This is a genomic window from Seongchinamella sediminis (genome assembly GCF_003457605.1).
GTDB lineage: Bacteria > Pseudomonadota > Gammaproteobacteria > Pseudomonadales > Halieaceae > Halioglobus > Halioglobus sediminis.
Genome location: NZ_QRAN01000006.1, coordinates 115,344 through 197,177 on the forward strand (window position 1 = coordinate 115,344; position 81,834 = coordinate 197,177).

Annotated in this window: 66 protein-coding genes (1 of these 66 cut by a window edge); 50 read left to right on the forward strand and 16 right to left on the reverse strand. The window is 61.7% G+C overall.

Features of this window, described 5'->3' with window-relative positions; translation table 11 throughout:
* Nucleotides 1-232, forward strand: partial view of an alpha/beta fold hydrolase gene (locus DWB85_RS07480; RefSeq protein ID WP_117953593.1) — the 3' end only. Its footprint begins 644 nt before the window's first position; 232 of the gene's 876 nt are visible here — the last part of the coding sequence; its start codon lies beyond the left edge, outside the window; the stop codon is at nucleotides 230-232.
* Between the two features lie 29 nt (nucleotides 233-261).
* Here DWB85_RS07480 and DWB85_RS07485 read toward each other — a convergent pair whose 3' ends face one another.
* The 3 genes from DWB85_RS07485 to mtoX are packed head-to-tail and all read right to left on the reverse strand — an operon-like array spanning nucleotide 262 to nucleotide 3,052.
* A complete protein-coding gene (locus tag DWB85_RS07485) occupies nucleotides 262-1,044 on the reverse strand; it encodes a hypothetical protein (RefSeq protein ID WP_117953594.1) in 783 nt (260 codons plus the stop codon).
* A 41-nt stretch (nucleotides 1,045-1,085) separates the two neighbouring features.
* Nucleotides 1,086-1,748, reverse strand: coding sequence for an SCO family protein (locus DWB85_RS07490; RefSeq protein WP_117953595.1), 663 nt, complete (start codon nucleotides 1,746-1,748; stop codon nucleotides 1,086-1,088).
* Nucleotides 1,745-3,052, reverse strand: coding sequence for a methanethiol oxidase (mtoX, locus tag DWB85_RS07495; RefSeq protein ID WP_117953596.1), 1,308 nt, complete (start codon nucleotides 3,050-3,052; stop codon nucleotides 1,745-1,747). Before mtoX ends, DWB85_RS07490 begins: the two co-directional genes overlap by 4 nt.
* Before the next feature lie 89 nt (nucleotides 3,053-3,141).
* Here mtoX and DWB85_RS07500 point away from each other — a divergent pair, with 89 nt between their 5' ends.
* Nucleotides 3,142-4,260 (forward strand): cytochrome-c peroxidase, encoded by a 1,119-nt coding sequence (locus DWB85_RS07500; RefSeq protein ID WP_239017256.1) that lies wholly within the window; start codon nucleotides 3,142-3,144, stop codon nucleotides 4,258-4,260.
* 77 nt (nucleotides 4,261-4,337) lie between these two features.
* Here the strand turns inward: DWB85_RS07500 and DWB85_RS07505 are convergent, their stop codons facing one another.
* From DWB85_RS07505 to ltaE, 5 genes are all read right to left on the reverse strand, one after another.
* The gene (locus DWB85_RS07505) at nucleotides 4,338-7,469 is read right to left on the reverse strand and encodes an efflux RND transporter permease subunit (protein WP_117953598.1); all 3,132 of its coding nucleotides are present in this window, start codon (nucleotides 7,467-7,469) and stop codon (nucleotides 4,338-4,340) included.
* Nucleotides 7,462-8,799, reverse strand: a complete 1,338-nt coding sequence (locus tag DWB85_RS07510) for an efflux RND transporter periplasmic adaptor subunit (RefSeq protein WP_117953599.1) — start codon at nucleotides 8,797-8,799, stop codon at nucleotides 7,462-7,464. The genes DWB85_RS07505 and DWB85_RS07510 overlap by 8 nt, the downstream gene beginning before the upstream one ends.
* Complete coding sequence (locus DWB85_RS07515; RefSeq protein ID WP_117953600.1) at nucleotides 8,796-10,154, reverse strand: TolC family protein; 1,359 nt, start codon at nucleotides 10,152-10,154, stop codon at nucleotides 8,796-8,798. Before DWB85_RS07515 ends, DWB85_RS07510 begins: the two co-directional genes overlap by 4 nt.
* Before the next feature lie 126 nt (nucleotides 10,155-10,280).
* On the reverse strand, nucleotides 10,281-10,688 hold the full coding sequence (locus tag DWB85_RS07520; protein ID WP_133300578.1) for a hypothetical protein: 408 nt from the start codon (nucleotides 10,686-10,688) through the stop codon (nucleotides 10,281-10,283).
* Nucleotides 10,689-10,757: 69 nt separating this feature from the next.
* Nucleotides 10,758-11,795, reverse strand: a complete 1,038-nt coding sequence (gene ltaE / locus DWB85_RS07525) for a low-specificity L-threonine aldolase (protein WP_117953602.1) — start codon at nucleotides 11,793-11,795, stop codon at nucleotides 10,758-10,760.
* A gap of 61 nt (nucleotides 11,796-11,856) precedes the next feature.
* On the opposite strand from ltaE, the gene DWB85_RS07530 reads away from it, so the two are divergent.
* The 5 genes from DWB85_RS07530 (at nucleotide 11,857) to DWB85_RS07550 (ending at nucleotide 16,781) form a co-directional block, all read left to right on the forward strand.
* A complete protein-coding gene (locus DWB85_RS07530) occupies nucleotides 11,857-12,441 on the forward strand; it encodes a Tll0287-like domain-containing protein (RefSeq protein ID WP_117953603.1) in 585 nt (194 codons plus the stop codon).
* Nucleotides 12,435-12,989 (forward strand): lipocalin family protein, encoded by a 555-nt coding sequence (locus DWB85_RS07535; RefSeq protein WP_117953604.1) that lies wholly within the window; start codon nucleotides 12,435-12,437, stop codon nucleotides 12,987-12,989. The genes DWB85_RS07530 and DWB85_RS07535 overlap by 7 nt, the downstream gene beginning before the upstream one ends.
* A 54-nt stretch (nucleotides 12,990-13,043) precedes the next feature.
* Complete coding sequence (locus DWB85_RS07540; protein WP_133300579.1) at nucleotides 13,044-13,955, forward strand: MipA/OmpV family protein; 912 nt, start codon at nucleotides 13,044-13,046, stop codon at nucleotides 13,953-13,955.
* A 157-nt stretch (nucleotides 13,956-14,112) separates the two neighbouring features.
* The gene (locus tag DWB85_RS07545; RefSeq protein ID WP_117953606.1) at nucleotides 14,113-15,966 is read left to right on the forward strand and encodes a DUF885 domain-containing protein; all 1,854 of its coding nucleotides are present in this window, start codon (nucleotides 14,113-14,115) and stop codon (nucleotides 15,964-15,966) included.
* Between the two features lie 86 nt (nucleotides 15,967-16,052).
* Nucleotides 16,053-16,781: an NYN domain-containing protein gene (locus tag DWB85_RS07550; protein WP_117953607.1), complete on the forward strand. Its 729-nt coding sequence runs from the start codon at nucleotides 16,053-16,055 to the stop codon at nucleotides 16,779-16,781.
* A gap of 6 nt (nucleotides 16,782-16,787) precedes the next feature.
* Here the strand turns inward: DWB85_RS07550 and DWB85_RS07555 are convergent, their stop codons facing one another.
* From DWB85_RS07555 to DWB85_RS07565, 3 genes are all read right to left on the reverse strand, one after another.
* Nucleotides 16,788-19,166: a penicillin acylase family protein gene (locus tag DWB85_RS07555; RefSeq protein WP_117953608.1), complete on the reverse strand. Its 2,379-nt coding sequence runs from the start codon at nucleotides 19,164-19,166 to the stop codon at nucleotides 16,788-16,790.
* A 203-nt stretch (nucleotides 19,167-19,369) separates the two neighbouring features.
* Nucleotides 19,370-21,154, reverse strand: a complete 1,785-nt coding sequence (locus tag DWB85_RS07560; RefSeq protein ID WP_117953609.1) for a BCCT family transporter — start codon at nucleotides 21,152-21,154, stop codon at nucleotides 19,370-19,372.
* A gap of 23 nt (nucleotides 21,155-21,177) precedes the next feature.
* Nucleotides 21,178-22,536 (reverse strand): hypothetical protein, encoded by a 1,359-nt coding sequence (locus tag DWB85_RS07565; RefSeq protein ID WP_117953610.1) that lies wholly within the window; start codon nucleotides 22,534-22,536, stop codon nucleotides 21,178-21,180.
* A gap of 370 nt (nucleotides 22,537-22,906) precedes the next feature.
* Here DWB85_RS07565 and DWB85_RS07570 point away from each other — a divergent pair, with 370 nt between their 5' ends.
* The 32 genes from DWB85_RS07570 (at nucleotide 22,907) to DWB85_RS07725 (ending at nucleotide 60,051) form a co-directional block, all read left to right on the forward strand.
* Nucleotides 22,907-23,560, forward strand: a complete 654-nt coding sequence (locus DWB85_RS07570) for a tetratricopeptide repeat protein (RefSeq protein WP_133300580.1) — start codon at nucleotides 22,907-22,909, stop codon at nucleotides 23,558-23,560.
* 6 nt (nucleotides 23,561-23,566) lie between these two features.
* Nucleotides 23,567-24,274 carry a thermostable hemolysin gene (locus DWB85_RS07575; protein ID WP_117953612.1) on the forward strand — a complete coding sequence of 236 codons (708 nt, stop codon included), beginning with the start codon at nucleotides 23,567-23,569 and terminating at the stop codon, nucleotides 24,272-24,274.
* Nucleotides 24,271-25,758 (forward strand): AMP-binding protein, encoded by a 1,488-nt coding sequence (locus DWB85_RS07580; protein WP_162846050.1) that lies wholly within the window; start codon nucleotides 24,271-24,273, stop codon nucleotides 25,756-25,758. Before DWB85_RS07575 ends, DWB85_RS07580 begins: the two co-directional genes overlap by 4 nt.
* Nucleotides 25,755-26,426, forward strand: coding sequence for an iron-containing redox enzyme family protein (locus DWB85_RS07585; RefSeq protein ID WP_117953614.1), 672 nt, complete (start codon nucleotides 25,755-25,757; stop codon nucleotides 26,424-26,426). Before DWB85_RS07580 ends, DWB85_RS07585 begins: the two co-directional genes overlap by 4 nt.
* Nucleotides 26,427-26,435: 9 nt before the next feature.
* Nucleotides 26,436-27,233 (forward strand): SDR family oxidoreductase, encoded by a 798-nt coding sequence (locus DWB85_RS07590; RefSeq protein WP_117953615.1) that lies wholly within the window; start codon nucleotides 26,436-26,438, stop codon nucleotides 27,231-27,233.
* Nucleotides 27,234-27,242: 9 nt separating this feature from the next.
* Entirely contained in the window at nucleotides 27,243-27,905 is a 663-nt protein-coding gene (locus DWB85_RS07595; protein ID WP_117953616.1) for a response regulator, read from the forward strand.
* On the forward strand, nucleotides 27,902-29,218 hold the full coding sequence (locus tag DWB85_RS07600; RefSeq protein ID WP_117953617.1) for a sensor histidine kinase: 1,317 nt from the start codon (nucleotides 27,902-27,904) through the stop codon (nucleotides 29,216-29,218). Before DWB85_RS07595 ends, DWB85_RS07600 begins: the two co-directional genes overlap by 4 nt.
* Entirely contained in the window at nucleotides 29,215-29,541 is a 327-nt protein-coding gene (locus DWB85_RS07605; RefSeq protein ID WP_117953618.1) for a cupredoxin domain-containing protein, read from the forward strand. Before DWB85_RS07600 ends, DWB85_RS07605 begins: the two co-directional genes overlap by 4 nt.
* Before the next feature lie 9 nt (nucleotides 29,542-29,550).
* Nucleotides 29,551-30,342, forward strand: coding sequence for an FTR1 family protein (locus tag DWB85_RS07610; RefSeq protein WP_117953619.1), 792 nt, complete (start codon nucleotides 29,551-29,553; stop codon nucleotides 30,340-30,342).
* Nucleotides 30,332-31,045: a hypothetical protein gene (locus DWB85_RS07615; RefSeq protein WP_117953620.1), complete on the forward strand. Its 714-nt coding sequence runs from the start codon at nucleotides 30,332-30,334 to the stop codon at nucleotides 31,043-31,045. The genes DWB85_RS07610 and DWB85_RS07615 overlap by 11 nt, the downstream gene beginning before the upstream one ends.
* An 80-nt stretch (nucleotides 31,046-31,125) precedes the next feature.
* A complete protein-coding gene (locus DWB85_RS07620) occupies nucleotides 31,126-33,057 on the forward strand; it encodes an LTA synthase family protein (RefSeq protein ID WP_205422682.1) in 1,932 nt (643 codons plus the stop codon).
* 79 nt (nucleotides 33,058-33,136) lie between these two features.
* The gene (locus DWB85_RS07625; protein ID WP_117953621.1) at nucleotides 33,137-33,949 is read left to right on the forward strand and encodes a M90 family metallopeptidase; all 813 of its coding nucleotides are present in this window, start codon (nucleotides 33,137-33,139) and stop codon (nucleotides 33,947-33,949) included.
* 159 nt (nucleotides 33,950-34,108) lie between these two features.
* A complete protein-coding gene (locus tag DWB85_RS07630) occupies nucleotides 34,109-35,503 on the forward strand; it encodes an NAD-dependent malic enzyme (protein ID WP_117953663.1) in 1,395 nt (464 codons plus the stop codon).
* Nucleotides 35,504-35,674: 171 nt separating this feature from the next.
* Nucleotides 35,675-37,786: a 4-alpha-glucanotransferase gene (gene malQ, locus DWB85_RS07635; protein WP_117953622.1), complete on the forward strand. Its 2,112-nt coding sequence runs from the start codon at nucleotides 35,675-35,677 to the stop codon at nucleotides 37,784-37,786.
* Nucleotides 37,783-39,981 carry a 1,4-alpha-glucan branching protein GlgB gene (gene glgB / locus DWB85_RS07640; RefSeq protein WP_117953623.1) on the forward strand — a complete coding sequence of 733 codons (2,199 nt, stop codon included), beginning with the start codon at nucleotides 37,783-37,785 and terminating at the stop codon, nucleotides 39,979-39,981. Before malQ ends, glgB begins: the two co-directional genes overlap by 4 nt.
* Nucleotides 39,978-42,104, forward strand: coding sequence for a glycogen debranching protein GlgX (gene glgX / locus DWB85_RS07645; RefSeq protein WP_239017257.1), 2,127 nt, complete (start codon nucleotides 39,978-39,980; stop codon nucleotides 42,102-42,104). Before glgB ends, glgX begins: the two co-directional genes overlap by 4 nt.
* 2 nt (nucleotides 42,105-42,106) lie before the next feature.
* Nucleotides 42,107-44,569 carry a glycogen/starch/alpha-glucan phosphorylase gene (locus tag DWB85_RS07650; protein ID WP_239017258.1) on the forward strand — a complete coding sequence of 821 codons (2,463 nt, stop codon included), beginning with the start codon at nucleotides 42,107-42,109 and terminating at the stop codon, nucleotides 44,567-44,569.
* A gap of 39 nt (nucleotides 44,570-44,608) precedes the next feature.
* The gene (gene glgC, locus DWB85_RS07655) at nucleotides 44,609-45,898 is read left to right on the forward strand and encodes a glucose-1-phosphate adenylyltransferase (RefSeq protein ID WP_117953625.1); all 1,290 of its coding nucleotides are present in this window, start codon (nucleotides 44,609-44,611) and stop codon (nucleotides 45,896-45,898) included.
* Between the two features lie 16 nt (nucleotides 45,899-45,914).
* Nucleotides 45,915-47,549 carry an alpha-D-glucose phosphate-specific phosphoglucomutase gene (locus DWB85_RS07660; protein ID WP_117953626.1) on the forward strand — a complete coding sequence of 545 codons (1,635 nt, stop codon included), beginning with the start codon at nucleotides 45,915-45,917 and terminating at the stop codon, nucleotides 47,547-47,549.
* A 44-nt stretch (nucleotides 47,550-47,593) separates the two neighbouring features.
* Complete coding sequence (locus DWB85_RS07665) at nucleotides 47,594-49,156, forward strand: glycogen synthase (protein WP_117953627.1); 1,563 nt, start codon at nucleotides 47,594-47,596, stop codon at nucleotides 49,154-49,156.
* A gap of 137 nt (nucleotides 49,157-49,293) precedes the next feature.
* Nucleotides 49,294-49,926, forward strand: coding sequence for a glycine zipper 2TM domain-containing protein (locus DWB85_RS07670; protein ID WP_117953628.1), 633 nt, complete (start codon nucleotides 49,294-49,296; stop codon nucleotides 49,924-49,926).
* On the forward strand, nucleotides 49,904-50,209 hold the full coding sequence (locus DWB85_RS07675; protein ID WP_117953629.1) for a hypothetical protein: 306 nt from the start codon (nucleotides 49,904-49,906) through the stop codon (nucleotides 50,207-50,209). The genes DWB85_RS07670 and DWB85_RS07675 overlap by 23 nt, the downstream gene beginning before the upstream one ends.
* Nucleotides 50,210-50,896 carry a response regulator transcription factor gene (locus tag DWB85_RS07680; protein ID WP_117953630.1) on the forward strand — a complete coding sequence of 229 codons (687 nt, stop codon included), beginning with the start codon at nucleotides 50,210-50,212 and terminating at the stop codon, nucleotides 50,894-50,896.
* 13 nt (nucleotides 50,897-50,909) lie between these two features.
* Nucleotides 50,910-52,319: an ATP-binding protein gene (locus DWB85_RS07685; RefSeq protein ID WP_162846051.1), complete on the forward strand. Its 1,410-nt coding sequence runs from the start codon at nucleotides 50,910-50,912 to the stop codon at nucleotides 52,317-52,319.
* Between the two features lie 121 nt (nucleotides 52,320-52,440).
* Nucleotides 52,441-53,769 (forward strand): hypothetical protein, encoded by a 1,329-nt coding sequence (locus tag DWB85_RS07690; RefSeq protein ID WP_133300581.1) that lies wholly within the window; start codon nucleotides 52,441-52,443, stop codon nucleotides 53,767-53,769.
* 15 nt (nucleotides 53,770-53,784) lie between these two features.
* A complete protein-coding gene (locus DWB85_RS07695; RefSeq protein ID WP_117953633.1) occupies nucleotides 53,785-54,741 on the forward strand; it encodes a lytic transglycosylase domain-containing protein in 957 nt (318 codons plus the stop codon).
* Nucleotides 54,742-54,754: 13 nt separating this feature from the next.
* Complete coding sequence (locus tag DWB85_RS07700) at nucleotides 54,755-55,600, forward strand: hypothetical protein (RefSeq protein ID WP_117953634.1); 846 nt, start codon at nucleotides 54,755-54,757, stop codon at nucleotides 55,598-55,600.
* A 25-nt stretch (nucleotides 55,601-55,625) separates the two neighbouring features.
* Nucleotides 55,626-56,183, forward strand: coding sequence for a hypothetical protein (locus DWB85_RS07705; protein WP_117953635.1), 558 nt, complete (start codon nucleotides 55,626-55,628; stop codon nucleotides 56,181-56,183).
* Nucleotides 56,180-56,818 (forward strand): hypothetical protein, encoded by a 639-nt coding sequence (locus DWB85_RS07710; RefSeq protein ID WP_117953636.1) that lies wholly within the window; start codon nucleotides 56,180-56,182, stop codon nucleotides 56,816-56,818. Before DWB85_RS07705 ends, DWB85_RS07710 begins: the two co-directional genes overlap by 4 nt.
* A gap of 12 nt (nucleotides 56,819-56,830) precedes the next feature.
* A complete protein-coding gene (locus tag DWB85_RS07715) occupies nucleotides 56,831-57,493 on the forward strand; it encodes a hypothetical protein (RefSeq protein ID WP_117953637.1) in 663 nt (220 codons plus the stop codon).
* Nucleotides 57,494-57,564: 71 nt separating this feature from the next.
* A complete protein-coding gene (locus DWB85_RS07720; protein WP_117953638.1) occupies nucleotides 57,565-58,431 on the forward strand; it encodes a TauD/TfdA dioxygenase family protein in 867 nt (288 codons plus the stop codon).
* A gap of 117 nt (nucleotides 58,432-58,548) precedes the next feature.
* Complete coding sequence (locus DWB85_RS07725; protein ID WP_162846052.1) at nucleotides 58,549-60,051, forward strand: SGNH/GDSL hydrolase family protein; 1,503 nt, start codon at nucleotides 58,549-58,551, stop codon at nucleotides 60,049-60,051.
* A gap of 3 nt (nucleotides 60,052-60,054) precedes the next feature.
* On the opposite strand, the gene DWB85_RS07730 is transcribed toward DWB85_RS07725, so the two are convergent.
* Together DWB85_RS07730 and DWB85_RS07735 are read right to left on the reverse strand one after the other, a co-directional pair.
* Nucleotides 60,055-61,563, reverse strand: a complete 1,509-nt coding sequence (locus tag DWB85_RS07730; RefSeq protein ID WP_162846053.1) for a thioredoxin domain-containing protein — start codon at nucleotides 61,561-61,563, stop codon at nucleotides 60,055-60,057.
* A 77-nt stretch (nucleotides 61,564-61,640) separates the two neighbouring features.
* Nucleotides 61,641-63,344, reverse strand: coding sequence for an alkyl sulfatase dimerization domain-containing protein (locus DWB85_RS07735; RefSeq protein ID WP_117953641.1), 1,704 nt, complete (start codon nucleotides 63,342-63,344; stop codon nucleotides 61,641-61,643).
* A gap of 222 nt (nucleotides 63,345-63,566) precedes the next feature.
* Between DWB85_RS07735 and DWB85_RS07740 the strand changes: the two genes are divergently transcribed.
* Nucleotides 63,567-64,352, forward strand: coding sequence for an SDR family oxidoreductase (locus DWB85_RS07740; RefSeq protein ID WP_117953665.1), 786 nt, complete (start codon nucleotides 63,567-63,569; stop codon nucleotides 64,350-64,352).
* 64 nt (nucleotides 64,353-64,416) lie between these two features.
* Nucleotides 64,417-65,469 (forward strand): sodium:calcium antiporter, encoded by a 1,053-nt coding sequence (locus tag DWB85_RS07745; protein WP_117953642.1) that lies wholly within the window; start codon nucleotides 64,417-64,419, stop codon nucleotides 65,467-65,469.
* Nucleotides 65,470-65,474: 5 nt separating this feature from the next.
* On the opposite strand, the gene DWB85_RS07750 is transcribed toward DWB85_RS07745, so the two are convergent.
* Entirely contained in the window at nucleotides 65,475-67,079 is a 1,605-nt protein-coding gene (locus DWB85_RS07750; protein WP_117953643.1) for a Na/Pi cotransporter family protein, read from the reverse strand.
* Between the two features lie 172 nt (nucleotides 67,080-67,251).
* Here DWB85_RS07750 and putP point away from each other — a divergent pair, with 172 nt between their 5' ends.
* Both putP and DWB85_RS07760 read left to right on the forward strand, forming a co-directional pair.
* Nucleotides 67,252-68,745 (forward strand): sodium/proline symporter PutP, encoded by a 1,494-nt coding sequence (putP, locus tag DWB85_RS07755; protein WP_117953644.1) that lies wholly within the window; start codon nucleotides 67,252-67,254, stop codon nucleotides 68,743-68,745.
* Nucleotides 68,746-68,907: 162 nt separating this feature from the next.
* Entirely contained in the window at nucleotides 68,908-69,933 is a 1,026-nt protein-coding gene (locus tag DWB85_RS07760) for an AraC family transcriptional regulator (protein WP_117953645.1), read from the forward strand.
* 44 nt (nucleotides 69,934-69,977) lie between these two features.
* Here the strand turns inward: DWB85_RS07760 and DWB85_RS07765 are convergent, their stop codons facing one another.
* Nucleotides 69,978-71,132, reverse strand: a complete 1,155-nt coding sequence (locus DWB85_RS07765) for a hypothetical protein (RefSeq protein ID WP_117953646.1) — start codon at nucleotides 71,130-71,132, stop codon at nucleotides 69,978-69,980.
* 194 nt (nucleotides 71,133-71,326) lie between these two features.
* Here DWB85_RS07765 and ilvD point away from each other — a divergent pair, with 194 nt between their 5' ends.
* Nucleotides 71,327-73,168 carry a dihydroxy-acid dehydratase gene (gene ilvD, locus DWB85_RS07770; RefSeq protein WP_117953647.1) on the forward strand — a complete coding sequence of 614 codons (1,842 nt, stop codon included), beginning with the start codon at nucleotides 71,327-71,329 and terminating at the stop codon, nucleotides 73,166-73,168.
* A 205-nt stretch (nucleotides 73,169-73,373) separates the two neighbouring features.
* Here ilvD and DWB85_RS07775 read toward each other — a convergent pair whose 3' ends face one another.
* Nucleotides 73,374-75,620, reverse strand: coding sequence for a TonB-dependent receptor (locus DWB85_RS07775; protein WP_117953648.1), 2,247 nt, complete (start codon nucleotides 75,618-75,620; stop codon nucleotides 73,374-73,376).
* Nucleotides 75,621-75,995: 375 nt separating this feature from the next.
* Here DWB85_RS07775 and DWB85_RS07780 point away from each other — a divergent pair, with 375 nt between their 5' ends.
* From DWB85_RS07780 to DWB85_RS07805, 6 genes are all read left to right on the forward strand, one after another.
* Nucleotides 75,996-77,276 carry a serine hydrolase domain-containing protein gene (locus DWB85_RS07780; protein ID WP_117953649.1) on the forward strand — a complete coding sequence of 427 codons (1,281 nt, stop codon included), beginning with the start codon at nucleotides 75,996-75,998 and terminating at the stop codon, nucleotides 77,274-77,276.
* Between the two features lie 12 nt (nucleotides 77,277-77,288).
* Entirely contained in the window at nucleotides 77,289-78,665 is a 1,377-nt protein-coding gene (locus tag DWB85_RS07785; protein WP_117953650.1) for a GntP family permease, read from the forward strand.
* Nucleotides 78,666-78,756: 91 nt separating this feature from the next.
* Complete coding sequence (locus tag DWB85_RS07790) at nucleotides 78,757-79,971, forward strand: CaiB/BaiF CoA transferase family protein (protein ID WP_117953651.1); 1,215 nt, start codon at nucleotides 78,757-78,759, stop codon at nucleotides 79,969-79,971.
* Nucleotides 79,972-80,023: 52 nt separating this feature from the next.
* Nucleotides 80,024-80,479: a MaoC family dehydratase gene (locus DWB85_RS07795; protein WP_117953652.1), complete on the forward strand. Its 456-nt coding sequence runs from the start codon at nucleotides 80,024-80,026 to the stop codon at nucleotides 80,477-80,479.
* A 26-nt stretch (nucleotides 80,480-80,505) separates the two neighbouring features.
* On the forward strand, nucleotides 80,506-81,282 hold the full coding sequence (locus DWB85_RS07800; RefSeq protein WP_205422683.1) for an enoyl-CoA hydratase-related protein: 777 nt from the start codon (nucleotides 80,506-80,508) through the stop codon (nucleotides 81,280-81,282).
* 53 nt (nucleotides 81,283-81,335) lie between these two features.
* Entirely contained in the window at nucleotides 81,336-81,671 is a 336-nt protein-coding gene (locus DWB85_RS07805; protein WP_117953653.1) for a putative quinol monooxygenase, read from the forward strand.
* The last annotated feature ends 163 nt before the right edge of the window (nucleotides 81,672-81,834 follow it).

Sequence of the window (81,834 nt, forward strand, 5' to 3'; positions counted from 1 at the left end):
CCGGCGACATCGGGAGCGCTGGCTGCAGGCGCTGCAGCAGGCCTGTTGCCCCATCGGCCTGGTCAACGGCAGCGTTGACCCAGTGTCCGGGGAGCATATGGTGCAGCGTTTTGTAAAGCTGGTGGGCGGTGACTACTTCATCCGCCGCCTGCCCGCCATTGGCCACTATCCCCAATTAGAGGCGCCGGACGCGGTGTCGGCCGCCTACCTGGAGTTCCTGCAGCAGCTGTGAGCCTTCTTCGCTCGTCCTATGGCGGCCACTCAGTTAGTGTTGAACAGGCCCTGGTGCAGTTCTGCGGATCGCAGCACAAAGTGATTGTTTGGCGCCCCCCGTTGCGCATACAGCGCCGGCAGGAAGTACGGCAAGGTGCCCACTTCCTCCACCTGGTGGCGCATCCACTGGGGAATCATGTCGCGGGTGAATACCCGGTTCCTGAGGTAGCTGTTGAGCAGCGTGCCCAGCAGGGGCAGATCGGAACCGATGGTCGCGGTCACCACATAGCGGGTCTGGCCGTCGACCACACGGTAGCGGTGTTCAACCACGCCAATTTGCAGTCCGGCGGCACGGGCGATGGCGGTCATGCCCTGGTCGGAAAACTCACTGATCAGGGCCCTGCCCTGGCTGTCGAATCTGCTGAACCACTCGTGGCGCTCGATCACTGCACCCCTGGCCATGCCCGGTGTGCCGTCGGGCGCCGCTTCAACCACCCACAGCTGGCCGTGCTCGGTGGGATGAAACAGGTGGTAAAGGGGATGGGTGGTGCCATCAATATCCACTGTCGAGATCGGCAGTTGCCGGTAAAACCAGGCCAGCATGGCCGGCGTCACACCGGGCAGGGGCAGGTGATGGGTTATAACCCGGATACGGCCGTCGGGGAGATAGTCGAAATTCTTCTGCGCCTGGCGGTGATCGGGCAGCGGCCAGGGCAGCTCGCGGGGCGGGTCGCGGTGAACCCGCGGTTGCGGCAGGTGCCAGGCTATGGCGAACAGCGCGGTGACAATCAGGCAGCAAGCCAGCAGGGCAGCAGGAAGTACTTTCAGCATAGGCAGAGTATATTAACCCGGGACCTGGCCCGGGTAGGCATTCACCGCTGATTTTCCAGTTGCAGCGTGCGCAGGTCGTTGATCACCGTATCCACATGCAGAAAGTCGGCGCTGTAGATGTTGCGGATCTGCCGCTGCTTGTCGATCAGGAACACCCGTAAAATGTGTGACATGGTGCCAGTATATTCGCCATCCGCCGAGTAAATGGGTCGGCGGAACTGATTGAAGCCGGTCAATAGCGGTTGTAAATCTGCTTCCGAGGCTGTGGTCAGGAACTGCCAGTCAAAGTTCTGACGACGAAAGTGTCGGGCGTAGTCAGACATTGCCCCGGGCGAGTCGTTCACGGGGTCGAAGCTCAGACTGATCAGCCTGACCCTGCTTCCCAACGCAGCGTCCTGTTGCAGTGCCTGCTGAACCTGGCGCATGACGTAACTGGCCAATGGGCAGCCGTTGACGTCCGGGCAATTGGTATAGATGAAGCCCAGTAATACGAATTTGTCGCCGAGCAAGCTCCCCAGTTGCATTGCTTTGCCGGTTTCGTCCAGTACCTGACCGTCTCCGGCCGGGCCAAGCGGGGGCAGGCGATAGCTACCCGCCGCGGGTGGGGTGAACTGCAGTTCGGCGTACCCGGGGGCCAGTATCTGGTTTTCGGCCCGGGGCATGGCTGCAAACAGCAGCAACAGCGCGGTTGCAAGCCACCTCATCTGGCGGCGACACCCCCTTTGTAGAGCGAGTGGGCGCCGAAGCGCATCTGGTGAGGGGCACCGAGTTTTTCCGCGACGAAATCGATGCTGAAGCGGGGCGCCAGGTTTTCACCATCGTAGCTGTACAGCTTCAGGTACTGCAGGTCGGGCCCCCTGGGCTCCTGTTTGTCCCAGTTGGCCAGTAGTGAGGAGGTGTAATAAACCCGCTTGCCGTCCCAGCTCTGGGAAACCATATTGACCTGCTCGCCAATCTTTTTGCTGTACACCTGGCGCGCGTTGAAAGGATCGCTGATGTCGTACAGGCGAGTGAGCCCGTCGTTCCAGGTGTTTACCCAGAGCTCCTGGTCGTCATTGGAAATCGATATATCGACCGGCAGTGGTATTTTGCTGGCATCGCCTATGTCACCCACGTCCCGCGCCTGCCACTCGCCGTCATCATCCTCGTAGATGAGCCAGATCTTGGAGGTCAGGGCAGTGGTTGTGAAGCAGTAGTTATTCTCCTTGCCCCAGGCGCAGCGGATCTCCAGCGGTGAACCCGGCACGTCGAGGATCTTCTTCGGTTGGCGAGCATGAAGGTCCCAGATCACCACCGTGTTGCCAAATGCTTTCATGGCCTCGGCGTCGCCCATCAGCGTGCCCAGGTTCATCATGTAGTTGTTCCAGCCGGTGAAGGATGAAGTCACCATGACATTGCGCCGCGGCAGTGCCCGTACATCGTATCCAAAACCATCGGCAAATTTTCCGGACTGCACCGCCCCCTGGAGTGCGTCGGCAGTGGGCATCCAGTGAGTGGCGACATAATCGCCAGCATTGGTATATTCCACCATGGCTGTTCTGCCGCCGTGGTCACGATTGTTGGACAGCCCGGTGACCAGCATGCGCCCGGGAAGGGCATAGTTGGTGTGGGGGCCGACAACACCACCGCTCTTCGCCACGAAATCCGCAATGGTACGGGTAAGGGCGGGCTTCCCCGGGTCGGTGTGGACATCAAAGATAAAGATCTTGCTGGTATCCAGACCGGAAGCCCACAGGTAGCGCCGGTCATCGGTGAGACCGGTATGGTGGGCCTCGTTGCGCCCGCCGACCGACAGGCTGTTGACGACCTTGCCAAAGCTCTCCGAGGCCGGATTGACATCCACGGTGACCAGCTTGTCCTGCTCGTCACCCACGCCCGGCATCCCCAGCGTCCACACGTAAACGAAGTCTTCCTGACCCTCGATTTTCGCCATGTAGGGCGACATACAGGTTTCGTCGGCGAAAGTGATACTGGACAAAAAGAAAAGTAGTGCGAGTATTAGTCTCATGGCTCTCTCCGTAAACGGCTGAACCCAATAGCATGAGACTAGTCCATAAGCCGGTTTTTTCAAGTCGAGCCTGCTGCCTGCCAGCAGTAGTGCCGATCCTGCTTCTGCTCCTCTGGACGTGGTCGGCGACAGCGGCCGCGCCCCTGTCGACGCTTGATGCTGCCGTCCCGCTGGGTCTGCCGGCGCTGACAGCGCCGGCGGACAATCTTCCTACCGCGGCTCGAGTTGCCCTGGGGCGCAAACTTTTCTTCGATCGCCGGCTGTCCTTCAACGGCACCCTGTCCTGCGGCATGTGTCACGTGCCGGAGCAGGCTTTCACCCAGAATGAGTTGCGCACCCCAGTAGGCATAGAGGGGCGGTTTGTGAAGCGTAATGCCCCCTCGTTGTTGAACGTGGCGTACCGCTCAAGGCTGTTCCATGATGGACGCGAATCGAGCCTGGAACACCAGGTGTGGCAGCCACTGCTGAAATCCAACGAGATGGCCAACCCTTCCATCGGCCACGTACTGGAAACAATCCGCACCGCCGACGATTATGACGGACTGTTCGAATCCGCCTATGGATCGGCGGTGAGCATGGAGGCTGTTGGCCTGGCCCTGGCCAGCTACCAGCGCAGCCTGCTGTTGGCTGATTCGGCATTTGATCGCTGGCGCTATGGGGGCGATGACAAGGCGCTTGATCCTGCTGCCCGGCGCGGTTGGAGCCTGTTCCAGGAGTCCGGCTGCGGCTCCTGTCACCGGATAGGTGAGCGTTCAGCTCTCTTCGCCGATGGTCAGTTTCACGACACGGGCATTGGTTATGCCCGCAGTATGGGACTTGACATTGGCAAGCAGAAGATCGAGCTGGTGCCCGGGCTTGAAATCGCCGCTGGCCTTGCCTTTGGCACCCCCGCGTTCAATGACCTGGGTCGTTACGAGGCCACCGGGCGCAGCGAAGATCGCTGGCGCTACCTGACGCCTTCCCTGCGCAATGTCGCCCTCACCAGCCCCTACATGCACGATGGCTCCCTGCCTGATCTGCGGGCGGTGATCGATTACTACCGTATGGGAGGAGCCGGCTCGCCCAACCAGGACAGGCGTATACGGCCCCTCTCGTTGAGCGACGAAAATGTGGCTGAACTCGAAGCCTTTCTGCGCTCACTGACGGGTAGCGGGCTGGAAAACCTGCAGCGTGATGCGCGCTCAGTGCCGATCGGTGATGTGCAGTGATCCCCCAATGATCCACAGGATCACCTGAACGAACACAGGCCAGGCTGTTACCCGGCGGGTCCGGCGAGCAATACCAGTCATGGAGCGGACCCTCTTAGCCCGCGCTGTTTCCACAGCAGGTAAACTGCTGGCAGTACCAGCAGGGTCAGCACGACCGCGCTGATCATGCCCCCTACCATGGGCGCCGCCAGGCGACTCATTATCTCTGCCCCGGTACCGTCAGCGAACAGGATGGGCAGCAGGCCGGCGATGGTGGCACTGGCGGTCATCAGCACGGGGCGAACCCGCTGGCTGGCGCCCTCCAGAATGGCACTGCGCAACTCGCCCGGGTCTATGCGGGCTGGGTCTCCCGCGTGTTTGTCCAGCAGGCGACCCCAGGCCTGGTCGAGGTAGACCAGCATGATAACGCCGGTTTCCACCGCCACTCCCGCCAGGGCGATCAGCCCGACGCCAACGGCAATGGAGAAGTTGAAGCCCAGCAGGTACAGCAGCCAGGCGCTGCCGACCAGTGCCAGCGGCAGCGACAGCATGAGGATCAATACCGGAGTGGCGGCGCGGAAGTTGAGGTACAGCAGTACCACGATGATGGCCAGCGTCAGCGGCACCACGTAGGCCAGGCGCTGTTTGGCCCGCTCCATGTACTCGTATTGCCCGGACCAGGTCAGGGAATACCCGGCCGGCAGCTGTAATTGCTCGCTAACAAGCTGTCGCGCCCGCTCCACATAGCTGCCCACATCCCCTGTGCTGATGTCGACAAAGGTCCAGCCGTTAAGCCGCGCATTTTCACTCTTGATACCGGGAGGACCGTCCTCGATGTAGATGCGGGCTACATCTCCCAGGGCAATACGCTGGCCCGCCGGAGTCACTACCGGCAGCAGGGCCATGTCCTCTGGCGATTGCCGGTAATCCTGGGGATAGCGCACGTTAACCGGGTAGCGTTCGAGGCCTTCAACCGTATTGGTGATATTGACCCCGCCGATGGCGGTCGCGACGACCTGCTGGATATCGGTGATGCTCATTCCATAGCGGGCCGCGCGACTGCGGTCTATGTCGACCTTGATGTAGCGGCCCCCGGCGACCCGCTCCGAGTAGACGGAAGCGGTATCGGGGACAGCGGCGAGGATATCTTCCAGCTGCTTGCCGATGTCCTCGATAACCGTCAGGTCAGGGCCGGCAACCTTTATCCCCACCGGGGTCTTTATCCCGGTGGCGAGCATGTCGATGCGGGTCTTGATCGGCATTACCCAGGCATTGGTCAGGCCCGGTACCTGGATCAGAGCATCCAGTTCCCGGCGGATATCCTGGCTGCTGATGCCCTGGCGCCACTGGCTCTCGGGTTTGAGCTGGATAAAAGTTTCTATCATGGTCAGCGGCGCCGGGTCGGTTGCGGTTTCCGCGCGACCGATTTTGCCGAATACGGTATCCACCTCGGGAACGGTGCGAATGAGCTTGTCGGTCTGTTGCAGGATTTCCCGGGCTTTGCCGATGGATATCCCCGGGTAGGTGGTGGGCATGTACATGATATCGCCCTCATCCAGCGGCGGCATGAACTCACTGCCAATTTTTTGCATCGGCCACAAACCACTTGCCAGCAGGAGCAGGGCGACTGCCAGCAGTGTCCTGGGGTGCGCAAGCACCGGCGTGAGCAGCGGCTTGTAGGCCGCCACCAGCACCCGATTCACCGGGTTTTTGTTTTCTGGCATGATCCGGCCGCGAATGAAATAACCCATGAGCACCGGTACCAGGGTCACTGACAGTGCGGCAGCGGCGGCCATGGCGTAGGTCTTGGTAAAAGCCAGTGGCGAAAACATGCGCCCTTCCTGGGCCTCAAGCGTAAACACCGGCACAAAGCTAACGGTGATAATAAGCAAGCTGAAGAACAGGGCAGGTCCGACCTCCGCCGCCGAATCGGCAACCACCTGCCAGCGGTTTTTGTTGGTCAGGGGCGTGCGTTCAACGTGTTTGTGCATGTTCTCGATAAGCACGATTGCGCCATCCACCATGGCACCGATGGCAATCGCGATGCCACCCAGCGACATGATGTTGGCGTTCAAACCCTGCAGGTACATAACGATGAAGGCTGCCAGTATGCCAATGGGCAGGCTGATTACCGCTACCAGCGATGAGCGCAGGTGAAACAGGAAAACCAGGCAGACCAGGGCCACCATCAACAGTTCCTGCCCCAGTTTTTGCCACAGGTTGTCCACCGCGCGTTGAATCAGGCCGGAGCGATCGTAAACGGGAACAATCTCCACGCCCGGGGGAAGGCTGCTTTTGAGTGCTTCCAGCCTGGACTTGACCCGCTCGATCGTGGCCCGGGCGTTTTCACCATAACGCATGACGATGATGCCGCCGACGACTTCACCCCGGCCATCAAGTTCGGCGATGCCCCGGCGCATTTGCGGGCCGGTGCGGATGTCGGCAATATCACCCAATAGCAGGGGCGTGCCCTTGTCGTTGACCGCCAGCGGGATGTTCCTCAGGTCGTCGATGCTACTGAGGTAACCGGAGGCGCGGACCATATATTCCGCTTCCGCCATTTCCACCACGGAGGCGCCCACTTCCTGGTTGGCCTGCTTGATCGCGTTCTGGATACGCGCCAGTGGGATGTCGTAGGCACGCAGGCGGTCGGGGTCGACCGTTACCTGGTACTGTTTGACCATGCCGCCCACGGTGGCGACTTCGGAAACGCCCGGCACTCCCTGGAGCTCGTACTTGAGAAACCAGTCCTGGATGCTGCGCAGTTCGCTGATGTCGTGCCGACCGCTAGGGTCGGTCAAGGCGTACAGGTATACCCAGCCAACGCCGGTGGCGTCTGGTCCCAGTTGCGCCCTGGCGGCCTCCGGCAGGGAGGGGGCAACCTGGCTGAGGTATTCCATGACCCGGCTGCGGGCCCAGTACAGATCGGTGTCCTCGTCGAAAATCACATAGACATAGGAGTCACCGAAAAAGGAAAAGCCCCTGACATTGACCGCCCCCGGTACTGCCAGCATGGCCGTGGTCAGGGGATAGGTGACCTGGTCCTCTACCACTTGCGGGGCCTGTCCCGGGTAACTGGTCTTGATGATGACCTGTACATCAGAGAGGTCGGGAATGGCGTCGATGGGGGTGTTGCGCAGGGCGAACAGGCCACTGCCGACAAGAATCGCCGTTGCCAGCAGCACCAGCACCCGATGCTGCACCGACCAGCGAATGGTAGCTTCAATCATGGACATGTCCCTCACCGTGTTCCATGCCGGGTTCCATGTTGTGGTCCATGTCGTGATCCATGTCGTGATCCATGTCGTGCTCCATGCCGGGTTCCATGTCGTGCCCCATGTCGTGCTCCATGGCTTGTGTGCGCGCCGGTTCCATGCGCTTGAAGTCCGAGCTTTTGCTGGACTCGGAATCGAGCAGGAACTGGGCCGAGGCGACAATTTCCTCGCCGGCCTCCAGACCGGCCAGAATCTCCACACTGTCGCCGGCGATACGACCGGCGGTCACGGCGATTGACTTGAACTGTCCATCTCCCAGTGCCAGCACTACCCGGTCCTGCTTGCCCGTGCGTATCAGGGCTTCCCGCGGGATAATGATCCGTTCCGAATTGTCGCCGGTCTCGATCCGGATGCGGGCGAACATGTTGGGCCGGAGCTGGCCATCCGCGTTGTCGAAGCGCAGCCTTACCCGCAGGGTGCGGGTGCTGGCCTCCAGCGAGGGGTAGATATAGTCCACCTGTCCCCGCCACAGGCGACCGGGCAGGTAGTCCAGCTGCATCTCCACCGGCTGGCCAATGGCCACCATTGCCGCCTGGCTTTCAAAGATCTCCGCTTCTACCCAGACGTCGTCCAGCGCGCCAATGGACATCAAGGTGGTATCAGGGCCGACGAAGAAGCCCTCGCGAATGTTGAGGTTGTCCACCACGCCCTGCTGCGGCGACCTGAAGGTGACGGTTTGCTGGACAGTTTTCTGGCGTTTAAGCGCGGCAATAAAGTCATCGTCCAGCTGCAGTGCCCGCAGCCGGTCCTCGGCGGCCTGCAGCAGGCGTTCATTGTCACGGCGCAGGGCCAGTACGAATTCCTCCTGGGCGTTCACCAGCTCCGGCGAGTACAGCGCGTAAATAGCCTGGCCCCTGGCCACCGGGTCGCCAGACGCTTTGACATGCAGTTTCTCGACCCAGCCCTCGACCCGGGGGTGGATGTGAATAAGCCGGTCCTCGTTGTACTTCACGTAACCGACCGTGCGGATCAGCTGCTTCAGGGAATCGCGCCGGGCCCGCGTGGTCCGGACCCCGAGGTTGTTGACCACTTGCGGCGCGATCTCGACCACGCCCGCTTGCCGCTGGCTGGCATATACGGGTACCAGGTCCATGCCCATGGGGGACTTGCCCGGCCCGTCACGGCGATAGTTGCTGTCCATCGGGGCAACCCAGTACAGCGGCTTTTCTTCCGCCGGCTGTTGCCTGGCTTCGGGGCCGGTTTGGCCGGAGAGGAACAGGCCCCCGAGTATGCCGGCGGCGCCGATCAATACGCCGGCAACCAGCGCCATCCTGTTGTTATTCATTGCGCCCGCTCCTCGCTGCTGTCAGCCACGGTTAAAAAGTAATTGAGTCTGGCCAGGGTGATCTGCCGGTCGACGCGGATATTCTGGGCGTCGATGCGGGCGTTGAGCTCGGCGATTTTCGCCCGGACCACTTCCGCAAAGTCGCCATCGTCGTTGGTATAGGCGCTAAGCGAGGCCTCGGCCTGGTAACGCATTTCTTCCAGCAGGCGTGAGCGGTACAGTGCATCGCGCTGCTCCAGTCGCGTGAGCCTTGCCAGCTGGCTCTGTAACCCGGCTACCAGCTTGCGCAGCAGCAGGGCGCGCTCGGTGCGCACCGCTTCGGTCCTGGCGACGGCGGACTTTCGCTGGTTATCCTGTGCTGTCGAGTTGAACAAGGGCATGTCAATGGAGACCCCCAGGGAGAAAAAGTCAGGGCGCTCCGGCCCCCGCGGATCGTCATCCCGGTAGCCGTAACTGGCGTTCACCCGCCATTGTGGTTTGTATTGCTGTTCCGCCAGGGCTATACCCGTGCGCCTTGCTTCCAGTTCCCTGTCCACGCTCAGTACGGCGGGGTGTCGGCTGAGCCGGCGCGCGAGATCCTGCTCAGAGGGTGGTGACGGGCCCAGGAGCCCGTCCGTGTCTGCGAGCTCAATCGCCGGCAGGGTGGCGCTGACGGGCGTCAGGGCGCTGGCGGTTTGCAGCCATTGTGATAGCTGTGACAGCGCCACTGCCATCGCTTCATCCAGCTGTACCAGGCGGTCGTCCAGACGGGTCAGTTCCAGTTGCGCCCGGATCAGGTCCTGTTGCCGGGTCTGGCCGAGGGCACTGGCATAGTTTGAGCGGGCGACATCGACCAGCTGCTCGAACAGGTCCCGGTCGGCTTCGATAAGGCGGATGGTTTCCCGCGCCCGCCAGGCCTCCAGCCAGGCCACGGCTACCTCTGTCGCCACCCGGGCACGGCGCTCGGCGCGACGCAGGGGATGTTGCGCCTCCAGCGAGCTCAGTTCCTGCTGGCGCAGTTGCCTGCTGTCCCCGCGCGGGATCAGCTGGCTGACGCCTACCTTGAACTGGGTCATCGCCTCCTGGTCGAAATCAAAACTATCGGTGGGCAGGTTGGCGAAACCGGCGCTGATCATCGGGTCCGGCAGGGCTCCCGCGGCGATGCGCTCGGCCGCCAGCGCGGACTGGCGCTGTTGGCTGCCGGCTATCCACGGGTCACTGTCCTGGGCGAGCGCTATGGCCTGCTCCAGGCTCAAGCCCCTTGCCAGGCTGGCGACCGCCAGCCCGGCGCATAACAAAACGAGGGTCGCCAGGCGCCGGGCGAGCAGCCCGGGGCCGGGAACCAGAGGTACAACAGCTTCTGTTGCAGATTTCATGGCCAATCCAGTCAATAGCAGTGCCACAGCCGGCGGCCGGCCACAGCGTGATTGTCGTTTCTCCCGTCGAGGGAGCAGGTCAATAATCGGTCATCGCCAGATTACGGGCGAACCGCTGCTGCGGAATCAGGCGGAGGGGGGACGAAACAGCCTGTTGGGGGAGTGCAGAGGGGAACTGGCCGCCATAGCCGCGGGCGCCTCAGTAGACAGCTGATCTGCGTGGAGGAGTGCGGCGCCGGCTGCCGCCGCGATAGAAACACAGCCACCCTGGGAGCAATAACCGGCATCACAGCAGTCGTTAGTCGCAGCGCCCGCTGCATTATCTGCAACGGCCATGCCGTGGTGGGCGTGGTGGCTGGAATCATCCATGGCAGTGGCCATGGCGCCGCCGTCATCCACCGCGGGAGAGCAGGGGGCTGCCACTGTCGCCAGCGCCTGCAGTGAAATCAGCGCGGAGAGCAGCACTGCCAGAGTGTAACGAAAACTGTGCAATGGCTTATCCATTCGGGGATAGTCGACTGTTAACAGGGGCAAGTGTAGACCTTCCCCCCGGGGGAAGGTCAAGCGTGACTGCTGCCGGGTTTTGCCCATGGCCCATGACCGTTATCCGCCCGCCTGGTCGAAAAAACGTTCGCAGGCGGCAATCAGCTGGCCAATACCGTCGGCGTCAATGTCCAGGTGGGTGACCAGCCGCATGACCCGGCCGCCGAGTATTGCAATGCCTTCCCGGGCGAGGAAGCTCTCCAGCGCTCTGCCCGTGTCGGCACTGGCAACGCCTATGAACACCATATTGCTCTGTACTGAACCCGGTTGACACTGAATGCCCGGGATGGTGCTCAGGCCCTCGGCCAGCAAGCGCGCGTTGGCGTGATCCTCCGCCAGCCGCTGGACATTGTTTTCCAGCGCGAACTGGCAGGCGGCGGCGATATAGCCCGCCTGGCGCAGACCGCCGCCGAGCATTTTGCGCCACTTGCGGGCCTCCCTGACCAGCGCCGCGCTGCCGACCAGAATCGAGCCGGCCGGCGCCCCCAGTCCCTTGGAAATGCACAGGGATACCGTGTCGTAATGCTGGCTGATTGCGGTCACGTCGACATTCTGGGCGACACAGGCGTTGAACAGCCGCGCTCCGTCCAGGTGCAGGGCGAGGCCTGTTTCCCTGCAGAATGCGGCGGCCCGGGAGTGGTAGTCCAGCGGCAGGACGTCGCCGGAACGGGTGTTCTCGATACACAGCAGGCGCGACCTGGCGAAATGGTCGTCATCCGCCTTGATCTTGCCGCGCACCCTGTCCAGGTCCAGGGTGGAATCGGGCTCGAACTCGATGGGCTGGGGCTGGATACCCCCCAGCACCGCGGCACCTCCGCCCTCGTACTTGTAGGTATGGGCTTCCTGGCCGACGATGTACTCGTCACCGCGCTGGCAGTGGGCGAGCAGGGCCACCAGGTTGCTCTGGGTGCCGGATGTGCACAGCAGCGCGGCCTCCTTGCCAGTCAGGCGGGCGGCGTGTGCCTCCAGGGCGTTTACGGTGGGGTCATCGCCGAATACGTCATCGCCCACCTCGGCCGCCATCATGGCATCCAGCATTGCCGGGGAGGGGCGGGTTACGGTATCACTGCGGAAATCGATGCTGATCTGTTGATTCATGGCAAGTATTTGTCAGGTGTGTGCGGTATTCTACTTTTATATGAGTACCTTGAGGAGGTGCATGGTGAGACTGGCTCTGTTTTTTGTCCTTCAGGCCCTGCTGGCGACCTGGGCCCACGCCGACCGGCAGGCAGAGCTGCGGCAGGAGGCCACTGCCCTGGCCGCTGAGTTTGTCGGTCAGCTCAAGCCGCAGTTGCAGCAGGCAATGACAGAGGGCGGCCCGGTGCGGGCGATCGAGGTCTGTGCCGACATTGCCCCCGACATCGCCGATAGCCTGAGCGCCAGCTCCGGCTGGCAGGTCAGGCGGGTCAGCCTGCGCCAGCGCAACGCGAGCCGCGCCGTCCCCGATGCCTGGGAGCGGCAGATTCTCGAGCAGTTTGACCAGCGCCAGGCCGCAGGTGAGCCAGCGGCCGAATTGTTCAGTGACGCATTGCAGCCGGCCCACTATCGCTACATGCGGGCCCAGGTAACAGCACCCCTGTGCCTGGCCTGCCATGGCGAAAGCCTGTCCGGCGAGGTGACCGCAGCGCTGGAGCAGTACTACCCTGACGATAGCGCTCGCGGTTACCAACTCGGCCAGGTGCGCGGGGCTATCAGCCTGACCAGGCCGTTGCAGGACGACTGCGGCCCGGAGATCGAATGTTGAACAGCACCGTTTACGCCGCCGGCAGGATTGCGGCCGTCACTCTGATGCTTGCCTGCCTGCAGCTGCTGACCGGCTGTACCGGCTTACCCGATGGCATTGCGCCGGTCAGCGACTTCGAAGCGGATGCCTATATGGGGCGCTGGTACGAGATCGCCAGGCTGGACCATTCCTTCGAACGGGGCCAGTCTAATATCACCGCGGACTACGCCCTGCAGGACGACGGCACGGTGAGCGTACTCAATCGTGGCTTTGATGACGCCGAGGACGAGTGGCGGCAGGCCAGTGCGGTGGCCCGTTTCGCCGGCGCTGCCGATGTGGGCCATCTCGAGGTGTCTTTTTTCCAGCCGATTTATGCGTCCTATGTGATCTTTGCGCTGGCCGGTGACGGCAGCTACGCCTATGTCACCGGACACAAGCGCGACTATCTCTGGTTGCTGGCCAGATCCCCGCGGGTCGGCGAGGACGTCAAGCGGGACTTTGTGCAGCGTGTCAGCGACCTCGGCTTTGACACCAGGGAGCTAATCTGGGTCGACCAGGATAAAAACTGATCCGCAGCTGCAGGCTGGACGTAAGCTGTACAGACTCCCCCAGTGGTAATGCCCATGACTCGATTCTATTCCCTGTTTTGCCTGCTGGCGCTGTTCGCTGTGCAGGCCGGGGCCAGTGATGCCGGCAACCCAGCGCGGGGGCCCTGGGTCTGGAGCGTGGCCGGCGGCGCCTTGCACCAGGTTGACACTGACTTCGAGGACGCTGAGGGTGGGTTCAGCGTAAATCGCGCGTTTCTGCAGGCCAGTAGCGGCTACGCCTGGGACCGCCGCAACAGCGTGTCCCTGTCGCTCGGCTGGGGCAGCTCCAATTATGTGTTCGCTGACGACGCCCGTATCGAGGGCCTGCGTCCCTGGCAGCGTATCGAGGATTACCGGCTGTCGCTGCCAATCCGCTTCAGTGTCGGTGAAAAGTCGGATTACATTGTCATTCCCAGTGTTCGCAGCTACGCCGAGCGCGGCGCAAGTCTCAGCGACGGACGCAGCGAAGGCCTGATCGCGGGCATGGGATGGCGGTTTTCCGACCGCCTGACCCTGGGGCCGGGATTCGGCTGGTACAGCGAACTGGGCGGCGGCAGTAACGCCTTTCCGATCCTGGTGGTGGACTGGCAGATTACCGACCGCCTCGCCCTGCAAACGGGGCGGGGGCTGGCCGCCTCCCAGGGCCCGGGGTTCACCCTGGCCTATCGGCTGAACGAGCGCTGGCGGCTGTCCGCGCTGGCGCGCTATGAAAAGATTCGCTTTGCGCTGGACGATGGCCAGGCGCAGTCCGCCATTGGTGAGGACCGGAGTGCCCCGCTGTTGATCTCGGTGGATTATTCGCCCTGGCCAATGACCAGCGCCAGCCTGTTCCTCGGCGCCGAGCTCAACGGTGAACTGAGCCTGGAAACGGGGCGGGGAAAGCAGGTCGCGAGCACAAATTACGAGACCGCCCCGGTGTTCGGCTTCTCCTTTCGCAGTCGATTCTAGATTCCTTCCCCGAGGCCAGCCAGGCGCGGCAGGCCTTGAATACAGACCGCCAAACCCGTACCTTAGCGCGCTCGCGATGCTGCCGGCGCCCGCAGTGCGGCTGCGCCACGCTGTAATCTATTGACGCATTGAATCCACGACCCGGAACTATTCAAATATGGGTGTAATACCGTTAGTCCCCCTGTGCCTGGGAATCGCCATCTCACTTGTATCCCCCGCCACGATCGCAGGCCCCGCAGAAGAAACCGCGCGCCTGCACCAGTGGCTGGACCTGCGCTACGAGGAGGAGTTGAGCAGGAGCCCGGTAGCGCTTACCCAGCTTGGTCGCAAGCAACAATACGGCCGGGTGGACGACTTCAGCCGCGAGGCGGAAGCGGACTTTCTGCGCTGGATCGCGGAAACCGGTCGGGAACTGGCAACCAGCTTTGACTACCAGGCCCTCTCCACCGAGGGCAGGGTCAGTTACGATTTCTGGATGTACCGGGTCAGGGATTTCGCCGCCTGGGCGCCCTTCAGGGACCACGACTATGTGATGACCACCTGGAGTGGGGCGCATACCGAGCCACTGAACTTCATGATCAATATGCATACCGTGGACTCCCATGCCGATATGGTCGCCTATGTTTCCCGGCTTGAAGGCTGGGGCAGGGCGCTGGGCCAATTGCAGGACCGGGTCGAATTCGCGGCCAGCAAGGGGATTCGTCCACCGCGGTTTGCCTACCAGGATGTCATCCAGCAGAGCCGGCTGATTGTCGAGGGCATTGTTTTCGGCACCGCGGGCGACAAATCCGGGATCTGGGGTGATGCCCGCAGCAAACTTGCCCGCTTGCAGGAACGGGGCGACATCGACGATGCCCAGGCCGGGCAATTGCTGACGCAAACGAAGAAAGCGCTGATGAACTCACTGGTGCCGGCATACCAGCGGATCATAAGCTGGCATGAGAAGGACCTGGAAAACAGCGATGAGCAGGCCCGCGGAGTCTATGCCCTGCCCAATGGCGATGCCTACTTCCAGTATCGCCTGGGGCACTACACCCAGTCATCGATGTCGCCGCAGGAAGTGCATGAACTGGGGCTGCGCGAGGTAGCCAGGATTCTTGCCGAGATGGACGCCATCAGGGAGCAGCTGGACTTTGACGGCAATCTGGATGAGTTTTTTGGCTTTGTCCGCGAGAACGACCGTTTTTACTACCCCGGGACCGAGCAGGGGCGCGCGCAGTATATCGAGCAAACCCGGGGCTATCTCGAGTTTATTGACAGTCGTCTGGCGGATTACTTTGGGCGCCTGCCGCGGGCGCCACTGGTGGTAAAACGGGTCGAGCCCTACCGTGAGGTGGACGGTGCCGCGGCCTTTTATTCGGAAAGCACGCCGGATGGCAGTCGCCCGGGTGTTTACTACCTGCATATGTCGGATATGCGGGCCATGAATATCACTGATATGGAGACCACCGCCTACCATGAGGGCAGTCCCGGACATCATATGCAGGTTGCCATTGCCCTGGAGAACGAGGAAATGCCGATGTTCAGGCGGGACGTGTGGTATTCCGCCTACGGTGAGGGCTGGGCGCTCTACTCCGAGGCCCTGGCGAAAGAAATGGGGGCATTCACCGACCCGTTCATGGACTTTGGCCGGCTGGTCAATGAGCAGTGGCGGGCCATGCGCCTGGTGGTGGACAGTGGCCTGCACGCCATGCAGTGGAGTGAACAGCAGGCTGTGGATTACTTTCTCGACAATGCCCCCATTCCGCTAGCCACCGCGCGGGCCGAGATTCGCCGCTACCTGCTGTCCCCCGGCCAGGCCTCGTCCTACAAGGCGGGTATGCTGCGGATCCAGGCCATGCGGGCGAAGGCGCAACAGGCCCTGGGAGAGGGCTTCGATATTCGCGCCTTTCACGACCTGGTACTGGCCGGCGGCGCCGTGCCCCTGCCGGTGCTGGAAACGCGCCTGGACGCCTGGATTGTCGCGCAGGGAGAGCTTGAGGCGCGGGCGGCAGGACGGGTGGCGGAGTAACAGCTGGCATTTGGTGTAGACTGCCGTTGTGGCCCGGCGTTTCCATTCGGGCTCGCACCTATATTCGGGCTGACAGGGAGTGAGACATGCCGGAAACGAAACGGATCGCATTACTGATCGACTGCGACAATGTGACCCACAACGCGATTGAGGGTGTGCTGGAAGAGTTGGCCAAGCACGGTACGGTGAATGTGCGCCACGCCCACGGCGACTGGAACAATCCCGGCCTGTCCGGATGGGCGGAAAAACTGCATCCGCATGCCATCAGGCCAATGCAGCAGTTCGCCTACACCAAAGGCAAGAACGCCACCGACTCGGCCATGATTATCGATGCCATGGACCTGCTCTACAGCGACAACGTCAACGCCTTTGCGCTGATGACCAGCGACAGCGACTTTACCCCGCTGGTACTGCGCATCCTGGAAAGCGGATTCCCGGTGTATGGCTTCGGCCAGAAAAAAACGCCACGGGCCTTTGTTGATGCCTGCTCGCCGTTTATCTATATCGAAAACCTGGCCAGTCATGGTGACAACGAGTCAGACAGTGGTACGGCGCCGCCGCGCAAGAGCAAGGCCAAACTGAGGCAGGACAGCGCCCTCGTGCGGCTGCTGCGCACCGCCGTCGACCAGGCTGCCGACGACGACGGTTGGGCCAATATGGGGCAGGTGGCCAGCTATATCGCCAACAACAACAGTTCCTTTTCCTCAATCAACTATGGCTACCGGCGAATCAGCGACCTGATCAAGGCCTCGGAATTGTTCAAGATAGAGCTGCGCAACGGCACCGCCATGTATGTCCGCGATCCCAGGGCCTGACGCCCGCTAGGGTGCGAGAATCATCTCGGAATCGGTGTTGTCAGCGATGGCCCGGTCGCTGAACCACCAGTAGCGTTTGCCGCTGTTCAGCCAGTCATCGACAAAGTTGCTGTTCCACTGGTCGAACCAGCGCTCACTGACGCCACCGGGGAAATGTGCCAGCACCTTGTCGTTGTCCGCCAGGTCCACAATCATCCGCACCGAGTCCACGATGCGAGCCTGGTAGGGATTGCTGAACATATACATGCCGCGATTGAGGGTTTCCGATGACCCGCCCATGGGCCTGATACCTTCACCCAGCCAGCGGGCGGCCGTCTCACCCGGTATGAAGGGATGGAAGAAAGTGATCGTGTGTTCGTCGCCCCAGCGCCAGTTGGCGGGAGTATCGCCCCAGGCGGCGCCCAGTTCCGCCAGTGCCAGCTGCCCGGCCCGCAGCGCCAGGTCGTCACTGGATTCACGCTGCGGTGTGCGGCTGTCGTCCACCCAGCGACTGTCGTTCGTCTCCAGCAGGTAAAGGAAACGCTCTACCCAGTAGTATTGCTGGTCCAGGTATTCGGTCAACAGCGTCGCGTCCATATCATCGGCGAACATTTCATTCGCCAGGTGGCGGAACACGGACTGGAAAATCAGCGGCCCGGCCTGGTCGATACTGTCTTCAAGGTTCCAGTCTGCGAGTACCGCCGCCATGGGTGCCAGCGCGGGTTCGTCGGCGTAGAGCCTTACCAGCCACGGACGCAACCGCTGCGCCAGGGTGTTGAATACATCCTGGTTGGCAGCCCAGTGATCGTCGGCGCTCAACACTGGTTTTTCCATCAACTGCTGCAGCCTGAGGTAGCGCCAGCGCGGTGAAAAGTGAGTGGAATATTCATAGGGGTAATCCGCCGGGGTAACGCGATGATTGGTGGAGCCCACCCACTGGCGCTGCGGGTTGCGCTGAATCGGCATTTGCGCATGGGGGATACGCTTCACCCAGTTATCCTCTCCGGTCACCGGCAGCGGCAGCAGGCCGTTGCCGCGGGAGCGCAGGGGCACCAGCCCCGATGGCACCATGGCAATGTTGCCGTGCACATCCGCTACCACGTGGTTGAGCGGTGTCGCCATCTTACTGATGGCGGCGGTCGCCTCGGTAACCGACTGCGCCACTAACAACTCCCGGTTGCCCGCGTCGGGGCCGGCGTACAGGGGTACCGACCAGCGCAGCGACAAGACCCTGCCTTCAACCATGCTCATGCCATGGTCGGAAATCACCGGACCGCGATGGGTCTCGCGTATGGTCATGGTCTCGCTGCGGTAGCCGCCTGCTGCGTCCTCATCCTTGATCCGCAGGGTCTCCTCGCGCACGGTGAAGGGAACAGATGCTTCCCCCTCCAGGTAGTGGGCGGGATTGTCCGGGTCCACCTGCTCCAGGTAGAGGTCGACGACGTCGGCGTAGCCATTGGTACCCGTCCAGGCAATGTGTTCGTTGCGGCCAATGCCCCAACCGGGGTTGCCCGGCGTAGAGCCACCCACCACGCGCAGCTCCGGCGTTACCGCACCCATGGGATACCAGAAGCCGGGAAGATGACGGGCATCGAGGTGGGGATCACCGGAAATGATCGGGGCCTTGCCCGCGGATTTTGCCGGGCCGGTTGCCCAGCCATCGCTGCCGATAGCGTAGCGGGGTTCGAACTCGCTGAACAGGCTGTCGTCGTAGCGCAGGTCCAGGTCGATATCAAGTGCAGCCTGCGCGCCTGAAAGCGCGGCTTCCGGCAGGGTACGCGGGTCGTCGGGGTTGACGGTGATGGGCGCAAGTTGCGCGGCCCGTTCCGGTCCCAGTTCGTCGTAGAGCCTGAGGGTCAGCAATTCCTGGCGCCAGTTGATGCTGCTGCTCCAGATGCGAAACTGGGTAATCGCCAGCGCATCTGTAACGGTCCAGGGGCTGACCTCGTGGCCCATGACCCCGAGCATCAGCGGGAAATCGTCCTGATGGCTGTTGATGTAACTGTTGATGCCATCGACATAGCGCTGCAGGTAGTCTCGCTCCGCCGCGCTGATTCGCTTCAGGTAGCGCCGGGTAAAGCCGGGAATATCGACCAGGCGCACGATGCGGTCGTTACGGAGACCCTTTTCGCCAACGAATTCCGCCAGCCGGCCGTGGGCCAGGTGACGGTGCAATTCCAGCTGGAACAAGCGGTCCTGGGCGTGCAGGAAGCCCTGGGCGGTCAGTGCGTCGGCGAGGGAGTCGGCATACAGGTAGGGTATGCCGTCGTCCCCCCGCAGTACCCTGACCGGGGCGGCCAGGGCAGCGACGTTCATTGTACCTTCGCGCTGGGGCGCATCCACCCGTGGCAGGTACCAGTAGATGGCGGCCCCGATTAGCAGAACCAGCAGCAGTAATTTCTTCATCGTAATTGCTCTCAGTATTCGTAGGTGATGCCGATGCCGCAGGTGTGTGCCGCCGGTCTGAGGATATTACCGCTGATAATCGTACGATCAACGGACCGAGCCCACTAGCGGGCCCCGGTCCAACTTGTTATGCCCTGCGTTACCGTCTCGCCAGACCGCAGGACCAGTGGCGGCAGGGGTCGCCCGCTGAGAGCGAACAGGCGCTAGTGGCTGTTTTCCACCGCATTGTGGACCGCTTCATGCAACAGGTGCTCCTCCTCGGCGGAACGCACCGCTTTGGCCACGGCTTTTTCCACGTAGATTTCTTCCGCCATGCCCACGTATAGCGAGTAAATGCCCACCATCAGAATAAGTGCGAAGGGTAGCCCGGTAGTAATTGACGCGGTCTGCAGGGTGGTCAGGCCGCCGCCAATCAGCAGTACGGCCGCGATGGCGCCCTCCATCAGGGCCCAGAATACCCGCTGCCTGGTGGGTGAATCCAGTTTGCCGCCGGAGGTGAGATGATCGACCACCAGGGACCCGGAGTCGGAGGAGGTGACGAAGAACACCGTGACCAGTACCACGGCGATGAGCGACAGTACCGCCTCCAGGGGGAAGTGGTGCAGCATGACAAACATTGCCGTGGCCACGTCTTCATTGACTGCCGCGACGATATCCGCCACCCCCGTTCCCTGCAGGAACAGGGCCGCGCCGCCGAAGGTCGACATCCAGATAAAGCTCAGCAGGGTAGGCACCACGATCACGCCAACAATGAATTCCCTGACCGTGCGGCCCTTGGAGATTCGCGCAATGAACATGCCGACGAAGGGCGACCATGAAATCCACCAGGCCCAGTAGAATATGGTCCAGCTGCCCTGCCAGTTGGTCTCCCTGAAGGTTTCGGTCCACAGGCTCAGCTCCGGGAATATCCTCAGGTAGAAGCCCAGGTTCTGGACCATGCCGTTGAGCAGGAATACGGTCGGTCCGGCAACCAGTAGAAACAGCAGGAAGACGCCGGCAAGCATCATGTTTGCCTGGCTTAAGAGCTTCACGCCCCGGTCCAGGCCCGCCATGACGGACAGGGTGGCGATGCCGGTAATAATAGCGATCAGGGTGACCTCGGTAGCAACGGACACCTGGACATCGAACAGGTAATTCAGGCCGGCGTTGATCTGCTTGACGCCCAGCCCCAGTGAGGTCGCCAGGCCCACCAGGGTCGCCAGTACCGACATGATATCGATCACGTTGCCCCAGAAGCCATAGATGCGGTCGCCCAGCAGGGGATAGAACATGGAGCGAATGGTAAGCGGGAGGCCGCGGTTGTAGGCGAAGAATGCCAGCCCCAGACCCACGATGGCATACACCGCCCAGGGATGTACGCCCCAGTGGAAATAGGTCACGCCCATTGCCGCCTGCGCCGCTGCCGGGGTGCCGGGCTCGATCTCGCCGAACATGGGTGAGGGCGATGCGTAGTGGAAAATGGGTTCGCCGACGCTCCAGAACATCAGGCCAATGCCCATGCCGGCGCTCAATAACATGGCGTACCAGGACAGGGTGCTGAATTCGGGCCTGGCGTCATCTCCGCCGATGGTGATATTGCCAAACTTGCCGAAGGCGAAGTACGCCGCGGCGATGATGAACACATTGCTGGCCAGCACCAGGAACCAGCCGCCGTTGTTGGTGATAAATGCGAGCAGGGTCTGGAAAAACTGGTTGGCGTTCTCCTTGAACATCAGGGTGAGCAGTATGAACACTACCAGGATGGCAGAAGATGCGAGGGTGACCTGGGGATGCACGTCAAAGCCGAAACTGGTCCAGTTATCATCCCCCGGAGACCTGCCCTCGGCATCGTCTTCAACGGAGGCGGTGGGGCGGATTTGCAGGCCGAAAAATTCTTCCCGGTCGCGAATGGCCCGTTTGCGCGCGGCTTCCTCTACCCGCTTCAGCTTGCGGGCGAGGGTCTGGCGTTCACTGGCTCCCTGCGCGTCGGTTAAGTGTGTTTTGCTCATGTGTGCGTTGCCCCCGGTTGGGTTCAGAAGTAATAGCCGAAGTTGATGTTCAGCCGGTAGTTCCAGGCGTCGTTACCGTTGGCGCCAAAATCACCGACCCCGTTATAAATATTGGTGTAGTCGTCTCCCTCGTTGCCGATAAACAGGTTGCCGTTGGACCAGACATAATCGGTGTAGATGTACCAGCCTCCGCTGGCCCAGGCGGCCCCGAGGGTGATCATTTCGCTGTCGTTGAGGAGGTCCGAATCCTTGAGAATGCCGCTGTATTCGGCGTAGGGCAGGACATAGTCCAGCCAGGGGAGGGCGTCGGTGTTGTAGCGATAGCTGAGGGAGACGGCCGGCAGCCAGGCCTCGGTCGCCACGGGCCAGGCGAAATCATAAGCGCCCATGGGCACCAGCTCATCGGTTCCCAGGCGGTTGTCGGCATCGATGTCGATCTCATAGCGGCTCAGCTGTGACGCCAGGGTTAAATTGCCGATGCTGTTTTTCATGTGCACCGCGGCGGCAATATGGTCGCCATCATCAGTGCGCTTGCCACGCAGTTCCCCGGCCTGCAGCGACAGACCCAGTTCGGTGGGCACCGCGTCTGACTGCCAGCGATAGATCGCCCGCAGGTTGAGCTGGTTGCGTTCATCGTAGCCGTTGCCCGGCGCGCTGGTTACCGTGCCATCGTCCTCGATGGCTGACTCCCATTGCACGATGTCATAGCTGTAACGTGCGCTGTCCCTGCTGGCGCCATTCCAGTTGCGCTCGCTGCTGTTGAAATAGGCCAGGGCCAGGTCCCAGTTGCCCCGCTGGAACAGGTACTTGACGCCGACATCCATATCGTCCGCGAGGCCGACGTAGTAGTGCAGGTCGAAAAACCAGCTTTGCGAGACCCCGTAGGGCCCCGGGCCGAATGGCACCCGGGTAAGCCCGGCCTGGACCTGGCTGCCATCGTCGAACTCGTAGCCCAGCCAGCCGGTATGGAGGAAGTTGTAGCCGTTGTACCAGCGATACTCCAGTTTACCGATCACCTGCTCGTGGCGCAGGCCCATGTTGATGCGGAAGGTGTCCAGCTCCATATTGCCGCCGTTACCGCCCCGCTGTGGCGCGTCGCCGTTCAGGGTGTAGTCGCCGTGGACGTAGTTCACCCGCACCGCGCCGCCGACGGTGAGTGGGCCGATGGTGATGTCGCTGTGCTGCTGTTCCAGGGTGGCCAGTCGCTGCTCTGCATCTGTCGCACTGTTGCGGGCTTCCGCCAGCGCGGCATTGGCTGCCGCAAGCTCAGCGGTCAGCCGGGCGACCCTGGCCTCCAATTCCTCGACGTTGTGGTTTGCCGCGATGGCAGGCGCTGCCAGCAGCGGGAACAACAGCAGCAGAGACAGTGATGCTGGCGCCATGAGCGATAGTCTCCTGAGGGGGGAAGCGGTTTTGTTCCAGCAGTGATGGCGCTGGAGTGACGACTGGCAGCGAGTAGTCGCTACCAGGGAGAAGCCGGTAGAGGAAAAGCGAAATGAAGTGTTTATATCCCGCCCCGGGGCGGTGATTAAACGCAAGCTAAAATCTGTTCCGGTTCAATGAGTTACCAGTACCCTAGCAACGGCACGGTAACTCTGCAAGTCGCCCGCCCAAATACGCCCCCCCAAATACTCGACCACCCGGACGGTGCAAAGCTGCGCCGCCGTAAGTTTTCGTTAAGAAACGGCTGCTACCTTGGGCGCCAGTATCGGGATTGGCTTTCATCCCGCAATTTGCCCAGGAGAACATGAGATGAGAACAGCACTGCTTGGCTGTGCGCTGGCGACTTGCATCGCCTCCCTTTACAGTCTCGCCGCAGCGGCGGACATGAGTCCGCAGGCCAGCCGCGTCCAGGCGACCTGGGACCAGCTCAATTTCGCTGCCAGCGGCGATGCGCAAAAGGAGGGCATGCGGGACCTGGTGGCAGAATGTGAAACGCTGACCGCGGCCAGGGCGGACGATGCGGAGCTGCTGACCTGGTGCGGCATCGCCAACTCCACTTATGCCGGCATGGCCAGCGCGCTGGCGGCCATGAAGTATGCCAAAGTCGCCCGAAAAGACCTGGAACATGCCATCGCCCTGGACCCGCAGGTGCTCGCCGGCTCTGCCCTCACCAGCCTCGGTACGCTCTACGCCAAAGTCCCCGGCTGGCCGATCGGTTTCGGCGACGATGAAAAAGCGGAGCAACTGCTGCTGCAGGGCCTGGAGGCCAATCCTGATGGCATGGCGGCCAATTTCTTCTACGCCGATTTCCTGATGGAAAAGGATCAGATCGCCGCGGCCAGGGAGCACCTCGAGAAAGCCCTGGCGGCGCCCCCGCGCACCGACCGTCCGCTGGCTGACAGGGGCCGTAGCCTGGAAATCCGGGCGCTGATGACCAGTCTTGATCAGGTTGCCGGGGAGTAGCTGCGCATGGATAGGGTTGCCGATTGTATCCACCGCTATCCGTCCCCGGCGCTGGATGCCGCGACTCGTTGTGTCGCGCCCCTGACGGTGGACAGCCTGTTGCTCGGTGATCCCGGACGGGAGAGGCTGGAACAGTTTATAGCCGGCGTTTTTCACGCCGCCTATGGCGCCACTGTCCTGGAGTACCTGCCGCTGCTCTTCTCGCTGGAACAGGAGGGGATCATCCAGGCCGCACTGGGACTGCGCAGCGCACGGGGACAATCGCTGTTTTGTGAACAGTACCTGGACACGCCGCTGGACTATCACGTCCAGCGGGAATTCGGCCGCCCGGTAAACCGGGGGCAATTGATGGAACTCGGCAATTTGGCCGGTTCAATCCCGGGTATGTCGGTAACTCTGTACCTGCTGGCGGTGGCGGCGCTGGATCAGGCGGGTATCAGTTACCTGGTATTCGCCGCCAACCGGACCGTGAGGCGCTCGATCCGGCGTTGTGGTTTCCAGACCCGGGTGCTGGGAGAGGCGCAGGCCCGGTGCCTGGGGGAACGGGCCAGTGAGTGGGGGTCCTATTACCAGGGTTGTCCGCAAGTGATCCTGGCGGATATCGGCGACGGGGTTGAGCACGGGATGAAACATCCCCTGATCGGCGAACTGTGGCGCAGGGAGCAGCCGCTGATTGCGACCCTGGCTGACGCTATCCGGTGCCAGCGGTGTTGAACGCATTGCGTGCCCAGCTTGAGCGCGGCCCGGGCGAGCGCATCGTGCTGGAGAGTGAGGCCGGGTCGACCAGCGCCGGGCAACTGCTGGAACGGGTGGAGGCGCTGTCGAAGCTGCTGCAGACCCGGGGTGCCGCCACCATCGGCCTGCTTTGCGATAATTCCGTGGAGTGGGTCGTCGCCGACCTGGCCTGCCAGTTCCAGGGGCTGCGACTGGTGCCGCTGCCGACGTTTTTCAGTGACGGACAGCTGCAGTATGTGCTGGCGGCGGCGGGGGTGGATACCCTGGTTTACGACCGGACCTCGGCGCCGCGCATCGCCAGCCTGCCCGCGGTGACACACGCTGACACCGCGGCCTGTGAGGGCCTGGAGTTACGCCCCCTTACCGTCGCTGGCGAAGCCGCCATGCCGCCAGCAACCGCGAAACTCACCTTCACCTCAGGCTCTACCGGGCAACCCAAGGGGGTTTGCCTGGCAACCGCCCAGTGCCTGCGCGTGGCCCGCTCTCTGGGCCAGGTGATTGATATCCGGTCACCGCGACACCTCTGTGCGTTACCGCTGAGCACGCTGCTGGAAAATATCGCCGGTATCTACCTGCCGCTGCTCATGGGCGGCTGCTCCCTGGTTTATTCCGCCGCCAGCATGGGGATGGCGGGCAGTTCTGGTGTCCAGCCGGCGGAATTCCTGCGGGCAATCGAGCAGCGTCAGCCGGAGACCATGATCCTGGTTCCCCAGTTGTTATCCCTGATCGATAGCGCCATAAGCGGTGGCTGGCAAGCACCGCAATCGCTGAGATTTGTCGCTGTCGGTGGCGGCCGGGTGGCCCCCGCGGTGGTGGAGCGCTGTCGCGCGGCGGGTTTTCCGGTCTACGAGGGCTACGGTCTTTCCGAATGCGCCTCGGTGGTCAGCCTCAACACGCCGCGGGCAGAGCAGGCGGCGACCAGCGGCCGGGTACTGCCGCATGTGCAGGTCGAGGTCGACAGGGGCGAGCTACTGGTAAGCGGCAATACCTTTCTCGGCTACCTCAACCAGCCCGAGTCCTGGGGGGCAAGTCAGGTCCGGACCGGTGATCTTGGCAGACTCGATGACCAGGGTTACCTCAGGGTTGAGGGTCGCTGCAAAAATGTGCTGGTCAGTAGCTACGGTCGCAATATCAGCCCCGAGTGGGTCGAAAGCGAACTGCAGGCGAGCGGGCCGATCCAGCAGGCCGTGGTACTCGGCGACGGCATGCCCTACTGCAGCGCCCTGATCTGGGCTGCCCCCACTGCCGGCGAACAGCTGATCCAGCAGCAGATTGACGAGGTCAACCGCGGCCTTCCCGATTATGCCCGGGTAAGGCGCTGGCAGCGGCTGCAGGAGCCGATGACGGTGCGCAATGGCCTGTTGACCGATAACGGCAGACCGCGACGCAATGCCATCGCCAGCACCTGCAGCGAGCTGATTGAACAACTTTATGGCGAACCACAGGAGTGCAAGCTGATATGAATTTTTTTAACACCCTGCAGGAGCAAACCGCTGGCGAGCGACAGCAACTGCTCAACAATCCGCTGCTGCTGAAAGCGCTGGGCGGCGAGATCGATCGTGATCTCTATGTGGCGTTTCTCAGCCAGGCCTATCATCACGTCAAGCACACCACACCACTGCTGATGGCCGCCGGTTCGCGTATCCCGGGCGACCGGGAGTGGCTGCGCAATGCGCTGGCGGAGTACGTGGAAGAGGAACTGGGTCACCAGGAGTGGGTGCTCAATGATATTCGCGCCTGTGGCTACGATGCCGAACGGGTGCGTAACAGCAGGCCAAACCCGGAGACCGAACTGATGGTGGCTTATGCCTACCATGTCATCGACCGGGTCAATCCGCTGGGCTTTTTCGGTATGGTCCATGTGCTCGAAGGCACCAGCGTTGCCATGGCCGATGAAGCGGCCAGATGTATCGGCCGGTCTGCCGGCCTCGGCAAAGAGGCGTTCACTTACCTGAGCTCCCATGGCGCGCTGGATATCGAGCACGTGCAGTTTTTTGAGAACCTGATGAACCGGATCACCGATCCCGTCGACCATGAACAGATCATTCACTGCGCCAGAATGTTTTACCGCCTGTACGCCGATGTTTATAACAGCGTCGACCCGCGCGACGCCAGGTCGCTGGCGGCTTAGGAGTAGCGTATGGATCTCAATGGCAAGTTGATCGTATTGACCGGCGCCAGCGGCGGTATTGGCAGGGCGATGGCCGCCAGCCTCGCCGGCGCCGGCGCGCGCCTGGTGCTGGTGGGTCGGGACGACGCGCGACTGGAGCAGCTGCGCGCCACGCTTCCCGGGGCCGGTCACAGCAGCGTGGCAGCCGACCTCACGACCGCGGCCGGGCGCGACAGTGTGGTGGCTGCCTGTCACGGCCAACTTGATTTGCTGGTAAACAATGCCGGCGTCAATCACTTCGGCCTGCTGGAGCAGCAGAGCGACCAACAGCTGCAGCAAATGATTGAGGTTAACCTGCTGGCGCCGATGCTGCTGACCCGGGCACTGTTGCCGCAGCTGCAGGCCCGCCAGGGCTGCGTGGTTAACATCGGTTCCGGATTCGGCAGTATCGGTTTCGCCGGCTACTGCGCTTACAGCGCCAGCAAGTTTGCCCTGCGCGGTTTCACCGAGGCCCTCAGGCGCGAGCTTGCCGACAGCGGCGTGCGCGTGCAGTACCTGGCACCGCGGGCGGTCGCCACGGACATGAATCCGCCGGAGGTTGTGGCGCTGAATGACGAGCTGGGTAACCGCACGGATTCACCCGAGACGGTTGCCAGCGAGTTGCTGGCCTTGCTGGCCTCGGGCAAGGCCGCTCGCCATATTGGCGGTCGCGAGCGCTTTTTCGCCAGGCTGAACAGCGTATTCCCCGGCCTGGTGGATGCAGCCCTGGGCAAGAACCTGGCGCTCATCAAGCGCCGGGCGATGGCCGTAAGCAGCCACGCGGGCTAGAATCCGGTCATGCGCATTCTGCTGGTGGAAGATGATGACTCTCTCGCGGTCGGCCTGGTAAAGGGGCTCGGCAAGGAGGGCTTTGCCGTCGACCATGTCGGCAGCGGGAAGATGGCCCTGGCGGCGGTCAGGGCGGAGCCGCCGGACATGGTGGTGCTGGACCTGGGTTTGCCCGACATGGACGGGCTGGAGGTGCTCTCTCGCCTGCGCCAGGATGGACAGCGCACGCCGGTACTGGTGCTGACGGCAAGAGGCCAGCTGAATGACCGCATCGTGGGACTGGACAGCGGTGCCGATGACTACCTGGCCAAACCCTTCGAGATGCAGGAACTGGCTGCCCGGCTGCGGGTATTCGAGCGCCGCTTGTCGACGGCGGCAAATACCAGTCTTATCAGTATTGGCGATGTCGAACTGGACACGGCGGCCCATGCCGTCAAGGTGGCCGGCGAGACAGTGGAAATGCCGCGGCGGGAGTACATGCTGCTGAAAACCCTGATGGAGAACGCCGGCAAAGTGCTGACCCGGGAGGCCCTGGAGACACGCCTGTACAGCTGGGGCGAGGAGGTTGCCAGTAACGCGCTGGAAGTCCATATTCATCACCTGCGCAAAAAGCTGCCAGAGAGGATGATCAAGACAGTGAGGGGAATTGGCTACACTGTGCCGCCGGCATGAGTTCAATACGCAGTTACCTGGCCATCATGCTGATGGCCGCCTTTTCCCTGGTGTCCTTTCTCGCGGCGCTGAACGGCTATCTTTCCAGCATGGCCGAGGCCGAAAAGATGCTGGACACCCAGTTGGCGGAAGCCAGCGACCTGCTCATGCTCAGCTGGTCCGGCGAAGGGCTGGCCTCCCCACCTGACCCCTCTTCCCGCCTGCTGGTATTCCAGGTGTGGCGCGATGGTGAGCTACTGGCGGCCTCGCCGGGGGCGCCGGCCGCGCCGATCGCGGAGTTCAGCGAGGGTTACCGCTATGGCAACTTTTCCGGCTATCGCTGGCTCAGCTATACCCAGTTCGCCCCGGACGGCACGGCCTACATCGTTGCGGAGCGGGCAGACCTGCGCCACACAGTGGCCGAGAACGTGGTGCTGGAGTCGGTGTTACCGCTGTTGCTGTGGTTGCCGGTTTCGGCCGTACTGGTGTGGTTGCTGGTCGGCTGGGGGCTGCGGCCGCTCTACGATCTGAGCCGGCAGATCAATGCCCGGCGCAGTGATGACCTGGCGCCAGTAGCCCTGCACAACCCACCCGCGGAGCTGCGCCAGTTGATCGAGTCCACCAATTCACTGCTGGCGCGCCTGGCCGCCGCGTTCGAGCGGGAAAAACACTTCGCGGCCCACGCCGCCCATGAACTGCGTACGCCGCTGAGCGTGCTCAAGGTCCACCTGCACAACCTGGCCGAGGAGTTGCCGGCGGATGAGCCGGCACTGGCGCATGCCAACGCCGGGGTCGAGCGCATGCATCACCTTGTCGAGCAGATTCTGGACCTGAGCCGCACCAATCCTGAACTCATTGTGGGTAACTTCCAGGATATTGACCTGCACTCCCTGGCCCAGCGCGTTACCGCTGACGCCTGGCCCCAGTTCGCCGCGCGCAACCAGGTGCTGTCCCTGGAGGGCGACGAGGCCCGGCTCAGGGGGGACCCCGCGCTGCTGGAGACGCTGCTCTGTAACCTGCTGGACAACGCGGGCAAATACACACCCGGTGGCGGCGAGGTGAAGGTGGTGGTGCAGCCGCTCGCTGATGCTGTGCGCCTGCTGGTGGAGGATTCCGGACCGGGAATACCCGCTGCCGACCGGGAGCAGGTATTCGAGCGCTTCTACCGCTCTGCCAGTACCGAGGGCGCTGGCGCCAGGGGAGCGGGCCTGGGCCTGGCGATCGTTCGCCATATTGTCGAGGTACACCGGGCCCGCATCGAGCTGGGGGAGAGTTCACTGGGCGGCCTGGCAGTGCAGATAGACCTGCCGCTAACGGCGGAGAACCGGGAATGACAGGGGGGCGCTACACGCTGTTTGGCCTGTCCCTGGTGTCCAGCCTGGCGCTGGCCAAGACCCCGGTTGTTGAACTGGAAATACGCGACCATCTTTTCCACCCGGAGGAAGTGCGGATCCCGGCCAATACCAAGGTCAAGCTGGTGGTCTACAACCGGGATCCTACCCCCGAGGAATTCGAGAGCTACGAACTCAACCGGGAAAAGGTCATCATGGGGGGGCGCAGGGCGAATATCTTTATCGGCCCCCTGCAGCCGGGAGTGTATCCCTTCTTTGGCGAATTCAACCCGAAAACCGCCCAGGGCCGGGTGGTAGCAGAGTGAGGTCTGGCGGTGCTGATTAATTCTGTGGTCCTGGTGCTGCGGGAAGTGCTGGAAGCGGCAATGGTGGTCAGTGTGCTGCTGGCGCTGTCACGCAACCTGCGCCTGCCGGCCAGCTGGCTGTTCTGGTCCCTGCCGGTCATCGCCATTGCGGTGGTGGCATTCGCCTCCACCCTCGATACGATCACCGATGCCTTCGACGGTGCCGGCCAGGAGCTTGTCAGCGCGGCGCTGCAGATTGCCGTGTTTGTCGGCATTGTGGCCGTGGTATTTTGGGTCGCCAGCGAGGATTCCAGACGTGACGGGGACCAGCGCCTGCTGCAGTGGCTGCTGGCGCTTACCGTGGTCTGCGCGCTGGTCCGGGAATGCTCCGAGATCGTGATTTATATCACCGCATTTGCCGCCGCCAGCGAAACCCGGGCGGCAGTCTTTGCCGGCAGTGCCATTGGCGCCGGCATCGGAATCAGCCTGGGCGTATTGTTGTTTGCCTCGTTGCGTGCCGTTCCGCTTGTCCTGTCCACCAGCCTGTGCATCGCGCTGATGGCGCTGATTGGTGCCGGCATGGTGATGCAATCGACCATGCTGCTGGAACAGGTGGACTGGCTGCAGCCGGGGATGCAATTGTGGGACAGCTCGGCACTGGTCAGCGAACAGTCCATTTCAGGTCAGTTACTGTATGCCGTGTTTGGCTATGAGGCCACGCCGGGACGGGTGCAGGTGCTGTTGTACCTCGCCAGTGTCATCCTGGTGGCTGGAGCCTGGTGGCTGCCGCGGCACTATGGAGGAAAGCACTATGGCGACTGACTGGTCTCGACTGTTGTTGGCCGTGGGCCTGCTGCCAGCGCTAGCGCGCGCGGACGGCTCAGTTATCGACAAGGTATACCACCCCTATGTGGAGCAGCTTGAGTGGGAGCTCGAATGGCGCTTGACCCACGCCGATGAAAATCCGCAGGCCGGGACCAGGGGTGAACAGCTGCATCGTCTCGGGCTGGGCCGCGCGGTGTCCGAATTCGTGTTTGTGGAGGCTTACCTGATCGGCAGCGATAGGGCCGGCGACGACCTGGATCTCGCCGCCTACGAACTGGAAGTGCTGTGGCAGTTAAGCGAGCAGGGCGAGTACGCCCTGGATTACGGCTTGCTGTTTGAGCTGGAAAAAGAGCACCAGGAGGACGTCTGGGAATATGCCACCGTGTTGCTGCTGGAGCGCGAATTTGGCCGCTTCAGCGGCACTGCCAACCTGGGGGTGATTTACGAGTGGGGAGAGGATATCGCGGACGAACTGGAGACTTCGCTCGCGCTGCAGGCCCGCTATCGCTACTCGCCGCGGCTGGAGCCGGCCCTGGAGCTTTACAGTGGCGAAGACACCCTGGGCATGGGCCCGGTGCTGATGGGAATGGAAAAGCTGGGCCCGATGAGGGCCCTGCGCTGGGAGGCGGGCGTGGTATTGGGGCTGGACAGTGACAGCGCTGACTACACGCTGCGTGCCGTGCTTGAGTACGAGTTCTAGTTGTTAAGCTTCCCGTAAGCTAACCCGATTATAGTCCGCTTGTATATCGGGCTAGTCGAGGTCGCCACGTGTCTGTCACAGTGAACCCACTCATCCGGGCCCACAGGCCCTGTATCCTGTTCTTCCTGGCGGTGCTGGCGGTTGGGACACTGAGCCGTCTGGCTCTGGCCGGCCTCTACTGGGACCGCGTGGCAGCCAGCGGCATGGCCTGGCCGGTGCTCATCCAGGGCTTGCGCTTCGATATCATTCTCGCCTGCGCGCTAACACTGGTCCCCGCTGCCCTCTTGCCCTGGCTGGCGGGCAGCGCGCGGGCGATGCGCGTCACCAGGCTGTATTTTGTGCTGAGTTTCGCAGTGATCGTGTTCCTGGAGGTGGCTTCACCGACCTTTATCGCCGAGTACGATGGGCGGCCCAATCTGTTGTTTGTTGAATACCTGCGCTACCCGCGTGAAGTGTTCAGCATGCTCTGGACCGCTTATCGCCTGCAACTTGTGCTCGGCTTGGTTGTGGTGGCCCTGGCCACGGCTTATTTTCGCCGGCTGCTGCTGGCGGTGACCCCTGTCGCGGTGAGCTCCGGTGTCGCCGCGAGACTGGGCCTGTCGGTGCTGCTTGTGTTTGCCTGTGCGCTGGGGATCAGGTCGAGCTTTGGCCACCGGCCCGCCAACCCCAGCGTGGTAGCCTTCTCAAGTGACCTGCTGGTCAATGACCTGGCACTGAACTCCAGCTACAGCCTGGCCTACGCCATCTACAGCAACCAGCGCCATGAGCGCGGGATAAAGGCCTATGGCAGCAAGCCCTGGGACAGTGTGGTCGGCGACGTGCGCGACGCAATGCAGCTGGATGAGCAGGCGTTTATTTCCCCGGCGCTGCCCACCCTGCACCGCAACGACTGGGTCGAACCCGGGCAGGATCATCCCAATATCGTCATCATTCTCGAGGAGAGCCTGGGGGCCGAGTATGTGGGCGCGCTGGGTGGGATCGGTGTGACCCCGCGCCTGGATGAACTGGCGCGGGAGGGAATCTGGTTTGCGCAGCTTTACGCCACCGGCACCCGCTCGGTGCGGGGCATCGAGGCGGTTGTCACCGGTTTTACTCCCACGCCGGCCAGGAGTGTGGTCAAGCTGCCAAAGTCACAGACCGGCTTTTTCACCCTGGCGCAGTTGCTCAATGACTACCACTACGACACCAGTTTTATCTATGGGGGTGAGGCTCACTTCGACAATATGCGCCAGTTCTTCATGGGCAACGGCTTCGATCGGGTGATAGAGCAGAAAGACTACCCGGCCCCCGACTTCGTTGCCTCCTGGGGCGTAAGTGACGAGGACCTGCTTGCCAGGGCGCACCACGAGTTTGCTGCCATGGCCAGTCGCGGCCAGCGGTTTTTCAGCCTCGTGTTTACCTCCTCCAATCATTCCCCCTTTGAGTTTCCGGACGGGCGGATCGAGCTCCATGAGCAGCCCAGGGCAACGGTCAACAATGCGGTCAAGTACGCAGACTTCGCCCTGGGCCAGTTCTTCGACCAGGCGAAAAACTCCAGCTACTGGGACCATACGATCTTTGTCGTCGTCGCGGACCACAACTCGCGGGTACGCGGCGCTGACCGGGTGCCGGTCGAGTATTTCCGCATTCCCGGACTGATCCTGGGCGGCCCGGTAGAGCCGCGGGTAATTGCCCGCCAGGCCAGCCAGATCGACCTGCTGCCCACCGTGCTGCATCTGGCGGGCATCGACGCGGCCCATCCCGCCATCGGCCAGGATCTGTTGCGTCCGGATATTGACCAGGTTTCCGGCAGGGCGATCATGCAATACGGCGCCCTCCAGGCCTACATGGAGGGCGACAGGATCGTCATTCTCTCCCCGGGACAGGAGCCGCAGATGTACGGATACCACAGTGCCGATGGCTATACCGCTCCACGGGCTGTCGACGAGGCCCTTATCGAGCGGGCCCTGTCGCATTCCATCTGGAGTATCGAGGCCTACCAGCAGTCCCTGTACCGGCTGCCGAAGGGCTAGTCCTGACGGACGTGCACAGCATCCGCCATTAATGGCACAAAATTCTCGAATGCGGCGGCGGTCGCGGTAGAATTGGCGGATGATAGCCCTCGTTCCCATCGGCGTCGCCATCGCCGCTTTTTTTCTCTACCTCGGGTACAATCGCTGGCGGGACTGGTCCGTATACCGGCGGCCGTTTCCGGCCAGCTGGCTGGCGACGCTGGAGTCCGGGCTGCCTGTCTATGCCGCCCTGTCGCCGCAGCAGCAGTCCCGTCTCCGGGACATGATCAAGTTCTTTATCGACCGCAAGCGCTTCTATGGCTGCGCCGGTTTGACTGTAACGGATGACATGCGGGTCATCATCGCTGCCGAGGCCTGCCTGCTGGTGCTCAACCGGGGAGGGGCGCTATACCCGAAACTCCGGTCGATCCTGGTTTACCCGACAGCCTTCCGGGTTGAACGGGAACAACACCAGGCCGACGGCACGGTGGTCGCCGGTGGTCACAATCTGCTCGGCGAGTCCTGGGACAATGGCCGGGTGATCCTGTCCTGGGATGACGTCACCCGCGGGGTGGCGGACTTCAGCGATGGCCACAACGTGGTCCTGCATGAATTTGCCCACCAGCTGGATGCCGAATCAGGCTCCACCAATGGCGCGCCGCCCCTGCGCGGTAACAGCTATCGCGCCTGGGCGAGCATTTTCGGTGACAACTATGCGGACCTGGAGCTGCGCAGCCTGCGGGGCCTGGAGACGGTGATGGACGAATACGGAGCGACCAACCCCGCCGAGTTTTTTGCGGTGGCGACCGAGACCTTTTTCGAGAAGCCCCATCAGCTGTACAAAAAACGACCAGAACTGTACGCTCAGCTGCAGCAGTATTACCAGCTGGACCCGCGGGAGTGGCGCCTCTAGCCGGTCTTCTCGCCGAGACCTGCCTGCCAGTCTATTCACGGACATGGAACCTGTTTACAATGCTTGCCCCCGTCCCGGGGCTGCAGCCGGCTACCCGGGCCCCGGGTCGGTCCGATGCCGAATAACGTAAAGATTGTCAGAATCAACGGGAATTTCACCATGAGTCAAGTCAGTACCAGCGCCAGCAATTCGATCGTCCTCCGCCTGAGCATCCAGAACCTGCCGGGTATCCTGGCGCGGGTCGTCGCCGAGATAGGCAACGTTGGCGGCAATATTGGCGCTATCGATATCGTGCAGTACGAGCAGGACCGGATTATTCGTGATGTAACCGTGGAAACCACGGGCGCCGAGCATGCTGAGCAGATCTCCCGGAGCCTGGAGAACCTGGAGGGCATCGAGGTGATGCATGTCTCTGACCGGGTATTCGTCATGCACCTGGGGGGCAAGATCGAGGTCAACAGTAAAACGCCGCTGAAATCCCGCGACGACCTGTCCATGGCCTACACCCCCGGGGTGGCACGGGTCTGCCAGGCAATCCACGATGACGTATCCAAAGCCCACAACCTGACGATCAAGAAAAACACGGTGGCTATCGTCAGTGACGGTACCGCGGTACTGGGCATGGGAAACATCGGTCCGGAAGCGGCAATGCCGGTGATGGAAGGCAAGGCCATGCTGTTCAAGGAGTTCGGCGAGGTAGACGGTTTCCCCATCTGCCTGGACACCACTGACCCGGAAGAGATTATTCGCACCGTAAAGGCAATTGCCCCCGGCTTTGGCGGCATCAACCTGGAAGACATTTCCGCGCCGCGCTGCTTCGAGATTGAACAGCGACTGATCAAGGAACTGGATATCCCGGTATTCCACGATGACCAGCACGGCACTGCCGTGGTAATGATTGCCGGGCTGATCAACGCCCTGAAGGTGGTCAACAAGGCGCCAGAGGACATCAAGGCGGTGGTGGCCGGGGTTGGCGCCGCGGGTACTGCCTGTACCCGGATGATGCTGGACCTGGGTATACGCAATATCATCGGCCTTGACCGGGCGGGCATCATTCACAGCGGCCGCAGCGACCTGAATTCCGCCAAGCAGGAATATTGCCAGCTGACCAACCCGGACAATATTACCGGTGGTATGGACGAGGCGGTCGCCGGCGCCGACCTGTTCGTCGGTCTGTCCGGCCCGGGAATTCTGTCCGTGGAGCAGGTGCAGACCATGGCGGACGATGCCATCGTATTCGCGATGAGCAACCCGGTGCCTGAAATCCTGCCGGAACTGGCCTGGCCGCACGTTGCGGTAATGGCCACGGGCAGGAGTGACTACCCTAACCAGCTCAACAATGTGCTGTGCTTCCCCGGCCTGTTCCGCGGCGCGCTGGATGCGCGGGCGACCGACATCACCGAGGAAATGAAAATGGCCGCGGCCCGGGCGATCGCCGAGACCATCCCCGAGGACCAGGTGTCGGCGGATTTCATTATCCCCAGCGTCTTCGACAAAAACGTGGCCCCCAACGTGGCCGAGGCGGTAAAAAAGGCTTTCTACGACGCCCAATAGCCGCACCCGGGGCAGCACAGGAATTGCTATCCTGCCCCCGGTATGTGAACAGGCCCTGGGAGTCCTCATTCGTCCTTAACAGTAAGGGTAAGGTATGACCGCAGCCTTTACAGAACAAGCCGGCAGGGCCCTGACCCTGTTGTTACCCGCTTCCCGGGTCCCGGGTGGCACTTGAACAGTCTTGAGAAGCTGCTCTACCTGCGGGGAGTGGCCGCGGAATACCTGAATTATTCCGGCGACCGCATCACCGTGCCCACTGACGTCCGGCTGCAGCTGCTGGCAGCGATGGGCCACGACGTGAACGATCCCGAAGGTGTAGAGCGCGCGATTTACCAGCTCGACGCCCTGCCGTGGAAGTGCTGGTTGCAGCCGTTCACCGTGGTCAGTGCGGGGGCGGGCGGCTTCGTCGATATCCGCGTGCATCCCCGGGACTATGCCATGCCGATCGACTGGCGGCTGCAGACGGAGCAGGGCGAGGAAATGGCCGGCCAGTGTGTTCCCGCCGGGATGACGGAAGTGGGCGACTATCACCTTGAGGGTGTTCGCTACAGCGCCCGCCGGCTGGAATTACCGCCCCTGCCGCCGGGGTATCACCAGCTTGCGTTGTGGAACCAGGACACGCGCGTTGAGGCTGTGCTCGCGGCCTGCCCACCGCGGTGTTACCAGGCTGGTGGCCGACAACGCGGGCCGGTGGCGGGTATCAGTTGCCAGTTATATACCCTGCGCTCCGCCCGTAACTGGGGTATTGGCGACTTTAGCGACCTGGAAGAACTGATTGAGTATAGCGCTGCCGCCGGACTGGATATTATCGGGCTCAACCCCCTGCACGCACCGGATATGTCCGCTGCCGACTTCGCCAGCCCTTACAGCCCCTCCGACAGGCGTTTCCTCAACCCCCTGTATGTCGATCCCACCCGGGTGCCGGACTATGGCAACAGCGCCGAGGTAGCCAGCCTGCTGGCCGACCCTGCCACCCGGCGAAGACTGGCGGAACTGCAAACCAGCCCGCTGGTGGATTACAGCGGCGTTGCGGCGCTCAAGTTCGCCGTGTTCGACGCCATGTATCGTCATTTTTGCGCCGGGGAAGGGGATGAGCCGCTGGGCCGGACGCAGGCGTTCGATGATTTTGTCAGCCGCGGCGGCGCGCCCCTGCGGGCCTTTTCCGTCCATGAGTCGCAGCGCAGCCGACTGCCCCTGGACAGTGCGGCGGAGCCGCGTTTTCACCAGTACCTGCAGTGGCTGGCAGAGGAGCAACTGGCGAGGTGCCAGGCCCTGGCCCGGGTCAGGGGCATGAAAATAGGCCTGCTCCGCGACCTGGCGGTGGGTGCGGTGGAGGAAGGCGCGGAGGTGACGACCAACCGCGCCCTGTTCTGTTCCCGCGCCAGTATTGGCGCTCCCCCGGACCCCCTTGCCCCTCGCGGGCAGGACTGGAATCTGCCGCCACCGGACCCCGTTGCCCTGCGGGCCGATAACTTCCGCCACTTCATCGATTTGTTGCGTGCCAATATGGCGCACTGCGGCGCGCTGCGGATAGACCATGTAATGGGCCTGTGGCGCCTCTGGTGGTGCCTGCCCGGCATGGACGCTGGCGCTTACGTGTTCTATCCTTTTGAGGAACTACTGGCGATTCTGCGCCTTGAAAGCCATCGTAATGAATGTGCCGTTATCGGCGAAGACCTGGGAGTCGTGCCCGATGAGCTGCGTGTGCGGATGTCCGCCACGGCGGTATACGGAAACAGGCTGCTTTACTTCCAACGTGATCCCGACCAACAGTTCAGTGCACCGCAGCAGCACCAGGCAGACGCCCTGTTGATGGTGACCAATCACGACGTTGCCACGCTGGCCGGCTGGTGGAATACCACTGACCTGCAATTGCGCAGTGACTGTGGTGCCCTCGGCGATGCCCAGCCGCTGCAGGCATCGCTGGCGCAGCGACAGGAGGACAAGCACCGCCTGCTGCACTGGCTGCAAAGGCTGCAGCTGCTGCCGTTGGCGTGGGAGGATCCCGATGCGGCGATAAGCCGGCAACAGCCTTTCGACCTCGGCCTGTGCGCCGCCATATTGCGAGCCAGCGCCCGCAGCAGCGCCGAGTTGCTGTTGTTCCAGCTCGATGACCTGCAGCTGCTGGAAGCGCCGGTGAATATTCCCGGAACCTGCCGGGAGTACCCCAACTGGCGCCGCAAGCAGCGGCGTGAAACGGCGAGCCTGTTTGCGGATCCCGACATCCAGGCGCTGTTGACTGCGCTGGTGCGGGAAAGGGCCCAGGGCAGGGCGAAGCCATGAGTACGCTGACTCCCGAACAGCTCACAGCCCTGCAGTCGGGACAATACGAGGATGTGTTCTCTGTTCTCGGTATGCACGAGCACCCCGCGGGCAAGGGGCTTGTTGTCAGGGTGTTGTTGCCTGGCGCGACTGCGGTCGATGTCATCGACCACAGGGACGGGCGCAAGGTTGCCGCCCTGGATCCGGTAGGCGAGGAAGGCTTGTTTGAGGGCGCGCTCGGGCGGCGGCGTAAGCGCTTCGACTATTATCTCAGGGCCCGCTTCGGTGAGCATGTGTCCCAGCTGGAGGATCCCTACCGGTTTGGGCCACAACTCGACGACCACGATCTTTACCTGTTCGGGGAGGGCACCCAGGAGCAGGCCTATCGCTGGATGGGGGCTCATCCGCGTCGGGTGGCCGGCGTTGACGGCATGCTGTTCGTGGTCTGGGCGCCCGCGGCGCGGCGCGTCTCGGTGGTCGGTCCTTTTAATGAATGGGACGGTCGCCGCCATGTGATGCGCAGGCATCCCGCCTCCGGAGTATGGGAGCTGTTTATTCCCGCCGTTGCCGCCGGTGAATACTACAAATACGAGATTGTCGGCAGTAGTGGCCGGCTGTTACCGCTGAAAGCAGACCCCTATGCCTTTGCCATGCAGCACCCGCCCCGGACCGCAGCAATAACCCCCGCGTGTGACTCCTACCACTGGCGGGACGAGGGCTGGATGCGCGCGCGCGACGGCTCACCGCAGCACTACCGGGCTCCGGTATCCATTTACGAGGTGCATGCCGGTTCCTGGCGACGGGATGCGGACAACGGCTACCTGAGTTACCGCGAACTGGCGGAGCAGTTGCTACCCTACATCGGCGATCTCGGTTTTACCCACATCCAGCTGATGCCCGTGTCGGAGTACCCTTTCGATGGCTCCTGGGGTTACCAGCCTATCGGCCTGTATGCACCCACCCGCCGGTTCGGCACGCCGGACGATTTCCGCTATTTCATCGACTGCTGCCACCAGCAGGGTATCGGGGTGCTGCTGGACTGGGTGCCGGGGCATTTCCCCACCGATGAGCACGGGATAGGACGCTTTGATGGCAGCTGCCTGTACGAGCATGAAGATCCGCGCAAGGGCTTTCATCCGGACTGGAATACGCTGATATACAACTACGGCCGTGGCGAGGTAATCAGTTACCTGCTCAGCAATGCCCTGTACTGGTTGCGGCAGTTCCACATCGATGGCCTGCGAGTCGATGCGGTAGCATCCATGCTGTACCTTGACTACAGCCGGGAGAATAGCCAGTGGCTGCCGAATGTGCACGGCGGGAGGGAAAATCTGGAGGCCATGGCCTTGCTGCAGCAGGTCAATTCCCGGGTCTATTTCAACCATCCCGGGGCGATGATGGTTGCCGAGGAGTCAACCGCCTGGGCCGGCGTCTCCCGGCCGGTGTCCGAGGGCGGCCTGGGCTTTGGCTTCAAGTGGAATATGGGATGGATGAATGACACCCTGCGTTATATGGCGCGCGACCCGATTCACCGCCAGTTCCATCACCATGAAATGACCTTCAGCCTGATGTACAGCTTCAGCGAGAACTTTGTGCTGCCACTGAGTCACGATGAGGTGGTCCACGGAAAACGTTCCCTGTTGCACAAGATGCCGGGGGACCGCTGGCAGCAGTTCGCCAACCTGCGGGCCTACCTGGGGTTTATGTGGACCCACCCGGGCAAGAAGCTGCTGTTCATGGGCGGTGAATTCGCCCAGGAACGGGAGTGGAATCACGACCACAGCCTGGACTGGCACTTGCTGGACGGGGCGGATCACCGGGGGGTGCAGAACCTGGTGCGCGACCTGAACCGTCTGTACCGGGAAATACCCGCGCTGCACCAGCTGGACTGCGATGAAAGCGGTTTTGAGTGGATAGAGGCGGACAACCACAGCCAGTCGATTTTCGTCTACCTGCGCCGCGGCGGCGAGGGGACGGCGCCGGTGGTGGTCGTGGTCAACATGACGCCCGAGACCCACTCCTGCTATACCGTGGGTGTGCCGCTTCCCGGTCTGTACCGCGAGCGACTCAACACCGACAGTGAACATTATGGCGGCAGTAACCAGGGCAACGGCGGGGCGGTGAAGGCGCAGCCGCAGGCCCGCGGCAAGCAGCCCTGCCAGCTTACCCTGCGTGTTCCACCCCTGGCGACGGTGATTCTCGAATGGACGGGGTGAGCAGATTGACGGCGGCCATGCTGCGCGGTGACTTTCACACCCTCGGTGCCCACTGGGACGGGGAGGGGGTCAATTTTGCGCTGTTCTCGGCCAATGCCGAGCGGGTGGATCTGTGTCTTTTCGACCCCGAGGGCAGGGTGGAGATTGCCCGCCATACCCTGCCGGACAAAACCCACGATATCTGGCATGGCTATCTTCCCGGCCTGGCGCCCGGCGCCCTGTACGCTTACCGCGTTCATGGTCCCTACAGTCCCCAGGCGGGGCACCGATTCAACCACCACAAACTGCTGCTCGATCCCTACGCACGGCTGCTGCAGGGTGCGTTCCGCTGGCACGATGCCCATTTTGGCTACCGGCGCGATGATCCCGGCCAGGACCTGTCTTTCGATGAACGAGACAATGCCGGCTATATGCCCAAATGTGTTGTTACCGCGCCGGTGTCGACCCAGGGCCTGGCCGCCGCGCCGGCAAGGCCGTCAATTCCCTGGCACCGGACAGTTCTCTACGAAACCCACGTCCGGGGCTTCACCTACCGCCATCCCGAGCTGCCGGAACTGGCGCGCGGCACCTTTGCCGGGCTCGGGCACGCCGAGATTATCGCCTACCTGAAAGCGCTGGGCGTGACCAGCATCGAGCTTCTCCCGGTGCAGGCCTTCGTTGACGAGCATTTTCTCTACGAGAAGAAACTGCGCAATTACTGGGGTTACAACACGCTGGGCTTTTTCGCGCCCCACAGCGCCTACCTCAGTGACCGCGATGTGCTTGAATTCAGGCGCATGGTGGATGATTTCCATGCAGCCGGACTGGAAGTGATCCTGGATGTGGTTTACAACCACAGTGGTGAGAGCAACCACCTGGGGCCTACCCTCAGCTTCCGCGGTATCGATAACGCATCTTACTATCGCCTGCAGGCGGGCAAAGCGCGCTACTATGTTAACGACACCGGTTGTGGGAATACGCTCAACATAACACACCCCAGGGTGCTGCAGCTGGTCATGGACAGTCTGCGTTACTGGTCCGGGGAAATGGGGGTTGACGGCTTTCGTTTCGATCTGGCCACGGTGCTTGCCCGCGATGAACACGGCTTTGACAGTCAGGCTGCTTTTTTTCATGCGCTTGGCCAGGATCCGCAGCTGGCCCGGGTCAAGCTCATCGCCGAACCCTGGGACATCGGCCCCGGCGGCTACCAGCTCGGTCATTTTCCCGCCCCCTGGAGCGAGTGGAATGATAATTACCGGGACACCGTGCGGCGCTTCTGGCGCCAGGAGCCGGGCCAGTTGCCGACACTCGCCCGCCGCCTGCACGGATCCAGTGACATTTTCGAACATGCGGGGCGCCGGCCCAGTGCCAGCATCAATTATGTGACCAGCCATGACGGTTTCACCCTCAGGGATCTGGTCAGTTACCGGCACCGGCATAATGAAGCCAATGGCGAGAAAAATAACGACGGTCACCGCGAGAACTTCAGTGACAACTTCGGAGTGGAAGGTCCCAGCGATGATCCCGCCGTCGAGACGGCCCGGTCGCGGCAACAGCGCAATATGCTGGCCACGCTGCTGGTATCCCAGGGTGTGCCCATGCTGCTGGCAGGCGATGAACTGGGCAGAAGCCAGCAGGGCAACAACAACGCCTATTGCCAGGACAATGAAATCAACTGGCTGGACTGGGAGCGGTTGGGGCCCGAAGGCGCTGAGCTGCGCGCTTTCGTGAGTCGCCTGTTGTGGATACGGCGGCAGTATCCGGTGTTAAGCCACCGCCACTATATCCACCAACCGGCCGCCGCCGGGGAAGAGAGCATTCGCTGGCTCAACAGCGATGGCCGGGAAATGCGCGACGAACACTGGCAGGAGCACCACAACTTCCTGCTGGGGTACTGGCTGACCGGAAACGACCGGGCGTCGGTGCTGGTGGTATTCAATAACGGCAGCGAGCAAGAGCAATTCCTGTTGCCGTCCCTGACCGGGGCGCACAATGAGTCATGGCAGTGTCTGCTGGACTCCCGTTTTGCCACCGGCGAGCCCGCAAGCCCTCGGGTGGCGGCGGCACAAGCCGTCGCGATTGGCGAACGCTCGGTGGCAATTTTCAGCAACGATGGTGGCAACGGCGAAACCAGGAAACCGTGACAATGAATACACACACGCCCGTCGACGGCAGCGAAGACCTGTTACTGGGTATGGACGAGGCACAGGTGGCGGCGGATCTCAAGCGTCATGCTCGCCTGAGCCTGGGTTGCGACCGCTTGAGCGACTCTCACCGTTACCTGTATAACGCGCTCGCCCTTACGGTGCGCGACCGGCTGGTGGAGCGCTGGCGGCTTACCCGCGAGCAGCGCCGGCACAGCGCTACGCGGCGGGTCAGCTACCTGTCCCTGGAATTCCTGATGGGGCGGGCCCTGACCAACGCGGTGCTCAACCTGGACCTGGAGCAGGCGGTACGTGAGGCGCTGAAAGACTACGGCTGCCAGCTGGAAGAAGTGGCCGAAGCAGAACGCGATGCGGGCCTGGGCAATGGCGGCCTGGGGCGCCTGGCGGCCTGTTTTCTCGATAGCTGTGCCAGCCTGCAGTTGCCGGTCACCGGCTATGGTATCCGCTACGAGTACGGCATGTTTCACCAGCGTATTGCCGACGGCCAGCAGGTCGAGTACCCGGACCACTGGTTGCGGGATGGCAACCCCTGGGAAATGGAGTGTTCGGAGAATGCGGTGCGAGTCAGTTTTTTTGGCCGCAGCGAATATTACCGGGACCGTGACGGCCGGCAGCGTGCCCGCTGGAGTGCCACCCAGGATGTGCTCGCCGTGCCCTACGACGTGCCGATACCGGGCTACCGTAACGATACGGTCAACACCCTGCGCCTGTGGAAGTCCGAGGCCACCGACGAGTTCAACCTGCAGGAATTCAACGCCGGCAGCTACACCGAGGCGGTGGCGGAGAAAAACCTGGCGGAACAGATCACCATGGTGCTGTATCCCAACGACGCCAGCGAAAACGGCAAGGAATTGCGTCTGCGCCAGCAGTATTTCCTTGCCTCGGCGAGTCTGCAGGATGTGTTGCGGGACTGGGTGCGCGAGCACGGTGATGATTTCAGCCAATTTGCCGGGAAAAACGTCTTCCAGCTCAATGACACCCATCCCACCGTCGCCGTGGCCGAGCTGATGCGCCTGCTGATGGACGATTACCTGCTGGGCTGGGATGCGGCCTGGGAAATAACCCGCAGTACCATGGCCTACACCAACCATACGCTGCTGCCCGAAGCGCTGGAGAAGTGGTCGGTAGGCCTGTTTGAGGAACTGTTGCCGCGTCTGCTGGATATTATCTATGAAATCAATGCGCGCTTTCTCGCCCTGGTGGCAGAGCGCTGGCCGGGCGATGTGGCACGGCAACAGCAACTGTCGATTATCGAGGAAGGGGATCATCCGCAGGTGCGTATGGCCCATCTCGCCATCGTTGGCAGCTACTCGGTGAATGGCGTCGCCGCCCTGCATACCCGTCTGCTGCAACAGGGCCTGTTCCGGGACTTCTACCAGCTGTGGCCTGACAAGTTCAACAACAAAACCAACGGCGTTACCCCACGGCGCTGGCTGGCGCACTGCAATCCCGAACTGGGCGAACTGGTTACGGAAGTGATTGGCGACCGCTGGATTACCGACCTCGAGGATATTGCCAGACTGCGGCCCCTTGCCGACGACTACAGCTTCCGCGCGCGCTGGCGCAAGATCAAGCAGAACAACAAGCAGCGCCTGCAGCAACTGGTGCAGCGTGACTGCAACGTCAGCTTCGATGTCGATATGCTGTTCGATGTGCAGGTAAAGCGTATCCATGAGTACAAGCGCCAGCTGCTCAACGTGCTCCACATCATCCACCTGTATGATCGGGTGGTGCGCGGTGATACCGCGGGTATGCAGCCCCGCTGCGTGTTGATAGGCGGCAAGGCGGCGCCGGGCTATGCCATGGCCAAAACCATCATCAAGCTGGTCAATAACGTCGCCCGGGTCGTCAATAAGGATCCCAGGCTGAAGCCCTGGTTGCGGGTGGCCTTCCTGCCCAATTACCGGGTAACGTCCATGGAGGTTATCTGTCCCGGTACCGACCTGTCCGAGCAGATTTCAACGGCGGGTAAGGAGGCCTCCGGTACCGGCAATATGAAGTTCATGATGAACGGTGCCGCTACCATCGGCACCCTCGATGGGGCCAACATTGAAATCCGCGAGGCGGTGGGCGAGGAAAATTTCTTTCTGTTCGGCCTCGATGCCGCTGCCGTGGTGGCAGCCCGGGAAGACTACGATCCGGAGGCCATCATCGCCGCCGATAAGGACCTTTCTGCGGTGATGAAACTACTCGAAAGCGGCCACTTCAACATGTTCGAGACGGGCATTTTCGACGCGGTCTCCGCCTCGATTCGCAGCCCCCACGATATCTGGATGACGGCAGCCGACTTCCGCAGCTATATCACTGCCCAGCGCGCGGCAGGCACTGTTTACCAGGACCGGGATGCCTGGACGCGGATGAGTATATATAACACGGCAGCCAGCGGGCGCTTTTCCAGTGACCGCACTATTATTGATTACAGTGACGACATATGGCGTTTGTAGGCAAGCGCCATTTTTATTCGCCCAGTGCAGGAGGCAATCATGGTCGAAGCCAAAGTACATGAGGACGACAGCAACCCGCGGTATGTCAGCCGTCTGACCAAAGATACCCTGGCGCTGGTGCTTGCCGGAGGACGGGGTTCGCGATTGTATGAGTTGACCGACTGGCGGGCAAAGCCGGCGCTGTATTTCGGCGGCAAGTACCGCATTATCGATTTTCCGCTGTCCAACTGTATCAACTCGGGTATCCGCCGGGTCGGCGTGTTGACCCAGTACAAATCCCATTCGCTGGTCCGGCACCTGGTGCGTGGCTGGAGTCACTTCAAGAAGGAGCTGGGAGAGTCCATCGAGATCCTGCCCGCATCCCAGCGCTATTCGAACGACTGGTACCGGGGAACAGCAGACGCCGTATACCAGAATATCGACATTATCCGCTCGGAGCAGCCCAGGTATGTGATGATTCTCTCGGGCGACCACATCTATCAAATGGACTACGGCTCCATGTTGGCCGAGCATGTGGACAAGGGCGCGGATATGACTGTGGCCTGTCTGGAGGTGCCGATCGGGGAGGCGGCGCGTTCCTTTGGCGTGATGAGTGTTGACGAAAGCGGACGTGTGGTTGGATTCGAGGAGAAGCCGGAAAATCCCACGCCAATCCCCGGTGAGGAGGGACTCACCCTGGCTTCAATGGGTAACTATATATTCAATACGGAATTCCTGTTCGAGCAGCTGAGAATTGACGCCCTCGGTGCCGATTCAAGCCACGATTTCGGCGGCGACATCATCCCTGCCATCATCAAGGAACACCAGGTGTATGCCTTTCCGTTCCGCGACCCGGTCACCCAGCAGAGAGCGTACTGGCGCGATGTCGGTACCCTGGATTCCTTCTGGGAAGCCAACATGGAACTGGTGTCACCAGAGCCCGCCTTCAATCTCTACGACCGCAACTGGCCTATCTGGACCTACCAGGCGCAGTTGCCACCGGCCAAGTTTGTGTTCGACGATGACGATCGCCGGGGTATGGCGGTGGACTCAACCGTATCCGGCGGCTGTATCGTCTCCGGGGCAACCTTGCGCAAGTCCCTGTTGTTCTCCAATGTGCGTGTCCACAGCTACACCCATATCGAGGAGTCGATCATTTTACCCGATGCAGAAATTGGCCGTTCCTGCAAGATTCGCCGGGCGATTATCGACCGTAGCTGCGTGATCCCCGCGGGCATGGAAATCGGCATTGACCACGAGCAGGACCGGGCCAGGGGATTCCGGGTAACAGCCCGGGGTGTGGTGCTCGTTACCAGGGGCATGTTGGGGCAACCGGAAGGGTCCGCATAGGCGTTGGAACCAAGCTATGAACGTAATCGAGAAATCTACCCGCTGTTTTGCGGGCCAGAAGCCGGGGACATCGGGACTGCGCAAGAAAGTCACCGAGTTCCAGCAGCCGGGCTACCTGGAGAACTTTGTCCAGGCGATTTTCAACACGATCGGGCCCTGCGAGGGCAAAACCCTGGTGGTAGGGGGCGATGGCCGGTTCTACAACCGGGAGGCTATCCAGGTGCTTATCCGCATGGCCTCTGCCAACGGCTTTGCCCGCTTGCTGGTGGGGCAGGGGGGCATCCTGTCGACGCCGGCCGCGTCCTGTGTTATCCGCAAGCAGGGCGCCTGTGGCGGCATTATTCTGTCCGCCAGCCATAATCCCGGTGGGCCCGACGGGGATTTTGGCATCAAGTTCAACACCGCCAATGGCGGCCCGGCGGCCCAGAAGCTGACCGATGCGATTTATAGCCAGACCCGGAGCCTGACCAGCTACCGGACTCGCGAGTCCGCGGATATAAACCTGGATCAGCCTGGCAGCCACACGCTGGGCGACACCCGGGTAGATATCATCGACCCCGTTGCAGATTACGCAGAGCTGATGGACTCGCTGTTCGACTTTGGCAAAATGTCCGAACTGCTGTCGGGGGGCAGGTTCCGCATGTGCTTCGACGCCATGCATGCCGTGACCGGACCTTATGCTACAGAGATTCTCGAGCGCCGCTTGGGCGCGCCGGCGGGAACGGTGGTCAACAGTGAACCCTTGCCCGACTTTGGCGGTGGTCACCCCGATCCCAACCAGGTCCACGCCCGGGAACTGGTGGCGCGCCTGAACGGCGATGACCCGCTGGATTTCGGCGCTGCCTCCGATGGCGACGGCGATCGTAACATGCTGCTGGGCAAAGGTTTCTACCTCAACCCGTGCGACAGCCTGGCGGTACTGGCGGCGAATGCCTCCCTGATCCCGGGGTATGCCGCTGGTATCACCGGCATGGCCCGGTCGATGCCGACCAGCCGCGCCGTCGACCGGGTGGCCGGTGCGCTTGGCGTCGACTGTTATGAAACCCCTACCGGCTGGAAATTTTTTGGCAATCTGCTGGATGCGGGCAGGATTACCCTGTGCGGTGAGGAGAGCTTTGGCACCGGGTCGGGGCACGTGCGGGAAAAGGATGGCCTGTGGGCGGTGCTGTTCTGGCTCAACCTGATTGCCGAGCGCAAGCAGCCCCTGGCCGACATTGTCAGGGATCACTGGGCGCGTTTTGGTCGCGACTACTTCACCCGTCACGATTACGAGAACGTGGACGGTGAACGCGCGCAGCATATGATGAACGAACTGCGGGCACAGCTGCCGACCCTGCCGGGCCAGTCCTTTGTGGGTCTCACGGTCGAATCAGCCGACGACTTCAGCTATACCGATCCCGTTGATGGCAGCGAGTCCAGTGCCCAGGGCGTACGCATTTACCTCGATAATGGCGGCCGCATGGTGTTTCGCCTGTCCGGGACAGGAACCCGGGGCGCCACGCTGCGGGTTTACCTCGACTGTTACGAGAACGATCCCACCCGGCTTGGCCAGCAGCCGCAAATGGCCCTGGCGTCGTTGATAGAAGCGGCGGACATGGTCGCGGGGATTGCCCGCCACACCGGGCGTGAACAGCCCGACGTGATTACCTGAGAGGAGGTGGTGTTGGCAGTGCGAGTGCTCGCGGGAAGGGGTCAATGAGAATACTCATGGTAGCGGCGGAGAACGATGCCCTGCCCGGCGGCAAGGTGGGCGGCATTGGCGACGTGGTGCGTGATATTCCCGCGGCCCTGGGCGCAGACGGGCACCAGGTGCAGGTGGTGACGCCGGGCTATGGGGCCTTTTCCCGCTTGTCCGGCGCCACGGCCGTGGGCGAACTGCAGGTGCGATTTCGCGGCCGGCAGGAGCAGGTCAGGCTGCTGCGGGTGCCGGCAAAAGCGCCCCGGAAAAACGTGACCCAGTGGATTCTGGAGCACCCTTTATTCGCGATCGGCGGTGAAGGCAGGATCTACTGCGATGATCCCTGCCACCGGCCATTTGCCACCGATGCCAGCAAGTTCGCCCTGTTTTGCGCCGCGGTAGCCACGGCGGTGGTGGAGGGCGCGTTCAGCCGGCTCGACGTGCTGCACCTGCACGACTGGCACACTGCCCTGGTGGCGGTACTGCGGGCTTTCGATCCCGGGTACCGGCAGCTTCGCTTTATCCATACCGTCTACACCATCCACAACCTGGCGTTGCAGGGTATACGGCCCTTCGACGGCGATGAGTCCTCGCTGCGGGCCTGGTTTCCCGAACTGCATTTCGCCGCGGAACAGATCAGCGATCCGCGGGATCAGCACTGCATCAACCCGATGCGCGCGGGTGTCAATCTCAGTGACACGGTGCACGCGGTGTCGCCCAGTTATGCGCAGGAGATACAGCGCCCCAGCGACCCCCAACACGGCTTTTACGGCGGCGAGGGCTTGCAGGACGATCTCCGCCGAGCGGCCGGCGAGGGGCGCCTTCACGGCATCCTGAACGGCTGCGAATATCCGCGGGACACGGGCGCTAAACTGCCCTTGGCGGATCTGCTGCGGCTGTGTGAAGACGAACTGCTCAATTGGGTCGCGCGCAACCCGGAAGTTGCGAGCGCCCATCTTATTGCCAGCCGGCGCCTGGCGCGCTGGTTCGCCGACCTGGCCGGGCCAGCGCTGGTCATTACTTCGGTCGGGCGCCTCACCGACCAGAAGGTGCTGTTGTTGCGGCAGGTGATGGCAGATGGCCGAACCGCGCTGGAGCACCTGCTGTCGGTTCTCGGTAAGCGGGGTATCTTTATCCTCCTGGGCAGTGGCGATCCCCGCATCGAGCAGATACTGGCCCGGGTCGCGGCGCAGTGCGAGAACTTCCTGTTTCTCAAGGGCTACTCAGAGGCCGTCTCGGCAGGCCTGTACGCCAGCGGTGACCTGTTCCTGATGCCCAGCTCATTCGAGCCATGCGGTATCAGCCAGATGCTGGCGATGCGCGCCGGGCAGCCCTGCCTGGTCCACAGTGTGGGCGGCCTGCGGGATACGGTGGCTGACGAGCGCAGCGGTTTTGCCTTTATGGGTGACAACCCCGGGGAACAGGCGCAGCACATGATCGCCCGTTTTACCCAGGCGCTGGAGACCAGGCTGGATTCCCCCGAGCGCTGGCAGGCCATCGTCCGTGAGGCAGCCGCCGCCCGCTTCCTGTGGAGTGATGTGGCCCGGGAGCTTGTGGCGACTGTTTACCGGCGCTCGTAAAGCGTTCAGGCGCATACCCGCTTGCCATGCTTCCGGGGGGCGGCCCCGGGCGTGGCAACTTCCCGTCATCAGTTCAGCAAGTATTCAGCCAGCCTGTCCTAAGCTCTCTCCCGACCAGACAACGGGAGGACACGGTCATGACCAGGAACTACATTATTGCTGTCGGCATTGCGCTGCTGCTGCCGGGAATTGCGCAGGCGCACGCGGGTGGTCACCGGGACTACGAGAAACGTATCGAGCAGCACGAGCGCAAGGCGGAAAAACACTATCGCAAAGCCCGCCATCACGCCGCCAGGGCGAGGGCCAAGGCTCGCCAGGCCCGGTGGGAATCTGTCAGGGCGTCACGCTACGGCCAGGTATTGTCGGTACAGCCCCTTTATCAACAGGGCAGGGGACACAGCCATTCATGCCGGCACTGGAACGAGGACTACAACCCTCGCCACGGTGCCTGGGTTCCCACGGTTGTCGGCGGGGTCATCGGCAGCGCTATCGGTTATCACATCGGTGAGGACCATGGTGATCCGGAGGTCGCAACCGTCGCCGGGGGCTTGCTCGGCGCGGCCGCGGGTCACACTCTTGGCCGCCATGCCTATGATGCCAGGCATATTCGGGTCAGTGCTGCCTGCCGGCCGGTGGCGAAGGGGCGGTACCGGGCGCGCCCGCTAGAGTATTTGGTGACCTACCGATACAATGGCCGCATCTATCGTCAGCACATGGATTACGATCCAGGTGAATGGGTAAAACTGAATGTCGGGGCATCTCCAGGGTGAACAGGGCAAGGGCGCCAGCAGGCTGCATGTGGCCGTTCTGGCTGCCGCACTGCTGGCGATTGCGCTGTCTTCCCCTGCCCATGCCCAGGGCAATCAGGCCCAGCGTGCCATTGAACGACTGGAGGGTTGCAGCAAACAGGAACGCCGCCAGGATTGCGTCAAAATCCTGAAAAAGAAGAGCGCCAAAGGGGGGGAACAGCGAATAAAGGCCCAGGTCAGGGGCGAGCGGATTATCTGGTATGAGTTCGACCCTGACTCGGGTAACGTCAGGCGCACCAACTGAATGCGCTTCCTTATTGTTGAAGATCACCTGGGCATGGCCGACCAGCTGGCCGCGGGATTCCAGGAGCGGGGCTACAACACCCGGGTGGTGGACAACGGGGAAGAGGGGCTGTACGAAGCCCGGGAAGTGGATTACACCCTGGCGGTGATCGACCTGGGACTGCCGCGGATGTCGGGCCTGGAACTGATTCGCGCCCTGCGCAAGTCGGGTAACAGTATTCCCATCGTCGTGTTAACCGCCAGGGACGATGTGGAAACCATTGTCCAGGCAATGGAGGCAGGGGCCGACGACTACCTGAAGAAACCGGTTTATTTCGCCGAGTTACTGGCCCACATCGAAGCGGTGCTGCGGCGCGTACTGGTGGACCCGCGGCTGGGGGACCCGGTGCTTGAGTTCGGCCCCCTGAGCCTGGATACCCGCAAGCGGATGGTGTCCCGCGCCGGCGAACGGGTGGAACTGACCCGGGCCGAATACGAGATACTCGAGCACCTGTGGCGTAACGCCGGACGGGTGCAGTCGAAGAAACGTATCGCTGACAGTTACCAGCGGGATACGGACAGCATCCCCAGCGCCAACAGTATCGAGGGCCTGGTCGGGCGTATCAAGCGCAAGATCGACCCGGATGGCACCGCGATGCCGATCGAAACGGTTCGCGGCAGGGGTTACCTGTTCCGCGAAACTCCCTGAGCGCCGCAATCGCATGTCGCGCCGCCTGCGCTCCATTCGCCTGCGCCTGCTGGCAGCCAACCTGCTCATCCTGCCCCTGTTCCTGGGCTTCACTGCCTATGGCCTGGATCGCGCCTTCGGCAACTACCAGCTGGATAAACAGCGGGAAAACATGGCCCTGCAACTGCTGTTACTGGCCAGGGCCGCCGAGTGGAGCGAGGGCGTGTGGCAGACCGAGACGGTCGATGAGCCACGCCTGGCGCTGCCGGATTCAGGTCTCTACGGGTTTATCCTGTCCCGGCAGGGCGCGGTAGCCTGGCAGAGCGAGTCGGTGGCGCTGTCGGGGTGGGACGCCGGCTCGCCAGCTGGCATCGCTTCTGTCGCCGCCGACGCCGGTTTCCTCAGCCTGCCGATTGGCGGCAGCAAGTTCAGCGACTGTTACCGGGGCGAGCCCTACTACTGTTACGCCAGGGTTATTGCCTGGGGCAGCCGGGGTCCGGAAGCCCTGTTCCTGGTGCTGGAAAGCAAGGCCGCAATCATCGCCGCCAGGACCGAGTATCGGCAGTTCCTCGGGCTGTTATCCCTGGGGCTGGGCTTACTGCTGCTGGTGGTGCAACTGGCCGTTGTCCGCTGGGGGCTGTTACCGCTGCGGCAGATCACCCGCGATATCGACAGCCTGAAAACCGGCACCCGGGAGAAGCTGGACAGTGATGTGGCGCAGGAACTGGAACCGCTCACCAGCGGTATCAACGTGTTACTGGAAAGCGAGGAACGCCGGCGCAGGCGGGTACGCAACACGGTGGACCGGCTGACCCACACCCTGAAGACGCCGCTGATGCTGGTTCGCAACAGCAGGGAAGAGGGCCCGGCATATCGAGCCCTGGTGGATGAACAGGTTGACCGCATCCTGGGTATTGTCGAGAGTGAACTGGCCGCGGCCCGCCTCGATGGCCGGGTCCCGGATATTCTCGGTAAGGCAGTGCAACTCAAGCCGGTGATCGAGCGCATTGCCCGCGCCTACCGGAAATTGCCCCGGGTCGGCCGCGAGTCGGAAGGTGAGATCGAACTGGATACCGGGGCTGTCGACAGCGGCATTGAGTTTCCCGGCGAGGGGCGCGATCTGCAGGACCTGTTTGGCAGTATCCTGGAAAACTCGGTGAGGTACTGCCGCCGCCGGGTCGAGGTGGGGGCCGCGCTGGAGTCGGCAGCGGACGGTGACTGGCTGCGGCTGACGGTCGGCGACGATGGTGACGGCATACCCCCGGGCTTTGAAGCCCTTATCCTCGAGCGCGGCGCCCGTGCCGATACCGCGAGCGTGGGGCAGGGCCTGGGCTTGTCGATTGCCCTGGCGATTGTCAGCGCCTATGGCGGCAGCCTGCACACCGGGCGGTCGCCCCTGGGCGGCGCCGAGTTCGTTATTCGATTGCCCGCCTCGCAGCGGTAAACGCAGCCCCCACAAAGCACTGAATTTGCCGCAGCTGTTCAGCAAATATTCAGCCAGGCCGTGAGACGCTACAGCCATCAGGATCAATTGCCCCAGGGGGCATGCAGTCATGCGGATGGCCTTGAGCAGAGACAGACGAATTTTTCCCGCGGTGTTGGTCGCGCTGGCCTGGATGATCATTGCGCCGGGTCAGGCAGCGGCGCGCAGCCCGCTGTCCCAGTGGCTCAGCGACACGGCCCTGGTGGAAATAAAGTCGCTGGCAGCAGGCCATCCGCGGCTTGCCTATCGCTCGCTTCATGTTTCTCCGCGCAGCGGGACAGCCCTGGATGAAGCCATCGCCATCACGGTGCAGAAGTCCCTGGGCAAGGTGGCGCAACTGCAGCTGGTCACTCCGGTAACCGGCAAGCTGCAGCCTGCTGTTCCCGCGGCCAGCGTGGACGAGCTGTTGTGCCAGCACCGGCCCCGTTGGGACAACGAGTTGCAGGTAATCGTGCGCGAACTCGAGCGGGGTCGGGCGGCGGTGGAACTGGAACTGGTAGACATGGCCGAGCCCTCGGTGGCGTTCAGGCGCTGGCGCTGGCAGGGCCGGCTCAGTGCCGCTGAGCGTGACTACCAGGCCATGCCCGCCCGGCTGGTGCGCAACGACGGCAGCCCGGGGGCGCCCTGGACCGAGGCAGAGCTGGAGCAGGCCGCTGCCCAGCTGACCGAGCAACTGGCCTGTAGCCTCAGACCGAACATTATTGACCGCGTCAGCCTGCAGTGGCCGCAACCGCAGACAGTGCCCGCGCCACTGGCACTGGCGGTCAGCGAGACCCGCCGCCGACTCGATTATTACCGTGAGATCAACCAGGTGCGGCAGGGGGCGGATTACCGGGTGCAGGTGGACTGGCACCCGGTCGGCGAGGATATCTGGCAGCTGTCGCTCGCTGGAACACCGCAGTCGGCTCAGCTCGCCCGGGTCCAGGTGGCGACCTATATCGCCGTTCAATTGCCCGTCGCCAGTGCGGGCAAGCGGCCCCGGCTACCAGTGCCTGCGGTGGCATTGCTTGAGCCCCGATCAGGCCAGCCTGCAAGCAGCTACCTGCAGGTGGAGATGCTCGATGTCAGCCACAGCGATCGTGGGCTGGCCAGCGCTGAACTGCGGGTGCGCCTGCGCCTGGTCAACCGGGCCAGCCGGCCTCTGGAATACGGCCTCAGCCTGTCCGGCGGCCACTACCTGCACTGCATCCCCGAGCCTCAGTACTACCGGCATCAACGCTATGGTTACGCCGAGGGCAGGCTTGGCCCGGGGGAGAGCAGTGTCCGGGATATCACCGTAGCAGGTGCCCGACACAAGCCCCATCCCCTGTTCGGTACGCCCCGCTGTGCCGGGTTCCAGGGGCTGGAGGGTCTGGAAGATTTTGCCAGTGAGGGCCACAAGGTGACCCAGTTTATTCGCTGGAGTCTGTAGGGAGGATAAGGCGTGATGTCGACCCTGTCAGGAATATTACTGGGCATTGCCGCTGCCGCGGCGGTCACGGTGTTCTACGCCGATACCCTGAACCAGAAACTGGATCTGTGGCGCCAGCCCGCGCGGCAGCTGGTCAGCACAGCCGCTTCGATCATCGAACCTGCCGTGGAAAAGCTGACACAGACAGTCGAGCCGGCCGCCCCCGCCGCGGCCAGCGCCGGGCCCGCCGTGCGGTCAGACAAGCCAGCAAAAGCGCACGCCGACCCGTTGCTGGCCGAAAAGTGGCGTGACTTTGCCGCCCGGGCCCACACCCTGCAAGCAGTCGGTGAATACCAGTGGCGCGACTGCTTTCAGCGCGCCGCGGCGACTTACGGTGTGGCCGAGCCGCTGCTGCTGGCGGTGGCCAGCGGCGAGAGTGGTTTCGATGCGGCGGCACGCTCGGACAAGGACGCCATCGGCCTTATGCAGATACGCTGGCCGGATACCAGCAAACACCTGGGCGTTTATCGCCAGGCCGACCTTTACGATCCCTGTACCAACGTGTCGGCAGGGGCGAAATACCTGGCAGAACTGTCCGCGCGTTACCAGAACGACCTGCATCGTACCGTCGCTGCCTATAACTACGGTCCCGGACGGGTTGACCTCGGGCCCTTACCTGCCGGCGCGCAGTGGTACAGCCAGTACATATACCAGCATCTGCAGGGCGTGCTCGGCCGGCCTCATGTGCCCGGGAGCAAGCTGCTGCCGGCCCCCGGGTCCAGTGCCGGCTACGAAGTGCTGGTGAGCTTTAGCCAGGCCTACAGGGCCCGTGACTTCATCGGCTTCCTGCAGTCACAGCAGCCGGCGCTCAACCTGGCCCAGCGCAGCGGAAACCTGGGCCGCCATGAAGTCGTCCTGCTGTACGAGGACCCAGTGGATCGCCAGCGCGGGCTGGAGGCCATCGCACGCAGCGGCCTGGTGCCGCGTAACTGACAGGAGAACCATGATGAGCAACAACAAGCGATCGCTGAATAAACGAATGCTGGCCCTGACCTGCGGCTGGACGCTGGCCCTGGGCCAGGGCTGGGCCTTCGCGGTCACCCGGGACGGTGACGAGGCCCGACCAAAAATAAACCTGTTTCCGACCTCGGTGGTGGAAAGTCTCAGCCAGACCTCGCGCACCGCGCGGGACATGGAAAGCGACATGTATGACGTGGTCGCCCGGCTGGAGAAGCAGAAGCAGGCCTATGAGAGTACCGGTTGTGACAACAGTGACGACCAGGGCTGTGTGCAATTGCGCAAGGCCATCCGCGGCAGCTACAAGGATATGCTGGAGGTAATGCAGGACAGCATTCCCGATATGCGCAGCAGTCTCGACGCGACCGTGGACTCAATGGGCAGCAGCCTGCGCGGTGAACTGGGCCGCAAGATGACGCCGGCCGATGTGCAGCGCATCCTCGGCGGGCGCACGGGCAGTGTCAGCGGTATGAACGCGGCCGCCAGTACAGTGTCCCGCCAGGGCAAACTCAGCAGGATGTTTTCGCGCTACTACGAACTGGTCAGGCGCGGTGGCAAGCAGGCAGATGCGCTGCCGGTACTGGCCTCGCAGATCTACCTGGATTCGATGCAATCGCTGTACTACCTGGACCTGATAGAAGCAGAAATCGGCTCCCAGAGCACGGAACTGGTGCTGGAACTGGAGTGGGGTGAGCTGACCGACCAGATCACCGCCACCGTCACCGACGTCAAGGTCTTGCTGTGGGGCGAGGAGGACCAGAGCCAGGAAATACTGGAGGTGGGCCTTGGTGAGGCATCACCGGAAGACGAGTACCAGGATTTGCTGGTCAGGTAATTGCTGCAACAGGGAGAGAAGAACCATGAAACTGAACATTTATCACCCCCGCACCGGACTTGCCCTCGTCCTGCTGGCAGCGTTGTCCGCCTGCAGCCAGGCGCCGGCGAAAGTTGCCGCCGACTGCAGTCTCAGTAACAGCAACAACGTCGACAGACTGTTCAGTGAAGCTGCGTCCAGGTTGCAGGACAGAGCCTGTCACTACAGCTATCCACAATACCTTGAGCAGTTGCTGGCGGCGGCAAAAGGGGCACCGGGAGCCGAGAATGAGGCGCGCTTTGCGCAGCTGCTGCGGCAGAGTATCGAGGCCGGCATCATCTCGAAGAAGCAGGGCCAGGCGACCTTCAGCCGCTATTTTGATCCGGAGTTTTACGTGGTCAAATCCGAGGCCAGAAGCAGTTGCTCCTCATTGCGCGGCAAGCAGCAGCTGTATGCGGATATGCGTACCGAGCTGGCCTACAAGCGGGAAGGCATGCTGGAAATTCTCGATGACGAAACACGCTTTCGCCAGGCGCAGAATTACTATCAGGATCTCTATCTCGTCTTCGAGGCCGTGGATGCCGCCTGCACCCGGGAGATATGAGCGTGGGCAAGGGTAGCCTGCATTTCGTGCTGGCGAGCCTGCTCGCCTTCGGGCTGACGTTGGCCTGCCTGCTGGCGCTGGCCAGGCTGGAGCCCGGATTGCTGGCGGTGTTTGATGCCCACCGGCAGGCACTGGCTGGGCTGTGGCAGTTCGCGGCGCGCAACCTGCAGGGTTCGATTCCGCTATTTGTGCTGGTATTGCTGGCCTATGTCTGGCAGATGGTCGGGCTGGGCCAACTGTTTCAGCGGCGGCGTCCGCCGGTGGACCAGGTGATGCGCAAGGAACAGCTGCTGGATCTTTGCGCCAGCCTGTTTTTCGGTATCGGCGTGATCTGGACGGCGATAGGGATGCGCGGCGCGCTGTTGTTTGCACTGGGCGACACTGCCCAGGTCGCGCCGGACAGCGGGTCGGCGGTACTGCAGCGCCTGGTGGAAGGGGGGATACTGCTGGCACTGAGCACCACCATTGTTGGCGGCGTCGGCGGCTACCTGATGCGCGCCGGCAAGCAACTGGTGTATGGGCGGGAGCTGGCGCTGTTATATCTCGATACCTCAATGGGGGGCAGTGCTGGGCCGCAAACAACACCCTCGGCAAGGGGGCAGGCCGAGCCTGCTGTCGAGCAGACCGGACCCTGAGACGGAGCTGTGGTGAGAAGCCCCTGGGAGCTGGTCAGCCGTGGCCAGGACGACATGGAAGCGCTGCAGACCGACGTGATGCGCTTCATGGCCATCCTCGGGCTGTGTCTGGCGGCTATTTTTTCCCTGGTGAAAAGCCCTGACTTTCATGCCCCGGCGCAGGCGCCGCCAGCTGCCGCGCCATCACCCGCAGAGCCAGCGTCGGCAGTGCCACCCGAGGAGCCCCGGTCGCCGCCGGATCCAGCGCCGGCGCCAGCGCGGGCGGAAGCTGCAGCCGACCCGCGGCCAGTACCGCCGGAACCGCTGGCGCCGGCCACAGCGGCGGATGCCGGTTTCGGCCTCGAGTTCGAGTCAGCCCGGGCACTGGCCGCGCTGGTAGCTGCTGGCAGCGTAACGCTGGTGGTGACAGACGGGGAGTCATTCTGGCGTTGGTCCGGTGATGCCGGGCTAACAGAGACCAGGGGCTTATCCGCCTACTTCGCCATGGAGGAGCGGACGGTGCCGGCCCGGTTTCGCCTTGCGGCGGACCGGCAGCTGGGCGCGGGCAGCAAGGCCTGGGGCGTGGTACTCCCGGTCGCCATCAGGGCGCAGATCGATGCCCAGGTGGCGCGCGACAGGGGTGGCTTGTTGACGATTTCCGCCGACGGCACGGTCAGCCGGCAAACGATGCCCTGAATACTGGCCACTGTTACCCTTACCGGCGCAGTGGTAATGTAGCAGCCGGTTGAGCTTCCTGGAAGAGAATAATGACACTGACAGTCACCCCGACAGATGCATCCTGCGGCGCAGTAGTCAGCGGCGTGGACATTACCCGGCCCCTGTCTGCTGATCTTGCGGCAGAGTTGCGGGCACACTGGCTGGAACACAAGGTACTGGTGTTCCCGCAACAGAGAATGAGCAACACTGACCTGGAGCGCTTCTCCCTCGCTTTCGGCGAACCGGGGGAAGACCCGTTTTTCGGTCACATCGACGGGCATGAACACATCTGCGCCATCCAGCGGCTCGCCGACGAGAAGGCGCCGGTGTTCGCCGAGATTTTTCACTCCGACTGGAGTTTTATGGACATTCCCCCCGCCGGCACGGTGTTATTCGGCATTAACATTCCCCCGGTGGGCGGCGACACCCTGTTTGCTGACCAGGTTGCAGCCTATGAAAATTTGCCCGATTCGCTGCGCGAGAGGGTAGAGGGTCTCACTGCCATTCATTCGGCAGAACTGGGCTACGCACCCGATGGCGTCTATGGTTTCAGTGAAGAGAACAAAACCCGCAGCATGAAGATACTGCCCAGCGAGAAAGCCCGCGAGAAGCGTGAGCACCCGCTGGTAACCACCCACCGGGAAACGGGAAAGAAAGCCCTGTTTTCCTCTCTCGCTTACATCCAGGGCTTTGTCGGTATGGAGCAGGAGGAAGCCGCGTCGCTGCTGGTTGAGCTGTATGCGCACCAGACCCGGGACGAATTCGTCTACCGCCACCCGTGGCAAAAAGACATGCTCGTGATGTGGGATAACCGCTCGCTGCTGCATTCCGCCACCGGGGGCTACGACGGTTACGACCGGCTTCTGCACCGCACGACTATCGCCGATACGGGGGGACACCAGTACCAGAGCGCTTGATGCGGTGAACTGTGCAGAGCTTGCCGGATCCCGGATGCCAGCTACACTGGATGAGGGACTGTGCCTCTGCCGTGCAGCGCCCGGGAGCGCCAACCCAGCATAATGGAGAATAGAGCCATGGCCAGAGCTACCTTCATCACCAGAACGGGTCCCGGATTCATGCAAATTCTGTTAATGCTGCTGGCAGTGGCGCTCGCCCCACCTGGATTCGCCGCCAAAGGCGGCAATGGCGGTGGCGGCAATGGCGGCGGCGATAGCTACACCGTTGGCGGTAGCGTCAGCGGCCTGCAATCCGCAGATGTAGTAACACTGCAGATGGAAAGTGGGTCCAGCAGTGAAGCCATTACCACGGGCAACGGCCCTTTCACTTTCGCCAACAGCCTACCTCGCAGAAGCAGCTATAGCGTCACGGTGTCGGCGCAACCAGAGGCCGCGACTTGTGTGGTGGAAAATGGCAGTGGCACCATCAACAAGCGCGACATCAGCAACGTAAACGTCCTCTGTAGCTATGAACCGGTGGCTACCACCTACAGTATTGGCGGCACCCTGTCTGGCCTGGCGGAGGGGAGCAGTGTTACCCTCAGTAACCTGGGTGAAGAGCTTGTGCTGGCTGCCAACGGCGATTTCACGTTTCCCTCAGCCCTTGCCGACGGTACCGGCTATAATGTGACGGTTGCTGCCCAGCCCGCCGGGCAGAGCTGTGCGGTGGCTAATGCTGCCGGCACCGTGTCCGGGGCGGACGTTGCCGATGTGACCGTTAGCTGTGAAACCACTGCCGTTACCCTCACCCGACTGGAGGGCGCAGGCGACAGCATCATGCGCGGTTACAACGCGTCCTGCACCGGCAACACCGGTTTCCTTGACCTGTTCTGCTATTCCGGTGGTGACCAGAACCAGAACTCCTTCCTCGATGGCTCCAGCTCCAACGTGGTCAGCCTGCTGGATCGTTACCTCGCCCAGCAGGCTAATTTTAGCGGCAGCAAGGCCGCGTCGGTTTCAGGCGCGGAGATGACGGCTGCGGACAAGAATAACTTTGCCAGCCAGGCAAGCGCTATTGTTGCTGCCACCAGCCAGCCGACCGTGGTCGTGGTGGAACTGGGTGGCAACGACCTCTGCAACCGGTCATCGGATGCAGACCTCTACAGCGATGCGGTGTGGCAGGGCGCGGTACAGGCCGGCCTCGATGTGCTGGTGAACCATCTACCGGATGGCTCTACTGTCTACCTCTCCAGCGTGCCCCGGGTACAGGACCTCAGGGCTGTGGGACTGGCAAAGCAGGCGGCTGAAAGTGGCGTGGATTGCGCCTCGTTCTGGAGCAGCTTTGATGTATGCAGGATTGCCACGGCGAGTGACACCTACTTTGACGCCCTGCAGGAGCGCCAGCGGCGTTACAACGAAATACTGGCTGAACAGGCCGCGGCTTATAACGCCGATGCGCTCACAACCGGGGTAGAGGTGGTCGCCGAGTATCAGGCGGTGATTGCCGACAGCACGGTTTCAGCGGTGGGTAATTTCGCCTTTACGCCCAGCCAGATAAACGGGGGAGATTGCTTCCATCCCAGTATCTCCGGGCAGAATAAAGTAGCGGAGATCCTCTGGAACAATAATCCGTTCAGGTAGGCATCAGTCCCTGAAACGGTAGGTGTAGTGATGTGCCAGGCCGCCCTGGCGGACCACGCGCAGGCGCACCTCATCCTCCGTCTGCAGCGCGTGCCACAGTGGTTTATCGCCCTCGTGCATGGGCTGCTCGTTGACCATCGCAATCACGTCACCCGGCTGCAGGCCGAGCAGTTCATAGAGGCCGCCGGGTTCCACCGTAGCGACCTTCAGCAGCTGAAAACCTCCTGCCTTCAGGGGCACTGTTTCAAGCGAGGCCTCCAGCGCGGCAACGTCCGACATGAGCACCAGCACATCGGTGCGATCGAGAGTCAGCGGCACTGCCCGGTGGGGGTACTGCAGAGACGCCGGCATTTCCGCATCGACGTCCGTCTCGTCGCTAGCGGGTGGTTCCCTCCTGGCCGGGGCTTGCGGCCCATTGAAACCAATCCACTCGGGAACCCCCCGGTTCAGTATTTCGACACGGTCGGCCAGCACCCGGCGTATTGTCAACTGGCTACCCAGGAGTTCACCTTCCCGGTAGAAGCCGGGCGTCTGGGCCTGCGCGACAGGGGCGAGCGCCGCCAGCCCCAGACCGGGGCCGGTGGCCGCTACCACTGCGTCAAGCTTTAGCGCTTCAAGGGATTGTTGCCTGGCCGCGATCATGCGCGGTGAGTCGATGCCCAGTCGCCTGAGCTCGCTATCGATTAACCACAGTAAGTGCCCCGGTTCCGCATTAGCCCCGGCATAGAGACCGTTGACAAATACGGCGGGAACAGCGTCCACGCCCAGGTCGCTGGCCAGCTCAGCGTCGGCCTGCAATCGTTTTGCGGCCTGTTCATTAGCCATGCAGGCCGCGAATTTATCCATCGACAGCCCGGCTGCGCGCCCGCCACTCAATATGCGCTGGCGGTCGGGCGGGCCGGAGCCGGCCACCATGAAGTCGCGGTATTGCCAATAGGCCTCCTGCGCCACGGCGCAGTAACCGGCCAACGCAGCCAGCCTGCCGTGTCGATGAAAAGGCATTACCAGGTTGCGTTCGGCGTGCTGGATGACACCCGGGTACAGTGGTAGCAGGTGGCTCAGCTGCTGCTGCCAGCGGCCGCAATGGGGGGACTCCAGGTTACAGAACACGACGATTTCAATGGGGTAATCGCCCTCGGGCCGCGTACGGCCAGGTGCCCCCCGGACTGGCAGTCGCGGCGCTTGCGGCGGTTGCAGTTTAATGTGTGCGACTTTGTCCTTTGCGGTGCCCGTGTCCAGTTCGGCCAGCAGGCTGGCTTCGAGCACGCTGCGCAGCAGCCGGTAGCGTTGCATGTCGATGTCATGGAGCGCGAGCGAGGCGGCGCGTTCGGTTTCCGCCAGGGTAAAACGGCTGCCCGCGGCAGTGCCGACTACCGGCGAATCCTGCCTGGTCGATTCCGGGGGGGAAGCGGCCCGGCGGGCCTGCTGGGGTTCACAGGCCGTGGCGGACAGGCACAGCAGAAGCAGCGCCAGTAGACGGGCGATGGGGAGTGGCAGCAGTGCAACTGGCATCATGGCCCCATTATTAACGACTGGAAGGCTTGAGGGAATAACGATGGTGAACGGCTGGATTGGCCACGGTGCGCCTATCAGTCAATCGACTCGAAGTAGCCCAGTATGCGCAGGGCGGTGAGCTTGCTGCCCGCAATGTCCATGCTGTCACCGGCCAGCGCGGCCGCCGGATTCTGCAGTCCGGCGGCGATGGCCTTCCAGCTTGCCTCAGTGGTGTCGATAGTGGCGTCCACGTTCGCGTCGATACCGGAAACTACCCTGGCCACGCCACGGCGGATGCGCAGGGTGAACTGTTTGCCACTGTCGCGAAAGTTGAACCCGAGAGCCACCTCCTGGTCCAGTGTTGCTTCCGCTTTCAGCAGGGGCGGCATGGCGTGGAGAAAATTCTCGATCGGCAGGGTGGCGAGAAAGCCCTCGCTGATGCGTGGCCGGAAGGCCGGGTTCAGTCCGTCGGCCACCTCCCGGGCCACGGTAAAGTAGTAGTTGCGCGCGTTGGGATTGGCCTCAAGCTCGCCCAGCTGGCGCAGGGCGCTGGCGCGCAGGTCAAGCGACGCCCTGTCGCCGGGTGCCAGCACCAGCAGGTGATCGCTCAGTTCCAGTGCCCACTGTGCGTCGCCAGAGGCAAGCGCCTCCTGCGCCCTGGCCAGCAGATTGCGGTCGTCGCCCGCCAGTGCCGCCATGCGCTGCGCCTGCTGGCGTTCAGTCATCGGCTGCAGCTCGCTGGGGTTGCCGCTGAACCAGCCCAGGTAACCACTGAAGATCGAACGCACTGACCAGCTGACCTTGCCGTAAAATTCCTGCAGCCAGGGATTGCTGGCCAGGTGAGCCGGCAGCTGCACCTCTGCGACGATCTGGTCCGGGGTGAGCCCCCGGTTCATGTGCCGCAGGGTCTGGTCGTGAACGAAGTTGATGGCATCGCTGTAGTCGCCCAGCAGCGCCCTGATGGTGTCCCGGCCCGCGACGGGTCGGCCGTGACTCGGCACCAGGTACTCGGCGTCAAGCTCGCGAATGCGATCCAGCGAGTGAGCCCACTGTTTGACATCACGGTAGGCGGTGCCGCGGATCGTGTAGAGGTTGGGGAAGGCCTGGTAGATATTGTCGCCCGACAGCACTACCCGTTTGTCGGGTAGCCAGACAAACAGCTGGTCCGGGGTCTCGCCGGGCGCGTGTACCAGCTCGAGGCGCAGTCCGGCAACGTCGACCGACAGCCGATCTGTGAAAGTGCGGGTCGGTGTCAGGGCGAACAGCTCACTGTCCGGGGTGATGCCGAGCGCCGGGCCAATGCCGTCATTAATGAGTTCCCCCGGCGGCAGGTGGTTACCGAACATGCGCATGGAACGCAGGGAAATGATCGGCCGGATCTGGTTGATGACGCGATTGATATGCTCGCTGGTGGTCTCATGGGCGTACACCGGGATATCGGCGCGGGCGGCAAAGACACTGGCGCCGAACACGTGGTCGGTGTGGTTGTGGGTGTAGATAATGGCCCGCACCGGTTTGTCGGTAATTTCCCGGAACGCCGCCAGCACCGCGCGCGCCTCTGCGATGGTTTCCATGGTGTCGACAATGACAATGCCGTCCTTACCTTCCAGCATGATGGCGTTGGCCAGCCCGAAGCCGATGGCAACGTACACACCGTCCGTCACCTTTTCCACGCCCTGGCGGAACAGCTTGCTGTGTTCCGTCAGTGCCTGCGGGGCCAGCCGGGTCGCCGGTTGACCAGCCTGGTCTGCGCCACAGGCAGCCAACAGGGTCAGGAGCAGAATTTGCAGATAACGCATGTTTTATCCTTGTAAGTCGAAGTGGTCGGCAGGGCTGCCCCGCATTGAGCCATATCCAGCCGGAATTTTCATGACTTGCACTGGTAAACGCCAGCCGCTTGGTCTGCGCCCGGGGCAAAGCATGTTGGCTTGTTATACACTAGCGCCTGCAATCATTCGCCGGCGCAGGCTTTGCTGCAAGACCCGGTAAAGTTAATTGATAAAGCGATCGAGGAGAAAGCCATGTCGGATTACCTGGATTCCCTGTTCAGCCTGGCCGGAAAAACAGCCCTGGTTACCGGTGGCGCCAAGGGTATCGGGCGGATGATATCGGAGGGCCTGCTGCAGGCCGGGGCGCGGGTATATATTTCCTCGCGCTCCGCTGAGGACTGTACCGCAGCGGCTGAAGACATGTCTGCCCTGGGGGAGTGCCGGGCGTTTCCCCACGACCTGTCAGGGCTGGATGGTATCCAGGCGCTGGTGGCGGAGGTGCAACAGGCCGGCCACGGCCTGGACATACTGGTCAACAATTCGGGGGCGACCTGGGGGGCGCCGCTGGACGAGTTTCCCGAGTCGGGTTGGGACAAGGTCATGGACCTGAATGTAAAGAGCCCGTTTTTCCTGCTGCAAAAGCTGCTGCCGCTGCTGAAAGCCGCCGCCAGCAGTGAAGACCCTGCCCGGGTGGTCAATATCAGCTCCGTCGCCAGCATGATGACCCAAACCCAGGGTGCCTATTCCTATATGGCCAGCAAGGCCGCTATTTCACATCTGAACAAGGGCCTGGCGCGTGACCTGGCGAAGGACAACATCACCGTTAATGCGATTGCTCCCGGATTCTTTCCCAGCAAAATGACCCGGCATATGAGCACTGACGAAGGCATGAAGATGCTGTGCTCGCTCACGCCCCTGGGCCGCATTGGCAAACCCACCGATATCAGCGGCATGGTGATTTACCTGTGTAGCCAGGCGGGTACCTTCGTTACCGGGAGTGTGCTCCCCCTCAGCGGTGGCCTGGAACTCGTGGGCTGACCCGGGTGCCGGCAAGTTGCCGCCGCCTGCAGGCTGTATAGCGCCAACTGGAGCATAGACATCGATGACGGAGCTACTGTCCCAGGCCCACATTGGCATCACCATTGCGCTATTCCTGCTGGCGGGTGCCACGATTGCTGTTTTTGGTATCCGCATGACCTATCTGGCCCGGGACCTGGCGGTAGCGACGGGGCTGGGCGAAGCGTTTATGGGTGCCGTTTTTATCGGCGCTACCACGTCGCTGTCGGGGATCATCGCCTCGGCCACAGCGGCCTGGGAGGGTCAGGCCGGCCTGGCGGTCAGCAATTCCCTCGGTGGCATCGCCGCCCAGACCCTGTTCCTGGTGCTCGCCGACCTGTTGTACCGCAAGGCAAATCTCGAGTTCGCCGCCGCCTCGGTGGAAAACATGATGATGTCGGTACAGCTGATGCTGCTGCTCTGTATTTTGCTGGTGGCCTTCAATCTGCCCGATGCCAGTTTGCTGGCGGTGCACCCGGCATCGGTGGTCCTGGTAGCCGCCTACCTGTTTACCCTGAAGTTGCTGGTGGACACCCACGAGAAACCGATGTGGATGCCGCGCATGAGTCCCGGGACAGTCAGCGAGTCCCGCAAACACGGCAAGCGCCACTCGCGCCGGCAGCGTTCGCCGCTGGTGCTGCATTTCGCGCTGTGTGCCACCGCCGTGGGACTCGCCGGCTGGGTTATCGCCAATTGCGGCATTGTGATCGTTGAGCAAACCGGGCTGTCCGCCGGCATTACCGGGGGTATATTCATCGCGGTGAGCACCTCGCTGCCAGAACTGGTCGTCGCGGTAACCGCTATCCGCATGGGCGCGCTGACGCTCGCGGTGGGGGATATCGTCGGCGGCAACGCCTTCGATACCCTGTTCGTGGCGGTGTCTGATTTCTTCTATCGCGAAGGTCCCATTTTCAGCGCTATCGATAACACCGAGCGGGTCTGGCTGGGTAGTGCGATGCTGATGAACACCATATTACTGATGGGGCTTATGTACCGGGAACGCCGGGGCATCGCCAATATCGGCATGGAGAGCGCGCTGATCCTGCTTGTCTATGTCGGTACCGTGCTTTTGTTGGGTGCCCAGGCACTGTCCGGCTGAACAGATCAGGGTGACGGCTCCCTGGACTCCCGGGCCTCTGGCGCGCTGAGTCCGGCCAGGGTGAGTAATTTGTCCTTCAGCCGCAGGGAGTAGGTAACGAAATTTGATAACGCACCAGCATCGCGGCGGTCCGGGTCGGCAAGCAGGGGCAGCAGGTTCCGGTTGACCTCGTTCAGCAAGGCCTGCAGTCGCCGCGCATCGGCGCGGACGTCCGGTGTATTGCCCTCTGCCAGCGCGTGACCGATGCCGTCGAACAGGGACAGGGTCTGGCTGGAGATTTCGCGCACCATCAGCATGACATCGCTTTTCAGCTCGATGTAGTTGCGACTCATGGTCTGCCGGGTAGTGAACAGGTCGTCGATAGAGTCGTGAATCTGGAACAGGTAGTCATAGCGGGTCACCAGCGCCAGTAACTCGCCTGAATCGGATTCGTCCTTGACGTTGGCCACCACCCTGGAGAAGTAGTTGACGTATTCCTTTTCAATAAAATTGACGTAGTCGATGCGCTTGCCCGCGGCTTCCCTGACGCTGTGGTAATTGGATTCGATGCTGAGCGTGACCAGGTTATAGTTTTCCTGCAGGAAGGCCAGTAGTCCGGCCAGGTTGCGCTGCAGGTCGCCCCTGACGCTGTCGAATTCGGCTTCCGGGTTGAAGGTGGGTATCGGCAGGCGCTCAAAATCCATTTTGCCCTCGCCGATGAGGCGCTCCACCAGGCGGGTAAACGGATGGAGAAACACCAGGAACAGCAGGCTGGTGCCAAGATTGAATACCAGGTGGATATTGGCCAGCGCGACCGCGGGACTGGTCTCGATATCGGCGAGCCTGTCGCCGAATAGCAGCAGCACCGGAAGAAAAATCAGTACCCCGCCGGTATTGAACAGGAAGTGACTGAGGGCGGTCTTTTTCGCTGCCAGGTCCATGTTGAACATGGCGATCAGCGCCGTTGCCGTGGTGCCGATATTGGCGCCCATAATCAGGGGCACCGCGTTTTCCAGACCCAGCAGCCCCTGCTGGGTGAAAATGATGGCCAGCCCGGTGGTGACCGAACTCGATTGCACCATGGCGGTAAACAGGCAGCCGATGAGAATAGCGAGCAGCGGATTTTGCGGTTGGGTCAGGTACTCGACCAGGACTGGCTCATTCTGCAGAGGCTGCAGGGAACTGGATATCAGGTTCAGGCTGAAAAAGACGAAGCCGAAATAAAAAATGGATTTGCCAAAAATCGAGATCCGCGTTCTCAGCAGGGAAAGCGCAAAGCCGGCAATAATCAGCAGTGGAGCGAAAGCGGTCAGTTTGAAGGCAACCAGTTGGGCGGTTACCGTGGTGCCCACGTTGGACCCGAAAATAATGCCGACACTGTTTTTGAATGACAGTACGCCCGCGTTGACCAGACCGATAGTGATGACCGAGGTGGCGGAACTTGACTGGATTACCGCGGTTACGACGGCGCCTATCAGCACGCCAATGACAGGGAAACGGGTGACCCGGGCGAGCGAGCGCCGAAAGCGGTCACCGGAAATCTGCTGAATCTCGGTGGAGAAATTTTCCAGGCCGAAAATGAAGAGAATGATAGCGGTGACGCCAGCCACCAGAACGTGTAACGTTTCCATCTAGGACAGGCCTGCTGTTATTGCCAATGTTCTGCTGCTATTGGTTGACTCGTCGAAAAACATCATTCGCCAGGCCTCGGGGATTTTTCACATAGTAAAATGAGTCAGGTTGTGGCGCCAGTCTGCGGCAGGCGTCCAGACCGGAACAGACAACAAACAGGTGAGTCCACCCATGGAAATCGGAACCCTTATATCCCTGGCCGCGTACTTTTTGCTGATGCTCGCCATCGGCCTGTTCACCTTCAGGGCCGCGTCGGTGAATACCTCCGGGTATTTACTGGGCGGGCGGCAACTGGGTCCGGCGGTTACCGCGCTCTCTGCCGGCGCCTCGGACATGAGTGGCTGGATGGTGATGGGCCTGCCCGGTGCCCTGTACCTGACCGGCCTGTCGAATGTCTGGATTGCGGTTGGCCTGGTTATTGGCGCCTACTGCAATTACCTTGTGGTCGCCCCTCGACTGCGCGTCTACACGGAACTGGCCGGGGACTCCATTACCCTGCCGGAGTTTTTCGAAAACCGCTTCGAGGATAGAACGAGATTACTCAGGGTCGTCAGTTCGCTGGTGATTATCGTCTTCTTTACGGTATACACCTCCTCCGGTGCCGTCGCTGGCGGCAAGCTGTTTGAGTCGTCCTTTGGGCTCAGCTATGAGTTGGGCCTGTATGTAACCATTGGCGTAGTGGTGCTGTACACCCTGTTTGGGGGCTTCCTCGCGGTGAGCCTGACCGACTTTGTCCAGGGCTGCATCATGTTTACCGCCCTGGTGCTGGTGCCCGCTGTTATCATCTTCGAGTTCGGTGGCTATCAGAACCTGGTAGCGAGTATCGATCAGCTCAGTCCCTCGCACCTGGACTTGTTTGCGGGTACCACGGTCTTGGGTATCGTCTCCTCGCTGGCCTGGGGTTTGGGCTACTTCGGCCAGCCGCACATTATCGTTCGCTTCATGGCCATTCGGTCGATCGGGGATATCAGGCTCGCCCGTCGAATCGGCATGAGCTGGATGATTGTCGCCCTGGCGGGCGCAATGGCAACCGGCTTGTTCGGCTATGCCTATGTTGCCAGAGCAGGTATCGATATGAATGACCCGGAGACCGTTTTTATCGTGCTCTCCCAGGTACTGTTTCATCCGCTGATCGGCGGTTTCATGCTGGCGGCTATTCTGGCGGCGATCATGAGCACCGTGTCCTCGCAGTTGCTGGTTACCTCGAGTTCCCTGACCGAGGATGTATACAGGATTTTTGTCGATGGCGACGCCGACCAGAAGCTGATGGTGCTGGTGAGCCGTGTCTGTGTTCTGGTGGTGGCGCTTATCGCCATCGCCCTGGCCAGTAACACCGACAGCTCAATCCTGAATATTGTTGCCAACGCCTGGGCCGGATTTGGCGCGGCCTTCGGCCCGCTGATCGTGCTGGCACTTCACTGGCGACGAATGACGTTCGCCGGGGCGCTTACCGGTATTGTGGTGGGCGCTGGCACGGTTCTGATCTGGGTCTATTCGCCCCTGACTATCGGTGGTGAGCCCCTTTCCAGTGTGGTCTATGAAATTGTCCCGGGTGTGTTATTGAGCACCCTCGCGATCATTGTCGTGAGCCTGGCGGGAAAAGCGCCCTCGCAATCCGTGCTGGCCACCTTTGACAAGCTGCCTGGCGCCTGTAGACGATCGTGACTGGCGTCAGCCGCACTGGCTTAGCCGACCCCAATGCTTGCCGCGGGTGGTCCCGCGATGCCTGGACTCGCGCAGTATGCCGGCTTGTTGTGAGTGGACAGCGCTGGGCCCTGACAGTACTATCCGCCCCTATCTGCCGGCTTACGGGCGAATAATAAGACTATGAGCAGTGAAGTTCATCTGGTGCGCAGCGAGGTCCTGGCGGGCTTTGACGCGCTTGTGCGGGAACTGGGTGCTGCCCCGGAGCCCTTTTATCGACGGGTGGGCCTGAGCTCAAAGCTGCTGGCCAATCCGGATCACCTGGTACCCTGCGAAAGCGCCTGCGAACTGCTGGATATCGCCGCCAGGCAGCTTCGCCGCCCGGACTTCGGGCTGATGATGGGCGAAAAAAGAAAACTTTATCAAATCGGCGTGCTGTGGCCCCTGGTGGCCCATTCCCCTGACGTGGGAGAGGGGGTAAAGGCGGCGGTAAAACACTTGCACCTGCACAATCGCGGCATGTCCTGGCAGCTGGACGTGGAGGGCGATCGAGCCTGGCTCACCCGCACTGACAGGGTTGCTACTGAAGTGCCCACCTTCCAGTGGGGGGTGTACAGTACCTGCTCCGTGGTCGGTATTTTGAAAGCGCTCTGTGGCAAGCACTGGCGGCCGTCGTCCGTGGGGTTTATCCATCCGACGCCGGAGGGTCAGCACCTCTACAACCGGTTCTTTGGGGTTGAAGTGGCCTTCAATCGGGAATTCAACTCCATCGTATTTCCCGCGTCTGACCTGTCGGGGAAGATATCGGATCACAACAGTAGCCTGTACGAACAGATAAGCAGGCAAGTGCAGGCACTGGAGGACGAGTACGAGCGCCAGGAAGATATCTGTTCGCGCATGAAAGTGCTGATCGAGCAGCGCATGCACACCCCGGCCTGTACCCAAAGCGCAATAGCCGAGGTGTTGTCCATGCACCCGAAGGCTCTGCAACGGGCGCTGAACGCCCACGGCGCTACCTTTCGCGAGTTAAAGGCGGAAGTGCGACTGGATATGGCCGAGCGCTATCTGAAGGATTCTGAAATCCCGCTGACGACGATTGCCGATATCCTGGGATTCAGTGAATTGAGCAGCTTTTCCCATGCCTTCAAGACCCGTCACAAGATGTCGCCGGCCGTGTGGCGGGAGACGGTGAAACCCGGAAGCGCGTAAGAGCAGTCTCTCCGCGTCCCGGGTTGCCGGGTAAGCTGCTGCACTTAGCTGGCGAGCCCGCCCTTTTCCAGGCAGTACAGGGCTTCCATCAGGTAGAAGTCGCCCCAGATCAGCTCGTTTCTGTGCGCTACCTGCTTTCTGCCGTTCATGCAGCCGTCCAGGAGCATGCCCACCGGGCGCTCATCCTGGTCGTCCACGGGGGTCAGGCGCTTGCACAGGCTGTCCAGCATGGGCTCGAGGCGCTCGGTAAAGGGCTTGGCTTCCTCGGGTAAGGGATCCAGTACCGCAAGGCGGGCCAGGGCCGAACAGACGATGGCTGAAGACGATGAATCCAGCGGCGCATCCGGGTCCGGGTCATTGAAATCCCAGGGCGGAATGTCGGCGCCGACCCGGTCCCACCAGTAATCAAACAGCTTGCCTGCCACTTCCAGGTAGTGGGTGTTGCGGGTGTGCTCGTAGCCCCACAGGTTGCCGGCGATGGCCCAGGCCTGACCGCGGGTCCAGCAGGAGTCGTCCGCATAACCGAGCAGGGTGGGAATCTCGGCAATAAGTTCACCGGTTTCCCAGTTGAACATGATGTTCTCGATGGTGGAGCCGTCCTCGCGAATAAAGTGCTCTTCCTGCACCTTGAGCATGCGCTCGGCTCCAATCCGGAAGGTGTCGTCACCGGTTTGCTTCCAGGCCCACCAGTCCAGGATCAGGGGAGGGTGCACGTTATCCACACAAATTGTGTTGCGTGACAGGGCGCCCTTGGCCACTTCATCGGAAAACTCGACGGCTCCCAGTACCTGGCACTGGGTGCCTACCGGCATGGCGCCATTGCCCTTGTTGGCGCTGGAGCGCAGGGCCCAGGCCGCTGCCAGTGCCAGGGTGCGCATGTGCTCGTCGCCGGTTGCCGCGTGCAGTCGCGCGGCGGAATAGGCGAAGCGGTGGCCCCGGAACATGTCATCCAGTTCCAGTTTGTAGCGAATGCTTTCGGTGCGGCTGAAGGCCTCGTCGATCAACTCGGGGCGGTCCAGCAACTCACCGGTCATACGCAGCATGTCAACCCAGTGACCGTCGACCCAGTCACCGGTTTCTACCGTATTCCACTTGCCCGTTTCAGGGTCGGCGTTGTGTGCCCAGGCGTCGCCTATCTGTTCGCGGGTGCTAAGAACGCGCTGGCACAGCAGTTCCAGTGCTTTTTCTCGATTGGCCATAATGCTTCTCCGTTATTAAACTGTCAGGGCATAATCTTACGCCTCTGTGCCGGTTCCGCTTGTTTTGACAGGACAGGAGGATAAAAAGCATCGACCATCGGCAGGGCCACTGATATCAAGCGACGGCCTCGCCATTGGCTGATTATAGGCGGTCAACGATGGTAGCCTTTGCCTAACCCGGGGAGGGTCTGAAAATGCCAGCATTACGTTCTTCAAAAGTTACCCAGGGCAAGTCGGCGGCAGCAGCCAGGTCGTTGTGGCAGGCCGCCGGCGTCAAGCCGACGGATTTCGGCAAACCGGTGATCGCGGTGGCCAACTCGTTCACCGAATTCGTGCCGGGGCATGTCCACCTGCAGGAGGTGGGACGCCTGGTTTGCGAGGCGATCTGGGAAGCCGGTGGCATCCCGCGCGAGTTCAACACCATCGCCGTGGATGACGGCATCGCCATGGGCCACGATGGCATGTTATACAGCCTGCCCAGCCGCGAGATCATTGCCGACAGCATCGAATACATGAGCAACGCCCACTGCGTCGATGCCCTGATCTGTATTTCCAACTGCGACAAGATTACCCCCGGCATGCTGATGGCCGGCCTGCGCCTGAATATTCCGGTGGTGTATGTGTCCGGCGGACCGATGGAAGCGGGGCGGCTGGACAAGCCTGAAGGCACCCGTCGGGTGGACCCCATCGAGACCTATGTCTCGGCATTTGATCCCAACGTGATCGGAACCGACATGGAAGAACTGGAATCCAGCGCCTGCCCAACCTGTGGTTCCTGCTCTGGCATGTTTACCGCCAACTCCATGAACTGCCTGGCGGAAGCGCTCGGCCTTGCCCTGCCGGGCAACGGGTCGCTGCTTGCCACCCACGCAGATCGCCGGGAACTGTTTGTCCGCGCCGCGCGCCAGGTGGTGGAAAATACCCGGCGCTATTACCAAAAGGATGACGCCAGTGTGCTGCCGCGCAACATCGCCACGCGGGAGTCCTTTGTCAATGCGATGAAGGTGGATATCGCCATGGGCGGGTCCACCAATACGATTCTTCACCTGCTGGCCATGGCCCAGGAAGCGGAGGTCGATTTCACCATGGCGGATATCGATGCCCTGTCGCGGCAGATACCGCACCTGTGCAAGGTCTCCCCCGCGACCCAGAACTATTACATGGAGGACGTTCACCGCGCCGGCGGCATCATGGCAATCCTCGGTGAACTGGAGCGCGCGGGGCATATCGACACCCGAGTCGGCTCGGTGACCGGGATGCCGCTGGCGCAGGTGCTGGCAAAATGGGATTACCTGCGCAGCCGCGATCCCGAGGTCCATCATTTTTACTGTGCCGCACCCGGCGGGAAACGGACCGTGCGAGCCTACAGCCAGGATGCGCGCTGGGAGGAGATGGACCTGGACCGGGAGCACGGGTGCATCCGCGATATCGATCACCCCTATAGTGCAGAGGGCGGCCTGGCGGTGCTGTTCGGTAACATCGCAGTAAACGGCTGCATTGTCAAAACCGGTGCGGTCCGGGAAGACATGTATCGCTGGCGCGGCACGGCCCGGGTTTTCGATCAGCAGGAGACTGCCCTGAACGCCATTGATAACGGCGAAATAGCGCCGGGTACGGCGGTAATCATTCGCTACGAGGGTCCTAGGGGCGGGCCCGGCATGCAGGAAATGCTCAAGCCCACCATGAGCCTCAAGGCCCAGGGTGTCGACGACAGCTGCGCCCTGATTACTGACGGGCGCTATTCGGGTGCCACGGCGGGTCTGTCCATCGGCCATGTGTCACCGGAAGCGGCCAATGGCGGTGCGCTCGCGCTGGTGCACGATGGTGACACCATTGAGATCGATATCCCCGGACGTAGCATCAATCTTGCCGTTGACGAGGGGGAACTGGCGGCGAGGCGGGCGGCGATGGAAGCCCTGCCAGCCGCTGAGGCATGGCAGCCCCAGGGTGAGCGCACCCGGGTTGTCACCCGGGCGCTGAAGGCCTACGCCGCATTCGCCGCCAGCGCAGACCGCGGTGGTTTTCGCGACCTGTGAGTCTTGTGGTTAGCTTTCGCACTGTGCTTTCCGGCGCATAGACTGCCTGTACATCGCACGATGCAGTAGTTATCGGGCCAGTTGGGCCGGCGGCAGAATCGCCATAACCGAAAAAGCCTGGCACACCGGAGGTGCGCCAGGCTTCCCGAATCCCGCCTGGGCCCGACACATTAGGGTCGGACCCGTCCGGCGAGCAGAGGTCCTGTCAGAACTTGTACTTCGCTTCGATACCGTAAGTTCTGGGCATGGCATAGCCAGCCAGAATGGTGCCGAAAAAGTCGCGGAAGCTGTAGTCCTGGTAATCGTTGTCAGTCAGGTTACGGCCCCAGACGGAGACTTCCCAGGTTTCAGCATCACTGACCAGGCCGATGCGTGCGCTGACGGTGCCATAGCTGTCGACTTTACCAAAGGCAACCTCGGATCCATCGACAAGCGTGTGCCCGTCGTCGTTGCTTGCGGTGATGTAGTAGCCGTCGGTATAGGCGTAGTCCGCACGTAACAGCAGGCTCGACGCAATCGACGGCAGCGGGTAATAGTACTGTGCTCCCAGGGAAGCGGTCAGTTCCGGCGCGTAGGGCAATTTGTTACCGGAGGCGTCACCACCCTCGGCGCCGCCACCCGGGAAGCTGTCGAACTCGGCGTCCAGCAATCCCAGGGCCGCGGTCAGCTGCAGGTTCACCGTGGGCTGGTAAGTCAGGTCAACTTCTACGCCCTGGGTAATGACCTCGGCCGCGTTGGTGATAGACAGGGCCGTACGGCCGCCGCCCAGATCGACATACTGGTTAACCTGGTAGTCCTCGAACTCGGAGTAGAACAGCGCTACACCCACACGCAGGCTCTGCTCCGGGAACTCGCCCTTGTATCCTACTTCGTAGCTGGTCACGGTCTCTTCGTCAAACTCAATGCCGGCTTCAATCTGGTCGACATTAATGAAGTCCAGGTTATAGCCACCGCTCTTGGAACCGGTGGAAACCCGGGCGTAGATGTAACTGTCCTCGAACACGGCGTAATTGATGCTGGCCGTGGGGTCAAAGCTGGTATCGGAACGGCTGTCCTTAACGCGGGTGGTCGCAATTCTGAAGGCGCCGGAGTTTGAGCCATCAATGCTCCAGTCCACATCCTTGGTTTCTTCGCCGTAGCGGAAGCCGAGTCCGATGGTGATGCGATCGGTCAGGTCGTAAGTACCGTTGGCAAAGACTGCGTAGCTCTCGGTATCGACTGCGCCGTCAATATCTACCACTTTCATGGTCGGGTCTATACCAAAGGCCGCGATGGGAACTTCGATACCCAGCGGAGGATAGAGAATCGTGCCCAGGCCGGCAATGGCATCTCGGTCCGTGGTGCTGTCCTGGGTGTAATAGTAAAGCCCCGCCACATATTTGAAGCTCGAGCCGTCGGGCGAGATTATCTGGAATTCCTGGGTGGTCTGCTCATAGGCGTCGGTGTAGATCACGCCCAGAAACTCTGCACTGTCGTAATCAGGGTCCGCATCGTAGGTAATCTCGCTATCACGGCGCGCGGTGATGGACTTCAACAGGTAACCACTGTCCAGTTCATAGTCGAAAGTCAGCGAGGCACCTTTGAGTTCCTTGTCCTCGAGCAGTGTCTGCTGGGAAATTTCGTACTTGTCCGCGCCCTCTGCCGGTCTGTAGGCGCCGAACGTATCGGTCAGGGGCTCGCCGTTAAAGCCCATTCGATCCTGCTCCAGGTAATCGGCGCTGATATTCATTTCCAGCCCGGAGTCAAAGTCGGTGCGCAGGTGCACCCGGCCAGAGACCACGTCTCTTTCATTAACTTTGTCGCCATTGAATACGTTTTTAATGTAACCATCGCGGGTGGTTTTGTTGCCATAGACCTTTACGGCAGTAGAGTCAGTCAAGGGAATGTTGGCCGAGCCTTTCAGCTCAAGATTGTTGTAGTTGCCGACATTGACGCCTACCGATCCCTCAAATTCATCGCCGGGCTTGACGGATGTCAGGTTGATGGCGCCGGCCACTGTATTTTTCCCGAACAGGGTGCCCTGGGGGCCACGCAGTACTTCTACCTGGGCCAGGTCCACCAGGCCCTGGTTGGCCGCCGGTGATTGTCCCAGGTAAACGCCGTCGAGGTAGACCCCCACACGGCTGTCAAAGCCAATATTACGGCTGTTGGCGCCGACACCACGAATCACGATGTTGGTGCTAAAGTCGGAACTCTGGCTGATCATGAGGTTGGGTGTCAGGTCTCCCAGTTCTTTCAACTCTTTCACGCCGCTCTGTTCAAGCGTCTCGGAACTCAGCGTGGTGATAGAGATGGGGACTTCGATCAGTCGCTCAGAGCGCTTTTGCGCTGTCACCACAACCTCTTCGAGCATTCCCTGCGCAGACGCGGTGGCCGCAGTGCTGAACAAGGCACCGCTGATAGCCGCGCGCAACAGGAAGTTAGTCGTACTACTGCACTTTATTGATTTCATCAGGATTATTTCTCTAGTGTCATTGTCTACTAGCGCCTTGCGGCACAACTATTATGTTTACCTTGATGGGTCAGGCGGCCGGAGCCGATCAGGCCATCAGGTGTTTTCACCCGGTGGAAGTATCGGGAGTAACGGCAGGACATGCTTGTTGTGAGTGGACAGCCTTGTTGCTGCCCTGACCCATTGGATCGGGGTGTGGACGGGGTTGGCCATTACAGACCGTCATTATCGATTCATTGAGCGACAGGTTTCGGTGCCTTTTTCGCATCACCGGTGCCGGGCGTTACTTGCAGTGTCCATTCATAACAAGCGCAAAGGTCTCGCCGGAGCAATACTGTCGGCCAAATTTTCTGCCTGTAACTATGGATTTGCTCAATGTTAATAAGAACGGTCTTTCTTTCCCTGCTGGCGTTTCTTCCCATTACCGCTGTCGCCCTGGATGTGACCCAGTCCCGCGATGGTTTCTCTCTCGAGGAGGACCGGGACTATGCAAGCAAGGCCCATTACTGGGGATTGCTGGGCGGCGGCGAAGTCGCTTCCTGGTGGAGCCAGAATATTTCACGGGTGATGCGCACGGCAGTGATTCCCAACCGCCTGCCCGCCAACACATTCGAACGGAACGAGAGTGAATGGGCCAAAAGGCTCGCTGAAGTCACCGCCGATACCCAGCTGGGGACGATGACGCTGGCTGAAGCCATCAGTGATCCTCGATCTGGGGCGAAGGCGATGATTGTGATTCACCAGGGCAAGGTGGTGTATGAAACCTACCCGGGCTTGCGTCCGGCAGACAGTCACTTGTGGGCATCAGTAGCCAAGCCGACCGCCGCTTTGCTTATCGAGCAACTGATCGACGAAGGCAGGCTGCGCGATAGCGACAAGGTTGAAAAGTACCTGCCGGATTTTGCCGGCACCGCCCTGGGCGATACCAAGATCGTCGAGCTGATGAACATGGTGCCGGGAACGGATACCCACGACAGCCCGAAAACCCGCCAGGACCCCGACTCCGTCGCGACCCGGTATTACCTTGCTGAGTTCGACGAGGCCTACAAAAACGGCGAGGTGGAAACGGTCCGCGACATATTGCGAGGTGCAGCACGAACCGGCCCCGCCGGCGAGGTATTTGAGTACAGTTCAGGGATCACCCAGATGCTGGTGTTCATTGCCGAGGCGGTAACCGGACAGGCCTGGGCGGATGCCTTTGATGACAGGGTATGGTCCCACGTCCGTGCTGAGGGTGCCCTGCAGATGCACCTGGCACCGGATGGCATGGCCCTGGCGCATGGCGTCGTGTCCTCGCGTCTGCGCGATCTTGCCCGCTACGGCCTGCTATATACACCCTACTGGTCACTGGTGGCAGACAGGCAGATTGTCTCTGATGCGGCGATGGCACGCATTGCCACACCGGAGTACGGACAGGACGTGTTCATGAAAGGTGATGGCAAGCGCTTCTCTTCCTATCTTGGCGAGATCCCTGTGGGTAATTCGCGCCAGTGGGATGCGGTTTACGCCGATGGCGGCATGTTCAAAGGCGGCCTGTTTGGTCAGGGGCTGTATGTCTCGCCGGAAGAAGGGATTGTTATTGCGTACTTTTCAACGGTCAATTCCTCGCCACTGACCCGATTTCTCCGGCCTTTGGCAAAAGAACTGTCTCGCTAGGAGACCGGGCGAATGGAATATATCGGTCTGTTGGGCAGCGTCGCGCTGCTGATCTGGCTGGCGCTGCGCGGTGTCGAAATCGTATTTGCCGCCGTGCTGTGCTCGCTACTGGTGATTGTCACCAACGGCCTGCCAATCGCCCAGGGTATTACTGAATACTACTCCTTTGGCCCGCTGGGTGCTTTCACCTTTGCCGGTAAGTTTTTCATGCTGTTTATCGCCGGCGCCATGTTCGGCCGCATCATGGGCGAGAGCCACGCGGCCGCCAGTATCGCGCTGGCACTGGTGGCACGCATGGGGGCGCACCGGGCACTGTGGATTACAACGCTGTCATGCGCGGCGCTGACCTATGGTGGTGTCGTGGTCTTCGTGGTCATCTTTGCCATGTATCCCCTGGGCCTGCGATTGTTGCAGGAGGCCGATATACCCAAACGGCTGTTTTGTGCAGCGCTGGCCCTCGGTGGTGGCACCTTCACGCTATCGGCACTGCCGGGGACCCCGTCTGTACAGAACGTGATTTCGGCGGTGGCGCTGAAGACCGACCTCTTTGCCGGTGGATTGCTGGGCATTCTGGGCGCAGTCATCATGTTTGCTGGTGGCATGTGGTATCTCGAGCGCCAGCGGGTCCTCGCGGCGGAAAACGGCGAGCACTTCGTGCCCGGTCCCAGGGACCAGATGTCGAGTGCGGGCGAGGGTGACCAGGACCATCCCCCCTGGCAGCGGGCGATTCTGCCGCTCGCGCTGGTGTTGCTGACGATTGTCCTGCCCCGCTTGCTCACCCAGACGATTGACGAAACAACCCTGGCCTCCGCTGAATGGCCGTTCCGCTTACTTCGCTTCGCGGTTGACCAGCCCATCGTCTGGCCCAGCTTTGCCCTGCTGATGGGAACTCTCTTGGCCGTGGCCCTGTTCCGCCCGGTGCGCAGGCATGCACTGGTAGTAATGGGACAGGGCGTGAACGACGCCATCTTTCCGTTGATCAATACCGCCGCCGTGATCGGCTTCGGTGGCGTGGTGACGCACACCGCCGGTTTCGAGAGCTTCACCCGGCTGATGCTGGAATCAGGGCTGCCGCCACTGATGTCCATGTTTGCCTCGGTCAGCGTGGTGTCGGCGATTACTGGTTCCTCTTCCGGGGGCTTGCAGATTTTCATGCAGACCATGGCGCCGGCTTACCTGGAAATGGGTATTGCACCGGGAACGATACACCGGATTGCCGCCATGGCCAGCGGTGGTTTCGATTCGCTACCGCACTGCGGCGCTATCGTCGCCATGTTATCCATTACCGGCCTGACCCACAGGGAGGCCTACCGGGACGTGGGGATGGTCACCGTTGTGATTCCGGTGCTCGCCACCCTCTGTGCCATGGCGGCGGCGACAGTGTTGTAGGTTGACAATTAAGGATTGCATCCGTGCCTGGTAAACCGCAACGGATGGTTGATTAAAGCAAGTGTGAACATTCCCAGGGAGATAGAAAAAGATGGCTGGAATTCTGGACGGTATAAAAGTGATTGAAGTCGCCTCCATGGCGGCAGGGCCCAATGCGACTGTCATCCTCGCCGATCTCGGCGCGGAGGTGATCAAGGTTGAGCCGCTCAGCGGAGACCCCTGGCGCTACGGTCACCTGACCCCCGGTCTGCCACCGAGCGACATTCCCTGGACCACATTCATACAGAACCGCAGCAAGAAGTCTGTGGCGCTGAACCTCAGAAAGCCGGAGGCGCAGGCGGTGCTGAACAAGCTGGTCGCTGACGCAGATGTCTTCCTGACCAACTCGCCGCGTCCTGTCCAGCAGGCGTTGAACCACAGCTACGAGGACATCAAGGCCATCAATCCGAAGATTGTTTTTGCGTCAATCAACGGCTTTGGTCTCGATGGCCCCGATAAAGACGATCCCGGCTTCGACGCGACCGCATGGTACGCGCGGACCGGCGTGGCGGAAGAACTGCGGCCCAGGGACGGGGCGCCGGTGGCTCAGCCGGTAGGCCTGGGAGACCTGGGTACCGCCTCGACCCTGGCTGGCGCCGTCATGGGAGCCTTGTTCCATCGGGAGCGTACCGGCAAAGGTTCCGAGGTTTCAACGTCTTTGATGAACAATGGCCTCTGGGCCAACTCCTGCATGATGCAGGCGGCGCTGGTCGGCGTGCCGGCCATGCCGAAGTTCCACCTTGAAGAGTGGCCGAACCCGATTGCCGGCGGCCGCTACAGGACCGCCGACGGCCGTTACATCATGGTGGTGGAAATCAATCCGAACAACGCCGGCACGCTGCTTGAAGCTTTCGGTGGCGACCGGCTCAAGAACGACGAGCGCTTCTCCACCCCCCAACTGCGCCTGAAGAATCACCGTGAGCTGTTTGGCGAGATACAGGAATATGTTGCTGCAAACGACCTTGCCACGGTGAAAGCGCGCCTGAAAAGTTCTGGCGTTAACTTCAGCGTGGTGCAGACCACAGAGGAGTGCACCCGGGACGTGCACATGATTGCCAACGGCTGCTTCCCGGAAGTCGAAGGGGCGGAAGGTATCCGCACGGTCGACAGCCCCATGCAAATCCAGAGCGAAGGTACACAAAAGATTAAACCCCGTAAGCCGCCGGCTGTGGGGGAACACACCCTGACTGAACTGGCCGCGCTGGGTTACAGCGAAGAAGACATCAAGGCGATGGCTGAGGCCGGAGCGGTGGGCCTGTCAGGCTGAACCTGTAACCCGGGACCCACCAGATTTAAATGTGCAAGCAGTGAGAAATGCTATGGAAAATGAACACAAGTTTTTTGAAGACTTCGAGATCGGTGATTGCTACGAGACTGGCGGCAGAACCATTACCGAGACGGACATCGTGTTTCACGCGATGCATTCGGGTGACTTTATGCCCCATCACACCGATGCGGCATGGTGCGCCACGCAGCCGTTCAAGAAGCCATTCGCCCACGGGAACATGACCTTCTCGATCAGTACCGGCCTGTGCCTCCAGTCAGAGGGCCTGAACCCCAACGGAATGTCCTACGGCTATAACAAGATTCGTTATCCCAACCTGGTGTTTGCCGGTGACACGATCAGGGTCAGGGTGACCGTCAAGTCCAGGGAGGATTCCCCCAAGGATCCCAGTCACGGACTGATCATCGAAGCGAAGGAAACGCTCAACCAGAACGACGAAGTGGTCTGTTATGCCGAGCACGTCCTCTACGTGAAAAGGAAGAATTCCTGATTTAGCTACCTTGAGGAGGGTCTGCAGTGACTGATTACGAGTATATGACAGTAGAGCGCAGGGGTGGGGTCGGCATCGTCACCATTAACCGTCCTGAAGCACTGAACGCGCTCAATGAGCAGGTGGCCCGTGAAGTCACCGATGCCTTGCTGGCGTTCGATGCCGATCACAGCATCGGCTGCATGGTCCTCGCAGGCGGGGACAAGGCATTCTGTGCCGGCGCCGACCTCAAGTGGATAGCATCCCAGGAATTCGAAAACGCCTACCTGACTGATCTTGCCGCCTACATGGACCAGCTTGCCGAACTACGTAAACCGGTCATCGCCGCGGTGAGAGGGTTTGCGTTTGGTGGCGGCACCGAGATTTGCCTGATGTGCGATATGGTTATCGCGGACACTACCGCCACTTTCGGGCTGCCGGAAGTGACCCTGGGCGTGATCCCGGGCGCCGGTGGTCCCGCTCGCCTGGCGCGCGCCGTGGGCAAGGCCAAGGCGATGTATTACATCCTTACCGGAGCAACCATAGCTGCAGAGGAAGCCGAGCGAATCGGCATGATCACCAGTGTGGTGGAAGAGGGCGCCCACCTGGACGAAGCGATCAGGATTGCGACGGCGATCAGCAACAACCCGCGACTGGCGGTGATGGCAGGCAAGGAATCCGTCAACCAGCAGGCGGAAACACCGCTGATTCCCGGCTTGAAACTCGAACGCCGGCTGTTCCATGGCCTGTTTGCCACGCCGGACCAGAAAGAAGGGATGGCGGCCTTCGCCGAGAAGCGCAAACCGGACTACAAACAGTACTAGGCGCGCCACGCTCCACCGGCGGAAAGATCCGCACGGGAGGTCGCAATTTTTAGATGGTTAGTTTGCACGAGGACAGGACAATTATTCAGGTTATTACGACGGTCGATCTGCGCCCGGAGTGCGTGGACACGTTCCTGGTTCTCCTCGGTGAGAATATTCCCAAAGTAAAAGCGGAAAGCGGGTGCCTGGCTTATGACGCCATGGTCGATGTTTCCTCGGGCTTGCCCACCCAGGGCGACCTGCGTCCCAATACGGTCACGGTGGTTGAGGCGTGGAGCGATATGGCGGCACTGCAGCAGCATCTGGGCGTGCCCCATATGACCACGTTCCGCGAAGCGGCTAGACCCTGCGTGGAGCACATCCGCCACCAGGTATTGCGCCCCGTGTAATCCACCCCACATTCAGCCAACCTCGAAAAAAGGGGTACGGTCAGTCTTTTCCAATATGAAATGAGTCTGTAGGAGGGTCGTGTTTCTAACATGAAATGAGTCTGACATAGGCCCTGCACCCCGTTCATGATGGGAGGATGAAAACCATCATGAATGCCGAAGA

Excerpts from the sequence above, each read along its gene's own strand:
- DWB85_RS07485 (WP_117953594.1), bottom strand. The coding sequence starts at position 1,044 with ATGCTGAAAGTACTTCCTGCTGCCCTGCTGGCTTGCTGCCTGATTGTC.
- DWB85_RS07490 (WP_117953595.1), bottom strand. The coding sequence starts at position 1,748 with ATGAGGTGGCTTGCAACCGCGCTGTTGCTGCTGTTTGCAGCCATGCCC.
- mtoX (WP_117953596.1), bottom strand. The coding sequence starts at position 3,052 with ATGAGACTAATACTCGCACTACTTTTCTTTTTGTCCAGTATCACTTTC.
- DWB85_RS07505 (WP_117953598.1), bottom strand. The coding sequence starts at position 7,469 with ATGATTGAAGCTACCATTCGCTGGTCGGTGCAGCATCGGGTGCTGGTG.
- DWB85_RS07510 (WP_117953599.1), bottom strand. The coding sequence starts at position 8,799 with ATGAATAACAACAGGATGGCGCTGGTTGCCGGCGTATTGATCGGCGCC.
- DWB85_RS07515 (WP_117953600.1), bottom strand. The coding sequence starts at position 10,154 with ATGAAATCTGCAACAGAAGCTGTTGTACCTCTGGTTCCCGGCCCCGGG.
- ltaE (WP_117953602.1), bottom strand. The coding sequence starts at position 11,795 with ATGAATCAACAGATCAGCATCGATTTCCGCAGTGATACCGTAACCCGC.
- DWB85_RS07530 (WP_117953603.1), top strand. The coding sequence starts at position 11,857 with ATGGTGAGACTGGCTCTGTTTTTTGTCCTTCAGGCCCTGCTGGCGACC.
- DWB85_RS07535 (WP_117953604.1), top strand. The coding sequence starts at position 12,435 with ATGTTGAACAGCACCGTTTACGCCGCCGGCAGGATTGCGGCCGTCACT.
- DWB85_RS07540 (WP_133300579.1), top strand. The coding sequence starts at position 13,044 with ATGACTCGATTCTATTCCCTGTTTTGCCTGCTGGCGCTGTTCGCTGTG.
- DWB85_RS07545 (WP_117953606.1), top strand. The coding sequence starts at position 14,113 with ATGGGTGTAATACCGTTAGTCCCCCTGTGCCTGGGAATCGCCATCTCA.
- DWB85_RS07550 (WP_117953607.1), top strand. The coding sequence starts at position 16,053 with ATGCCGGAAACGAAACGGATCGCATTACTGATCGACTGCGACAATGTG.
- DWB85_RS07555 (WP_117953608.1), bottom strand. The coding sequence starts at position 19,166 with ATGAAGAAATTACTGCTGCTGGTTCTGCTAATCGGGGCCGCCATCTAC.
- DWB85_RS07560 (WP_117953609.1), bottom strand. The coding sequence starts at position 21,154 with ATGAGCAAAACACACTTAACCGACGCGCAGGGAGCCAGTGAACGCCAG.
- DWB85_RS07565 (WP_117953610.1), bottom strand. The coding sequence starts at position 22,536 with ATGGCGCCAGCATCACTGTCTCTGCTGCTGTTGTTCCCGCTGCTGGCA.
- DWB85_RS07570 (WP_133300580.1), top strand. The coding sequence starts at position 22,907 with ATGAGAACAGCACTGCTTGGCTGTGCGCTGGCGACTTGCATCGCCTCC.
- DWB85_RS07575 (WP_117953612.1), top strand. The coding sequence starts at position 23,567 with ATGGATAGGGTTGCCGATTGTATCCACCGCTATCCGTCCCCGGCGCTG.
- DWB85_RS07585 (WP_117953614.1), top strand. The coding sequence starts at position 25,755 with ATGAATTTTTTTAACACCCTGCAGGAGCAAACCGCTGGCGAGCGACAG.
- DWB85_RS07590 (WP_117953615.1), top strand. The coding sequence starts at position 26,436 with ATGGATCTCAATGGCAAGTTGATCGTATTGACCGGCGCCAGCGGCGGT.
- DWB85_RS07595 (WP_117953616.1), top strand. The coding sequence starts at position 27,243 with ATGCGCATTCTGCTGGTGGAAGATGATGACTCTCTCGCGGTCGGCCTG.
- DWB85_RS07600 (WP_117953617.1), top strand. The coding sequence starts at position 27,902 with ATGAGTTCAATACGCAGTTACCTGGCCATCATGCTGATGGCCGCCTTT.
- DWB85_RS07605 (WP_117953618.1), top strand. The coding sequence starts at position 29,215 with ATGACAGGGGGGCGCTACACGCTGTTTGGCCTGTCCCTGGTGTCCAGC.
- DWB85_RS07615 (WP_117953620.1), top strand. The coding sequence starts at position 30,332 with ATGGCGACTGACTGGTCTCGACTGTTGTTGGCCGTGGGCCTGCTGCCA.
- DWB85_RS07625 (WP_117953621.1), top strand. The coding sequence starts at position 33,137 with ATGATAGCCCTCGTTCCCATCGGCGTCGCCATCGCCGCTTTTTTTCTC.
- DWB85_RS07630 (WP_117953663.1), top strand. The coding sequence starts at position 34,109 with ATGAGTCAAGTCAGTACCAGCGCCAGCAATTCGATCGTCCTCCGCCTG.
- glgB (WP_117953623.1), top strand. The coding sequence starts at position 37,783 with ATGAGTACGCTGACTCCCGAACAGCTCACAGCCCTGCAGTCGGGACAA.
- DWB85_RS07650 (WP_239017258.1), top strand. The coding sequence starts at position 42,107 with ATGAATACACACACGCCCGTCGACGGCAGCGAAGACCTGTTACTGGGT.
- glgC (WP_117953625.1), top strand. The coding sequence starts at position 44,609 with ATGGTCGAAGCCAAAGTACATGAGGACGACAGCAACCCGCGGTATGTC.
- DWB85_RS07660 (WP_117953626.1), top strand. The coding sequence starts at position 45,915 with ATGAACGTAATCGAGAAATCTACCCGCTGTTTTGCGGGCCAGAAGCCG.
- DWB85_RS07665 (WP_117953627.1), top strand. The coding sequence starts at position 47,594 with ATGAGAATACTCATGGTAGCGGCGGAGAACGATGCCCTGCCCGGCGGC.
- DWB85_RS07670 (WP_117953628.1), top strand. The coding sequence starts at position 49,294 with ATGACCAGGAACTACATTATTGCTGTCGGCATTGCGCTGCTGCTGCCG.
- DWB85_RS07675 (WP_117953629.1), top strand. The coding sequence starts at position 49,904 with ATGTCGGGGCATCTCCAGGGTGAACAGGGCAAGGGCGCCAGCAGGCTG.
- DWB85_RS07680 (WP_117953630.1), top strand. The coding sequence starts at position 50,210 with ATGCGCTTCCTTATTGTTGAAGATCACCTGGGCATGGCCGACCAGCTG.
- DWB85_RS07685 (WP_162846051.1), top strand. The coding sequence starts at position 50,910 with ATGTCGCGCCGCCTGCGCTCCATTCGCCTGCGCCTGCTGGCAGCCAAC.
- DWB85_RS07695 (WP_117953633.1), top strand. The coding sequence starts at position 53,785 with ATGTCGACCCTGTCAGGAATATTACTGGGCATTGCCGCTGCCGCGGCG.
- DWB85_RS07700 (WP_117953634.1), top strand. The coding sequence starts at position 54,755 with ATGAGCAACAACAAGCGATCGCTGAATAAACGAATGCTGGCCCTGACC.
- DWB85_RS07705 (WP_117953635.1), top strand. The coding sequence starts at position 55,626 with ATGAAACTGAACATTTATCACCCCCGCACCGGACTTGCCCTCGTCCTG.
- DWB85_RS07710 (WP_117953636.1), top strand. The coding sequence starts at position 56,180 with ATGAGCGTGGGCAAGGGTAGCCTGCATTTCGTGCTGGCGAGCCTGCTC.
- DWB85_RS07720 (WP_117953638.1), top strand. The coding sequence starts at position 57,565 with ATGACACTGACAGTCACCCCGACAGATGCATCCTGCGGCGCAGTAGTC.
- DWB85_RS07725 (WP_162846052.1), top strand. The coding sequence starts at position 58,549 with ATGGCCAGAGCTACCTTCATCACCAGAACGGGTCCCGGATTCATGCAA.
- DWB85_RS07730 (WP_162846053.1), bottom strand. The coding sequence starts at position 61,563 with ATGCCAGTTGCACTGCTGCCACTCCCCATCGCCCGTCTACTGGCGCTG.
- DWB85_RS07735 (WP_117953641.1), bottom strand. The coding sequence starts at position 63,344 with ATGCGTTATCTGCAAATTCTGCTCCTGACCCTGTTGGCTGCCTGTGGC.
- DWB85_RS07740 (WP_117953665.1), top strand. The coding sequence starts at position 63,567 with ATGTCGGATTACCTGGATTCCCTGTTCAGCCTGGCCGGAAAAACAGCC.
- DWB85_RS07745 (WP_117953642.1), top strand. The coding sequence starts at position 64,417 with ATGACGGAGCTACTGTCCCAGGCCCACATTGGCATCACCATTGCGCTA.
- DWB85_RS07750 (WP_117953643.1), bottom strand. The coding sequence starts at position 67,079 with ATGGAAACGTTACACGTTCTGGTGGCTGGCGTCACCGCTATCATTCTC.
- putP (WP_117953644.1), top strand. The coding sequence starts at position 67,252 with ATGGAAATCGGAACCCTTATATCCCTGGCCGCGTACTTTTTGCTGATG.
- DWB85_RS07760 (WP_117953645.1), top strand. The coding sequence starts at position 68,908 with ATGAGCAGTGAAGTTCATCTGGTGCGCAGCGAGGTCCTGGCGGGCTTT.
- DWB85_RS07765 (WP_117953646.1), bottom strand. The coding sequence starts at position 71,132 with ATGGCCAATCGAGAAAAAGCACTGGAACTGCTGTGCCAGCGCGTTCTT.
- ilvD (WP_117953647.1), top strand. The coding sequence starts at position 71,327 with ATGCCAGCATTACGTTCTTCAAAAGTTACCCAGGGCAAGTCGGCGGCA.
- DWB85_RS07775 (WP_117953648.1), bottom strand. The coding sequence starts at position 75,620 with ATGAAATCAATAAAGTGCAGTAGTACGACTAACTTCCTGTTGCGCGCG.
- DWB85_RS07780 (WP_117953649.1), top strand. The coding sequence starts at position 75,996 with ATGTTAATAAGAACGGTCTTTCTTTCCCTGCTGGCGTTTCTTCCCATT.
- DWB85_RS07785 (WP_117953650.1), top strand. The coding sequence starts at position 77,289 with ATGGAATATATCGGTCTGTTGGGCAGCGTCGCGCTGCTGATCTGGCTG.
- DWB85_RS07790 (WP_117953651.1), top strand. The coding sequence starts at position 78,757 with ATGGCTGGAATTCTGGACGGTATAAAAGTGATTGAAGTCGCCTCCATG.
- DWB85_RS07795 (WP_117953652.1), top strand. The coding sequence starts at position 80,024 with ATGGAAAATGAACACAAGTTTTTTGAAGACTTCGAGATCGGTGATTGC.
- DWB85_RS07805 (WP_117953653.1), top strand. The coding sequence starts at position 81,336 with ATGGTTAGTTTGCACGAGGACAGGACAATTATTCAGGTTATTACGACG.